The organism is Agrobacterium sp. ICMP 6402 (genome assembly GCF_009498615.1).
GTDB classification, from domain to species: Bacteria; Pseudomonadota; Alphaproteobacteria; order Rhizobiales; family Rhizobiaceae; genus Agrobacterium; species Agrobacterium burrii.
In genome coordinates this window covers 286800-380070 of the sequence record NZ_QSNV01000005.1, presented here as the reverse complement: position 1 = coordinate 380070, position 93271 = coordinate 286800, and the positions used below count along the sequence as shown (strand labels likewise).

Here is a 93271-nt window from a genome sequence, read left to right as displayed (position 1 = left end):
ATAAGAGATCACCCGCAAACAAGTCAACACACCCGCCGTCAAAAAACTGACATTTTTGGTAAGTGGCTGATTTTACAGAGGACTTTAACAGAAATGCACATGAGGCTCCTGAAAAAGCCTCCTTTCTGTGGCGACTGGCCCTGTTCCGGGAAACATGCAATAGGAACGGGCAAGAGTTTCAGAAAGACCGGGGCGTTCAACGCCCCATATAAGCCCAAGAATTGGAGAGCCCGTGCGCATTCTCGATGAAGCCGTCATTCCCGAGCTGCCGAATTATTACCGTGGCAAGGTGCGGGAGAACTACGATCTGCCTGATGGCAACCGCATCATCATATCCACCGATCGCCTGAGCGCCTTTGACCGAATTCTTACATGCATTCCTTATAAGGGGCAGGTATTGACCCAGACGGCGCGCTACTGGTTCGAGCTGACGAAGGATATTTGTCCTAACCACGTGGTAAGTTATCCCGATCCGAATGTCGTCATCGGCAAGAGGCTGGACATACTGCCGGTAGAAGTGGTGGTTCGCGGTTATCTGGCCGGCACCACCGGCACATCGATCCTGACCCTTTACAAGAAGGGTGAGCGGCAGATGTACGGCATGAGCCTGCCGGACGGGATGAAGGACAATCAGATTTTACCCGAGCCGGTGATCACGCCGACAAGCAAGGCCTTCGATGGCGGCCATGACGAGCCGCTGACACCCGCAGAGATCGTCGAGAAGAAACTTCTGACACGGGAGCAATGGGACACGCTCTCTCATTATGCGCTGGCGCTGTTCAAGCGCGGGCAGGAGATTGCCGCAAAGCAGGGCCTCATCCTCGTCGACACGAAATATGAATTCGGGACCGATGAAAACGGCACGATCATTCTGGCCGACGAAATCCACACGCCGGATAGCAGCCGCTACTGGATGGCTGACAGCTATGAGGAAAGCTTCCGCAATGGCACACGGCCGGCGAGCTTCGACAAGGATTTCGTCAGAGCCTGGGTTGCCGAACGTTGCGATCCCTATAAGGACGAGGTGCCCGAGATCCCGCAGGACCTCGTCTTGCAGACCTCGAAGGTCTATATTGATGCTTATGAACGCATCACCGGACAGAGTTTCGTTCCCGACGATAGCGGTGAGACGCCGCTTGCAAGAATACGCCGAAATCTGGAGCGGTTTTTCCCCGGAGTCTGACCTTGAGCAAAACGATCGAACAGGCGCGAAAGGGTGACAGGAAGAACGACCGTCCTGTCAAACGCCGGCCTCGCCGTTCCGCCGAAGAAACACGGCGGGACATTCTCGCCAAAGCCGAAGAGCTTTTTCGCGAGCGTGGCTTCAATGCAGTGGCGATAGCCGATATCGCCGCAGCACTCAGCATGTCACCCGCCAATGTCTTCAAGAATTTCAGTTCGAAGAACGCACTCGTCGACGCCATAGCCTTCGAACAGATCGGGATCTTCGAAAGAGAGATCCGCCCGCTCGACGATGGTCACCCACCACTTGCCAGACTGCGCCACCTCGCCCGTACCCTGATGGAACAGCACCATCAGGACCTCAACGACAATCCCTATATATTCGAAATGATCCTGATGACGGCCAAGCAGGACATGAAGTGCGGCGACTATTATAAATCCGTCATCGCAAATCTGTTAGCCGACATTATCAGCGACGGCATCAACGCGAAGGTCTATGCGCCGGCGGACATTCCACCTCTGGCGGAAACCGTGCTCCACGCGCTGACAAGCGTTATCCATCCCGTCCTCGTTGCCCGGGAAGATATCGGCAATTTGGCAACACGTTGTGATCAACTCGTCGATTTAATCGATGCCGGATTGCGCAATCCACTTGCTAAGTGACGATTCCCTATTTACGTCACCTTCTCGCAATTGCTTGCGAAGCGCCTGAGCCTGCGCTTCTATGCGCGTGGCGGTCCGGAATGAATGTAATGACGAAGGCCCCATAAGGCCTTTCCCTGTCATACCTATTCTTTCCGGGCGCGCATCCGCCGAGCGACATTGCGCTTGTAGTTGAATGCGACTGATACGCAGGGAAGAACAATGAGCCGACGTATTTTACCCCTATTTGCTTCTTTGTGTGTAACAGCGCTCCTGGCGGGATGCAGCGATGGCGGCGAGAGCAGCCAGACCGCCGGTCAGGGTGCCGAGCGTCCGCCGTCTCCGGTCAGCATCATCCTGATGAAGAGCAGCGAATATCCTCTGACAACAGTGCTTCCCGGTCGCGCCAGCGCATTCCAGACCGCCGAGATCCGTCCGCGCGTTACCGGCATCATCCGCGAAATTCCCTTCAAGGAAGGCAGCGAGGTCAAGCAGGGCGACGTTCTCTACCAGATCGAAGACAACACCTATCTGGCGGAAGTGGCGCAGGCCAAGGCAAGCGTGGCGAAGGCCGAAGCCAGCGTTCCAAGCGCCGAGGCGAACCTTGCCCGTTACGAACGGCTGGTCAACAGCGGCGCAACCCAGATCGAATATGAAAACGCCAAGGTGACGCTGCTGCAGGCACAGGCCGACGTGGCCCAGACCAAGGCGGCGCTGGAAACGGCTGAAATCAATCTCGACCTCACCAAGGTCCGCGCACCTTTCGACGGCATCACCAGCGCCACCGCTTTCAGCATCGGCAACGTGGTGACGGCAAACCAGACGACGGCTTTGACGACGCTGCGTCGCATCGATCCGATCTATATCGATCTGATGGAATCCAGCATCAATCTTCTGCGTCTGAAAAATGCGATTTCGTCGGGCCAGCTCGGCGGCGACACCAAGGAAACCGGCATTCATCTGACGCTGGAAGACGGCACCGAATACAAGCATGACGGCAAGATCGACATGTCGGACATGGCGGTGAGCGAAACAACCGGCACGTTCTCCATCCGCGCCCTCTTCGAAAATCCGGACGATCTTCTGCTTCCCGGCACCTATGTTCGCGCCACGCTGACCATCGGCAAGGAGAAGGGCTTCCGCATTCCGCAGCGCGCGGCAAGCCGGAACGCCAATGGCGAACTGACCGCAAAGTTCGTCTCGGCGGAAAACAAGGTGGAAACCCGCACCTTCCCGTCCAGCCAGCAATCCAACAACGCCTGGCTGGTGATGGAAAACGTCAAGGATGGCGACAAGCTCATCGTGGACGGCTTCCAGTGGATTGCCGACGGCGCGACAGTGGCGCCGGTGGAAGTAACCATCGACGATCGCGGTATCGTTGTTCTGCCGCAGCAAGCTCCGCCTGCCGCCGCCCCCTCGAAATAAGCATGAGCACGAAACCCTTGGTCGAAGCTCGTAAAAGGTAAGGCAGGACTGCCATGGCCCATTTCTTCATCCGGCGCCCCGTTTTTGCATGGGTTATCGCCATCGTCATCATGCTGGGCGGCGCGTTGGCAATCGCGACGCTCTCCATCTCGCAATATCCCGATATTGCACCGACGACGGTGCGCGTCAGCGCGACCTATAACGGCGCCAGCGCCGAAACAGTCGAAAAATCGGTGACGACGATCATTGAGGACGGCATGACGGGCCTCGATGACCTCACCTATATGACGTCGTCTTCCTCCACCGGCAGCGCCGAAGTGACCCTGACCTTCGGCAACAGCATCATGCCTGACATCGCGCAGGTTCAGGTGCAGAACAAGCTGCAGCTCGTCCAGTCGCAATTGCCCGATACCGTGCAGCAGCAGGGTATTCAGGTCAGCCGCTCCACCTCGAGCATTCTGATGGTGGGGGCGCTGATCTCCACCGACGGCAAGCGCAATTCCGCCGATCTCGGCGACGTGTTCTCCTCACGCGTCGAAGACCAGATCAAGCGTCTGGAAGGTGTGGGCAGCATCAACGTCTTCGGCTCCGAATATGCGATGCGCATCTGGCTGGATCCGTTCAAGCTCAACAAATATCAGCTGACCACCGCTGACGTCACCGGCGCCATCCAAAGCCAGAACACCCAGGTTTCGGTCGGTTCGCTCGGTGCGGTTCCTGCCGTCAAAGGCCAGCAGCTCAACGTGACAGTGACGGCGCAGAGCCAGCTGACCACGGTCGCCGATTTCGAATCGGTGATCCTGAAAGTCGAAAAGGATGGCTCGACCGTCCGCCTCAGCGACGTGGCCCGCATCGAAATCGGCCAGGAAACCTATGGTGGGGATTCCCGCTCTAACGGCCGGCCTTCTGCCGGTTTCGCAGTCAACCTTGCCACCGGTGCGAACGCGCTCGACACGGCGGCGCGCGTAAAATCGGCGCTTTCCGCCGTCGAGGGTTCGCTGCCCGAGGGCGTCTCGATCGAATATCCCTACGACACGACACCCTTCGTGAAGCTGTCGATCGAGAAGGTGGTGCATACGCTGATCGAGGCGATCATCCTCGTTTTCGTCGTGCTTCTGGTGTTCCTGCAAAACCTCAGAGCCACCTTCATTCCCATGATCGCGGTGCCCGTCGTGCTTCTCGGCACGTTCGGGGTGCTTGCGCTGACAGGATATTCCATCAACACCCTCACCATGTTCGCCATGGTTCTCGCCATCGGCCTTCTCGTCGATGACGCCATCGTCGTTGTCGAAAACGTCGAGCGCATCATGTCGGAAGAAGGCCTGTCGCCGGTCGAGGCGACCGAAAAATCGATGGGTGAGATCACCGGTGCAATCATCGGCATTGCGCTCGTCCTGACCGCCGTGTTCATTCCGATGGCTTTCTTCGGCGGATCGACGGGCATCATCTATCGTCAATTCTCGATCACCATCGTTTCGGCCATGCTGCTTTCGGCTGTGGTCGCCATCGTTCTGACACCGGCGCTTTGCGCAACCATGCTGAAGCCCATCGACCACAATAAAAAGAAACGCGGACCGGGCGCGTGGTTCAACCGTGGCTTCGGCAAGACGACGGACGGTTATGTCTCTTCCATTGGCTACCTGCTGAAACGCCCCCTGCGCGTGATGATCCTCTTTGCAATCGTCATAGGCGGCTGCGCCTGGTTTTTCAGCAAGCTACCAAGCTCCTTCCTGCCGCAGGAAGACCAGGGCGTGCTTCTGACGATCATCCAGACACCGACCGGTTCGAACATCGAACGCACCAATGAGGTTGTGAAGCAGGTTGAAAACTACTTCCGCGAAAAAGAAGCCAACAATGTCGAATCTGTTTTCGGTGTGCTTGGCTTCAGCTTCAGCGGTTCAGGCCAGAACAACGCCATCGTCTTCACCAAGCTCAAGGATTTCGCCGAAAGAACGGCACCCGACCAGCACGCCGCCGCCATCGTGCAGCGCGCTATGGGCACCTTCTTCGGTTTCCGCGATGCGCAGGTCTTCCCGCTTCTGCCGCCGGCAATTCAGGGCATGGGTACATCGAGCGGTTTCTCGATGTACCTGGTGGATAGCGGCCGCAACGGCACCGACGCATTGACTGCCTCATCCAAGGAGCTGATCGCGCTTGCCACGGGCAATCCGAAGATCAGCTCGCTTCGAAGCGACAGCCAGGACAATGAAACGCAGATGAAGATCATTCTCGATCAGGAAAAGATGGGGGCCATGGGCGTCGATCTTGCCTCCGTGAATCTCATGCTGACGACGATCTTTGCCGGCAGGGATGTCAATGACTTCACGCTTAACGGCGAACTCAAGCCCGTCTATGTCCAGAGCGACGCGCCCTACCGCATGCAGCCGGACGACCTCAAGTTCTGGTATGCCCGCAACACCAACGGCGAAATGGTGCCCTTCTCCTCCTTCAGCGAGGTGAAGTGGATCAACGCCCCGCCATCTCTCGCCCGTTACAACGGAACAGGCGCAATCTCGCTTGAAGGTACAGCCGGGACAGGTGTCGCCTCCGGTGAGGCCATGGACGAGATGGAGCGCCTGACGGCAAGCCTGCCGGGCGGTTACACCGTAGCGTGGCAGGGCATTTCCTACCAGGAACGTCTGTCCGGTTCACAGGCGCCCATGCTTTATGCGCTGTCGGTGCTCATCGTGTTCCTTTGCCTCGCCGCGCTCTATGAAAGCTGGTCGATCCCCTTCTCGGTCATTCTGGCCGTCCCGGTGGGTGTCCTTGGCGCTTTGACTGCGGCCCACTTCTTCGGTCAGACAAACGACGTCTACTTCAAGGTGGGCCTGCTGACGACCATCGGCCTTGCTGCGAAAAACGCGATCCTGATCGTCGAATTCGCCAAGGAGAGGCAGGAGCATGGGTTAAGTCTGGTGGAAGCTGCGCTGGAAGCTGCGAAGCTGCGCCTGCGTCCGATCATCATGACGTCGCTCGCCTTCATCCTCGGCGTTGTGCCTCTCGCCATCGCAACCGGAGCGGGTTCTGCCGCGCAAAATGCAATCGGTATCGGGGTGCTGGGTGGTATGCTTTCTGCAACACTGCTCGGAATTTTCTTCGTTCCGTCCTTTTTCGTCATCATTCGTCGCCTTTCAAGGCGTTAACAAAACAAAAATGGGCTGTGCCAACCGTTAATACGCTGCTAGAAATGTTGCCGATTTGGCTAATGCACGTTTCTACGGCATATCGACCGCGCAGCCCATTTGTCAGCAAGCCGCGCTCGGTAAGCCAACCTATAGAATTGGGAAAATTATATGCTGTCTATTCGCGCAACTCTTCCCCTGACAATGCTGCTGCTTTCAGGCTGCGTCGTCGGACCCGACCACAAGACCCCGGAAATCCAATTGCCGGGAAAGTTCGCGGAAGCTGGGAAAACCGGTAATGGCGATATAAGCACCGTTGCATGGTGGACGGCCTTTAACGACAGCCGCCTGAACGGTTATGTTTCAACTGGCCTGGCGCAGAACCTGACCGTGATGCAGGCGATTGAGCGCATCAATCAGGCGGAAGCCCAGGTGATCGCGGCCGGCGCTGACGGTCTGCCGGGCCTGACGGCCAACGGCAGCCACACGACCAGCGGAACCAACGGCAGCTACCGTGATGTTCCCGTCACCAACGTGTCTTCGGGCAGCCTCAGCGTTTCCTGGTTGCTCGACCTCTTCGGTCGTTATCGCCGGGCAACGGAAAGCGCCAATGCATCGCTTGATGCCGCTTACTCTACCGTCGACGTCCAGCGCCTGACGCTGATTTCATCCGTCGCCGCAGCCTATATCGACGTGCGTTATTATCAGGAGCGTCTGGCGATTGCCCGCCAGAACCTGGGTTCCCGCCGCGAAACGCTTGACCTGACCAAGTTGCAGCTTGAAGCCGGCGCAGCGTCGCGCCTCGATGTCGTCCAGTCCGAAGGTCTGGTCAATTCCACGCTGTCGCAGATACCAGGCCTCGAAACCAGCTTCCGCAAGGCCGCACATCGCATCGCGACCCTGCTCGGCATGCCGGCCTCGTCGCTCATTGCTGAACTGCAAAAGGGCGCGCGCCAGCCTGTTGCGCGTGCTGTTCCCCGCACCGGTATTCCGGCCGACCTGATCCGCAACCGTCCGGACATTCGCGTCGCTGAACGCAATCTGGCCGCTGCGGTCGCCTCGATCGGCGTCGCTGAAGCTCAGCTTTATCCGAGCATCGAACTCGGTGGCGCGATCACCCCGAGCTACAATTTCCTGAGCGGCGGTGGCAGAGGAACGGCCAATAGCTGGTCGTTTGGCCCAAGCCTCGTTCTGCCGATCCTTGATGGCGGCAAACTCCGCGCCAATGTCGACCTGACCAACTCGCAGGCGCGTGAGCAATATCTCGTCTGGAAATCGACCGTTCTTAACGCAGTGGAAGAAGTCGAAAACGCTCTGGCCGCCGTCAATCGCGACCAGCGTACCGTCGACGCGCTGAGAAAGACCGTCGCCTCCTACCAGGAAGCGCTGCAGCTCTCCACCGCCAGCTACCGTGATGGTGCATCGTCTCTGCTCGACGTTCTGGATGCTCAGCGCTCGGTCTCGGATGCGCAGGCAAACCTTGCCACGGCGATCCAAACGACCGCACAGGACTATGTGTCACTGAACGTGGCGCTCGGCGGCGGCTATGCCGTTGGCCAGCCTGCCCCGAAGAAGGTGCCCGGCCCCACCCGGACCGCGGCGAAGGCTATGTAAGACACGCCACAAGGCAAACCAAAAAGCCCGCGTTTCGACGCGGGCTTTTTGTTATTCCAGACACAAAAAAAGCACCGGGTAACCGGTGCTTTTTATTTAACCCGCGATCAGGCTCAGCTCTTGGCGCGCTCGACGTAGGAATTGTCTTCCGTCGCGATGACAACGCGAATACCGGCATCGACATGCGGCGGAACCATGGTGCGGATGCCGTTGGAGAGGATTGCCGGCTTGTAGGAAGAAGAGGCCGTCTGGCCCTTCACGACCGGTTCCGTTTCCACGATTTCCAGCGTCACGTGGCGCGGCAGTTCAACAGACAGCGGATTGCCTTCGTGGATGGACAGAACGCAGGTCATGCCTTCCTGCAGATAGGCCTTCTGGTCGCCCATGGTGTCAACGTCGACAACCACCTGATCGTAGTTGGCCGGGTTCATGAAGTGGAAACCTTCGCCGTCTTCATAGAGGAACTGGAAGTTCAGGTCTTCGACGAAAGCCCGCTCGACCTGCTCGGTGGTGCGCCAGCGCTCGGAGACCTTTACGCCATCAACGATGCGGCGCATGTCCACCTGCGTGACCGGCGTGCCCTTGCCGGGATGAAAGTTCTGCGCGGTGAGAACAACGTAAAGCTTGCCGTCCACGTCGAGAACATTGCCCTTGCGGACGGATGAGGCGATAACCTTGACCATATGACTTCCTTGTAACTCGATGAAATGCGTCGTAAAGGACTGCGCGGCAGCACCGGCCCCGTCAGACATTTTGTCTTTTTTCTGGGGCGCAACTACCTTAAATCCGCGCGAATTGCCAGCCTTCTACAGCAATTCGCGGAAGAGTGCCTAGCGGTTTTCCGCCCGGAATTGCTTTAAATGACGCGATCAGGCGTTTTGCGGGGCGTTTAACCGCAACAGGCGCCGCAGAGAAGACGGAAAAGAAGAGAAGATGCGCGCAAACAACGAGACAATGTCGCCCTGGTGGACGCCCGACGTCCATGCCGACCGCCGCGCTTTTCTCATTGGCCGCAATGCGATCCAGTCGGCATTCCGCAGCCACTTTGCCCGCGCTGATTTTCTCGAGGTCGATACCGCCACCCTGCAGATTTCCCCCGGCAACGAGGCCCATCTGCACGCCTTTGCTACGGAGGGCCTGACGCCGGGCGGCGATGCCATACCGCTCTATCTCCACACCTCGCCGGAATTTGCCTGCAAGAAGCTGCTTGCCGCCGGTGAAAAACGCATTTCCTGTTTCGCCCATGTTTACAGGAACCGGGAAAGAGGCCCTTTGCACCATCCGGAATTCACCATGCTGGAATGGTATCGGGTCGGTGAAACCTATGAGAGCCTGATGAAGGACAGCGCCGATCTTCTGGCGCTGGCCGCTGAAACCACCGGCACAAAAAACTTCACCTATCGTGGCCGCAGCGTCGATCCCTTTCTCGAACCCGAACGCCTGAGCGTCGCCGAGGCATTCGAGCGTTATGCGGGGATAGACCTTCTGGCCACCATCAGCCGAAACGGTGAGACAGACGAGCGGCACCTCGCCGCCAGCCTCACCAATGCCGGCATCCGCGTCGCCGACGACGATACCTGGGCGGATATGTTCAGCCGCGTCATCGTCGAGCGGGTAGAGCCGGAACTGGGCTTCGGCCGCGCTACCATTCTCGATGAATACCCGACGAGCGAAGCAGCCCTCGCCCGCAAGTCTGCGAGGGATGTGCGCGTCGCAGAACGTTTCGAGCTTTATGCCTGCGGTGTGGAACTTGCCAATGCCTTCGGTGAATTGACCGACGCCACTGAACAGAGACGGCGCTTCGAAATGGAGATGGCCGAGAAGCGACGGGTCTATGGCGAGACCTATCCGCTGGATGAGGATTTTCTGGCGGCTCTCGCCATCATGCCGCCGGCCAGCGGCATCGCGCTCGGTTTTGACCGGCTGGTAATGCTGGCGACCGGCGCTCCCCGTATCGATCTCGTCATGTGGGCACCCGTTGCGGAATATGGACGATGACAAGGCTCGAAACCATCAAGACACCCGAAGCACTTGTCGAGGCGGGGCTGGTCGAGGCCAGCGCACTGGAGGGTCTGCGCGCGGTGACGCAGCGTTACGCGCTGGCGATCACGCCACCGATCGCCGATCTCATCGACAGCCGCGACCCGCAGGATCCCATTGCCAGGCAATTTGTGCCTGATACGGCCGAACTTATCCACCTTCCCGAAGAACGGGACGATCCGATCGGCGACGACGCCCGTAGCCCTGTGCATGGTATCGTTCATCGTTATCCCGACCGGGTTCTTTTAAAAGCGGTGCATGTCTGCCCCGTCTATTGCCGTTTCTGCTTCCGTCGCGAAATGGTCGGCCCGCAGGGCAACGGTATGATGAGCCCGGAGGAGCTGGACGCCGCATTCGACTACATAAATGCCAACTCGGCCATCTGGGAAGTCATCCTCACCGGTGGCGATCCGCTGGTGCTCTCGGCGCGACGCCTGTCCGACCTGATGAAGCGGTTAAAAGACATACCGCATGTGAAGATCGTCCGGTTCCATACCCGCGTGCCGGTCGTCGATCCTGAGCGCATCGACGGGCCGCTTATCGAAGCCCTCAAGGCCAGCGGCAAGACCACCTATGTGGCTCTGCACGCCAATCACGCACGCGAACTTGGCGACCACGCCAGAAGCGCCTGCGCGCGGCTGATTGATGCCGGCATAGCCATGGTCAGCCAGACGGTGCTTCTGAAGGGCGTCAATGACGACCCGGCAACTCTGGCCGAGCTTATGCGCGCCTTTGTTGAGACCCGCATCAAGCCCTATTACCTGCACCATCCCGATCTCGCCCCCGGCACCAGCCATTTCCGGCTAACGATCGAAGAGGGTCAGCGAATCGTTTCCGCCTTGCGGGGGAATCTCTCCGGTCTCTGCCAGCCGACCTATGTTCTCGACATACCCGGTGGCCACGGCAAGGCGGCAATTGGCAGAAATGCGGCCAAAAAAACCCGTGAGGGCTGTTATTCCGTAGCAGATTTCAACGGCAACGATCATATTTACCCGCCGCAGACACCCGGCAGCAATTAAAATAAAATAAAAAGCCCGCTGTGCCGGGCTTTTACAGGCGACCACCAACGAAAACAAAAATTTCACAATTCCGCCCCTCTCCTGTCATCATAAAGAAAAATATTCTACCTATAACAATCAGCATTGATTTTAGTGCAGGTCTGGAATATCAGTGTGTAACTGGAGAACGAGTCTCCTGATTCCGGGCCAACACCAATACAGGGAGTGTGTCATGTCAAAATATATAAACATTAACGCAATCCTTGGTCTTGTGTCCTGGAACGCTGGATTTAAATCCACGTGTTCCCGCTGCTGTCGAATGTGACTTAACGGTCTCAATTTCCTGAAATTCAGTTCGACAACATGCTGTGAAGTAGCCACAGCGGGAGTATATCTATGCAAAAGCAAGTTATTGAATTCGCTGGCGAACCCGTCGGCATCGTCATACCGGACAATGACCGGTTGAAGTTCATCGCGGTAAAGTTCCACGTTCACGATCTGGACGAACAGAAGTTCGACAGTGCCGATGACGTGCGGATCGCAATCCGTGATCTCGTGCGCAATCGGAATCTGGCCGCGGCCTGATGCGGGAAAACTATCGCCCGCTCACAGAACCGTCAAAACCAAAGCGCGCCAAATATCGGACCCCAAATTGCGGGCCGATGGCGCGCTTTTATTTTGCATGACAATTCGTCTGCCGGCGTGACGCAGCCCATTCAGGGTGTATCAAAACACGCCGATCCGCTGATCTGAAAAGCCCCGACAAGGCCCCCCCCCAAAGACACACATCTTGATCTAATGAAGCGGCGTACCGCCCCAGGGAGCACCATCGCCTTTACAGCGATGTGCCTATGAAGGCTTATCCGCGTCAGAACGCAGTAAAGGTCAGCGTCGTCAGCGAGCGGACGATCCCCGGAATATTGACGATGTTCTGGTTGATGAACTTGCCGATATCCTCTTCCTGCGGAAGATAGATTTTCAGCAGCAGATCATATTCGCCACTGGTTGAATAAAGCTCGGAAACCAGTTCGGTTTTATAGATGGCGTCGGCGACATCATAAGTCTTGCCGGGCTCACACTGAAGCTGAACAAAAATGGGCTTCACGGACATCTCCCGTATTGGAACTTTCGGTGTGTGGCGTCTGACGCCACACGTCATGGCGCACTATTGGCTGAGCCGCACCAGACTTGCAAGACCGCCCGCCGGTTTACGCCGAAAACGCCCCTGCCCCACGCGCCGCCTCGGCAACGATCCAGTGCCGGAAGCTCTCAAGCGGCGCATAACCGGCGCGATCAGGCATACAGGCAAGATAATAGGCCTCTTCGCTTTCCACTTCCCCCGCAACAGCCGCAACCAGACGCCCGCTTCGCAACTCCTCCTCGATCATGAAGGACGGAATGAGCGATACGCCGAGCCCCGCACCTGCAGCCTCGGCGATGGTGGTGAACTGATCGAAAAGCATGCCGTGCACATTGTCGAAACGCACATCATGGCTGCGAAACCATTGTTCCCAGGCATCCGGCCGGGTCGTCATATGCAGCAGCGGCACCTGCAACAGATCGCCCGGCCTTGAAAGTCCATGGCGCTCCCTGAAGGCGGGGCAGCATACCGGAATGACCTTTTCATGCATCAGGAAAACCAGCTCGGTGCCCGGCCAGTGCGGCAGACCGAAATGGATCGCCGCATCGACGGTATCGGTCCGAAAATCGAACAGTGACGACCGCGTCAGAAGATTGACCGAAACACCCGGATGCCGGGCGATGAAATCGGGAAGGCGCGGCACGAGCCAGCGCGTGCCGAAGCTGGGCAGAACACCGAGATTGAGCGTGCCCCCATCCGGATTGGCGCGCAGATTAAGCGAAGCGGTCGATATGCGCCGCAGGGCTTCGCGAATTTCCCGCGCATACCCTTCCCCCGCCCGCGTCAGCCGGATCGTCTGCCGCTCGCGGAGAAACAGCGCCACACCAAGCTGTTCTTCCAGCGCCAGGATTTGCCGGCTGACAGCGCCCTGCGTCAGACCGAGTTCCCTCGCCGCAGCGGTGACGCTGCCCGCCCGCGAAGCGGCTTCGAAGGCCGCCAGCAGCGAAAGCGACGGCAGAAAACGGCGCGGCGGCAGAACCATATTCCCTCACGGAATGAACTCTTGACGATATGTCGATATTCAACAGGTATGGTCACTTGTAAAGTCTCATAAACAAGGGCTTGTCACTCATACGAAAAACAAATGAACTGGCCCGGAATATGGTGGAACGATGTATAACGACCCCCGCTCGCACGGCCTCTGGGAAAAGACCGCACCGCAGCCGCCCGTAACACCCGCCTTGCAGGGCTCGGCGGTTGCCGATGTCGTGATCGTCGGTGGCGGCTTCACCGGGCAATCCGCCGCCCTGCATCTTGCTGAAAGAGGCGTAGACGTCGTCCTTCTCGAGGCTAAGGAAATCGGCTTTGGCGGCGCAGGCCGTAATGTCGGCCTCATCAATGGCGGCATGTGGGTCATGCCCAGGGAATTGCCGGGTGTATTGGGCGAGGTTTACGGCGAACGCCTTCTCGGCCTTCTGGGCGATGCACCATTGCTCGTCCGCGCACTGGTGGAAAAACACGAGATTTCCTGCGAGATCGAAAAAAACGGCACCCTGCATTGTGCCGTCGGCGAGAAAGGCCTCGCGGAAATTCGCGAGCGCTGCGAACAATGGGCGGCGAGAGGCGCGCCTGTCCGTGTTCTCGATGCCGATGAAACTGCAAGGCGCACCGGCAGCACTGGCTATTCCGGCTCTCTTCTGGACACCCGCGCCGGCACGATTCAGCCGCTTGCCTATGTTCGTGGTCTAGCGGCCGCCGCGCAAAAGGCAGGGGCGCGGCTGCACACCGCAAGCCCCGTGGTGGCAACCGAACGCAGCGGTGGACAATGGGTGGTGAAGACGCCGCAGGGATCGGTAACCGCCAACTGGATCGTCGTCGCCACCGAAGCCTATAGCACAGGCCCCTGGCAGATTGTCCGCGATGAACAGACCTACCTGCCCTATTTCAACTTCGCCACAAAGCCACTCGGCGACAATCTGCAAAAGAGCATTTTGCCGGGCCGTGAGGGCTGCTGGGATACGAAGGAAATCCTCTCATCCTTCCGCATGGACAAGGCTGGCCGACTGGTCTTCGGCAGTGTCGGCGCCCTGCGCGGCACCGGCGCCGCCATTCACCGGGCCTGGGCGAAGCGCTCGCTGAAGCGTCTTTTCCCGCAACTCGGGGATACGGAATTCGAATGTGAATGGTATGGCCAGATAGGCATGACCGACAATGCCGTGCCGCGCTTTCACAAATTCGCGGACAATGTCGTCGGCTTTTCAGGCTATAACGGCCGGGGAATCGCACCCGGCACCGCTTTCGGCAAGGTGATTGCACAGCATATTCTGGGTGACATAGCCGAAAGCAACCTGCCCCTGCCGATCACGGAACCCAAGGCACAGGCTTTCCGTGCGGTGAAGGAAGCTTACTACGAAGCTGGCGCGCAGATCGCCCATTTCGCCGGCGAGCGTTTCTGATCAGCTATGCCTGCAATGTTAGGCACAGGCCGAACATGACGAATGAGAGGTTTTCGAACTTTTTTCACTGACCGCACCAGCCAAAGCTGCGACCTTTTCCCCGACCCATCGATATATTCTTGAAAATATAATGATTGCCCTATAGGCCTATCGATATATTCATCAAAATATCTCGAAACGGGGGTAACAGACCATGAGACGTCGTAGCTTCTTCAAAACCATTGTTGCAGCCACATCCTTCTGGGCGGCAGCGTCCTTTGCGGCGGTTCCGGCCCATGCCGCCGAAAAAGTTACGGTCTTTGCTGCCGCGAGCATGAAAAACGCGCTCGACGCCATCAATGCCGAATGGGCGAAGGACAGCGGCAACGAAGCGACCGTTTCTTATGCCGCAAGCTCCGCGCTCGCCAAACAGATCGAACAGGGCGCGCCGGCAGATATCTTCATTTCCGCTGACCTTGCATGGATGGACTATGTCGCCGAAAAGAAGCTGATCAACGCTGACAGCCGCTCCAATCTTCTCGGTAACCGCATCGTTCTCGTCGCTCCCGCAGACAAGGCAAAGCCCGTCGATATCAAGCAGGGCTTCGATCTTGCTGCTCTGGTGGGCGATGGCCGTCTGGCCATGGGTGCGGTCGATTCCGTTCCGGCTGGTAAATACGGCAAGGCTGCGCTGGAAAAGCTCGGCGCCTGGTCTTCGGTTGAAAAGAAAGTCGCCGGCGCGGAAAGCGTGCGTGCCGCGCTGCTGCTCGTCTCGCGCGGCGAAGCACCCTATGGCATCGTTTACCAGACCGACGCCGCCGCTGATCCGGGCGTGAAGATTGTCGGCACCTTCCCGGAAGACAGTCACCCGCCGATCATCTACCCGGTCGCCGTTCTTTCGGAAGCAAAGTCCCCGGCAGCAAAGGCCTATCTGGATTTCCTGAAGTCGGCCAAGGCAACGCCCTTCTTCGAAAAGCAAGGCTTTACCGTTTTGAAATAAGCTTGCCTCAGGCCCACCTCCCGGTGGGCCATGAAACTTGACGATTGCAGGATATGGCATTGCATTGGTGGACACTCAGCCCCGAAGAATGGACGGCAATCAGGCTCAGCCTGTGGGTGTCCTCCATCGCCATGTTCGCCAGCCTGCCCTTCGGCATTGCAGTAGCCGTGGCGCTTGCCCGCGGCCGCTTCTGGGGCAAGTCGCTGCTGAACGGCATTGTCCATCTGCCGCTCATTCTGCCGCCCGTCGTTACCGGCTTCCTGCTGCTCGTTCTCTTCGGCCGCAGGGGCGCCATCGGGCAATTTCTCGATAGCTGGTTCGGCATCGTCTTTTCTTTCCGCTGGACCGGGGCGGCGCTCGCCTGCGCCGTCATGGCCTTCCCGCTGATGGTGCGCTCCATCCGCCTCTCCATCGAAGCGGTGGACCGCAAGCTGGAAGAGGCAGCGGGAACATTGGGGGCAAGCCCGTTCTGGGTATTCCTCACCGTTACCCTGCCTTTGATCCTGCCCGGCATCATCGCCGGCATGATCCTCGCTTTCGCCAAGGCGATGGGCGAATTCGGCGCAACCATCACCTTCGTGTCCAATATTCCGGGCGAAACCCAGACGCTTTCCGCCGCCATCTATACCTTTACGCAGGTGCCCGGCGGCGACGCCGGCGCATTGCGGCTGACCATCGTTTCCGTCGTGATCTCCATGCTCGCCTTGCTCGTCTCGGAGTTTCTGGCCCGCATCATCGGCAAACGGGTGAGCATGGAATGACGCTCTCGGTCTCCACTCGCCATCGCCTCGGCTCCTTCGAACTCGACGCGTCATTCACCTCCGAAGGCGGCGTGACCGCACTGTTCGGGCGCTCCGGCTCCGGCAAGACCTCGATGATCCGCATCATTGCCGGCCTGCTGCGGCCGGATGAAGGAAAGGTCTCGCTCGATGGCGAAGTACTGGCCGATAGCGGAAAGCGGCTGTTCCTGCCGGCGCATAAACGCCGTTTCGGTTATGTCTTTCAGGAGGCGCGGCTGTTTCCGCATCTCAGCGTGGCGCAGAATCTAAATTATGGCAGATGGTTCACCTCAGACAAAACGAAGGTCGTACAAGAAGACCATATCGTCGACATGCTGGGCATCGGCCATCTTTTGCAGCGCCGTCCGAACAAACTCTCGGGCGGCGAAAAACAGCGCGTTGCCATCGGCCGCGCCTTGCTCTCTTGCCCCAGACTGCTGCTGATGGACGAACCGCTCGCCTCGCTGGACGAGCAGCGCAAAGCCGAGATCATTCCCTATCTCGAGCGGCTGCGCGACGAGACGAAAATTCCGATCGTTTATGTCAGCCATTCCATCCAGGAAGTAGCCCGCCTTGCCGACCGCATTGTGGTGATGAAAGACGGTAAGGTGGAAGCCGAGGGAACCGCGGCCGAAGTTCTGGGGAGACCCGATTTCAGCAGCCATCTGGAGCGGCGGGAAGCGGGCAGCATCCTGTCAGGGCACATCGAAAGCTTCGATGAGCGGCACGGGCTTGCCGCCGTCAGACTCAACACAGCGCTGCTTCAGGTTCCGGCAAAAATGGGAGCACCCGGCAGCCCTGCACGGGTGCTGATACCGGCTCGCGATGTCATGCTGGCTTTGGTGAAACCCGAAGGCCTTAGCGCACTCAACATTCTCGAAGGCCATATTGCAGATATCTCGGTCAGCGAGGGCGGCATGGTGACAGTTCAGGTGGATTGCGGTGGCGATATCATCCAGTCACGCATCACCGACCTCTCGCGCGAACGCCTGCAACTGGAGCCCGGCAAAGCGGTGCATGCGATCATAAAATCGGCGGCTCTCGATCCGTATTGACGGCGGCCTGCGGATTACGATTGGCCTCCAGCCAGTCGATATCCTGACGCAAGACTTCGTTCATCTGCTTTTGCATGCCGCGATAACGTTCCAGCAATTCAGCACCGAAGGCGGTCAGCGCCGCCCCGCCTCCCTGCTTGCCGCCGCGCTGGGATTCGATCACCGGTTGCCTGAACATATGGTTCAGCGCATCGACCAGCAGCCATGCTCGGCGATAGGACATGTCCATTGCCCGGCCGGCGGCAGAGATCGAGCCGGTCTCCACAATCAGCTCCATCAACTCTATCTTGCCATGGCCCAGACGTTCTCCTGGCGGAAAATCGATGCGGAGAACGGGTTTCAGCGGCGGACGTGTCTCGCTCATCGTTCAAAGACCCCGGCATGAAGATCGCAATAGGCTTTCTGCGCACCCTGCTGCGGCAGGGCCGTCGCCTCGTAGACGCCGCGCGCCACCGCTCGCGCCATCACGATGGTGGCCAAATGACAAAGTTCGGCGAAATGAACTCCGCCCTCCAGCGGCTTCTCCCCGGTCGCGGCCGCAAACACGGTGTCGCCGTCGCTCGGCAGATGAGCGGGCAGTACGGCGCGGGCCAGCCCATCATGCGCCATGATGGAAAGGCGATGCGCCTGCGCTTTTGTTAGGACGGCATCGGTCACGACAGCGCCGATGGTCGTAGCGGTAAGATTGACGCCCTTCAGCCGAAGCGCGGTATCATCCGCCGTGAAGCGTCCGGGAAAACCACAATCGCCGAATTCACCCTGCACTTCGAAAGGCGCGGACCAGAAATGGCGGCTGGTGCCGACAGTTGCCGAGCCAAGCGCATTGACGGCAACGATGGCAGCCACTTTGTAACCGCCGGAACTGATGGCACTGGCTGAACCCAGACCACCCTTGAAGGTGGCGGTCGTCGCACCCGTTCCTGCACCCACCGTTCCGAGTTCGAAAGCCTCGCGGCCTGCCGCCTTGAAAGCCGCATACCCCATCTCGCGATAGGGCGAATGCAGCCCCCAGTCCTTGTCACCACCATTCAGCAAATCCATGAGGATTGCCTGCGGTACGATGGGAACGCGGGCGGAGCCAACCTGCAACCCACGACCAATTTCGCGCAATCCGGCCTGAACGCCGCCCGCCGCATCCAGTCCGAAGGCTGAACCGCCTGATAAAACCAGGGCATCCACCGTTTCAACCGTCATCGCGGGGTCGAGCAGGCCGGTGTCACGCCCGCCCGGCGCACCGCCGAGAACCGAACCGGAGGCGATGACGGGCTTTTCGAAAACAATCGCCGTGACGCCGGAGCCGAGGGAGAGATCGGTGACATTGCCGACCGAAACGCCGTCGATATCCGTGAGAAGATTGTTGCGTGCCGCCATGCCGTTCCCCTTTCCTCCCGGTATCCCGCCGCCGCAGGGCACTGTCAACGCAAAAGGTGACGTGCCCGACCTTGGCGGAAAACCGCGATCAGGAGAATACCGCCGTCCCGATAACAGGTGTCGATGGAATGGCCATGTCCCTCGGCTCCAGCGGCCCAGACAGAAAGGCTTGATGGCCAGCCTCGATTGCACGAGCGAAAGCCTCCGCCATGCCGACCGGATCACCCGCCCCGGCAACCGCGGTATTAAGTAGAACGGCATCATAGCCAAGTTCCATCACCGTCACCGCATGCGACGGTCGGCCGATGCCGGCATCGACAATCAGCGGCACATCGGGAAACCGCGCCCGCATCGATTTCAGCGCCGTCAGATTGAGCGGTCCCATGGCGCTGCCAATCGGCGCGCACCAGGGCATCAGCACCCTGCAGCCGGCATCCAGCAGTTTTTCAGCCACGACGAGATCGTCCGTCGTATAGGGAAAGACCTCGAACCCATCGTCGCAAAGGATTTTCGCCGCTTCGACCAATGCAAAGACATCAGGCTGCAACGTGTCGTGATGGCCGATGATCTCCAGCTTGATCCAGTTGGTGCAAAACACATCGCGGGCCATCTTCGCCGTCAGCACGGCTTCCTTCACGGTATGGCAACCGGCAGTATTGGGGAGGATATAGCGATCCAGTTCGCGGATCAGCTCGAAAAACTGCCCACCCTTCTTGCCGCCCGCCGTCTCCCGGCGCAACGAAATCGTCAGAATATCCGTATTGCTGGCCCGCACCGCACCGTCAAGCACGGCGGGGGAAGGATAACGCGCCGTACCGAGAAGAAGGCGGGACGAGACCTCACGGCCATAAAGCGTCAGCATGACCTCAACCTCCCTGCATCGGCGAAAGGATTTCGACCCGGTCGAAGGCCTTCAGCAGGTAATCGGCACGTTCTTCCGAATGCACCAGATCGCCATTGACCGCCGTTGCCAGCCACTCACCGTCGTAATCGAGGCTAGCGAGCAAGCCGGCCAGCGTTTCAGTGGCGAGATCAAGCTCGTCGCCATTGACAAGAAGTTTCATGATCCTGTTCCTTTCGGGAGAGTTTGGCAGATGATGCCTGCTGCCTGCCGCGCCATTGCCGGCGAAAGCAGAAAGCCGTGCCGGTGCGCACCATTGATGAAGATCGTCCGCCCGTCCTCGATGACTTTAGGCAGATTGTCGGGATAGGCCGGACGCACGCCCGTGCCGGTCTCGATGATTTCCGCTTCCGCAAAGGCCGGATGCACGGCATAGGCGGCGTTCAGGAATTCCATCATCGAGCGAGCGGAAATCGCCCCGGCATCCTCCGTCTCGATCATCGTCGCGCCCACCATGAAGCGGCCGGGCTCGCGTGGCACGATGTAAAGCGGAATGCGCGGATGCAGCAGCCGGACGGGACGGGACAGGGAAATCTCCGACGTGGCGAGATAAAGCATCTCTCCCCGAACGCCGCGAAGGCCGGAAATTTCTCCTACCGCCGCAGACCCGATGCAATCCACCACCCGGTCGAACCGCTGTTCATCCACCGAAACGCCCATATGAAACCGCACGCCCATACCGCAAAGCCGCTCATAGAGTGACTTCAGCGCAAAGCGCGGATCGAGATGCCCCTCGTCCGGAAAATAAAGCCCGGACCGGAACCGCCCGGCAAGATCGGGCTCCAGAGCGGCGATCTCGCCCTCATCCACCCAGCGATAGCCGCCGGTCCTCGATGCGAAACGCGAAAGCTCCGTCCGGTCGCGCGCAGGTGCAACGACCAGCGTGCCGTTTCGGACGACCAAACCGGGGGTCGCCTCGTCCCACCAGTTAAGCGCCGCCTTGCCGAGCGTCAGAACCGCCTCTTCCGCGCTTTCACGCTCGCACCAGGGCGCCAACATACCGCCCGCATAGAACGACGCCCCGCGAGAAGGCTCGGCATTGCGCTCCGAGACCTCGACAGCAACGCTGCTCCGCGCCAGCTCGAAGGCCGCCGTCAATCCGGCGACCCCCGTTCCCTTGACAAGGACGCGCATTCTATTCGGCGTTCGCAGGCGTCGGAAGCGGCATATAAAGCTCGCCGCCTTCCTTGAAGCGGGCGGCCATCGCCTCCAGCCCCTCCTTCTGCGCCTCGGCGCGGATATCGTGGGAAATCCGCATCGAGCAGAATTTCGGCCCGCACATGGAGCAGAAATGCGCAACCTTGTGCGCCTCCTTCGGCAGGGTCTCATCATGGAAGGACCGCGCAGTATCCGGGTCGAGCGACAGGTTGAACTGGTCTTCCCAGCGGAACTCAAACCTTGCGCGCGACAGCGCATCATCCCGCACCTGCGCCGCCGGATGACCCTTGGCAAGATCGGCAGCATGGGCGGCGATCTTGTAGGTAATGACGCCAACCTTCACGTCGTTGCGATCAGGCAGGCCGAGGTGTTCCTTGGGCGTGACGTAGCAAAGCATCGCCGTGCCAAACCAGCCGATCATCGCCGCCCCGATACCTGACGTGATATGGTCGTAACCGGGCGCGATATCGGTGGTCAGCGGCCCAAGCGTATAGAAGGGCGCCTCGCCGCAGGTCTTCAGCTGCTTGTCCATATTCTCCTTGATCTTGTGCATCGGCACATGGCCGGGGCCTTCGATCATCACCTGGCAATCCTTGGCCCAGGCGATCTGCGTCAGCTCCCCCAGCGTTTCCAGCTCGGCAAACTGCGCCGCGTCGTTGGCATCGGCAATCGAGCCGGGACGCAAGCCATCGCCCAGCGAGAAGGAGACGTCATAGGCGCGGCAGATATCGCAAATCTCGTCGAAATGCTCATAAAGGAAGCTTTCGCGATGATGATGCAGACACCACTTGGCCATGATCGACCCACCGCGGGAGACGATGCCGGTAACGCGGTTGACGGTGAGCGGAATGTAATGCAGCCGCACGCCGGCATGGATGGTGAAATAATCCACACCCTGCTCCGCCTGTTCGATCAGCGTATCGCGAAACACCTCCCAGTTGAGGTCTTCGGCAATGCCATTGACCTTCTCCAGCGCCTGATAAAGCGGCACCGTGCCGATCGGCACCGGTGAATTGCGGATGATCCATTCGCGGATATTGTGAATGTTGCGCCCGGTCGAGAGGTCCATGACGGTATCCGCACCCCAGCGGATCGCCCAGACCATCTTCTCCACCTCTTCCGCCATGGAGGACGTAACGGCGGAATTGCCTATATTGGCGTTGATCTTCACCAGAAAATTACGGCCGATGATCATCGGCTCAAGTTCCGAATGATTGATATTGGCGGGAATGATGGCCCGGCCCGACGCCACTTCCTGCCGAACGAATTCCGCCGTCACGTAATCAGGGATATGCGCGCCGAAACTCTCGCCGTCGCGCACCAGCTTCTCCTTGGCCGCCTCGCGCCCGAGATTTTCGCGGATGGCGATGAATTCCATTTCCGGGGTGATGATGCCGGCCCGCGCATAGGCAAGCTGTGTCACCGCTTTGCCGGCAGTCGCCCTGAGTGGCTGGTGGCGCACGGAAAATTCCGGGGTCAGGCGCTCGCCGGTGGCAAAGCCGTTATCTTCCGGCTTAACATGCCGGCCCTCGTAAGCCTCAACATCACCGCGTGCCACGACCCAGTCGTGACGCAGTCGCGGCAGACCCTTTTCAATCAGAACGGGATGTGTGGGATCGGTGTAGGGACCGGAGGAATCATAGACTGTTACCGGCGGTTCGCCCGCCGTCGGGTGCACCGCGATCTCGCGCATCGGCACGCGAATATGCGGATGCAGGATTCCCGGTTTATGGATTTTCGTGGAGGCGGCATGCGGTCCGGTGGTAACCGACAGCGGGGTAGTCTTGGCAACGATATTCATCATGAGGCTCCAAAGTTTGACAGTGGAGACCCAGTTCGAGCCGGAATGATGGAAAATACCGCAGCGCCGACAGCGCATTGCACACGCCAGCCGACATCAGGTCTTTGCACCGTCCCTACGCCAGTATGAACTGGATCAGGTTCAACGGGTCACTGCGCATGAAAGCAGAATCTCAGCCCCTTGACGGGACACCCCTGGTGAATGGCTCACAGCAAAAAACACCGGCCGCCTTTTGTCAAGGCCGCCGATCAACGCTTGGCAAAGGTGCGGGAATGGCGCATGCTGCCGTTAGTTGTAATTAACCTAACGGTTTAGGTGAATATTATCGTTTGCGACATAACGATAAGCACAAACCTTCCTAATGTTAATTTCATTGGAGATCCGTCGGAATGAATGCGACTATTCGTGAAATACTGGCAAAATTCGGCCAGCTTCCCACCCCCGTCGATACGATTGCAGATGAAGCAGATCTTTATGCGGCAGGCCTCTCTTCCTTTGCATCGGTGCAATTGATGCTGGGCATCGAAGAAGCATTCGATATCGAGTTTCCCGACAATCTGCTGAACCGCAAGTCCTTCGCCAGCATCAAGGCCATTGAAGACACCGTTAAGCTCATTCTGGATGGTAAAGAGGCTGCCTGATGAACGTGACCGTAGCGCCGCAGGATGAAACGCTGTCCGCGCGCGCGGGCCGTGTCGCGACCATTGCCGCCAAACATGCAGACGAGGTGGATGTCACCGGCAGCTTCCCGCAGGAAGCCGTCGATGCACTGCGGCAGGAACGCCTGCTGGGCATCCAGGTCCCCTCCTCGCTGGGCGGCGAAGGCGCATCCCTGCAGCAAATCGCCGATATCTGCGCCCGGCTTGGCCAGGCCTGTTCGGCAACGGCGATGATTTTCGCCATGCACCACATCAAGCTGTCCAGCCTGGTGGAACATGGCGAGACAAGCGCATGGCATGCGGGCTTCATGAGCCGCATCGCCGGTGAACAGCTTCTGCTCGGCTCCGCAACCACCGAGGGCGGCATTGGCGGCAATCTGCGCAATTCCATCTGTGCGATCGAGGTCGAGGGCGAATTTTGCCGGCTGGAAAAGGACGCCACCGTCATTTCCTATGGCAGCAATGCCGATGCGATCCTCATCACCTCGCGCGCCCACAAGGATGCCGCGCCGGCCGATCAGGTGATGACCGTTTTCCTGAAAAGCCAGTATACGCTCGAAAAGACCCATATCTGGGATACGCTCGGCATGCGCGGCACCTGTTCGGACGGTTTCCTGTTTCGTGGCGAGGCTCCCGCAGCGCAGATTTTCCCGAAACCTTTTGCGGAAATCGCCGCGCAATCCATGCTCGCAAGCTCCCATCTTCTGTGGAGCGCCGTCTGGTACGGCATCGCGTCGGATGCGGTGCTGCGCGCGCAATCCTTTGTCAGGGCCGCGGCACGCAAGTCGCCCGGCACCGCTCCTCCCGGCGCGATCCGGCTTGCCGAGGTTTCCACCAAGCTGCAGGTGGTGAAATCCAACATCATTGCCGGCATCAAGGCTTACGAGGACACCAAGAGCGATGCCGAAAAGCTGATGTCGATGGCTTTTGCTGTCGCCATGAACAATGTGAAGATCTGCTCTTCGGAAACCATTCTCGAGATCATCGACCACGCCATGCTGGTCTGCGGCATCATGGGTTACAAGAACGGCACGCCCTACAGCCTCGGCCGGCATCTGCGCGACGCGCATTCCGCCCGTTTGATGATTTCCAACGACCGTATTCTCGGCAATTCCGCCAACCTCCTGCTGGTTCACAGGCAGGACACCAGCCTCTTGGGATAAGACCATGGACATGCAAACATCGTTCCTCGATCGACTGTTCGAAGAAGGCCTGCTGATTGAAACCGGTGTGGACGGTCTTTATGGCCGCAGTGGCCAGTTCGAGGACGTGATTGCCGCATTCGAGCGGCTGATCGACCGCACGGGCGCCGCCGATGGCGCCGAAGCGATCCGTTTTCCGCCCGGCATCAACCGCGCCTATTTTGAAAAAAGCGGCTACATGAAGAGCTTTCCGCAGTTGGCCGGCACAGTCCATTCCTTCTGCGGCTGCGAGCTTGACCATGTCAGCCTTCTGAAATCCATGGATGAGGGCGAAGACTGGACCAAGGACCAGAAAGCCACCGACATCGTCCTGACGCCGGCGGCCTGCTATCCGCTTTATCCGACGATCGCCAAGCGCGGCGCGCTACCTGCCGGCGGCGGTCTCTATGACATCCAGTCCTATTGTTTCCGCCATGAGCCCTCCAAGGATCCGGCGCGCCAGCAGCTTTTCCGCATGCGTGAATATGTTTGCATGGGCACCGAGTCCGACGTCACCGAATTCCGCCAGACCTGGATGGATCGCGGCGTGGAGATGATGAAGGCGGTCGGGCTCGACGTCACCATCGATGTCGCCAACGATCCTTTCTTCGGCCGTGCCGGCAAAATGCTCGCCAACAACCAGCGTGATCAGAACCTGAAATTCGAACTGCTGATCCCGGTCACATCGACGACCAACCCGACAGCCTGCATGAGCTTCAACTATCATCAGGATGCCTTCGGCCAGAAATGGGGCCTCAACCTCGCCAACGGCGATGTCGCCCATACCGCCTGCGTCGGTTTCGGCCTTGAGCGCATCGCGCTGGCGCTGTTTGCCCATCATGGTCTGGATGTGAAGAAATGGCCTGCAAAGGTCGTGGAAACCCTCTGGGGCTGATTATCCATGCGGCAGATTTTCCCCGGTCTCGATCCCAAAAACTATGTGCAACATCCGCTCCATTCTTCCGAGAGGATGTGGCCGGAAACCAATTGCTACATTGATTTGTGGATCGAGGTGCTGGCGGCCAGGGGCCTGCCGCCGGAAGCCATGTTCGGTTTCACCCTCACACAGGATTTCGAGGGTGACCAGTTCACCTTCTTCAAGGTGCCGCTGGAAGATCTCGAAGCGCTTTATGGCGTTCGCGCCACCGAGCTTGCGATCTTTGACCGGGTGGAAAACCACATCGAAGCGCAACTGGAGCGCGGCCGCATCTGCCTGATCGAGATGGACAGCTTCTATATGCCCGATACCCATGGGGTGAGCTATCAGAAGGAACACGGCAAAACCACCGTCGCCATCAACCGGCTCGACCTGGCGAACCGGGAACTCGACTATTTCCACAATGCCGGCTTTTTCCATCTGTCAGGTGAAGATTTCGACGGCTTGTTCCAGCATCATCTCGCCGAAACTGATCCACCCTTCCTGCCCTACACCGAATTTGCGAAATTCGCAGACAGCAATGCCTCGCCGGCGCATATTCGCAAGACGGCCGAACGGCTGCTGAAGTTTCATTTTTCAAGACGGCCATCCACCAATCCGGTCAGGGCTTTTTCAGCCGTATTTCCGGCCCAGGTGGAAAAGGTTGCCGACAGGCCTTTCGGCTTCTTCCACAAATATGCCTTCAACACGCTGCGCCAGCTCGGCGCCAATTTCGAACTGGCGGCAAGCCATCTCGAATGGCTGGACAAGCAAGGTTTTTCTGAAGCAAGAGACCACGCGCTGCGCATCTCCGAGGTTGCCAAAACCGTGCAGTTCCAGCTTGCCCGCGCCGTCACCCGCCGTAAATTCGACGCGCTGGCCTCCGTGCTCGATCCGGCAGCAGACGCATGGGATGGCTTGATGGAAAGCCTTGCGGCGAAACTATCTGATGCCAGCGAGGCCGCGTGAGAACCTATCTCCCGGGCGAAAGCGAAGAATTGCTGAGTGAAGGCTGGACGCTGACACTGACGCCCGCCGATGCTTACGAGACGCCCTCTGAAATCCCGGCAGCGCTTGAAAGCCTGCACGTCTCCGTTCCCGGCACCGTGGCGCAGGCACTGGAAATGGCAGAAAAATTCGATCGGTTTGCCCCTGTCGCGCTGAACGACAAGGATGCCTGGTATCGGCTGACGATGATTTCCGATACGCGGGAGCGGGCCACCCTGCGCTTCGATGGCCTCTCCACCATTGCCGAAATCTTCTTCAACGGCGAACTGATCGCCGCCAGCCAAAGCATGTTTGAAAGGCTGGAAGTACCGGTCCAAATGACAGGCGCAGACGAGCTTTCGATCTGCTTTCGGGCACTCGGCCCGAGGCTCGAAAAAACCGGTCCGCGCGCCCGCTGGCGCCCACAGATGATGAATACACAGGGGTTGCGGCTGATCCGCACCACGGCGCTCGGCTATATGCCCGGCTGGTGCCCGGAAATCCATGCCGCCGGCCCATGGCGACCCATCAGCCTCATCAAGCAGGAAAGCGTGCTTTGCAGCCTGCGATCTTCACTTGACGATACCGGCACGGGAAAGGTCAGCATCGTTCTAGAAGCGAACCGCGACATTCATTCCGCACGGGTGATTTGCGCTGGTTACAGCATCAATCTTTCAAAGGGCGAAAACGGCAGGCTCCTAGGCGAACTGCTCATACCGGGCGTCGAAATCTGGTGGCCACACACCCATGGCAGGCCCGCACTGCACGATGTCGTTCTGGAGTTGGACGGCAAGCAACACAGGCTCGGGCGCACCGGCTTTCGCCAGATTGAGATCGATCACGGCGAGGACGGCAACGGTTTCGGGCTCAAAGTGAACGGGCAACCCGTTTTCTGCCGTGGGGCGGTATGGACGACGGCCGACATCGTGCGCCTGCCGGGAACGCGGCCGGACTACGAGCCATGGCTCAAAAAAGCAGCCGAAGCCGGCATGAACATGATCCGCATCGGCGGCACCATGGCTTATGAGACACCGGAATTCTTCGCGCTTTGCGATGAACTCGGCATCATGGTCTGGCAGGACGCCATGCTTGCCAATTTCGATTACCCGGCAAAGGATGAGAGCCTGCGCCAGCATATCGTTACGGAAATCTCGCAATTCTTCGAGGCGACAGCGCTTTCTCCGTCGCTCACCGTTTTCTGCGGCGGCAGCGAAATATACCAGCAGGGCGCCATGCTCGGCCTGCCGGAACAGATATGGAAGGTGACGCTCACCGAGGAGATTATTCCGGACGTGATGGCTGAGAAACGGCCGGATACGGCCTACGTCGCCAATTCACCCTCTGGTGGCGCGTTGCCATTTTTCCCCAATGCCGGGGTCGGTCACTACTATGGGGTGGGCGCCTATTGCCGTCCGCTGGAAGATGCCCGCCGCGCCGATGTGCGCTTTGCCGCCGAGTGCCTGGCCTTTTCCAATATTCCCGAACAGGAAACGCTGGACAAATATCTTCCCGGCGTGGCCGTGCATGATCCACGCTGGAAAGCCCGCACGCCGCGCGATCGCGGCGCGTCGTGGGATTTCGAAGATGTTCGCGATCACTATCTAAAGCTGCTTTACGAGGTTGAGCCGGACGTTCTGCGACGCGAGGATGGCGGGCATTATCTCGACATGTCCCGCGCAGCAACGGCCGAGGTCATGGAGGCGACCTTCGCCGAATGGCGGCGCAGCGGTTCCTCTTGCCAGGGCGCGCTGGTCTGGACCCTGCAGGATCTCGTTCCCGGTGCTGGCTGGGGTATCATCGACGCCACCGGCCGGCCCAAATCCGTCTGGCACGCATTAAAGCGGGCGTTCCGCCCCACTCAGCTCAGCCTTTCCGATGAAGGCACCAACGGGCTGGACATCCATCTCATCAATGAAACCAGCGAGAGCTTTGACGCCATGCTGGAACTGACCTGCTTGCGCGACGGCATGCAGCCAGTCGTGCACGCCAAACGCCCGCTGACGCTTTCACCGCGGCAGAGCCAGATAATTGCCTCAACCGATTTGTTTGGCGCCTTTTTCGATACGACCTATGCCTATCGTTTCGGCCCGCCATCCCATGATGTCACGGTCGCCCGGCTTCGTGATGTCGCAACCGGGCTTGTCATCGCCGACGCCTTCAATTTCCCGCTCGGCCGGAAAAAGGCGCTGCATGCCGCCAGTCTGGCTCCGGGTATCAGCGAAACCAACGGCAACTGGTCGCTCGAAATCGGTACGGACCGGCTGGCGCAATCCGTCCATGTGTCGGCAGAAGGCTATCTCGCTTCGGAAAATTGGTTCCACCTCGCCCCCGGCGAGAACAAGACAATCAATCTCGTGCCGGAAACCGGCACGGTCGAAACGCCACCTTCCGGCGAGGTGGTATCATTGGGGTCCGGCCGGCGCTTCGCCTTTTAGAGCCAGCCGCTTCACCGCATCGATAAAGATTTTTTTCGCTTCCGGAGTCGAAAGATTGTGATCGGCATCGGCAATAATTGTCAGCGACACATTCTGATAGGCCGAAAGCCCACGACCATCGGCATCGAAATAATAGCGGAAATGCTCAAGCCCGTCGTCATTGTCGCTGTAGAGCAGGCTAACGGCGGTGCCCTTTGCCTTGAGTGAATCGAATGCACCGTAAACGGCGCGGCCTTCTTCACTGCCCCGGCGGAACAGCCTTGCCGTTTTTGTCGAGAGCTTCTTCATCGTCGCCTTGACGATGTTCAGTCCGGCACTGACGACATCGACATCGCCGCTGAAGAGGCGCTTGAATGTCGCCCCCTGGCGAAACCGCTGGCTATACTCCCCAAACGAACGCGGCCGTTTGTGCAGTGCTTCATCAACCGAGCGGCCTTTCTGCCAGTGGAAGACGACCGGGTTGACCGCCGCTACTGCGCTGATCCGACTATCCGCAAGCGCGCCGTTGAAGGCGAGATAGGCGCCGCTGCACCGGCCGGCCGCGATGAGGGGACCTTTGCCGCGCCGCTCAAGAAAATCGAGTGCGGCAGCGACATCGTCATTCTGCGAGGCATCATAAAGAACCTGATCCGGCACATTTTTGACCGGCGGGCTGTCGGCAATATTGGCCGCATCGAAGCGCAGCGAAGCGACACCGGCACGCGCAAGGGCACGGGCGGTCTGCACTGAAAGCCTGCCCCAGCCCGCATGCCGGTCATAGGCCGCGCCAAGCAGAAGGACCGAAGAAACCGGTTGCCGATGATCCGGCTCGCAAAAAATGCCGAAAAGCCGTCCGCCCTCGCCAAACTGCACCGGCTGTTCGAAAAAACCCTGGCCGCGCTGTGGCGCGTTGATGGTGAAATCTTCCGGGAGTGCCGCAGGGTTCCCGGCATGGGTCTGTGACAAGACCCAATTCACCAAGAGGTTCACGACGTCGCCGGATATTTTCGAAAGCGTCGGGCTGGAAACGAGATCGTCATAACCCGAAAACGCCGCCTCCCTCACCTCGCCGCCTATCGTGGCAAGATGTCTGGCGAAATCACTGTCCGTCACCCGACCGGCTCTCGCCAGCACAAGGACATGGCGGGCTGGAACAGTTTCAAGACTGGAAAGATTGATTTTTTTGATCGTATCCGCAACGCCTGCCGGCATGGCCATGCCGGCAATCGCCCCGGGCTGCGCCAGACGTTGCCCGGAAAGAAGACCAAGACCATCATCGATCATCGACGACCACATTGCCAGTTCGCGCAGATAGGCACGGCCGGAGACGACCGGCGCCAGAAAAGCCATCGAACCGACCTCCAGAGCACCGGCAAGCGCCTGAGCGGCGATCGGGCAACCGAGACCCTGAGCGACAACGACAACCCCGGAGCAGCCGGAAAGACGCTTCAGATAATCAAACGCCGCGCGCGTGTCGGAAAGCCAGTCGGCCGCCCGGCCCGCATCTTCCGGTTCAAGCGCGTCACCTGCGCCAAGATAATCAAACCGCAGGCTGGCAACGCCGGAAGCGGCCAGCCGCTCGGCCAGAACCCGCTGGAACTTGCGGCTGCATAGCTCTTCCATGCCCCACGGGCTGACGAAAAGAACCGCATGATCCCGTTGCACATCATTGCGCGCCGGATGAAAAATACCGGCAAGCCCTTCAAAAGAAACAGGATGCGCGATCATCCCATCCGCTGAAATGTCGAAAAGCTGCCGTGAATCAAGGAGAGGTTCGCTGCCTGCACGCTCTGAAATATCTATCGCCATCGACCTTGCCACTATTGCGCCAGCGTCTGGCTCAACCACTACGGGATCACTATACCCAAGTGTCTTAACGCCTGTCCTACTCTACAAACAATAACATTAGAGAATTCTAAAAATACTGTCGCATTTACATCGATTGCGACAAAGCGGTTGCAAAAACAATCTTTCAGTGTGGCGGTAAGCCTCGGTGCGAATGCTATTTTGCTCGAAACCGCTTGAATATACTGATAAATAGCGAGTCACGTACCTATTTGCAGGAGGAGCTTGCGCTACCCGGCCACCGGATCGTTTAGACACCGCGCAAACCAACACCCCGGGCTTACCCCGACAGGTCATAGAAGTTTTATATGGAACAAAGCCTTACGCGTTACATCTGGTCGCACACGAGGCGGCAGCAGCTTTTCATTCTGCTGATTGTGGCCCTGTCCATGATCCCCTACTTCCTCGCCTTCGATCTGCCCAAACAGATCGTCAACGGGCCTATTCAGGGAGATGGCTTCGAAGGGGCGAACGCGACCCAGCTTTTCATGCATCTCACGGTCGATATTCCCTATTGGGGCACCGTGACATTGTTCCCCGGGCTCGAACTCAACCGCATGTCAATGTTGATGGCGCTCAGCCTCACATTCCTTGCGCTTGTCGTCATCAACGGGCTTTTCAAATATTACATCAATACCTTCAAGGGCCGCCTTGGCGAACGGCTTCTCCGGCGTATCCGCTTTGAGCTCATCGACAGGATCCTGCGGTTTCCGCCCACCCACTTCAAGCGGGTCAAGGGTGCTGAAATCTCCAGTATGGTGAAGGACGAAGTCGAGCCGCTGGGTGGCTTTACCGGCGACGCCTTCGTGCAGCCGGCGCTTCTCGGCGGTCAGGCGCTCTCCGCGCTCTTCTTCATCCTCGTGCAGAATTTCTGGCTGGGTCTGATCGCTGCTTTCATGGCCGCCATTCAGGTCGGCATCATCCCCAAGATGCGCCGCCGCCTCATTGAACTCGGTCGCCAGCGGCAGTTGAGCGCCCGCCAGCTAGCCGGGCGTATCGGTGAAATGGTCGATGGCATCGGGACCATCCACGCCTATGATACCTCCAATTTCGAGCGCGCCGACGCCTCGCACCGGCTCGGCGACATCTTCAAGATCCGTTACGATCTCTACCAGTGGAAGTTTCTGGTCAAATTCATCAATAACTTCCTCGCACAGCTCACGCCGTTCTTCTTTTATGCGCTCGGCGGATATCTCACCCTCAAGGGCAGCCTCGATGTCGGCCAGCTGGTCGCCGTCATCAACGCCTATAAGGAACTGCCCGGACCGCTGAAGGAACTGATCGACTGGGATCAGGCCCGCCAGGACGTGCAGGTGAAATACGAGCAGGTCTTCGAACAGTTCAATGCACCGAACATGATCGAAGAAACCGTACAGAAACTGTCGCCGGGAGCCGTCGCAGCCATCACCGCACCGATCGTCATCACCAATCTGACGCTGGAAGACGATAGCGGCAGCAGACTTCTGGAGCAGGCGTCGCTGAAAATCGAGCCGGGTGAAGTCATCGCCATCGTCGGCGGCGCGGGAGGCGAAGCGCTTGCGGATGCGATCGGTCGTACACTCTGGCCGGCCTCCGGCAAGATCAGCATCAATGATGTCGACATACTGGAACTGCCAGAATCACTGACGGGACGTCGTATCTCCTATGTCTCTTCGGACAGCTATTTTTTCCACGCCAGCCTGATGGACAACCTGCTCTACGGCCTGAAACACGCCCCGCTCGCAGACAAAAACTACGAGGGTGCGGCTCTGGAACACCGCAAGTGGGAAATCCGCGAAGCCAAGATGGCGGGCAATCCGTTGATCGACATCAACAGCGAATGGATCGACTACGCTTCCAGCCCGGCCGGGGACGGTAAGCCGGAAAATCTCATTCGGGCAATCCTGGCCGTCCTCGACAGCGTGGAACTGTCGCAGGATATTCTGGAATTTGCGCTGCGCTCGTCGATCGACCCTCTGACCGACCTGCATCTTGCCGCCCGCATCGTGGAACTGCGGCATGTCCTGCGTGCAGAACTGGAAAAAGAGAACCTGAGCGGCCTCATCGCACCCTTCGAGCTTGAGAGCTACAACAGCGAGGCGACGGTCGGCGAAAACCTGCTGTTCGGCACCATGCGGGACTCTTCCCAGACGATCCGGACCATCATCGAAAGCGATTATTTCCGCTCGCTGATGCGCGAGACCGGTCTTGTCAAAACCCTGTTTGAAATGGGTTACACGATTGCCGAAAACATCGTCGAAATCTTCGCCGACCTGCCGGGAGACCACCCCTTCTTCCAGCAGCTGACATTCATGACGCCCGATGACATTCCGGTCTATCAGCAGATGCTGCAGCGCCTGCAGGGCCGCGGTTTCGATGATGCCAATGAGAGCGAAAAACGCGCAATGCTGCGGCTGAGCTTCTTCTACGTCGAGCCGCGCCAGCGTTTCGGCCTGTTGTCGCCGGAAATCATGAACCGGATCGTCGAGGTCCGGCACATGTTCCATGAAAAGCTGCCCGACAGCCTGAAGAACATCATCGAAATCTACGATCCGACGAAATATATGAGCGCCACCAGCCTGCTGGATAATATTCTCTTCGGCAAGGTCAGCCATCGTTATACCGATGCCTCCCGGCGCATCACCCGCATCGTCGCCGATGTCATGCGCAAGCAGGGCGTCTACGAGCGTGTTCTGGCCGTGGGTCTGGATTTCAACCTCGGTGCCGGCGGCAAGCGGCTTGGCCCGCTCCAGCGCCAGAAGCTCAATCTTGCCCGCGCGCTGATCCGTAAATCTGATTATTACGTCTTTAATCGCCCCCTTCCCGGCCTTGATCCGCGACAGCAGGAGGAAATTGTCGAACGGGTCATCACACTCCTGAAACAGAACAACAATAACCCGTCAATCATATGGGTTCTGTCGAATGCAACGCTTTCGCGCATGTTCGGCCGGGTCATATTCGTCCATCAGGGACTGGTCACCGCCGACGGAAGTTACGAGACTCTGGCGCAGGAAAACGGTACATTCAAGGATATGGTCGCAACATAAATCCAAGAACGTGGCCGAGGTGGAACAAGAATAGGGTAAGGCAATGCTCTTCAAAGAAGAAATTCAAATGCTGAAACGCGTCCCGTTTTTTTCGGAAATGGAACCGTCGAAGCTCAAACTACTCGCTTTTGCGTCGGATCGGGTATCCTATCATACAGGTGACGTGCTGTTTCGGCAGGGGGATGTCGGCGATGCGGCCTATGTGGTTCTGACCGGCAAAGTGGATGTTCTGGTCGATTCCCCGTCAGGCACATTGAAGGTGGCGGAAATGACCGGCAATGCCATCGTCGGTGAAATCGCCATCCTCTGTGACAGCGTCAGAACCGCGACCGTGCGCGCCTCCACCAATGTGGAAGCCCTGCGGATCGGCAAGGAACAATTCTTCAAGCTCATGTCCGATTTCCCGGATATTACCATAAAAGTCATGCGCGTTCTTGCCGAACGCCTCACCCAGACGACGACGGAACTCAGCAAGGCGCGCGCAAGCGCCAGAACATGAGCGGCAATTCCTTGCTACCCCGACGGGCGATATTAGAAAAATAAATGTCGCACCATTGCAATATAAATGAAATGCTGACTGAATAAGAGGTAAGGGCATCCGCTAAAAAAGGCGGATATAAGAATCTATAGAGACAACGGGCTTCATGGGAGGAAAGCGTGCAAGATTCCGTTGTTATTGGGGTGTGTCATGGCGTTCGATTCCGACACAGCAAGTCGGGAAAGTAATAGAAATTTTCGGGTAAAGATCTGGGGTGCGCGGGGAACGCTTCCTGTTTCAGGTGAAAACTTCCGAAAATATGGCGGTAATACCATCTGCATCGAGGTACGATGCGGAGACCACGTTCTTTTGTTCGATGCGGGGTCGGGGCTTCATCCCGCCGGTCTGGCATTGCGGGCGGAAGGCATTACCGACGTCGATCTGTTCTTCTCGCACTGTCATTACGATCACATTGTCGGCTTCCCCTATTTCAAGCCGTTTTACAACAGTTGCAACGACGTCGCTATTTGGTCTGGTCATCTCGCCGGCATCATGACAACGCGGGAAATGCTCAAGGATTTCATGAGCCCACCCTGGTTCCCCGTGCCGCTGGAGGTTTGCTGCGCAAAAATGGTGACGCGGGACTTCATGCCCGGCGACACGCTCAACCCGCGCACCGACCTTTCAATCAGAACCGGAATGCTCAATCATCCCGGTAATGCCATCGGGTACAGGCTGGACTGGGAAGGAAAGTCCCTCGCCATCATCACCGATACCGAGCATGAGCCGGGCAGCATCGACGAAACCGTGCTCGATCTGATCAGGGATGTGGATCTTTTCCTCTACGACGCCATGTTCACCGATGAGGAAATGGGCCTTTATCGCGGTTATGGCCATTCCTCCTGGCAACAGGCTATTCGCCTCGCCAAGCTGGCTGGCGCAAAAAATGTCGGTTTCATCCACCATGCCCCAAGCCGCAGCGACGAGGAACTGGACAGCATCGAGAAACAGGCAAAAGCCCAGTTCGACGGCGCATTCGCGGCCATGGACGGCCAGATCATCGAACTCTGATCGCGGTCACCGCAACCTCTTGGTCACGGCGAAGGTTTGGGGTGCTTGGCAACGCCCCCAAGTCGCGATTGCAATCGTACGTCCAGAAAATTTCCAGCAAAAATGCGCAGCGGCTTTACCTGCGGAAAATGCGTAAGAACAAAGGGCGAGAGCTCACCGAACGATTCCTTTTAAACAGGACGCGCGTCAGCGACATTCGAACACGCACAATTGACCGTCGCCAGCCTTTTGCTCCACGATATTGCCACGAGATTCCCTGCACTAAGAGCGTCACGGCTTACTAGTGATGATTCTGCGCTGAGCGACCACACGATGGGATTTGCATGATCCGTTTCTTTTCGGAAACCAACTTAAGACAGGCCCGGATTTTATCCGGTCTCATCATATTTGCTTTTGTATTTTCCCATCTTTTCAATCACTCCCTTGCACTCATCTCGATCGACACCGCCGAACGGGCGCGAAAATGGTTCAGCCTGATCTGGCTCAATCCCGTCAGCAGCCTGCTTTTTTATGGTTCGGTTCTGGTGCATGTCTGTCTTGTCCTGCGCTCGCTTTATCTGCGCAGAACATTGCGCATGCCGTTGCGCGAAGCGCTTCAGGTCATTTTCGGCCTGTCGATCCCGTTTCTGATCATCGGCCACGCCGTCAATATCCGCGTGTCGCATATGATTTATGGCATCGATGTCGGCTACTACTCGGTCATCCGCAGGCTGTGGATCAACAACCCGATACAGGGCGCGTGGCAAAGCCTCGCCTTGATCGTGATCTGGGTGCATGGATGCATCGGCCTGTATTTCTGGCTGCGTTACCGCGACTGGTATCCGCGTATAGCCGGGCTATTCATGACGGTGGCGGTGATGCTGCCGCTTCTTGCGCTGCTGGGCTTCAGCGATGCCGGCCGATGGCTGGCGGAGATCGACGAAAAATATGCGCTTCCTCCGGGACTCGTCGACAATACCGTTCAAAAAGACGAGCTACCGCTGCAACGGGAAATGGAGACGCAGATCAGGTTCATCACCGGAACGGTGGAAACGTCGTTTATCGGCGCGGTGATGCTGGTTTTTGTCCTGCGCGGCGTGCGCAGCTGGCGGCAACGCTTGACGGCCATCGAAATCCGCTACGAACATGGCGCGCAGGCGCGTGTGCCTGCCGGGCTGAGCATTCTGGAGGCCAGCCGGCTTGCCGGCATACCGCATTATTCCGTCTGCGGTGGCAAAGGGCGCTGCTCAACCTGTCGGGTCAAGGTTCTGGACAGCAAAGGTCCGCTTCCGCCGCCCGGAGACATCGAGCAGACCACATTGCGGCGCATCCATGCCGATTCCGATGTGCGGCTCGGCTGTCAGCTACGCCCCACGAGCGATCTTGGTATCGCGCTCCTCGTTTCGCCGCCCCAGCAGAGCGATCTGCCGGTCGATACGCAGCTGGCCCGCCCCGGCCGGGAAGAGGAAATCGCCATCCTCTTTTGCGATCTGCGCAACTTCACCACGCTTTCCGAGGCGAAGCTGCCCTATGATGTCGTCTTCCTCCTGAACCGTTATTTCACCATCGTCGGCCAGGCTGTCGAGCACGCAGGCGGCCATCTCGACAAGTTCATTGGCGATGGCGCCATGGCCCTGTTCGGACTCGGAGAAAATGAGGAACATGCCTGCCGCAACGCGATGAAGGCAGCGGCCACCATATTGCGTGATATCGCAATCTTAAACGAGGGGCTGGAAAAACAGTTCGCCGTCCGTCTGGAAGTCGTGGTCGGCATTCACGCCGGCCCAAGCATCGTCGGTGTCATGGGATATGGCGCCGCAAAAACCCTGACGGCTATCGGCGATACCGTCAATGTGGCAAGCCGGCTCGAATCCAAGGCCAAGGAAGTCGGCGCGGCCATCGTTGTTTCCGAACCGGCTCTTATTCAGGCAGGGCAGGATATCGCCGACCTTCGCAGCGAACAGATCTCCATTCGCGGACGGAACTCGCAGATGAAAGTTTTCCTCCTCTCGAAGGAAGAGAGTGAACGTTATCTATAGAAGGCCGAGGCGCTTGCTGTTTACCTGCGCAGGTTCAAATCTTGCGATAGAGAAAATAGCGGTCCGTCGGCACGCTTTTCGGCACCGGCAGCGGATTTAGCAGGGGATGATCCAGCGGCAGACCGCTGACGGCGACGCCGCCTTTCGCCAGCACGCCCGCGGCAAGATCCGGCAACCACGTCAATGTAACCGCGTCCTTTTCCGGATAGCCCGTGCCGATATCGGCATGCACCATCGCCGCATCTGCACCGATGAAGGCGGGCGCGGTCTCCGAGATTTCACCAATAACAAGATCCTCCGCCGCCGGAACGGAGGAGGCATGAGCTCCCATGGCCCTGTCGAAGGCGATGATACGACGGTTGGGAAACAGTTCCCGCAGGTGATTGAAAGTGCGTCCGTTTCCGAGACCGATTTCCATCAGCGCACCCTCTTCCGGCAGATCGAGATCGGCCGCGAGGTGGTTGAGAATATCCCGCTGCGCGGTCAACCGGCGAATAAAACTGTCCAGTCTGCTCATGGTCCGTCCGTATCAGGCCTTGATGATGTGTTTTGCGGCAATATCTCGCCGCGCAAAGACATTTCGCGTATCGATGATCAGCGGCGCCCATTCACTGAGCGCGGTATAATCAACATTGTCATGGTCGGTCGCCACGAGAACGGCATCGAAAGCGCCGATCGTCTGCCTGTCCCACGGCACCGATTTCATACCCATCAGGTGGCTGTATTCGCGGGTTTTCGGAATTTCCGCCACATGCGGATCATAATAGGCCGCTTCGCCACCACGCTCCTGAATAAGCTCGATGAGTTTCAGCGAGGGGCTTTCGCGAATATCGGGCACATTTTTCTTGTAGGCGAGGCCGACGACAAGAACCTTCGAACGGCTGAGCGCCTTTCCGGAATGAATGTCGAGCGCTTCCGCAACCCGCCCGACAACGTGGCGCGGCATGCCGGTGTTGATTTCCCCGGCAAGTTCGATGAACCGCGTCGGCAATTCATATTCGCGTGATTTCCAGGTGAGGTAGAATGGATCAATCGGTATGCAGTGGCCGCCGAGACCCGGACCGGGATAAAACGGCATGAAACCGAAAGGCTTGGTTTTCGCCGCGTCGATCACTTCCCATATGTCGATGCCCATCGCCTCGTAAACGACCTTGAGTTCGTTGACGAGCGCGATATTGACGGCGCGGAAGACGTTTTCGGTGATTTTCACCGCCTCGGCCGTGGCGTTTGTCGAAACGGGCACGATCTTTTTGACCACCGATCCATAAAATGCGGCCATCAGTTTTCCGGCCGCTTCGCCATCCCCGGCAACGACCTTCGGAATGGTCGAAGTCTCGAAATCGCGATTGCCGGGATCTTCCCGCTCGGGCGAAAAGCCGATGAAGAAATCGACACCGGAGACCAGCCCGCCGCTCTCCATAATGGTCTTCACCACCCCGTCAGTCGTGCCCGGATAGGTGGTCGATTCCAGCACAACAAGCTGCCCCTTGCGCAGATAAGTGGTGATCTCCCGACAGGTCTTTTCGACATAGGATAAGTCCGGCTCGCGATATTTCGTCAGCGGCGTCGGCACACAAATGGCGATCACGTCACATTCGGCCAGTCGGGCGAAATCGGCGGTGGCGACGAAGCCGTCATTCTGCCGCACACTCGCCAGCACCTCATCAGACACCGCCTCGATATAGCTGCGGCCCGCATCGATCGCGGTAATTTTACCGGGGTCGATATCGAATCCGACGACCTTGAACCCGGCCTTGGCCACCGTCATGGCCAGTGGCAGGCCGACATAGCCGAGGCCGATCACACCCGCCTTGGCGGTTTTGTTTTCGATGCTGGAAAGCAGGGTCTGGGAGACATCAGGAGAAGTCAAAGCGTGTCACGCTCCGCGCATGTGCAAAAGATGCCTTTCAGTTGGGCAAGAATGGCCGGGCTGTCAAGGCTCGGCCCTTTCAAATTCCGGTTGACGCCGATGCGGCGGCCAACGCACAACCTTCGGCATGAAGATCGCCTTTTATTCGCCGCTCAAATCACCCAACCATCCCGTTCCCTCTGGAGACCGGTTGATGGCCCGTCTGCTGATGCAGGCAATGACGATGGGCGGCCACGCGGTCTTCGTTGCTTCCGAACTGCGCAGCTTTTTGAAACAGGCGGATGACCCGGCACGAACCTCGCTCGTCGATGCGGCCGATCGCGAGATCGAAGCCATCGCTCAGCGCTGGCGACGGGAAGGCCCCCCGGACCTCTGGTTTTGTTATCATCCGTATTACAAAGCCCCGGATTTACTCGGACCGGAACTCGCCAGACGGTTCGATATTCCCTACGTCACCGCCGAAGCCTCCTATTCGCCAAAGCGCAATGGAATGGGTTGGCAGGCGATACAGGATGAATTACTGGCCGCGTTGAATGCAGCCGCCGTGAATATCTGCTTCACGGCGCGGGATCGCGAAGGGCTTTTGCGCGCTTCCCCCACTCTGCACTGGAAAATGTTGCCGCCCTTTATCGATGTCGGGACTTTTCTTGAAACTGCCCCACACCCAACGCCGGCAAGGCTCATCACCGTCGCCATGATGCGCTCGGGCGACAAGCTGACCAGCTATCGCGCCCTTTCAGAAGCACTCGCTTTGTTGCCGCAGGACCTCGACTGGACGCTGGATATCATTGGTGACGGGCCGGAACGCTCGGCTGTACAGACCATGTTCAGCGCATTTCCCGACAACCGTCTTGTCTGGCACGGCGAAAAAACCGCAACCGAGATCACAGCACTTCTTTCAAAAGCATCCCTCTACGTCTGGCCCGGCCATGGCGAAGCCTATGGTCTTGCCTATCTGGAGGCACAGGCCGCCGGCCTGCCCGTGGTGGCCGAAAAAGTGGCCGGTGTTCCCGAAGTGGTAAAATCCGGCACCACCGGATTACTGACACCGGAAAATGATACAGCCGCCTATGCCGACGCGATCAAAAGCCTGCTCGGCAATGACAGGCAGCGCGAAAAACTGGCAAAAGCGGCCCGCCAGTTCGTCGTCAATGAACGATCTCTGGAAAACGCCGCAACAGAGCTGAATAATATCCTGCTGCAAGCAAAGGCGCGAAGATCATGAGTGTGGAAAAACTCGTTGCAGCACTGGACGAATGCGGCCGGCGCGGCATGACCGCCGATCTATGGCTCCGGGACGACGACGCCGTGGAGCCGACACCCGCGCTTGATACGCTGCTTGATCTCTGCCGCAGCTTTGCCGTTCCGATCACCCTCGCGGTCATTCCCGAGATGACGACGAACAGGCTCGCGCAATATCTGGATGCGTCAGATATTGCCCATGTGGCCGTGCATGGCTGGTCACACACGAATTATGCCGGAAACAGCGAAAAGAAACAGGAACTCGGCGCTCACCGGGAGCTTTCCCTCGTTCTCGACGAATTGCAATCCGGACTGGATAAGCTCCATGACCTGCATGGCAGCCGTCTCGTGCCGATGCTCGTGCCGCCATGGAACCGCGTGGATGCCAGCATCGTGAAAGAGTTGGCAGGCATCGGCTATCGCGCCCTGTCCGTTTTCGGCCCGGAGAAAAACACCCTGCCGCCGCGTCTGAATACCCATGTCGACGTAATCGACTGGCACGGCAGCCGGGGCGGCCGCGATGACGACATCCTTTTCGCCGAAACCGCCACACGAATTCTGAAGACCGCCGAAGACGGCGGCACGACCGGCATCCTCACCCATCATCTCGTGCATGATGAGAATGTCTGGCGGTTTCTGCGGCGGCTTTTCGAGGTGACCTCGAACCATCCTGCCGGCCGCTGGCGCTCCTCGGCGAATATCGTCAACGAAATCTCACCATGACTTCCAGGCGATCAGCAAACCATCCTTGTCGCCGAGTTGCTGCCGGAGCGCTTCGACCGCCGCAAACGGCGTGCGATCGGCAAGCGACGCCGCAACAAATGCCGCCGGCGCGAGGCTGATGCTTCCCGCCCGGGCGATGACGGTAAAGATCAGCGGTCCGGTGGACCACCAGGCGGGTGCACGCGGCATTTCTTCGAGAATACCGGGAAACACCTCCAGCATCCTGCGAAAGACCGGATGTCCAGCCGGAGCGGCAATAAAGGAATTGGCAAGCAGCATGCTGCCCTGACCCGTATCACGCGGCGTCTTTTCATCGAACGCCGTCAATCCGGCCAAGGGCAGGAAAGCGTCGAAACTCACATCGTCCCGCGCCGGATACCAGTCACAATCGAGATAGATGCCGCCAAAACGCTCCAGCACGATATAACGGGCCACATCCACCGCGCCCGGATAATCACCCTGCTCCAGCATGGTTTTAAAGACAGCGTCTGCAAACACGCCTTCCCGCTCAAGATCAACCTCCCGCCAGAGACGATAGTCGTATCCATGTCTTGCAGCATGGGCGGCCCAGGCTTTCACCGATACCGGCAGCGCTCTTTCGCCGATCCATATCTGGTGAATGATCCTCGGCACATCCTCCCTGCTTTTGAGATTGATCGTGTGGCGCTCTTCCGGCGAAAACTGTGCATATTTTGCCAGAACCTGCGGCGGCGGCACGAGCGTATATTGGTAACCGATTTTGGCAACCATATCGCCTTCGGCCTTGGCGAGACGCAGCCGCGCTGCATGCAGCCGGCGCGGCAGACCGAGCACCGTCTGCTCGCCCATCATGTAACCGTCTTTTGCTGCAACCAAAGATAGGAGAAGCGCCTGGGCTTCCGCATATTGGCCGTCATTTTGCAACTGTCGGGCTTTCTCCAGCTGCGCGTCATAATATTTCTTGTCGGACATGGATCCTCATCCAGAAACGCTCGTTAACATATCGCTAAACACGAGCCATGAGGCAAGCCGTAGCGTTTAGGAAGCCGGCTTTGAATTCGTTAAACAATTCGATGTTTCAGAAGCATAGACAGACAACAAACCCTGCGATAACGTACCTTTAAGCCCTCCTGAGCAAATTGTCACAAGGCAACGATAAAGAGACGGCAAGGAACCCTTTGGCATGAGCGCAGGCGCAGATTTGCTCCGTATTGAAAACCTGCGGGTCTCGTTTTCTCTTATGGGCGGCACGATTGATGCCGTCAGGGGCGCCAGCCTTCGCATTCTTCCCGGAAAAGTCACCGCACTTGTAGGCGAATCCGGCTCGGGAAAATCCGTCATCGGCCAGACGATTATGGGCATCCATCCCAAGACGGCGCGGGTGAACGGCCGCGTGCTTTTCACCGATCCTGAAAATGCCGCAGCCGGTCCTGTCGATCTGCTGCAACTGCCGAAAGACGGCCGGGAAATCCGCTCCATACGCGGCAATCGCGTCGGGCTGATTTTTCAGGAACCCATGACCTCCTTTTCGCCGCTACACACTGTCGGCAATCAGATCGACGAGGCGCTGCGCATCCACAGCATCCTGTCGCCGGCTGAGCGCGCGGAAAAAATGCATGAGACGCTGGACCTCGTAGGGTTCCCCGACCCGAAAAAGGTCGTGAACATGTATCCCTTCGAGCTGTCAGGCGGTATGCGCCAGCGCGCCATGATCGCCATGGCGCTGATCTGTCGCCCGGCTCTTCTGATCGCCGACGAGCCGACAACGGCGCTTGATGTGACCATCCAGGCACAAATCCTTAAGCTGCTGCGCGATCTGCAGAGCCGGCTGAATATGAGCATGCTGCTCATCACCCACGATCTCGGCGTCGTCGCAAACATCGCCGACGAAGTTGCTGTGATCTATCAGGGCGAGATCATGGAGGCCGGAACTGTCGACGAGATCTTCAAGTCGCCACGCCACCCTTATCTCAAAGGCCTGATGAACGCCGTGCCGCATTTCGACATGAAGCCCGGTGAGAGGCTGAAGGCGCTGCGCGAAATCAAGGTCGATCATGAAAGCCTCGTCGGCAAGAAAAACGCCGCCGTGAATAAAACCCCCGGCCCGCTTCTGACCGTAGACAATATCAGCAAGACCTTCACCACCCGCAAGTCCAGCTGGTTCAGCAAAGGCGACGCCAACGCCACCAAGGCGGTCAATAGCGTCAGTTTTGAAATCCGCCGGGGCGAATGCCTCGGGCTGGTGGGCGAAAGCGGCAGCGGCAAAACCACCGTCAGCAAGATCCTCATGCGCGCCGTTCGTCCGGATGAAGGCTCCGTCACATTTCACCGTCCGCAGGGCAATATCGATGTGCTCAACGCCAAAGACGGCGACCTCAAAGAGTTGCGCTCGAAGATACAGATGGTCTTTCAGGATCCGATCTCCTCGCTGTCGCCACGCATGACGGTCGGCAATATCTTAAGCGAGCCGCTGGAAATCCATGGACGCGGCGACGCCAAATACCGTGCGGAAAAAGTCCGCAATCTCGTCAAGGCCATCGGCCTTGGAGAAAGCGCACTGAACCGTTATCCGCACAGTTTCTCCGGCGGGCAAAGGCAGCGTATCGGCATTGCCAGAGCCCTGGCGCTCGGCCCCGAACTGCTGATCTGCGACGAACCCGTTTCCGCGCTCGATGTCTCGGTTCAGGCGCAAATTCTCAACCTGCTCAAGGATTTGCAGAAAGACCTCGGGCTTACCTACCTCTTCATCTCGCACAATCTGGCGGTGGTTGACTATATGGCCGACCGCGTGGCCGTGATGTGTGAGGGCCGCATCGTTGAGCTGGCACCGCGGGAAATCATGATGCGCTCCCCCGTGCATCCGTACACGAAATCGCTGCTGGCGGCTGTGCCCTTTCCCGACCTCGACCGGCCGCTGGATTTCCGCACCATTGGCAAGATCAGCGCGACAGGCAAATTCGACTGGGGCAAACAGTTCCGTGATGAGGGTGATGGCGACATGATTTCCGCCGATCTGGGCGACGGCCATTTCGTTCTTGCAAACGGCAACGTCGACATCCGGGAGCTCCGCCCTTGATCACGCGCCGCACCACTCTCGCCCTGCTGGCCTCCGTCTTCCTGCCGGCCTATGCGCGTGCCGCCTATACCGACGCCGACTACTTCAAGGAAAAACGGGAAAAGGGCGAGTTGCCCGACGTGGCGGAACGCCTGCCGAAAAATCCGCGCGTCATCAATATGAAATCGCTCGGCCGCGAACCGGGAAAACATGGCGGCTCCGTTCGCATGCTGATCGGTGGTCAGCGCGATATCCGCCTGATGCCTATCAGCAATTATGCCCGTCTCGTCGGTTATGACGAAAAGTTCGAACTGCATCCGGACATTCTGGAAAGTTACGACGTCCAGGAAGAACGCATCTTCACCTTCAAGTTGCGCGAGGGCCACAAATGGTCCGATGGCAGCGATTTGACCTCCGAGGATTTCCGCTATTTCTGGGAGGATGTCGCCCTTAACAAGGAAATCCACAAGGGCGGTCCCCCGATCGAACTTCTGGTCAACAACAATCCGCCACTGATCGAAGTCATCGACCAACTGACGGTGCGCTACACCTGGGAAGGTCCGAACCCGGATTTTCTGGCGAAACTCGCGGCGGCCTCCCCGGCGCGGCTGTTCCTGCCCGCCGCCTATATGAAGCAGTTCCACATCAAATATCAGACCGCGGAAAATCTCGCCAAGCTTATCAAGAAGAACAAGGCGGACGACTGGAGCGGGCTGCATATCAAGATGTCGCGGCAGGTGCGCCCGGAAAACCCCGCTTTGCCGACGCTGGACGCGTGGCGCAACACGACCTCGCCGCCGGCCGAACAATTCGTGTTCGAGCGCAATCCCTATTACCACCGTGTCGATGAAAACGGCCTGCAGCTGCCTTATCTCGATCGCTTCCTGCTGAACGTTACCTCCTCCGACATCATCTCGGCCAAGACGGCGTCCGGCGACAGCGACCTGCAATATTTCGGCCTCGATTTCGCCGATTACACCTTCCTGAAGGATGCCGAAAAGCGTTTCCCCCTGAAGGTGAACCTCTACAAACGCTCGCAAGGATCGCGGGTTGCGCTTCTGCCGAACCTCAATTGCGCCGACCCGGCATGGCGGGGTTATTTCCAGGACGTGCGGGTGCGCCGCGCACTGTCCCTTGCGATCAACCGGCACGAAATCAACATGGTCTGCTTTTACGGGCTGGCGAAGGAAAGCTCCGACACCGTTTTGCCGGAAAGCCCACTTTACAGGCCGGAATTTGCAGAAGCCTGGAGCGCCTTCGACCGCGCAGCGGCCAACAGGCTGCTCGACGAGGTGGGTCTCGATAAACGCGACGATGCCGGCATCAGGCTCCTGCCCGATGGCCGTCCGGCCTATATCATTGTCGAAACAACCGGCGAAAGCACGCTCGAGACCGACGTGATGGAACTGGTGAGCGATTACTGGCGGCGCATCGGCATTGCGGTTTCAGTCCGCCCCACCCAGCGCGATGTCTTCCGCAAGCGTGCGATGGGCGGCGAAGTGCTGATGTCGGTATGGATGGGCATGGACAATGGCGTGCCCACATCGGATATGCTGCCTTCCGGCCTTGCGCCCACCGGCGACGACCAGCTGCAATGGCCGGTCTGGGGCATCCATTATCTTTCCGGCGGCCGCGAGGGCAAGGAGCCTGATCTGCCGGAGGCGGCACATCTGCTCGATCTCCTGAAAAAATGGCGCAAAAGCGTCGCCGAGGAAGAGCGAACCGCCATCTGGCTGGAAATGCTTGATATCTATACACAGCAGGTGTTTTCCATTGGCATCGTCAACGGCGCGCTTCAGCCTGTCGTCCATGTCAAGCGCATGCGAAACGTGCCCGAAAAGGCGCTTTTCGGTTATGAACCCACATCTTATCTCGGCGTCTACCTGCCGGATGCCTTCTGGTACGACGGGGACGCCTGATATGCTGCGATATATTATCAAGCGCATCCTCGTCATGATCCCCACGTTGATCCTGATCTCGATGCTGGTTTTCACCATTATCGAATTGCCGCCGGGTGATTATTTCGAAAGCTATGTCGCCGAACTGCGCGCCATGGGCGAGACGGCGAACCTTGCCGAAATCGAGGAGCTACGCGTCCGCTACGGCTTCGACCAGCCCGCACCAATCCGCTACTTCCGCTGGGCGACCGGCATGCTGGTCGGCGATTTCGGTTATTCCTTCGAATATCAGCTGCCCGTCAGCGATGTGGTCGGAGATCGCCTGTGGCTGACGGTTCTCGTGTCGTTCCTCACCATCATCGTCACCTGGATTCTCGCTTTTCCGATCGGCATCTACTCCGCCACACATAAATATAGCTGGGGCGACTATGGCCTGACCTTCCTCGGCCTGCTCGGCATCGCCATTCCCAACTTCATGCTGGCGCTCATCCTGATGTATTTCGCCAATATCTGGTTCGGTATCTCCATCGGCCATCTGATGGACCGCGAATATCTGAACCAGGCGATGAGCTGGGCGAAGTTCAAATCGATCCTCGAACATATCTGGATCCCCGTCCTCATCATCGGCACGGCGGGAACGGCCGGCATGATCCGCCGCCTGCGCGCCAACCTTTTGGACGAATTGCAGAAACAATACGTCGTGACTGCCCGTGCCAAGGGGCTTCACCCCTTCAAGGTGCTGATCAAATACCCGCTGCGCATGGCGCTGAATTTCTTCATCTCGGATATCGGCTCGATCCTACCCGCCATCATATCAGGCGCGGAAATCACCGCCGTCGTCCTGTCGCTCGAAACCACCGGTCCCATGCTCATCCGCGCGCTGCAAAGCCAGGATATGTATCTGGCCGGTTCGTTCCTGATGTTCCTCGCTTTCCTGACGGTGATCGGCGTTCTGGTGTCGGATATCGCCCTTGCCATACTCGACCCGAGAATCCGCTTTGGAGGTGGTAACGTCAAATGACTTCATCCATCCCGAAAGCAGGCGAAGCGCTGCCGCATTACGTCTCGACCGCGCCCTTCGATCCCTCCTTGATCGAACCGAACACATCCGGAATGGCCGCCTTCAGCAAGGCGTCGCAGCTGAAGCTCATGTGGTGGCAGTTTCGCCAGCACAAGATCGCCGTCTGGTCCGGCGCCTTTCTGGTGGTTCTTTATCTCTCGATCCTGATCAGCGAGTTCCTCGCGCCTTACAACCTCCATACCCGCAATATCGAGCATATCTACGCCCCGCCGCAGGCCATTCACCTCTTTGATAACGGAAAATTTGTCGGCCCCTTCGTGTACGGCCGGGAAATGACGCTCGACATGGACAATCTGAGGCGTGTTTATCGGGACGTGCCAACGGATGTTCAGCCGCTGCGTTTCTTCTGCAAGGGCGATACCTACCGTTTCTGGGGCATGTTTGAGGGCAGGACCCATTTTGTATGCCCCGCCGAAGACGGCGAAATGTTCCTGCTCGGCACCGATCGTCTCGGACGCGATGTGTTGTCGCGCATCATCTATGGCGCGCGCATCTCGCTCACTATCGGCCTTCTCGGCGTCGCCATGAGCTTCGTTCTCGGCATTGTGATCGGCGGTCTCGCTGGTTATCGCGGCGGCACCTTTGATCTCATCGTCCAGCGCATCATCGAGGTCCTGCAATCCATCCCGAGCATTCCGCTGTGGCTGGCGCTTGCGGCGATCATGCCGGTGACCTGGAGCCCGATCCTCGTCTATCTCGGCATCACCATCATTCTCGGCATGCTGGACTGGACGGGACTGGCGCGCGCCGTGCGTTCGAAATTGCTGGCGCTTCGCGAAGAAGACTATGTTTTGGCTGCACAATTGATGGGCGCGGGCACACCGCGCATCATTGGCAGGCACCTTATTCCCGGTTTCATGTCGCATCTCATCGCCTCGGCCACATTGACGATACCGGGCATGATTCTCGGTGAAACCGCATTGAGCTTCCTCGGTCTCGGCCTCAGACCACCGATCACAAGTTGGGGAATTCTGCTCACGGAGGCGCGCAGCGTCAGCGTCATTGCGCTATATCCGTGGCTTCTCATACCGACGATCCCGGTCGTTCTCGTCATTCTGGCCTTTAATTTCTTCGGCGACGGACTACGTGATGCTGCGGATCCCTTCAGATAAAATGGAACACCCTTTGATAAACTGTTCTTCCGCCATCGCCTTTTTTGTGAAAGGCAAAAAGAGGTGTGGCCCATGACCTCCCGTTTGAACGACGCGCGTATCCTCATGTACAGCCACGATTCCTTTGGCCTCGGCCATCTGCGGCGCTGTCGCACAATTGCGCATGCGCTGGTGGAGGATTATCGCGGCCTCAATGTTCTCATCATTTCGGGTGCGACCATTGCCGGTGCCTTCGATTATCGCGCCCGTGTCGATTTCGTGAAGATCCCGAGCGTCATCAAGCTGCGCAATGGCGAATATACCTCAATGGACAGGCATATCGATCTTCAGGAAACCCTGAAGATGCGCCGTTCCATCATCTATCATACCGCCGAAAGCTTTAAGCCGGATATCTTCATCGTCGACAAGGAACCCATGGGTCTTCGCGGCGAAGTGGAGGAAACCCTCGCTTATCTCAAGGGACAGGGAACCAAGCTCGTCATCGGCCTGCGTGACGTCATGGATGCGCCGCAACTGCTCGAAGCCGAGTGGAAGCGCAACAACGTCATGACCAAGATCGGCCAGTTTTATGACCACGTCTGGGTCTATGGCCCGCCGGATTTCCACGACCCGCTGACGGGGCTCGATGTTCCCGAAAACGTCCGTGACAAGATGGATTTCGTCGGCTTCCTGCAAAGGTCCAAAACGCAGGCCGAAACCGTGGCGCACCGCCCGGAAGGTGACTATCTCCTCATCACCACCGGCGGCGGCGGCGATGGCAGCGAATTGATCGACGATGTCATCAACGCTTACCGCCATGATCCTGAACTGACCCACAAGGCGCTGGTGGTGCTCGGCCCCTATATGCCGGCGGATCAGCGTCAGCGCTTCATGAGCAGCGTTGCCGATATTCCCCATATAGAGATCATCGAATTCGACAACCGCATGGAAGATCTCGTCGCCGGCGCCCAGGCCGTCGTGTCGATGGGCGGCTATAACACCGTCTGCGAGATCTTGTCCTTCGACAAGCCCGCCCTCGTCGTGCCGCGCACCGTGCCGCGGGAAGAGCAGCTGATCCGCGCCAGCCGCGCCTCGGAACTCGGCCTTTTCGACATGCTTTTGCCGGAAGATGCCGAAAATCCCGCAAAAATGGCGGAAGCTCTCAAAGCCCTGCCGAACCGCGCGCCACCCTCCGTCAATTCGCGAGAGCTGAAGCTCGACGGTCTGGAAAACATATCGAAACGGATCGCCGAATGGCTGCCGCCCGAGGGCGAAAAGGCGCCGATCACGCTCTCTGCGTGACCGGCTCCCCGACAACCACCGCTTCAAAAGAGACACGCGCAACGTGACCGATACAAAAAAAATCGTGGTGCTCCTCAAGGGCTATCCGCGCCTCTCCGAGACTTTCATCGCCCAGGAACTTCTGGGGCTTGAAAAGGCCGGGCTGAAACTCGAACTCATGTCCATGCGCCGGCCGACAGACAAAAAGCGCCACCCCGTTCATGATGAAATCCGCGCACCCGTCACCTACCTGCCGGAATATCTGCATGAGGAGCCGCTGCGCGTCCTGAAAGCGCTGTGGGCCTGCCGAAAAAAGCCGGGCTTCACCAGTGCGCTCCGCCGCTTCTTCAGTGATCTGCCCCATGATCTCAGCCGCAACCGCTTCCGCCGTTTTGGGCAGGCCGCTGTGCTGGCGCATGAATGGCCTGTGGATGCCGAGTGGCTGCATGTTCACTTCATTCACACGCCCGCCTCGGTCGCCGCCTATACCCATCTGATAACCGGAACGCCCTGGACGATTTCCGCCCACGCCAAGGATATCTGGACCTCGAACGATCGCGACCTTGCCGCCAAGCTGCAAAGCGCCCGCTGGGCCGTGACCTGCACCGCCGGTGGCTTTCAGCACCTGCAGACCCTTTCCGGGGCAAAGCGGAACGTGCATCTCAGCTATCACGGTCTCGATCTCACCCGCTTCCCGCATTTCGAAACATCGCGACCGGCACGAGATGGATCGGACGCAGATGATCCAGTCCGGATCCTAAGTGTCGGGCGGGCAGTCAAGAAAAAGGGCATCGACATTTTGCTGCGGGCGCTGGCTTCGCTTTCGCGAGATATCCATTGGCGTTTCACCCATATCGGTGGCGGAGACGAGCTTGCGGTACTGAGGAAACTCGCCGACGAGCTTGGCATCGCCGACAGGATCGTCTGGACCGGCGCCATGGACCAGAAGCAGGTGCTGGAAAACTACCGGGAAGCCGATCTCTTCGCACTTGCCTGCCGCATCACCAGCGATGGTGACCGCGACGGCCTTCCCAATGTGCTGGTCGAAGCCGCCAGCCAGGCGCTGACCTGCATTTCCACCAATATTTCAGGCATTCCAGAGTTTTTCATTTCTGGCGAAAACGGCTTGTTGACGGAGCCGGAAAATCCGACCGCCTTCGCAGACGCTCTGCGCAGCGCGATCACCGATCCGCAATTGCGCCAGCGTCTGGGCAGCGCCGCCGAGAACCGTGTGCGAACCGCCTTCGACCACCGCACCAGCATCGTGGAACTGAAGGCGCTGTTTGAGACCGAGTGGGAAAAAGCACCATGAGTGATCCGGAAAAGCGTCCTTCCGTCTTTTTTTATGTCCAGCATCTTCTGGGCATCGGCCATATCGCCCGCGCCAGCCGTATTGCCAACGCGCTTCAGGCGGATGGTTTCGATGTCGTTCTGGTCACAGGCGGCACACCGGTTCCGGGCTTTCCGGGCGAGGGAATTCGCCATGTCGAGCTACCACCGATCGCCGTCAGCGACGGCAACTTTTCCGGTCTCGTCGACAGTTCCGGCAAGCCGGTGGACGACGCCTTCAGACAGCTCAGAACCGATATGCTGATTGGTGCCTATCACGGTGCAAAACCCGATATCGTCATCATAGAAGCTTTCCCCTTCGGCCGCAGGCAGGTGCGGTTTGAATTGCTGCCGCTGCTGGACGAGATCGAGGACAGCGAACCGCGCCCGCTGGTCATGACATCGCTGCGCGATATTCTACAGGAAAAAACCAAGCCGGGCCGGGACGAAGAAACCGTGTCGCTGGTGAAAAAGCATTTCGATGCCGTGCTGGTGCATGGCGATCCGAATTTCGCCCGGCTGGAAGACACCTTCCCCCTTGCCGACGAGATCAGCCAGCGCATTTTCTATACCGGCCTTGTTGCCCCGCTTCCACCGCCGCAACCGGCGGAGAAATTCGATATCGTGGTATCCGCCGGCGGTGGCGCGGTCGGTGCAGCACTTGTCCGGGCCGCCCTTGAGGCCGCACCGCTGCTGGACGGCATCGGGAACTGGTGCCTCGTCACTGGCCCCAACATGCCCCAGGTGGATTTCGACGCGATTTCGGCTGAGGCGCCGCACAATGTCTCTGTCTTCCGTTTCCGCAAGGATTTCGCAAGCCTGCTCGCCGGCGCGCGGCTTTCGGTTTCACAGGCGGGTTACAACACCGTCTGCGATATTCTTCAAGCCAAATGCCGCTCGCTCCTCATCCCCTTTGCAGCCGGTGGCGAAACCGAACAGAGCGCCCGTGCCGAACGATTGGCACGGTTGGGGTTGGCGCAGGTTCTGGAGGAGAAAGATATCTCCGCGCAATCCATGGCCGATGCCATCACGGCGGCATTGGCCCTGCCGGCACCAGACACGATCAGCCTCGATCTCGATGGCGCGGACGGCACGGCTAGGGCTTTGCGCCGCCTTTATGATGAGGGGTAAGCATCGCCTTTAATTCGCGAACCGCCGCCTCATCTGTACCCTTGCGCCCATCGCCAGTGAAACCGAGCTTCGCCACCCGGCTTTCCGGATCATAGAAGGGAACGGCGGAACAGGATGCGTGGATTTCCGTAATCGGAAAGCGATCCAGCAATGCCTGCACGCTCTGCGGACGCACGCCGGCACCCGGCATGATGACGATCCGACCGGCTGCTCTCTCGGACAGACGCGCCAGCGCCTCTACCCCTTCAAGCGCCGAACGCGCGCCGCCGGAGGTCAGAATTCTCGGGAAGCCGAGAGCGATGGCCGCCTCCAGCGCTTCATCCATATCCGGAACGACATCGAAGGCGCGGTGCAGCGTCATATCCAGCCCGTCGGCGTGACGGCGCAATTCCTCGAGCAGAGCGATATCGAGCGAGCCATCGCCAAGCGATGCGCCAAGCACCAGGCCGGAAAGGCCTGCCGCGCGTGCCGCATCGATATCGCGTTTCATCACATCTGCTTCGTCGCGCGTGAACACGAAATCACCGGCGCGCGGCCTGATCATCACACTGACGGGCAATCCACAGGACGCTGCCCGTTGCATGAAGCCCGCAGACGGTGTCACGCCGCCGCCGGAGAGCGCGGCGCATAACTCGATCCGATCGGCCCCGCCCCGAACCGCCGCTTCCAGACCGGCCACATCGTCCACGCAAATCTCGAGAATCATCCTAACCTCTTTCATTTGAATGTGCCCTGTTTACGCACCGGAGCATCCGAAAACCGCTCACACTTTTCGGTCCGAGGCTCTACCTGCGGCGACCCGTCCCATCAAGCGTGTAGAGCATATAAACGCCGCCAAGACCGACGATCGCCCCCAATATGGAGGTGCCTGAATAGGTGGAGACCATTGTCCCAACGGCAAAAATCAGTGCACCCAGACCGGCACCGAGGAAGATATTGACCGCGATCAGCGAGCTTCCAAGCCCCGGCCGGTCCGCGATCAACTCCTGCAGATAGGTGATGGGGATGCTGATGATGGCAGCAGCCCCCAACGCGCTGATGAAAGTCTGCGCGTAGATATGCCAGGGTTCCGTCGCAAGCCCCTGCAGAATGAGGTAGACCGCATAAAGCACCGCTCCCGCCGCCAAGGTCAGCGTTTGCGGCACCTTCTTCTCGATCCAGCCCCACAAGAGAATGAAGACGATTTCGAGCGCAGCAACGATGCCCGCCACGATGCCGATATCCGCCACCGTGCCCTTCGCCTGGCCCGTGATGATGAGCGAACGTATCGAATCATTGAGATGCAGCATCGAGCAGATGAGCGCGATGGCGATGATCCGCAGCAAGACCCGCCGTGATCCGATTTCCGCAAGCGAGGCGCGCAGACCGAAACGCGCTTCCGTATTCACCACCGCCGGCGTGGCGGCCCGAGGCAGGCAGAAGGCCACGAGCAGAAAACAGACGAGTGCGCAAAGGCCGGAAAACAGGAAGGCTGTCAGCATATTGCCGGAACTGATGAGAAAAATGCCGACGATACCAGGCACCAGCACCCATGACAGCGAGATTGTCGCCCGCATGATCGAGTTCACGGCAATCATGTCGCCCGTCGAAAGATTGCGGGCATCGGCTCGCACATGCGCGAAGATCAGCGAGTTCATCGCCCCAAAAATCGGCAGGAGAATGAGCTTCGCGCTCACAAAGGCCGTCGCATTGCCGGCCAGATAAACCAGCATATAGCCGCTGACACCGAACAGCGCGATATAGAGCATGGGCTTGCGATATTCGCCCAGCCTGTCGGCCACAATCCCCATCAGAACGCTGGCGCTGACATTGATGATGGCAGCAAACAGCATCAGCAGGGAATAAACGGTGTTGCTGAGCCCTATTTCGCGAATACCGATGACCGCCTGATAAGGTGCGGTCGCCGCATTCGAAAATCCGAAAAACAGGATGGCGAGCGCCCCGATGCGGATCGACGGATTGTTGATGACGATGGAAAGAGCCGACGGCATGGATATTCGCCTGAGATGATCCGGCCCCGCCGGATCGCTGGATAAAAGCTACCGGACCGCTGTCATTGCCAGCGGGCCGAAAGAATGGGTTTCGGCATATAGTCGAAATGCGGCTTCCATGGGTAAAAATCGCCATCCCGGCGACGATTGGGAAGGTTTTCGATATCCTGATTGATAACCCCCTCCGTCAGCGCCATCAGGTTTGGATTGGCGATCGGCGCAAGCTCCGGCGAAAGATAACCCGACTTGACGACCAGCAGCTTCACCGCCTTCGGATCAAAGCCGAGACGGGTGAAATCGGAAATCATGTGATAGGGCCTGCGCCGCGCCGCCAGAATGACGGTGATACCACCGATGGCGACCACCGCCTGCCGCTGATCCGCAGCGCCGGAACCGTCCAATTTCAGGATCTTGGCTTCGACAGTGACCGACGGGCTTTGCGGATCGAGGCTGCCGCCAATCTTGAGGGAAAGAGCCGCCCCCTCGCCAGCAGCAAAGCAGGCTTCGACCGCCGGTCGGTCGGTTATGCCGCCTAAGAGAGCACCCTGCCAGTTACGCGCAATCAGTGCCGCCAGAACATCAGCACGATCGCCGACCCCGCCACCAGTTGGATTGTCGCCTGAGTCAGCGAGAATGATCGGGCCGGTAGCCGTCTTTTCCGCAATATCCAGAATGGCCTCAAGCGGCTCGGTCACAGGACCGAAACGAAAATTCTGCCGGGCGTCCCAGTAAGATTGCGCGATTTTGGCCGCAACGGCCTGTGCGGCCTCTCGGTCCGATCCCGTCACCACCGCGCAGGCCGTCGCCCGTGGCTCATCGGCCCAGACGTAACCAATCATGAAATTCGCGTCCCAAATGCCGGGCCGGGTGTCATAGCCCGGCAGAACCTCATAAAGGCTCTTGGCTGGCTCGTCTTCGGTGGACGTCTTTTCACCGGGCAGGAGAACGGGAATTTTCGCCCAAGCCACACCCGGCTTTTCACCCGTTTTCAGGGCCTTGAGCAACATCGTCCAAGCCCGCACCATCGTCTCGCGCACGTCGATATGCGGCGCGGTTCGGTAGCCGGCGAATATATCCAGCTGATCGATGATCGTCTGGCTCACATTGCCGTGCAGGTCGTAGCTCGCGGAAATGATCACATCCGGCCCGACGACAGCGCGGGCGCTGGAAATCCAGTCACCTTCCGCATCATCCATGCCTTCGACATTCATCGCGCCATGCATGGCGAGATAAAGCCCGTCCAGCGGTAGCGAGGCCTTCAGGCGGTCAAGGAATTCCGCTTTGAACGCCTCATAGGCCCCGCGCGATACGGGACCACCCGGCACCGCACGAGCATGCAGAAGCGGCAGTATCTGCGCTCCGCCTTCACCGAGGAAATTGAAATACTCGGCCTCCAGCAATTCCGCGCCGCGAAAGACGCGAAAATCCTGCTCACCCATCAGCACTGGCGAATAGGTGCTGCATTCTGTATGAATTCCACCAACGGCAATACGCATCTCGCCCTCCCCTTAATAAACCGGGCTCAAGGGAACGATGGCAGAAAACCGCAGCCAGTCCTTCTGCGCTTTCGGCGTCCATGCCGCCTCGGCGATAGCCGGCAACCGCGGGAAAACCAGATGGTTGAAATAGGCGCGATTGAGGAAATGTTCGGACCAGATGCAGGCTTGAACACCTTTCATCCGCTCCTTCAATTCCTCCGGAAATTCACCGACTGCCTCATAGGCATAGGTATGCGAAGGCGGAACGGTGCCGGCCCAGCTCGCACCCGGCTCCTGCCAGGCTTCATCCTGCACCATGTCGAGATAATAGGCCTGACCCGGCGTCATCACCACATCGTAGCCCTGACGTGCAAGCTCAAGACCGACTTCCGGCTTCTGCCATGCCATCAGCAATGTTCCAGCCGGATCGACACCGCCGCCGTGGGAAACCTCGTCCCAGCCGGCAAGCTGGCGGCCGCGCTCATGCAGCATCCCCTGAATGCGCTTCATGAAATAGGATTGAATGCCGAAGGTGCCATCCAGCCCCTCCTTTTCCATCAATGCCTTGGCAAGCGGCGAGGCCAGCCATGAACCATCCGCAACCTCATCGCCGCCAATATGGATCAGCCGCGACGGGAACAGCTCCACCATCTCGTCGAATATCTTGCCGAGGAATTCATAGGTCGGCTCGATGGCCGGGTTGAGCGCATTGTTCGGATATCCCTGCACCGAGCGATAGCTGTCGGGCGCTTCCTGCCCGTCCGTCAATTCCGGATAGGCGACGAGAGCCGCCGTGCTGTGGCCGGGAATATCAACCTCCGGCACGATTTCGACATTCAACGCGGCCGCGTGGGCAACGACCCTGCGCACGTCGTCCTGCGTGTAATAGCCCGAAACAGGCTGTGCTCCATTGCCAAGCTGCGGCAGAAGCGGCGCATCTGGACCACGTGTTGCGCCGACAGTGGTCAGCAGCGGATAGGCCTTGATTTCGAGACGCCATGCCTCGTCATCCGTCAGGTGCCAATGGAACCGGTTCATGCGCAGCCATGCGAGAATATCGATGAGCCGCACGACATCGCCGGTCGGATAAAACTGCCGCGAGACATCCAGATGGCAGCCGCGCCAGCTGTAACGCGGCGCATCGCTGATGCTGCCGGACGCCGGGAACCGGAATTTGGGATCGATACGCGCGCCATGCAGCAATTGCGCCAGAACCGTCAGGCCATATTGCAGACCGGAAGCGGCCGAATATTCCACAATCACAGCATCTTCGGAAAAGGTGATGCGATAACCTTCTGCTTCAAGCCCGCTATGCTGCTTGAAATGAAGCGGCTTTCCCTCATGAACCGGCGCAAGGCTGAAAGGCACGTGCCCCACGGCAAAAAGCCTGCGGAACAGGGAAAGCACGGTTTCCACCGCAAGAACCTCTTCCGTGCTTGCGTCTTCCGTCGGGAAAAGCGCGACAGGAAAACCCTCGCCCGGCTCGGCATTGATTTCAGCGGGCCATGGCTGAATGGCGAAAGGCAGGTCGAGCTCGCCTTCCGGAAGCAGCACCGGCGCTGGCTCGCTATGACGCCCATCCAGCATCAGATCGCCGACATCGACGGCCCGATGCGTGCCATCGGCAAGGCTGACATAGGCGGATTTCGCCCCGTCGGTGCGATGCCGCGCAGGCCTCAGGAGGCCATCGACGGTGAAGCGCCAGGATTTCCCCGCTTCGAGGACGAAACCGGCTGGCGGCGCAAACTCATGGAAATTGGCATTGCGGCGCAGATAAACGGCATTGCCGCAAACCGGCTTGTCCACCGTCCGCGTCAGCGAGGTGTAGACGATGCGAAAATCCTTCAGCGGTTCGCGGGAAAGATTGACCAGCGTGAACGTAAAGCCGCCGGATGCGGACTCTGCGAGCGGATGCCATGAATTTTCAAGACGATAATTTGCGAGCGCCATGATGCTCCCCTTCATTGCGTATTGAGCCCGTGAAAGGGCTTCGATCAGTAGTGTTCGGATTGCGAAAAAGTCCGGGCCAGCGGCGCCTGCCCCGCCGTCAACCCGCAATCGACCGGCAGGCACACACCGCTGATGGCCTGTGCCTGTGGACCGGCCAAAAAGGCAACCGCGCTGGCCACATCTTCGGGCCGTACGATCCGCTGCAGCGGATACCAGTGCTTCGCCTCCTCAAAGACCTGCGGATTGCTGGCTGCCCGTGCTTCCCATGCCTGCGTACGCACGGTTCCGGGTGCCACGGCGTTAGCGCGAATGCCGAATTTGCCGTATTCGACGGCGATCAGCTTCGTCAGATGGATCAGCCCGGCCTTGGCCGCGCTATAGGCCGGATGGCCGAACACCGCCATGCCGTTGACCGAGGTTATGTTGACCACCGACCCCTGTGTCCGCTTCAGCGCTTCCTCGAAAGCCCTGAAGCAGAGAAACGGCGCTTCCAGATTGAGGGCATTGTCCTTGCGCCATATGTCGGCGGTCGTGTCATGCAGGCTCACGGCCCTTGCAGCACCCGCATTGTTGACGAGGGTCGCGACATCACCCAGTTCCGCAACCTCGGCGGCCAGCCGCATAAGGTCCTGCGGATCGGTGACGTCACAGGTCTTCGCAACGAAGCCGGGACCGGAAAGCAGGGAAAGCGCCTTGGAAAGGGCGTCGGCATCGATATCGACGAGCACCACCTTCGCATGGCTTTCAGAAAGTGCCGCCGCAATCGCCCGACCAATGTCACCTGCCGCGCCGGTAACGACGGCGAGCTGGTCTTTCCTGTCCTTCATCTCCTACCACTCCCTTGAAGCTTTCCGACCCGCCAAAGGGCGGGATTTCAGGCAATGCAGCCCATGTTTTTCGTCAGCCGCCCTCAGTCACCGAGCAATTGCCTGTCATCCGAATCGCGATGTTCCACGAGCTGTTGCTTGATGTGACGCAATGTCACCATCGATCTTTGCCGATGGTGATAAGCAGCAAGCGTCGCCAGAATATCGACGGCCGCCAGATAGGCGTAACGCGATGAGGTCGGACGGAAGATGTTGTTTCCTTCGGGCACGTTGACGGCCACAACGATATCCGCAGCCACGGCAAGCGGCGTGTCACTCTGGGTCAGCGCGATAGTGGTCACCCCCATGTCCCGCGCCAGCCTGAAACACTTCACCAGTTCCATATTGCGACCGGAAAAGGAGGAACCGATGATCACGTCTTCCTTGCGTGCGGCGGCCGTCATCATCAGTTGCATGCTGTGATCGGCACTGGTGGAGACACGCAGGCCAAGGCGGAACAGCCGATTCTGGATTTCCGAGGCGATCATCGAGGAATTGCCGCCGGCACCAAAAGCATAGATCATGCCGCCATTGGCGATCGTGATCGCCGCTTTTTCGGCAAGGGCGGGGTCGAGCGTCTTGTGCAGCAGGAAAAGCGCTTCCTGCGCCTTGGCAAGCACCTCTTCCGCGACATCCGACGGGGCGGTGCTTGATGGTTCCGAGGTGAGATAACGAATGCCCACATAAGCGGTCTTGGCGAGACTGACCTTGAAATCCGAAAAGCTCAGACAACCCACACGACGGCAGAAACGCGTCACCGTCGGCGGAGAAACCTCGGCACGGGCCGCAAGCTCGATGATCGAGGCATTGACGGCGAATTCGAAGTCCGAAACCAGAATATCGGCGATCCGCCGTTCCGATTGCGAGAACTGCCCCCTGTCTTCCTGTATTCTTGCGAAAATATCCATGTTCACCGGTCTCCGTTCCGCCAAAACTTAAGGCTTGGCCCCGTTACCGATGCATCCTAATCCAAGACGCCCGTCAACCGTACATACCCATGAATCGCCCATCTTTTGTCCCGATGACGACACGCCGCACATCCCTGATTTGAAAATTATTTTCTTTGTTGATTGCGAGATGAGCATATGCCAACAATCTCCGCCAGAGAAATCTCCAAATCCTGAAAATAATTTCAACAACGGACCACAACCATGCGCGATCCATTCAAAAACCCCTTTGCTGAAACAGACACCGCCCGCCATTTTATCTGGGAAATGCTGGTGACGCGGGACATCGATGCGTTCCTCGCCGCCGACTGGTCCCAGGTCGCGGATGATTTCGTCGAGGACGGCTTTCTCGGCATCAACGCCAATCGTGAGGCTAACCCGGACAATTGGCGCCTGTCCTTCCCGTCGCTCGCCGCCTATCGCGACGAGTGGCTGAAACAGGCCAAGGATTTTCAAACCCAGCAATTTGCCGAAGACCCGAGAGGCGCCATCTTCACCACAACCACGCTGGAAGAGATCGAGGTGGAAGGCGAAACCGCGCTGGTTCGCAAGAAGTTCAACGGCGGGCTTCGCAAGGCCGACGGCAGCTTCGACGTCATGAAATGGCAGACGCTCTATTATTGCCGGCTGCATGAAGGACGCTGGAAGATCAGCGGTTTCACCGGTTACATGCCCAATCCCATGCCGTGACCGCGCGGGCATGCAGGAAAGCTTCGAACGCCGGGCCAAAAGCCCGGCGTCATTTTTTCGTCTGGCAGCGACGACGGAAACCCGCCGGAAATGCATCGCATCAGAAACAGCCGGGCGCGGGAAAACAGATTTCATAGCCCGGTTCCTGCCCCTTATTGGATAAGCTTGAGGACTGAAAGGTCGACGCGCCGTTCCAGCGCAATGCCACTTTCATCAAACAGGTGGCAATCCGATACCTTTATGCCGGTGATGATGGGTTCATCGACGACAACAGGCGCAGAACCGGAAAGCAGCGCGCAATAGTTCTCACCCGTCGGGGCGATGCCATAAGCGATCGTATTCACGCCAAGCCGCTCGATGACGCTGGGCGCGAAGTTGACGTTGAGGTCAGCCGTTTCGAGACCCGTATGTTCCGGGCGAATGCCAAGCGTCAGTTGCCTGCCTTCGAGGCCGGCGCGAGGCTCCACCGGCACGGTGATCGTCTGACCCTCATATTCGACAGTCACGCCCTCGGCGCTGACGGATTTGCAGGTGACCTTCAGGAAATTCATTTTCGGATTGCCGATGAAGCCCGCCACAAACAGGTTCGCCGGCTTGTGGTAAAGCTCTAGCGGCGCGCCGACCTGGGCGATTTCACCGGCATTCAGCACCACGATGCGGTCGGCCATGGTCATGGCTTCCACCTGGTCGTGGGTGACATAGATCATCGTCGCCTGCAACGTCCGATGAAGATTGGTGAGTTCGATGCGCATATCGGCGCGAAGCGCCGCATCGAGGTTGGAAAGCGGCTCGTCGAACAGGAATATCTTCGGTTCGCGAACGATGGCGCGGCCGATTGCGACACGCTGGCGCTGGCCGCCGGACAACATGCCGGGACGCTGCTGCAGGCGCTGGTCGAGTTGCAGGATCTTGGCAACCCCCTCGACCTTCTCCCTGATCTTGGCCTCTTCCATCTTTTCGACGCGGAGCGGAAAAGCGATGTTTTCGAAAACCGTCATATGCGGATAGAGCGCATAGGACTGGAAGACCATGGCGATGCCGCGTTTGACCGGCGGTAATTCATTGACCTTCACGCCGTTAATGACGACGTCGCCGGCGGTAATATCCTCAAGGCCGGCGATCATGCGCAGCAATGTGGATTTGCCGCATCCCGAAGGGCCGACAAAAACGACGAACTCGCCATCCCTGATGTCGAGCTGAACGCCCTTGATGACTTCGAAATGTCCATAGTTCTTGCGGACGTTGTTGAGATAAAGCTGACCCAAAACTTGCCTCTCCCGTCACCAGCCGACATCAGGCTGCGCTCAGAGACGTTCCGCAATGCGAGAAAGACCGCGCTTTACCGGAACCGTTGAAAAACACGAGAAGCCCCTTCCGTCACAGCGGCTGGCATTCTCGCGGCGAATTTAAGAGGTTGCGGGCGACCTGCGCCCGCAACCGTCGCATTGTGGATTATTTATACTGCTCGAGAGCGGCAGAAGCCTTCTTCGCGGCATCCTCCGGGGTCGCCTTGCCGGTCACGACAGACTGCACCATCTCGATCATCGTATCCTGGAAGCCCTTGTAGTCGGTGAAGAGCGGCTCGGGACCACCATAGGCGATACCGTCGATCAGCGGCTTCCAGAAGGGGTCCTTGGCGATAAATTCATCGACCTTCGGCGACGGACGCAGCGGAGTGAGGCCAGCGCCGCCCTGCAGCTCATATTCGCCCTGCGGGCCGGGCGAGGTGATGAACTTGGCGAATTCGGTCGCCTTTTCTTCCACGCCGGTTCCCTTGAAGATCGCCAGGCTGTCGGTGATGAGCAGCGTGCCGGGACCCTTGGCTTCCGGGCCAAGCGGCAGCGTTGCGATGCCCCAGTTGATCTTGGTTTCCTGCAGGCGGGTGGCAGCACCCGAACCGGCCTGAATCATACCAACCTTGCCATCGAGGAAGATGGCGCGGATTTCGTTCTGCTCATAGGCCGTCGGACCTTCGACGGAATAGGGCGTGATGTCCTTGTAAGCCTTCAGCGCTGCGAGAACCTGCGGGCTGTCGACGGTGATCTTGTCGCCATCGATAACCTTGCCGTTATTGGTGTAAACCCAGTGCATGAACTGGTGCATGGTGTTGTCGAAGGTCTTGGCGGGCAGGCCATAACCGGCAATGCCGGTCTTTTCCTTGATCTGCTTGGCGAAGGCGATTTCTTCGGCCCAGGTCTTCGGCGGCACTTCCGGGTCTAGGCCCGCCTGCTTGAACAGGTCCTTGTTCCAGTAGAGCGCCTTGGTCGAGAAAGCGACCGGCACACCCCACTGCGTGTCCTCGAAAGTTACTGTGTCGACAATGTTAGGGTAATAGGTCTTCTTTTCGTCTTCCGTCATCGGCACCGGAACGATGAGATCGTTCTGTGCGAACTGCTTCAGCGTGCGCGAACCGACATAGGCCATGGCGACCGGCGTGCCGGCAGCGGCGAGCGTCGTTGCCTTGTCCTGGCACTGCGCCCAGCCAACGACTTCCGGAACAACCTTGAAGCCGGCATTCTTGCCTTCCCATTCCTTGATGTATTTTTCATGGATTGGGTCCATCTTGTCGCCGCAATAGATCCAGCTGATCTCCTTGTCGGCGGCATGTGCCGTCACCGTCGTAAGGGCAGTGGAACCGGCAAATGCGAATGCGCAAAGCGCCAATCCGTAATGTTTCAGTGCCATAATTAGTCTCCCGTTTTGGTGGTCGTTCCTGTTGTTGTTTATTTCACCGCGCCGGCGGTAAGCCCGCTGACGAGATATCGTTGCATGAAGAAGATCACGATCATGGCCGGCGCAATGCCGACGAAGCTGGCCGCCATCAACTCATTCCAGATGACTTCCTGACGACCGAAATAGGCGAACAGGCCGATGGGCAGCGGCATATATTCGGTCTTGGAATTGAAGGTGAGCGCGAAGATGAACTGCTGGGCGTAAGCGCCGATGAAGGTGGTGATGGAGACGACGGCGATGCCCGGCATCGCCAGCGGCAGGATCACCCTGCGGAAGGTGTAGAAATAGCTCGCACCGTCCACATAGGCCGCCTCTTCCAGCTCTCGCGGAATGCGCAGCATGTAGGTGCGTAACAGCCAGATGGCGGTGGGGATCAGGAACGCGGCACCGGGAATGATCATCGCCAGATAGGTGTTCAACACGCCCATATTGCGCATCAGCCGGTAGAGCGGGATCAGGAGCACCGCGCCGGAAAACATGTTGATCGCCAGAAACGCGCCGAGCAACTGTCCGCGACCACGAAACTGGAACCGGGCGAAAGCATAGGACGCCGGAACCACCAGAAGGAGAACGATGATGGTCGAGATCGTAGAGATGAAGAAGGAGTTGAAGACGTAGCGAGCAAAGCCGGGAACACTGACCCACATGGTTCGGTAGGCCTCGAAGGATCCGTTTTGCGGCCAGAACTTGTAGGGCGAGGAAAACAGCAGACTGAGCGGTTTCAGCGAAACCAGAAAGCCTTCCACGAAGGGCGCCAGCACGAAGGTTAAAAACACCGCGACGCCACAATAGATCCCAACGATTTCATACCACCTGTAACGGTTGATCATCGCATTTTTGTCGGTCATCGGGTGGCCTCCTGCGAGATACGGCTGGTGATGCGGAAGTAGAAATAGGTGAAGATCGACAGGAAGATGCAGATCAGCACGGCGCGGGCCGCACCTTCACCGTATTTGTAGGAACCGATCGCCGTTTTGTAGGTATCGATGATCATCGTCGTCGTCTGGCCGGTCGGGCCGCCCTGCGTCAAAATCCAGATGATGTCGAAGGAATTGAAGGTCGAAATCAGCGAGATCATCGACATGGTGATCATGGCAGGCAGCATCAGCGGCAGCGTGATGCGGCGGAAGCGATAGGCGCGGCTGGCGCCGTCCGTCCAGGCCGCCTCGTAGAGGTCCTGCGGGATGGCCTGGATTGCAGCCAGCAGATACAGCGTCACCATAGGCACGCCGATCCACACATCGGTAATGATCGTCGCCCAGAAGGCCGTGTTACCATAGGCCAGGAACGCGACCGGGCCGTTCACCAGACCGGTGTTCTGCAGCACCCCGGAAATCATGCCGAACTGACCGTTATACATCCAGCCCCACATGAAGATGCCGATAGCCATCGGCACGATCCATGGCGGCATCGTCAGGATGCGAAACAGCGCCCTTCCGGGAACGGCCGAATTCAGCAGCACTGCACCAAATGTGCCGATGATCATCTTTATCGAGACGGAAAAGAACGTCCAGACAAAGGTCCGCGTGATGACATCGGCAAAAGTCGCGTTGAAGATTTTCTCGTAGTTGATGAAGCCTATCCAGTTCGTCGTTTTTCTGAGCGACGCATCGGTAAACGACAGGATGAAGGTATCGACGAGCGGATAAGCAACGATAACCGTGATGTATAGGAGCGCCGGCAGAAGAAGAAGCCAGGCGAAGATAACCGCGCTGCGTTTCGCATCCATCGCAGCGCCCCCTTAAGCCGATTTCACGGCGGGCGATTTTGGCTGCCCATGGAGCGCCAGGTCATATTCATCCCAGACCGGCTTGAGGTCCACCACCTTGCGGCCGTGACGCGCTTCATCCATGGCAAGCGCCAGAATGCCGGCCTCGATCGCATCAAGTGCGGAAACCGGCAGGGGCTCACCCTTGACGATATGGGCGATTACATCCGCTGCCATCTGCTCGTCTGCGCCATAATGCTGGGAGAGCGTGGTTGCCGCCGAATAGGTCTTTGCCACGGTCTTTTCGTTGGTCCGGGCATTATGCACATTGAGGAAGCCGCGCACGAAGTCGCCCTCCGCCATGCCCTTGGCGCCGATCACGCAGAAACGGCGAAAATCGTCGGGAACGTTGAGATTGGTATGGAAGGCGAGCGACGCGCCGTTTTCATATTCAACGATCGCCGTCTGGTAGTCGATGATGTCGCCGTCGCTGTCGAAGACCTTTTCGGAACCCATCCAGCCGCTCGGCTTGCGGTGGTAGACTTCCATGTCGTTGATGCCGTCATTTTGCGGAGCATTGGCAATTGTGAAGCTCTTGCGTCCGCCGAAACTCGATACGTACCGCGGCCGCGCACCGACGACGCCATTATAAAGATCGAGATCGTGGCAGCATTTTTCCAGCATGAAGGAGCCGGAATAATGCTCGTAACGCCGCCAGTCGCGCATGAAAAACGCACCATGATAGGGCGGAATATGTTCCGAGGCCTCGATGGAAACAACATCGCCGAGCTTGCCTTCGGCCTGCGCGGCGCGCAGATCGCGGTAGAGCGGCGAATAACGCAGGACAAGGCCCACCAGCAGCCGCTCATGACCGTGCTTGTTGAGCAATCGGGCGAGCTCAAGGCTTTCCTCAATGCTGACGACGATCGGCTTTTCACTGAAGATGGTGCAACCGGCCTCAAGCCCGAGACGAATATGCTCAAGATGCATATGGTTCGGCGAACCGATCATCAGAAGATCGAATTTTTCGTTGGCGATCAGCGCCTCGGGGCTGCCATACGCCTTGCCGACCGAAATGCCCTTTTCCTGAAGACCCGGCAGACCAGCAGGAGCGGGATCGACATAACCGACGATCTCGAAATCCTTGTCGATTTCATGAAAAACGTAGCCCAGATAACCGAGACGGAATCCGAGTCCGATAATTCCCACCTTCATGAACTTTGTTCCCTGTTCATTCGTAATTCATTTTCGCAGAAGTGACCATTTCTACGTCGGCCATTCAGTTATCTGCGATAATTTCCTGCCACGATGAAATTAATTTTCACGACGGTCAAGTTAAATTCGATTTCGCACGCCCAACTGAGGACTGGAGACCGATTTTTCCCAGCGATACGGATGCGCAACAGGGCGCCGCCGATCACCGCTGCGAAAACAATACCAAAAAAATGCCAATCGTCTAGAGCAATATCTACAACCGGAAAATTTTTTTGGTTAATGGACAAATTTCAGGCGTAAGGCCTCATTTTTTGGCAAAATATCGAATAAACCCCCTATTAATCGTACAAATTCGCTAATGGTTCTATTTTGGTATTGCCGATTATGGCGCGTATGGTATAGCCAGAATTGGCCAGATTAGTTGTGACAGAGGTTATGGATGAACGGGGCAGTGCTTAATCTGGATGACCTGCAATCGGGAGGCGGCGGCCCGCTCTACCTGAAACTGCGTCAGACGATTGAAGACGCCATCAATGCCGGCCGCCTGAAGCATGGCGACGCCCTGCCGCCCGAGCGCGACATCGCCGAAAGCGCTTGTGTGAGCCGCGTGACGGTGCGCAAGGCGGTGGACGATCTGGTGCGCGACGGCCTTCTGGTTCGCAGGCACGGTTCCGGCACCTTCGTCGTCAAACCCATCACCCGCATGCAGCAGCCACTGACCAAGCTTACCTCGTTTACGGAAGACATGCGTCGCCGGGGCATGGCCGCAAGCACGCGCTGGCTGGACAGGGGTTTGTTTTATCCGACCGGCGACGAGATGATGGCGCTCGGCCTTTCCCAATCCGCCATGGTGGCGCGGCTTACCCGCTTACGCCTTGCCAATGACCAGCCGATTGCGCTTGAAGTGACGAGCCTGCCCGGTGATCTTCTGCCCGACCCGCAGATGGTCGAGAACTCGCTTTATCTGGAGCTTGAGAAAAACGGCATTCGTCCCGTCCGTGCCATTCAGCGCATTTCCGCCCGTAATCTCACGGATGAGGAAACGCTGCTGCTCGGCGTTCCGCCGGGCTCGGCGGCGCTGTCCGTTCAGCGCATGGCCTATCTGGAAAGCGGGCGGCTCATGGAAATATCCCGCGCCCTTTACCGCAGCGACGCCTACGACCTCGTCGCCGAACTGACGATGACCTCAGAGTGAAACACACCGATCAAGGACATGAAACGATGACAACCCTGATGCGCCAGGAAATCAACGAGATTCCCGATGCCGTCGCCCGTCTGCTGGACAATGCGAAAAATGATTTTCAGGAAGCCGGCAGCCAGCTGAAAGCCCGTGACCCGGCCGTTATCGTCACCATTGCGCGGGGTTCCTCCGACCACGCCGCGCATTTCCTGAAATATGCGATCGAATTGCAGACCGGGCTGCCGGTGGCGTCGCTTGGGCCTTCGCTCGCCTCGATCTACCAGACGAAACTACGGCTGGAACGGGCGGCGGCCTTCGCTGTCTCGCAATCGGGCAAAAGCCCTGACATCGTTGCGCTGGCGGAAAGTGCCCGCAAGGGCGGTGCGCTCACCTTCTCCCTCGTCAACACCCTGCCTTCTCCGCTTGGCAACGCAGCCAATCAGGCCATCGATATCCAGGCGGGACCGGAAAAAGCGGTTGCCGCGACCAAATCCTTCGTCAATTCCATCGTTGCTGGCCTCGCGATCCTTGCCGAGTGGACGGAAGACAGCCTGCTCGCCAAGGCGGTCAGCGCCCTGCCGCAGAATTTCGCAAGAGCCGTTGCACTCGACTGGAGCCAGATCGCCGAGGCGGTGAAGGGCGAAGAATCGCTTTATATGCTGGGCCGTGGCCCCGCCCTTGCCATTGCCGCAGAAGCCGCGCTGAAATGCAAGGAAACCTGCGAGCTGCATGCGGAAGCCTACTCCTCGGCAGAAGTCATGCACGGCCCGGTCTCGCTGGTCGCACCGAAATTCCCCATCATCGCCTTTGCCGCGCGCGACCGCGCCGAGACCTCGGTGACGGATATCACCGCAAATCTCGCCCATAAGGGCGCAAATGTTTTCGTCACATCCGCAAAAGGCAGCCCGGCCAAACCCCTGCCCTTCGTGGAAACAAACCATCCACTGACCGATGCCCTGTTGCTGATCGCGCCGTTTTACGGCTTCATCGAGCAATTGTCGCGCGCGCGCGGCTTCAACCCGGATGCGCCGGCGGCATTGAAGAAGGTCACGGAAACCCAATGAGTGGCATAAAGGCATTTGTCGGCGCCCGCATTTTCGATGGCGCCACATGGCATGATGGCAAGGCGCTACTGACCAGTGGCGGGCATGTTATCGCCACCTCACACAACGTGCCTGCCGAAGCCGAAGTGATTGATGCGAACGGGTTGCTGATCGCGCCGGGCTTCATAGACCTTCAGGTCAATGGCGGCGGCGGGGTCATGTTCAACAACCAGCCGGATGTCGCCGGCATCGCCCGCATTTGCGCCGCCCACGCCCAATTCGGCACCACGGCGCTGATGGTCACGCTCATCACCGACCGGCCGGATGTGACCTCCAAAGCAGCACAGGCGGGCATCGCCGCCGTTGCGGCCAATGTGCCGGGTTTCCTCGGTCTGCATTTCGAGGGGCCACATCTTTCCGTCGCACGCAAGGGCACCCATGAGCCGGCGCTGATCCGCAAGATGGAGGCAGCCGATCTAGACGTTCTAACCGGCTGTAAGGCGCAGCTTCCCTTCGTGCTGACGACCATTGCCCCGGAAAATGTGTCGGTGGAGCAGGTTGCAGCACTCAGGAACAAAGGCATCGTCGTCAGCCTCGGCCACACCGACAGCGGCCTCGACGTGGCGACGGCCTATGCTGATGCCGGCGCTTCCATGGTGACCCATCTCTTCAATGCCATGAGCCCGCTCGGCCACCGCGAACCCGGTCTGGTGGGAGCCGCACTCTCGAACGGAAAACTTGATTGCGGGCTGATCGCCGATGGTTTCCATGTCGATCCCGCGGCAATCGGCATTGCGCTGCGCGCCAAGAACGGCCCCGGCCGCATCTTCCTCGTCACCGATGCCATGTCCACCATCGGCACGGGTGATGACGGCTTCGAACTGAACGGCCGGCGCGTCTATCGCAATGGCGGACGCCTGACACTTGCCGACGGCACGCTGGCGGGGGCGGATATCGACATGCTCTCCTGCATCCGCTTCATGCATGAGAAGATGGACACGCCGCTGGAGGAGGCCTTGAGAATGGCCTCCACTTATCCGGCAGAAGCCATCTGTGCGACGGCCAAGGGGAAACTCCAGCCCGGTTTCGATGCGGATTTCGTCGTGTTGACACCTGACCTTCAAATGCATTCCACATGGATCGGTGGAGAAAAAATCCACGATGCTGCGCGTTCCGGAGCCTGAACAATGATCGTTTGTTTCGATATTGGCGGAACGACCATCAAGGGGGCGATTGCTTATGCCCCGGATGATATTCGCCCCGTGCCGCGCATACCGACGCCGAAAACCAGTTTCGAAGACTTCGCGGCCGGCCTCAAATCCGTCATCGACAATAGCGGCGGCACACCCGCCTGCGTGTCGCTGTCGATTGCCGGTGTCATCGATCCCGAAACCGGCAAGGCCACCGTTGCCAATATTCAGAGTATCCATGGCCGGGTGTTGAAGGACGAGTTGGAAAAAGCTCTGAACCTTCCCGTCATCGTTTCAAACGATGCCGATTGTTTCGTGATCGCCGAATCGGAAATCGGCTCCGGACAGGGCCATCGTGTCGTCTTCGGCGTCATCCTCGGAACGGGTGTCGGCGGCGGACTGGTCATCGATGGCAGGCTCATCAACAGCGACGGTGGTTTCGCCGGCGAATGGGGCCATGGACCGGTGGCAGCAACCCTGGCCGGCAACCCGCCGGTAGCGCTGCCGCGTTTTGAGTGCGGCTGTGGCCTCACCGGTTGCGTTGATGCCATCGGCAGCGCCCGTGGCATGGAAAAGTTGCACCTGCATCTTCACCGGCAGGAGATGACCAGCGAGGACATCATCTCCGCCTGGCAGGCGGGCGATGCGCAGGCTTCAAGAACCATCGATGTCCTCATCGATATTCTCGCCTCGCCGCTGGCGATGGTCATCAACGTCACCGGCGCGACCATCGTGCCTGTCGGCGGCGGGCTTTCTAATTCAAGGGAACTTCTGGCCGCTCTGGACGAAGCGGTCAGAAGCCGCGTTCTCCGGCGTTTCAACCGCCCGCTGGTCGTGCCTGCCATTTGCCGGATCGAGCCGGGGCTGATCGGCTCTGCCGTTATCGGCCTGAAATATGAGAAGGAAATCGCCCTCCCTGCCTGAGCGGTCTTATGTCTCGATCTTTTCCCGGCGGAAGCCCAGCCCGACCAGGCGGCCCGTCAAATGGGCAAAAAGCGGAAATCGCATGATCGCCCGCACGAAGGCCGGCGGACCTTTCGGCTTTTCCGCCTTCTCCGCCTGCCCCTTCTTGCGACCGATACGCATCATCCGTTGCAGAAATTGCGTGGCCTTGGTTGGGAAGGACCGCCGTTTTTCGATTGCGGCGAGATCGTCATCGGTAATGGCCCGACCGGACAAGAGCACCGGTACGAGCACATTGGCCGCAGCAACGGCATCCTGAACGGCCAGATTGACGCCGACACCGCCAACCGGCGACATCGCATGGGCCGCGTCCCCAATGCAGATCAGACCGGGTTTCCACCAGCGCTTCAACCGGTCGATGCGAACAGTCAGCAGATGCACATCATCCCAGCTCGTAAGCTCGTCAAGCCTCTCGCGCGGGAAAGGGCAGATTTCCGCCACCCTGTCCCTGAACGCCTCAAGTCCCTGCAGCTTGATGTCCGCGAAAAACCCCTTGCGCACCACATAACCGCATTGCCAGTAATCGCCCCGGTTGATCATCACGAAACCCTGTCGGGAGCCTACATGACCCATGGTTTCGGTCGAATCGCCCGGCTGTTTCGAAAGGCGCATCCACAGCACCTCGGTCGGAATACCGAACCGCTGGATTTCGAGCCCCGCCGCCTCGCGGACGATGGAGTTGCGGCCATCCGCACCCACCACCAGATCAGCGGCGATCTCGATCACACCATCAGGTGTATTGGCGATGAGACCGCCGACGCGCCCATCACGCTCGATCAGGCCAGTGACCGGCGCATTCATCAGCAGCCGGAAGTTCTCATATTGTCCGGCCTTGCCGACGATGAAATTGAGAAAATCCCATTGCGGCATGAAGGCAATGAAGCGATAGCGGACCGGTAACCGGGAAAAATCCGCAATCGTGATGCGCTCATCGCCGATAACCGCATTCAGCCGCGGCGCACGGGTATGCGGCAGGCTCAGAAACTCCTCGATGAAACCCAGCTGCTCCATCAGTTCAAGCGTGGAAGGGTGGATGGTGTCGCCGCGAAAATCGCGCAGGAAATCTCCGTGTTTTTCGACCACCGTCACATCGATACCGCTGCGCGCAAGCAGCAGGCCAAGCATCACACCCGCCGGCCCACCGCCGGCAATGGCAACGGAGGTGCGGATGTGCTGAACGGCCCTGCCGTCATTTTCCGGCGCGACTTTCGCTTCTTCCATCACATCTCTCCGTTTCCGCCCCGTAAACGTCCCTATCGTGGATCCGCTACCGGAAGATTTGCATTTTTCGGCTGCGGCCAGCCATAGGCATCGAACCGAAACAGCATTTCGGACCGGGCAAAGATAAAAGCGAAGGCCATGGCCGTCCACATACCGAGCAACAGCCCGGCGGCAACGTCGCTTGGATAATGCGCGCCAACGATGACACGGGAAACGCCGATGACAAGGGCAAGCAAAAGAAACGCCCAGCGGAAGCGCGGCATCAGCATGGCAAAAACACCGAAAAATGCTCCTGCAGCGGTCGAATGGCCGGAAGGAAAGCTCTCATAGAGATTATCCCCGGTAAATGGGGTGAGGCTATAGGCGCCGATTTCCAGGAAAAGCTCCGGCCGCGCCCGCCCGATCAGGAATTTCAGCGTATGGACGAGAATGCTCGCCGTTCCGATCGTCAGGAAAAAATAGGCGAGAAGCCGCCATGCTGTTCTCAAGCGCCCCGCATAGGTCTGCGCCTGCAAGACCCGTGCGCCGACATAGGCGAGAATGGCAAGGGCGCCCGTGGAATAAAGCATCCAACTGAAGGTTCCGAAATCGGTGATGGCGCGATTGAAGGAGACGATCGTTCCGGGCAGGGCCTGCGCGCTTTCGGAAAGACGTGGATCGAGAGGAATAAAGACCAGCACCAGCACAAGGCTTGCCGCAAAAATCCATCCGCTGGAAACCAGGAAACGTCGCATCTAAGTCCTCTCATCGTTTTTCTTGCATATGGCTTTGCCATCCGCAAAAACAATAGCCGGGCTTTATCCTTGTTATGGCTGATTTTCGCGAGTAGAGGCTAATGCATGTCACCGAAACCGTGCAGCGGTTTCGCAAGAATGACATGCTCTAAAAGGTGCGAACCGCACAATACCGACGGACCGAAGATGACGAATGCCAGTGAAATGCCACGCAAACTGACGATATTGGGTTCGACCGGTTCGATCGGCACCAACACGCTGGATGTCGTGCGTCAACTGGGCGGCCGCGACCAATTCCAGATCATGGCGCTGACCGGCGCGGGAAATATCGCGCTTCTGGCAGAGCAGGCGCGTCAATTCAGCGCACAGATGGTGGTGACGGCCGAAGATGACAAATATGAAGAATTGAAATCCGCCCTTGCCGGCACCGGTGTAAAAGTCGCGGCTGGCAAATCCGGCCTTGAAGAAGCGGCTTCGATGGAGGCCGGCTGGGTGATGGCGGCGATTGCCGGGACGCCTGGCCTTGCCCCGACGCTGACAGCCGCCCGGCGCGGCGCCGATATCGCCCTTGCCAACAAGGAATGCCTCGTTTCAGCCGGCGATGTTTTTCTGCGCACGGTCAAACAGGGCGGCGGCAGGCTGATCCCGGTCGATAGCGAACATAGCGCGATCTTCCAGTGCCTGACGGGGGATCACAAACAGGCCGTGGAGCGTATTGTGCTGACGGCCTCCGGCGGGCCATTCCGCACCTGGTCGCGCGACGAGATGGCCAATGTCACGGCCGATATTGCCCGCGCCCATCCCAACTGGTCGATGGGGCTGAAGGTCTCCATCGGCAGCGCCTCCATGTTCAACAAGGGGCTGGAAATGATCGAGGCGAAATACCTCTTCGATCTCAGACCCGATCAGGTTGAGGTGATCGTCCATCCGCAATCGATCATACATTCGATGGTCGGTTACAGCGACGGTTCCTATATCGCCCAGCTCGGTTCACCCGACATGCGCACCGCCATCTCCTATGCCCTTACCTATCCGCAGCGCGGCAATCTGAACGTTGCGCGGCTGGATTTCGCAAAACTGGCGCGGCTCGATTTCGAGGCACCGGATGAAGCCCGCTTCCCCGCGCTGCGGCTCGCCCGTATGGCGCTGGAGCGTGGCGGTTTACAGGGTGCTGTCCTGAATGCAGCCGAAGAAACCGCCTTTCACGCCTTCGTTGCGGGCGGCATCGGCTTCCTCGATATGGCTGAAATCGTCGAAACGGTCATGAACCGCATGCATGACGGCCGGTCCGCCGCCACGATTGAAGATGTGTTTGCGGCAGACAGGGAAGCTCGGGATCATGCAATGGAAATAGTCACGGACATTGGAAAAGCGGCTTGAACGGCACGCCATAGAAACACGGTCTCAAAGGGTTGGCATCACCCTGATATGCCGGCGCGCCGGCCGCCTATTCCGATATCATCCAGTAAGAGATGACGCGGATTTTGTCTGGACTGTTCCAGTGGATCGACAGCTTGAAATCCGGCAAGATCCATTGGTGAATATCATATCGTCCGACCCGGTCCGGCTCGCCCAGTTTGGCAATTGCGTCGACCTTGGTGTCCGAGAAACGAAGGTCTTTCCACAAAGACCCGCCATAGGTTTCGACACCTTTTTCATAACCCCAGCAAGCGCAACTCATCAGCAGGTTCGGACCCTCACCAACGGAATGGCCATCGCTTTCGTTCCCGAGAGCCCGGTCTTTGAAATGGAAATCCACGCCGAACGTTGCCGCGCTGAGATCAAATATCGCCAGATCCCTGTCGAGTTTGATGGCATCCGACCAACTCACACCAAAAGGTGCCACGATCTTCGTGACGGCTTCGCTATCGAATGGCTTTGCGAGCGCGGCTATGAAATCTTCCGGTTCGGGATACTGGATCGATGTCTGCATCTCACCTCTCCGCGTTCGCTTCTCTTACCCTTGAACTCAGTCGGGCCTCACGCCACCGCCCGCGCCAGCGCGCAATGTGACCAGAGCTGATGCAACGCACCGACCAACTGCTCAATATCGGCATCGGTATGCAGCGGCGTCGGGGTAATACGCAGGCGCTCTGTCTTTCGCGGCACGGTCGGATAATTGATCGGCTGCACATAGACGCCGTGATTGTCGAGCAGGATATCCGAAATCCACTTGCACTTGGCGGCATCGCCCACCATGACAGGCACGATGTGGCTTGGATTGTCCATATGCGGAATGCCGCGCGCGTCGAGAAGGCCGCGCAGCTTGCGCACCCGGTCCTGATGGCGGGCGCGCTCGAAGGGGCTGGCCTTCAGATGCTGGATCGAGGCAATGGCACCGGCAGCAAGCGACGGCGGCAGGGCCGTGGTGAAGATGAAGCCGGAGGCGAAAGAGCGGATGAAATCGCAGACCGCCGTCGAACCGGTAATATAACCGCCCATGACGCCGAAGGCCTTGCCAAGCGTTCCCTCGATGATCGTCAGGCGATCCATCAGGCCTTCGCGCTCGGCAATGCCGCCGCCGCGCGGACCGTACATGCCAACCGCGTGAACTTCGTCGAGATAGGTCATGGCGCCATAACGATCGGCCAGATCGCAGATTTCCTTGATCGGCGCGATATCGCCATCCATCGAATAGACGGATTCAAAGGCGATGAGCTTCGGCGCGTTCGGATCGGCAGCCTTGAGCTTTGCCTCGAGATCTTCGAGATCGTTGTGCTTCCAGATCACTCGCTCGCAACGGCCATAACGAATGCCCTCGATCATCGAAGCATGGTTCAGCGCATCGGAGAAAATGATGAGGCCCGGAATCTTCTGGCCGAGTGTGCCGAGTGTTGCCCAGTTGGACACATAACCCGAGGTGAAGATCAGCGCCGATTCCTTGCCGTGCAGATCGGCAAGTTCCTGTTCGAGCAAGACATGATAATGGTTGGTACCAGAAATATTCCGGGTGCCTCCCGCACCCGCGCCACAGTGATCGATCGCCGCTTTCATGGCTTCGATGACTTTCGGGTTCTGGCCCATGCCGAGATAGTCGTTGGAGCACCAGACCGTTACGTCCTTGCGCTCGCCATTGGCGTTATACCGTGTCGCGCGGGGAAAATTGCCCTGCTGGCGTTCGATATCCGCAAAAACGCGATAACGTCCCTCAGAATGCAAGCTTTGCAGTTCCGTCGTGAAAAATGCCTCGAAGTCCATGCCATGCTCCAGAATTGACCAGACCGTTTTCCGCTCCGCTACCGGGACCGTCAACCCTTTCGGGCCACTTTAACCGCGTCTGCGTCAATTCGCCGTTGTTTTGAACCATTCCAATAAACCGTTTATAGCCGTCGATGAAAAGTACAAAATTGATTCACATCAAAAAACCACGAATTTTGGAACCTTTTTCGCGTAGCCCCGTTGTCTGGCACGCAATCGATTTACGCTCGGCGGAATCCCCGAAACAGGAGGCTTCCCTAAACGACATCGAATTGTTAGTTATCTGTGGCGGTCGGAGGTAGCAGTCGCCGCAGATAAATATGGGACGCCTACCGAGCCGAAGAGCTCATTGTAACGTTGGAGAGAGTTTCATGAAAAAGGCAATCATATTTGCGCTGGTCGGCCTGTCGCTTGCAAGCTGCACGCAGACCGAAAAGGGTGCTTCGATCGGTGCCGTTTCCGGTGCGGTCCTTGGCGGCGCTATCACGGGCAATGTTCGTGGCGCAGCAGTGGGTGCGGCCATCGGCGGTGTAGGCGGTGCCTTGATCGGCAATGCTTCCGAGCCGGGCTATTGCTATTATCGCGACCAGTACGGTCAGCGTTACACGGCGCGTTGCCGTTAATCGCACCGCGAAATACCGTTGCACAGAAGCCCCGGTCACCCGGGGCTTTTTGCGTTAAGGCGGGCAAAATGCAAGTCAAAGGGTCCTCAACGCCGTTTATTTATGATTAAATTGCAATGTTAACGGACAGGAAACGGGTTGGAGCCAAAATAAATGCTCAACCATAAAGCAGCTTATGCGAAGAACACGAACTAACCCGAAGACAGGTATTGCGTATCGGAAAGCTGGCACCGCACTTGCGGTTGCTTTCACGTTCGCCCTGTATCCGGCGTTTACCCGTGACGCCTTTGCCTTCAAACTGTTCGGTGTGCGCCTCTGGGGTTCGGAAGAACCGGAGGTTGAAGTCATCAATCCGGTCAAATATGCCGTCACGCTTGACGCAGGTGAAGCAGATAAGTCGCTGAAAGGCAGCCTGGAAAACAGCTCGCTTCTTCTCGCCGACAAGGACAAGCCCGCCTCCGGTGATCTCGGCCTCCTGATAAAGGCGAGAGACGACAGGGACAGGCTGATCGCCGCGCTTTACGAAAACGCGCGTTACGGCGGCATCGTCAAGGTCACCCTCGCCGGCAAGGATGTGGATGCCCTGCCGCCCAATCCCGTCTTTGATCACAGCGCGCCCGTACCGGTGGTTATAACGGTGACGCCAGGTCCGAAATTCACGCTGGGCAGCGTCCGGCTCGAAGGCGATGTGACGGGCCGCAACCTTGAAGAATACGGCCTGACCACCGGCGGCGAGGCCGGATCTCTGGCAATCATCCGCGCCGGCAACAAGCTTATCGACGATTTGAAGGCCGAAGGCCGTCCGCTTGCCAAGCTGACGAAACGCGAGGCGGTGGCAAACCACGCGACGAACACGGTTGACATTACCATGGCTGCAGCAGGCGGGCCGGTTGCCCCACTGGGCACGGTTACCGTCACCGGCGAAAAAACCGTCGATGGCGATTTCATCCGCCGTTATTCGCGCCTCAATGGCGGCGAACCCTATTCGCCGGAAAAGCTGCGCAAGGCTGCGGATCGGCTACGCCAGCTGGGCGTCTTCTCCAGCCTGACGATCAAGGAAGCGGGCACGCTGGCGCGCGACGGCACAATTCCGCTCACCATCGAAGTGTCTGAAGGCAAGCACCGCTATTTCGGCGTCGGCGCGCAATATTCCACCACCGAAGGCATCGGCCTTCAGGGATATTGGGGCCACAGAAACCTGTTCGGACAGGCGGAGTCGCTGCGTATCGAAGGATCGGTCTCGCGCATCGCCGAGGCATCAAGCGTCGAAGGCATGGATTATTCGGCCGGCATCACCTTCATCAAGCCCGGCATGTTCAATCCGCGTACGACCTTCAAGACAAGCCTGATCGCCAAGACCGAACACCCCGACACATACGACGCCAAGACGGTGACGGGCACGGCCGGTTTTGCCTACGAGCTCAACGACACCGACACCGCCGCCGCCGGTCTCGAGGTGCAATGGGCCGATACCGAAGACGCCTTCGGCAAGAATGAATATCTGACCACCTCCATCCCGCTGGAATTCGTTCGCGATACACGCGACGACAAACTCAACCCCACCGAAGGTTTTCGTGCGTCGATTGCCGCCAAGCCCAGCTATGAGGCGCTGAACGGCACGTTCTTCTCGTCGTTCGAAGGCTCGATCAGCGGTTACAAGGGGCTTGGCGCGGAAGACCGGCTGATCATGGCCGGAAAGCTTTCCGGCGGCGTGCTCGTGGGCGGCAGCAACCTGCAGGACATCCCCACCACACGGCGCTTTTATGCAGGCGGCGGCGGATCGGTGCGCGGTTACAGCTATCAGGAAATATCACCCTATAATGCAGCGGGCGACGCGACCGGCGGCCGCTCCTATGTGGTCGGCTCCGTTGAGGCCCGCATCAAGGTCACCGATACGATCGGCATCGTGCCTTTCATCGATGCGGGTGTAGTATCGGAAGATGTGGCGCCAGATTTTTCCGATATCCGGGCGGGCGCCGGCATTGGCCTGCGTTACGCAACGCCCTTCGGGCCTTTGCGTCTCGACGTCGCCATGCCGCTTGATAAATATGATGGCGGTAACAGTTTCGGCATTTATGCTGGCATCGGCCAGTCTTTTTAAACGCCACCATCGAACACCCTTGAAGCAGAGTGTAGATTACCTTTGATGAAAATGTTGATTCGATTGCTGAAATGGCTGGGCTACGTTGCCTTGTGCGGCGTGGTGCTGGTGCTGCTTGCGGTTCTGTTTGTCGGGTTTACACCGATGGGCGCCAGAATTGCAGCGAAGCAGATTTCAGCACTTGTATCGACGCCCGATCAGACGATCGAGATTTCTCCCCCGAGCGGCCTTTTGACCGGCCGACTGCGGCTCGACAACGTCACCCTTTCAGACCGGCAGGGACCCTATGCCCGCGTGAACCAGATCGCCGTCGACTGGTCGCCGCTCTCGCTGCTTGCCGGAACCTTTCATGCCGACCGGGTCTCGGCCGGATCGATCGATGTCGAGCGTAAACCGCTTGCCGCTGAACAGACGCCGACCAAAAGCTCCGGTAGTTCGTCGCTGCCGATTGAAGTCGGCATCGATAATTTCAGCTTCCCCGACATCAGCCTTGGCCAATCACTTCTGGGCAGCCCTTTCGAGCTGACGGCCGAAGGTAATCTCAAGGCTGCCCGGGACGATATCAGGCTGTCGCTATCGGCCCATCGGATCAATGCTGTAAATGCTGCCGTGAATGCCGACATCGCCTTCCTGCCGAATGAAAATGTCCTGAAGCTGAAAGCGGAGATGAAGGAGCCCGAAGGCGGGCTTCTCGCCACGCTGCTTTCGCTGCCCGGTACGCCCGCAGTGGCAATCGACGTGAACGGCGAAGGACCGCTTTCCAACTGGACCGGCACGCTGCGCGGCAGTGTCGCCGGTAACCCCGTCGTCAATGTTAGCGGCCGCCATACTCTTGGCGATGACGGCACGCGCCGTATCGAGATCGCGGGCGGTGGCCAGCCGGATCTGCTCCTTCCCCCCGCCTTCCGCCAGCTTTTTGCCGGTGAGACGAAGCTCGATGCAAACGCCACGCTCTCACCGCAGGGCCGTATCGAAATCGGCAGCAGTACGCTGGAGACCGGCACATTGTTGCTGACCGCTTCCGGCACCATCGATCCGAACGGTCAAAACGATCTTGCCGCCAACCTCATCGGCACCGCCGGTCCCGTCGATTTCCGCTGGCCTCTCAGCAATGGCGAAGTTCAGGCCCTCATCAACGGCCTTGACCTTTCCCTGAAAGGCAACGCGGATGCCGCACACCTGAAGACCACGGCATCATTGCGCAGCCTTGCCCTGCCCCAGGGCCGGCTTGACGATGTCAAACTGACGGCCGAAAGCACCGACCTCAACATCGCCAGCCGCAGCGGCACCATCGCCACCGTCCTGTCAGTTACGCAATCATCCTTCGTCAGCCCTGATATCGACAGGCTGGTGCGTGCGCCACTCGCCATCAAGGCGCCACTCAGCCTCACCTCTTCCGCCATCGGCTTTGACGGTGCAACGCTCGAAAGCGCCAGTGTCGGCGGAACTCTGAACGGCAGTTTCGATCTCGCCAATAATCGCCTGACCTCCAGTGTGCAGCTCTTCGCCCTGCCGGCCATCCTGCCGCCGGCGCTCGCAGAAAAATTCGACACCACAATCGCCCTGCAGGGCGATATCGACCTCACCATTGGCGGGCGCACCAGCGTTGAGAACCTCACCGTCAAATCCGGTACGATAGAGGCGGCGGGCAATGTCAGCCTCGAAAACGACGCGCTAAGCGCCAGCCTGACCGGCAAATTTCCCGCTCTCGAAAAGCTGACACCGCAGGCAAAGGGTGTCGCAAAGTTTGCAATCGATGCCCGCGGCGCAGTGTCTGCACCTGATTTCAACATCGCCCTGAGTTCCGAAAGCGCTATCCTTGCCGGACGAACCCTCGAAGCACTGAAAATCAATGCCACAGGCAAGGCTGATCCCGCAGCACCGCAGGCGAAGCTCACCGCCAGCGGCAGCCTCGACCGGCAGAAGATCGATGCCAACGCCAATGTGGTGCAAACGGAGAACGGTACGGCGATACCTGAACTGCATGTGGCCGTGGGCCGTAACCTGCTGAACGGGCAGCTGCAATTCTCGCAGCAATTCCTGCCCACGGGTAATCTTTCGTTCAATTTCCCCGATCTTGCCCTGCTGGCCGCACTTGCCGCGCAGCAGGCGGATGGCGATATTGCCGGCGATATCGCCCTGAGCAACGCCAATGGCCGGATCGCCGCGACGATAAAGGCCAATGGCGGCAGCATCCGTCAGGGCACGACGACAATCTCCAAACTCGCCGCCGATATCTCCATCGACGACCTGCAGGCGCTCGCGATCAACGGCAAGGTCAGTGCCGACAGCGTCAATGCCGGCGCCGCCTCGATTTCCGGCCTGAACGCCACCATCGGCCATTCCGGCACGACAACGCAATTCGACGTCAACGGCCGTTACGACAATGCACCGCTGGTGGTGAAGGGCAGCGCCGATACCGGCGGAACGCCGATGACGGTAAGGCTCGACGCCTTTTCCGCCGCCCCCAAGGGCATTGCCGTGCGGCTTGAAAAACCAAGCACCATTGCCATTCAGAATGGCACGGCGCGCATCTCCGATCTGACAATCATCACCGGCGACGGGCGCATTGAGGTCAACGGCACCGCCGGATCGGCGCTCGACATCAATGCCGATATCCGGTCGCTTCCCGCCAGTCTTGCAAATGCCTTCGCTGCCGGGCTGGATGCGGCAGGCAGCATATCCGGCACCGTCAGCGCCAAGGGCGCGGCATCCGACCCCTCGGTCGATTATAATCTCAACTGGGCAAATGCCGAGGTCTCGCAGACCCGCGCCGCCGGGCTTGCAGCACTTGGCATCAAGGCGAACGGCCGTTTCGCCGGCGGCACGCTACAGATCGATACGAATGTGACCGGTCAGGGCGGCATGGCGCTCTCGGGCGGCGGTTCTCTCGGCATCGCCGGCAATCGCCCGCTTTCGATGGCCTTTACCGGCAGGTTGCCCTTCTCCGCGGTTGCGGCGCAAACCGCAGCGCAGGGTCTCGATGTGGACGGCACGGCCGCCATCGACGTGAAAATTTCTGGCAGCGCCACAGCACCTGTTGTTACCGGCAGCATCACCACCGATAGCACGCGCCTGACCGACGTGCGCCGGAACCTGACCGTCAACGGACTGGGAGCAACCATCACCTTCGATCGCGACCGCGCCATCATTTCCCGCCTGACAGGTAAGCTGGCGGGCGGCGGAACGATCTCGGGAACCGGCAGCGTCGGCATAGCCGGCGGGTCGGGTTTCCCTGCCGATATATCGATCACACTCGATCGTGCCGGTTATAATGACGGCACACTGGTGACGACGGTGGTGAGCGGCACATTGACGCTGAAAGGCCCGTTGCTGAATTCCCCCGTGCTTGGCGGCAACCTGACGCTGGACAGAAGCGCCATCACCATTCCGGAAAAACTCCCGGCCTCGTTGACGGAAATCGACATCAAGCACAAGAACGCCCCGCCAAAGGTGCGCGCGCAGGCGAAAGCGCTCGGTGGCGATCAGGGCGGCAGCGGCAGCTCTTCCACCATCAATCTCGATCTGCAGGTGAATGCACCGAGCGGCATCTTCGTGCGCGGACGCGGAATCGATGCGGAACTGATCGGCAATCTGACGATCCGCGGCACGGCGGCTGTCCCCGTCATTTCGGGCGGTTTTGAAATGCGTCGTGGCAGGCTGGAAATCCTCACCCGTCGTCTTGATTTCACCACCGGCAACATCAGCTTCGGTGGCGGCCTTATCCCGGTTCTCGATATGAAGGCGGATTCGACGGTCGGTTCAACCACCGTCACGGTTGCGGTTTCCGGCAATGCCAACGACCCGACATTCGCCTTCTCCTCGGCCCCCGCGCTGCCGCAGGATGAAGTCATGGCGCAGCTGATCTTTGGCCAGTCCATGTCGAAACTCTCCGCTCTGCAGATCGCCCGGCTGGCAGATGCCGCCGCACAACTGGCCGGCGGTCGCTCAACCTCGCTGTTCGACAAGCTCAGAAGCAATCTCGGCGTCGATGATCTGGATATTTCGACCGATTCAGAAGGCCAGGCCCGCGTTTCCGCCGGCAAATATCTCAATGAGAGAACCTATCTCGAATTGGAGCAGAGCGGTGAATCCGGTGCCAAAGCCATCATCAACCTCGATGTCGGGCGCGGTGTGAAACTGCGCGGTGAGGCGGGCGGCGATGGCGAAGGTGCAGCCGGTATATTTTACGAGAAAGAATACTAAGCACTCCAGTCAAAGTGCGTAGCGGTTTTACGTTCGGACAATGCGTAAATCAAAGAGAGAGCGTTTTCGCATTCAAAGAAAAGCGAAAACGCTCCAGAGCCGTGCGCATTTAGGTTTGCGAAACCATCTCATGATAACAATCATTGAATGAAGACGGAAATATTGTTTCCGGCTGTTCAGGCACCAGGCAGAACGCCAAATCCGCATATGCAAGTGTCGGTGCACTTGCGCCGGCCTCCACAGCGAGCATTGGGAAGAATTCTGATGGCAATGATAAACTCTACCAATTTTGGCGGTGAGACGCTGGAAATCATCGCGTTCCGCCTGCACGATCAGGAATTCTGCGTGAAGACGACGACTATCCGCGAAATTCGCGGCTGGGCGCCTTCCACGCCTATTCCCCACGCGCCGAAAGACGTTATCGGCGTCATGAACCTGCGTGGCTCGGTCATTCCGATCATCGATCTGGCCCACAAGCTCGGCATGAAAAGCACCGTCGCCAATGAGAGAAGCGCCATCGTGGTGGCCGAAGTGCACAACATGGTCATCGGCATGCTGGTTGATCGCGTGTCCGACATTCTGACGATCCCGGCAAATCAGGTACAGCCGGTTCCGGAAATCTCCGCCTCTTTTGACAAGTCCTATTCCGAAGGCATCATCGCCAACGAACACGGCATGATCTGCTTCCTGAACCTCGCCAAGATGTTCAAGGGAACCGAAGCGGAAGATCTCGCGGCTTAAGCCCGCCTATTGGCCGGCTTTTCCTTACCGGTCCGCATTCTGACGCATGCAAAAGAGACGAGCCTGTTTCGTTCCAAATACCGACAATCAGACCAGACCGCCGGAGCATCGCCCGGCGGTTTTGTTTTTTCTACTCCTGCGTTTTTAAATAAGAACATTTTAATATTATAGATATCTAATATTAAAAGCTGAAAATCAGTACCGCACCGACACGCCATCTCGCGGGTCCGATACCTGACCTAGGCCGATAAGACGCAAGTGCCTGCATTGCCGCTTTCTGCGGCAAACCTGTTCGTTGTTCAACATGATACGGCGCGGACCGCATCCTCTTATGCGGTTGGCCGCGCCGTGGCCGATATTCGGGGGACGTCCAATGCTGGGGTTAGGGAAAAGCGCAGATAACCGAAACATGCTCGATGCGATCTCCAGATCGCAGGCAGTCATAGAGTTCGATCTCAAAGGTAATATTCTCACGGCAAACGGCAATTTCTGCGTGGCGCTGGGTTATGATCTCGCCGAAATCACCGGCAAGCATCATCGCATCTTCTGCGACGGCGATTTCGCCGCATCGCGTGCCTATCAGGAGTTCTGGGAATCTCTCGCCCGTGGCGAGTTTCAGGCCAAGGAATATCGGCGTATCCGCAAGGACGGCGCGGTCATCTGGATCGAGGCTTCCTACAACCCGGTTTTTCGTTCGAGCAAGCCCTACAAGGTGATCAAGATCGCCACCGATATCACCGCCAAGAAGATCAAGGCTGCGGAAGACGCCGGCAAACTGGAAGCACTCTCCCGCTCGCAGGCCACCATCGAATTTTTTCCCGACGGCACGATCATCACCGCCAATCCGAATTTCTGCGCCACGGTGAATTACGACCTCAAGGAAATCGAGGGCAAACACCACCGCATGTTCTGCGATCCCGCCTATGCGGCGTCACCCGCCTATGGCAATTTCTGGCAACGGCTGGCATCGGGGGAATTCATCTCGGATGAATTCGTGCGTTATGGCAAAAACGGCAAGGAAATATGGATCCAGGCCGCCTATAATCCGGTGCTGGATGACACCGGCAAGGTGGTGAAAGTGGTGAAATTTGCCACCGACGTGACACCGCGTATGAGCGCCATCACCGTTCTAGCCAATGGCCTGCAGGCGCTGGCCGATGGCGACCTCGTGCAGCGCCTCGACAATGGCTTCGTACCCAGCATGGAAAAATTGCGCCACGACTTCAACGAGGTTGTCGGCAAGCTTCAGTCCACAATGCAGACCATCGCCCACAACGCCTCCACCATCGCATCCGGTTCAGGCGAGATCCGTATTGCAGCCGATCAGCTCTCGCAGCGCACCGAACAGCAGGCCGCCTCACTGGAAGAGACGGCAGCCGCATTGGAAGAAATCACCACCACTGTTACCGATGCCAGCCAGCGCGCCGGCGATGCCGGTAAGTTGGTACTACGGACGAAAGACCATGCCGAACATTCCGGCGAGATCGTTCAGCAGGCGATTTCCGCCATGGACGCAATCTCGCGCTCGTCCGGCGAAATCACCAACATCATCGGCGTCATCGACGACATTGCCTTCCAGACCAATCTTCTCGCGCTGAATGCGGGCGTCGAAGCCGCCCGCGCCGGTGAAGCAGGCAAGGGTTTCGCAGTCGTGGCGCAAGAAGTGCGGGAACTTGCGCAGCGATCCGCCCGCGCGGCCAAGGAAATCAAGTCGCTTATCAATACCTCACGCGAACAGGTTGCCAATGGTGTTGATCTGGTCGGCAGAACCGGTAGCGCCTTGCGGGATATCCAGTCCCAGATGGGCGAAATCGATGCTAACGTCTCCGCCATCGTTGAGGCCTCGCGCGAACAGGCGAACGGGCTGAGGGAAATCAATCAGGCCGTCAACATCATGGACCAGGCGACCCAGAAAAACGCCGCCATGGTGGAGGAAACCACGGCCGCCAGCCACGGCCTCGCCAATGAAGCGGAAACCCTGCACGAATTGCTGCGGCAATTCAGAATATCGCACGGGGCATCGGCATCACCGGCCCGGCCAACCGACAAAAAGCCAGCGATGGTCACCAGACTGCCGACACCACAACCTCGATATGCCACCGCAACGAGGTCTCAGGGAAATGCCGTAGCCGAATGGGCGGAGTTTTAGCCCTCTGAAACAGGATGGCCACCAAAGGCGACGGCCTTAGAGCATCTCCGCTTTTCTCCGAAACGCGAAAACGATCTAACCCTTTGTTTTGCGCATTTTCCGGACGTAAAACCGCTGCGCACTTTTATTGGAAATGCTCTAAAGCTAGAAAATAATGCGATCCGCGCGGGTGAAGATTTCAAAGTCTTCACCCCGCACCAGCGCAACAAGTGTGATGCCCGCTTCCTCGGCCGTTTCGATGGCCAGCGCGGTCGGTGCAGAAATGGCCGCCAGAACGGCACTGCCGAGGATCGCCGTCTTCTGAACCATCTCCACCGACAGACGGCTGGTGACACAGACCATGCCAACACCGGAAGATATGCCCGCGTTGATGACCGCGCCGGCCAGCTTGTCGAGCGCGTTGTGGCGGCCGACGTCTTCCCGCGCCACCAGCAGACCGCCTTCAGCGCTGTAAAAACCGACGCCGTGAACGGCCCTCGTCTCGCGGTTAAGGCTTTGGGCGTCGTGCAGCGCTTTCATCGCAGCAACAATGTCATGACCGTCAAAGGAAATTTCCACACCGCTCAAATCCGGCACGAGGCGAACCGCCTGCTCTATGGATTCAATACCGCACAGGCCGCAGCCCACCGGACCCGCCATATGTCGCCGTCTTGCCCGCAACGCATCGGCATTGGCATCCCGCAAATCCACCTGAACATCAAATCCCTGCCCGGCCTCGACCACTTCAACAGCCTGGATTTCGGCGCGTGACGATATGATGCCTTCTGTCAGGCTGAAACCAACGGCGAAATCGATGAGATCAGCCGGGCTGGCCATCATCACGGCATGGGTGCTGCCACCATAAGAAAAAGCGACCGGCACCTCCTCCGGCACGGCACGGCTGCCCTCCGTTACCACCCCTTCTCGCAGACCGGTTCTTGCGACCCTTCGGTAACTTGCCTCTGCCGACACGGCGATCTTCCTTCTACAACGAACACCTGCCCCGTCTCATTCCCGATCAAGAGGCCGCATCCTTTTTCGAAACCAAATCTAGCCTATAGCTCTGAAAACCGGAATCAACTTCCTGAAGCGCGTTCCGTAAAAACCGCAACCCTCTTACGGGAATGCCCCGGAACTGGTTCAAGCGGCTCGAAACACGTGCCTAAAAAAAGAAAGACGGCTTTCTCATGAGATAGTTGAGAGGCACCCGAAAAACAAAAAAGCGACCGAAGAGGCCGCTTGTTTGTTTTCAATATTTTGTGGGCAGTCATTCTTTCGAACCCGCCCGGTGCTTTCAAGCAGCGACGAGAACCTCATGCAGGTTCGTCAACTCGTAAAGGTGCTTTTCAAGCTTGGTCAGATGCTCGTGGTGATGATTGCCTTCTTCGATTTCGGACTTGGCCGCATCGATGCGCTTCTGCAGCGTGTCGGGGGACATATCATCGGCCGAAACCGCAGATTCAGCCAAAAGCGTGCAACCGGTCGGGAGAATGTCGGCAAAACCGCCGAAAACGACGTATTTATGCGTCTCACCGGAGGCGAACTTCACCGTTACCAGACCCGGCTTGATCGTCGTCATCGTCGGCGCGTGATTGGCCAGAACCGTCATCTCACCCAGCGTAGCCGGGATGACGACTTCCGTAACCGTTTCGGAAACGAGCAGACGTTCCGGGGAAACGAGATCGAATTTGAAACTGTCAGCCATGGCTATTCACTTCTTTTCAATTACGCGGGCGTCACGGACTTATTCGTTACAACACCGGCATCACCATTGCGGTTTTGCCGTCATTGCCGACAAGGCGCGCGGGTGAACCACGCGCCTGCCAATTCATCATCAGGCGGCTTCGCCAGCCAGCTTCTTTGCCTTTTCGATGGCTTCTTCCATCGAACCGACCATGTAGAAAGCAGCTTCCGGCAGGTTGTCGTATTCGCCGTTGACCAGGCCCTTGAAGCCCTTGATCGTGTCTTCGAGCGCAACGAGCTTGCCCGGCGAACCGGTGAAGACTTCGGCGACGAAGAACGGCTGCGACAGGAAGCGCTCGATCTTGCGGGCGCGGGTAACCGTCAGCTTGTCTTCTTCCGACAGTTCGTCCATGCCGAGGATGGCGATGATGTCCTGAAGCGACTTGTAACGCTGCAGGGTCGACTGAACCTTACGGGCAACCTCGTAGTGTTCTTCACCGACGATCATCGGGTCGAGCATACGCGAGGTGGAGTCGAGCGGGTCAACAGCCGGGTAAATACCCTTTTCAGCGATCGAACGCGACAGAACCGTCGTTGCGTCCAAGTGCGCGAACGAGGTGGCCGGAGCCGGGTCGGTCAAGTCGTCGGCGGGAACGTAAATCGCCTGAACAGAGGTGATCGAACCCTTGTTCGTGGTGGTGATGCGTTCCTGCATCTGGCCCATGTCAGTTGCGAGCGTCGGCTGATAGCCCACGGCCGAAGGAATACGGCCGAGCAGAGCCGACACTTCCGAACCAGCCTGCGTGAAGCGGAAGATGTTGTCCACGAAGAACAGAACGTCCTGGCCTTCATCGCGGAAGTTCTCAGCGATCGTCAGACCCGTCAGAGCGACGCGGGCGCGCGCACCCGGCGGTTCGTTCATCTGGCCGTAAACGAGAGCTGCCTTGGAACCTTCGCCGCCGCCAAGCTTGTTGACGTTCGACTCGATCATTTCGTGATAAAGGTCGTTACCTTCGCGGGTGCGTTCACCCACGCCGGCGAATACCGAGTAACCACCATGCGCCTTGGCGACGTTGTTGATCAGTTCCATGATGAGAACCGTCTTGCCAACGCCGGCGCCACCGAACAGGCCAATCTTGCCGCCCTTGGCGTAAGGAGCCAGAAGATCGACGACCTTGATACCGGTGACGAGAATCTGTGCTTCCGTCGACTGCTCGACGTAAGACGGCGCATCCTGGTGAATAGCGCGCTTCTTGGCGGTAACGATCGGGCCTGCTTCGTCAACCGGCTCGCCGATGACGTTCATGATGCGGCCAAGCGTTTCCGGACCAACCGGAACTTCGATCGGTGCACCGGTGTTGGTAACGGCCTGACCGCGGACGAGACCTTCGGTCGAGTCCATCGCGATCGTGCGGACGACGTTCTCGCCGAGATGCTGCGCGACTTCCAGAATAAGGCGGTTGCCGTTATTCTCGGTTTCAAGCGCGTTCAGGATCGAAGGCAGTTCGCCTTCGAACGCCACGTCGACAACAGCGCCGATAACCTGGGTAACCTTGCCCGCGCCGGTCACCGCTGCGGTTTTCTTGGGGGTAGCTGCCTTAGCCATAATCCTTACCCTCTTTCCTTACCTCAGAGCGCTTCCGCGCCCGAAATGATTTCAATGAGTTCCTTGGTGATCTGAGCCTGACGCTGACGGTTGTAGGAAAGCGTCAGCTTGTTGATCATCTCACCGGCATTGCGCGTTGCATTATCCATCGCGCTCATCTTGGCGCCCATTTCACCGGCAACGTTTTCGAGCAGAGCCCGGAAAACCTGAACGGAAATGTTGCGCGGAATAAGGTCTTCCAGAATAGAAGCCGCATCGGGCTCATATTCGTAGACGGCGCTCTGCGTTGCCACATCCTCTTCCACAACCGGGGTTGCGGCCGGAATGAGCTGCAGGCCGGTCGGGATCTGGCTGATGACGGACTTGAATTCCGAATAGATCAGCGTGCAGACATCGAACTCACCCGCATTGAACAGCGAGATCACCTTCTTGGCGATCTGGTCGGCGTTTTCGAAAGCAACCTTTTTCACTTCGCGCAATTCGATGCGCTCGATGATATTGGCTGAAAATTCGCGGCGAAGGCTGTCGTAGCCCTTCTTGCCGACCGTGATGATCTTGACCGTCTTGCCTTCGGAAATCAGCTTGCGGGCCTGATCGCGTGCAAAACGGGAAATCTGCGAGTTGAAACCACCGCAAAGACCACGTTCAGCCGTGCAGACGACGAGCAGATGCACGTCGTCCTTGCCGGTGCCGGTCATCAGTGCCGGAGCAACGTCCGCCTCGACCGCCTTGGCGATGTTGGCGAGAACGGCGCTCATGCGCTGAGAATAAGGCCGGGCGGCCTCCGCAGCTTCCTGGGCGCGCCGAAGCTTCGCCGCGGCGACCATTTTCATCGCCTTGGTAATCTTCTGCGTCGCCTTCACGGAGGCAATGCGGTTTTTCAGATCCTTTAGTGAAGGCATCCGTTATCCGTCCGAGTAAAAGAGCCCTGATTTAAGAGAAAGACTTGGCGAAGGTATCGAGAGCGCCCTTGAGCTTGCCCTTGGTATCGTCGCTGATAGCCTTTTCCGTGCGGATGGTGTCGAGGATCGCCTTGCCTTCCGAGCGGAAGTACGAAAGCAGACCCTGCTCGAACTTGCCGACCTGTGCGACCGGAACCTTGTCGAGATAGCCGTTGACACCGGCGAAGATCACCGCAACCTGTTCTTCCGTCTTGAGCGGAGAGAACTGCGGCTGCTTCAGAAGCTCCGTCAGGCGTGCGCCGCGGTTCAGCAGGCGCTGCGTGGAAGCGTCGAGGTCCGAGCCGAACTGGGCAAAGGCAGCCATTTCGCGATACTGGGCAAGCTCGCCCTTGATCGAACCGGCAACCTGCTTCATCGCCTTGATCTGAGCGGCAGAGCCAACGCGCGAAACCGACAGACCGACGTTAACGGCCGGACGGATGCCCTGGTAGAACAGGTCGGTTTCAAGGAAGATCTGGCCGTCGGTGATCGAGATCACGTTGGTCGGAATAAAGGCCGAAACGTCGTTACCCTGCGTTTCGATGACAGGCAGAGCCGTCAGCGAACCAGCGCCCATTTCGTCGGAGAGCTTTGCGGCGCGCTCCAGAAGACGGGAGTGAAGGTAGAAAACGTCGCCCGGATAAGCTTCGCGGCCCGGAGGACGACGCAGCAGAAGCGACATCTGACGGTAGGCAACGGCCTGCTTGGAAAGATCGTCATAACCGATGAGAGCGTGCTTGCCGTTGTCACGGAAGTATTCGCCCATAGCGCAACCGGCAAACGGTGCCAGGTACTGCATCGGAGCCGGATCGGAGGCGGTCGCAGCAACGATGATCGAATACTGCAGCGCGCCGCGCTCTTCCAGAACCTTGACGAACTGGGCAACAGTCGAACGCTTCTGGCCGATAGCAACGTAGACGCAATAAAGCTTGTCGCCGTCAGGACCATTGTCGTGAATGGCCTTCTGGTTCAGGATTGCGTCGAGAATGATCGCGGTCTTGCCGGTCTGGCGGTCACCGATGACCAACTCGCGCTGGCCACGGCCAACCGGGATGAGGGCGTCGATGGCCTTGAGGCCGGTCGACATCGGCTCATGAACCGACTTGCGCGGAATGATGCCGGGAGCCTTGACGTCAACGCGCGAACGCTTGGCGGCGTTGATCGGGCCTTTGCCGTCGATCGGGTTGCCGAGAGCGTCAACCACGCGGCCGAGCAGTTCCGGGCCGACCGGAACGTCAACGATAGCGCCAGTCCGCTTGACGGTGTCGCCTTCCTTGATGTCACGGTCCGAACCGAAGATAACCACACCGACATTGTCGGCTTCAAGGTTGAGCGCCATGCCGCGGATGCCGCCGGGGAACTCGACCATTTCGCCGGCCTGAACATTGTCGAGGCCATAAACGCGGGCGATACCGTCACCGACGGAAAGCACCTGACCGACTTCCGAGACTTCCGCCTCGTTGCCGAAATTTTTGATTTGATCTTTTAGAATTGCGGAAATTTCCGCGGCGCGGATATCCATCAGCCAACCTCTTTCAGTGCAAGCTTAAGGGTGGAAAGTTTGGTGCGAAGAGACGTATCGATCTGGCGGGAACCGACCTTGACGATCAGACCGCCGAGGATCGACGGATCGACGGTAACGGAAATCGTCACATCCTTGCCGGTAACGCTCTTCAGCGCCGCTTTCAGTTCAGTTTCCTGCGCCTCGTCGAGCGCATGTGCCGAGGTGACCTCGGCGGTGATTTCGCCGCGATTTGCAGCGGCAATGGTGCGGTAGGCGCGGATCATGCCGGGAACGGCAAAGAGACGGCGGTTATTGGCAACGACCTTGAGGAAATTAACAGCGAGACCGGCAATTCCGGCCTTCTCGCAGATCGCGGTGATTGCCTTGAACTGATCCTCGGCGGAAAACACCGGGCTCGCAACCAGACGCTTCAAATCGTCGCTTTCGTCAAGAAGTGCGCCGAACTTGTCCAGATCGGCTCCAACCGCTTCAACCGCACCCGCTTCCAAAGCAAGCTCGAAAAGCGACGACGCATACCTTTCCGCTACACCGGATGTTCCCTGGGAGGTGTCTGCCACGGGCACTTTTTCCCTGCTAATCATCCAAGATCATCAGCAATGGAGATCCACCGCATCAAATTCTTGAAATCGTTTCAATTTCCCCGAAAAAGACCGGAATTCCCCCCTGTCTTTTCCCAATTTCGCGGTCCGTCTAGCATAGGACGCCGGGACTCGCAACACGCGTAATAGCGGAAAGCGCCGTTTGGGCAAGGGGGAATGCGTTTAAATTTTCCGATTCCGCTCAGGATGCGGGTTTGGTGCGGCACAAAAGCCCAAAACCCCGCTTCAGACCAACCCGAACACGTAGCTCAACGACAGTGCGGACAGCAGAAAGTGTACAACCAGGAGTATGAAATTCCGCATGGTTGCGCCTCCATCCGAGAGAATGGAGAGAATGCCGCCAAACACGCTCAGACCAAAAGCCGCACCAAAGGCGAGATAGACCATGGGCTGCGCCAGAAGCAACGCAGCGGCGCCGAGACCTAGATAAAGGCCGGCAAGCGATGAACGCACAAGCGCATAGCCGTCCCTGCGCTCACCCGCCGGCTGAAGACCGAAAGCGCGCAGCGTCATGCCGGGTGCGAACATGAAAAACAGGCCAATCACGGCCGACACAGCCGCCGCACCGAAGGCCAGCTGCTCACCGAATTCGGCAGGAAAATAAAACTCCATCTCGTTCCCCAAATCATTCTTTTCGTGTGCTGCGTTATGACACGGCCATGACAGCGGGAAAACGCCTTGATTGATAAAGTTCAAAGGAAACTTTGCGGATCGATATCAAGCTGCACATGTACGCTGCCCCGTTCCTTCGGGCCGTTGGCCAAAAGCGTTCGGAGGAAAGACTGCATGTCGGAATTGCGTCGACCGTGCACCAGCAAGCGGAAACGATGGCGGCCGCGAATGAGCGCCAGCGGCGCTTCCGCCGGGCCGAGCAGCATGATGCCCGTAACCTGCGGGGCAGCGGCTCTCAAGCCCCGCGCATGGGTTTCCGCCTCGCCGCGCGTATCGGCGGAGACGATGATCGAGGCAAGGCGTCCGAAGGGCGGCAGAACGGCCTTTTCCCGCTCCACGATCTCCCTTTCGTAGAAGGCCGACGCATCGCCCGAAACGATCGCCTGCATCACGGGATGCTGCGGCTGGTAGGTCTGCAGCAGGCCGTGGCTTTTCAACCCCGTACGCCCGGCGCGGCCCGTCACCTGTGAGAGCAGCTGAAACGTTCGCTCCGCCGCACGCGGATCGCCATTGGCAAGCCCGAGATCGGCATCGACGATGCCGACAAGCGTCATCAGGGGAAAGTTATGTCCCTTGGCGACGAGCTGTGTGCCGATGACGATATCGGCCTCACCCTTGACGATTGCCTCCAGCTCCAGACGCAGGCGCTTGACGCCCATGAGATCGGAGGAGAGCACGATGGTGCGGGCCTCGGGAAAATGTTTCTCCACCTCTTCGGCAATGCGCTCCACCCCCGGCCCACAGGCCACCAGATGATCGAAGGTTCCGCATTCCGGGCAATGATCCGGGGTCGGCTCATTGTGACCGCACTGGTGGCATTGCAATTGATTGCGAAACCGGTGCTCCACCAGCCAGCTGGAACATTGCGGGCACTGGAAACGGTGGCCGCAGACCCGGCAGAGCGTCAGCGGCGCATAGCCGCGACGATTGAGAAACAGCAGCGACTGTTCGCCCTTCTCGATGGTCTTGCCGATGCCGCGCAGCAGAACCGGCGAAAGAAACCCTCCCCTTTCCGGCGGATGGCGGCGCATATCGACAAGATGCAGGTCGGGCATCGCCGCGTCGCCAAAACGTGTATGTAGATGGATGGTGTTGTAACGGCCCGAACTGCCATTGACCTGGCTTTCCACCGAAGGCGTGGCGGACACCAGCACCACCGGGAACTCCGCGATCCGCGCTCTCACCACCGCCATGTCGCGCGCATTATAGAAGACACGGTCTTCCTGCTTGTAGGCAGGGTCGTGCTCTTCATCGACGATGATGAGACCGAGATTGTCGAAAGGTAAAAAAAGCGCCGAGCGCGCGCCGGCAACAACCCTCACCTCACCTGTCACCGCCTGTCGCCAGACCTTTTCGCGCATTCGTGGCGACACATCGGAATGCCATTCCGCCGGCTTTGCACCAAACCGATCCTGAAACCGCTCCAGAAACGCCGCCGTCAGCGCGATTTCAGGCAGCAG

The 93271-nt window shown here is 58.6% G+C and carries 76 protein-coding genes, 1 pseudogene and 1 riboswitch (1 of these 78 running past the window's edge); of the genes and pseudogenes, 41 read left to right on the top strand and 36 right to left on the bottom strand.

Going from position 1 to position 93271, the window contains the following annotated elements; translation table 11 throughout:
* Positions 1-232: 232 nt before the first annotated feature.
* The 5 genes from DXT96_RS16680 (at position 233) to DXT96_RS16660 (ending at position 7985) form a co-directional block, all read left to right on the top strand.
* Positions 233-1183 carry a phosphoribosylaminoimidazolesuccinocarboxamide synthase gene (locus tag DXT96_RS16680; protein ID WP_371418899.1) on the top strand — a complete coding sequence of 317 codons (951 nt, stop codon included), beginning with the start codon at positions 233-235 and terminating at the stop codon, positions 1181-1183.
* Positions 1184-1185: 2 nt separating this feature from the next.
* Positions 1186-1845, top strand: coding sequence for a TetR family transcriptional regulator (locus tag DXT96_RS16675; RefSeq protein WP_153515584.1), 660 nt, complete (start codon positions 1186-1188; stop codon positions 1843-1845).
* 201 nt (positions 1846-2046) lie between these two features.
* Entirely contained in the window at positions 2047-3249 is a 1203-nt protein-coding gene (locus DXT96_RS16670; RefSeq protein WP_149900599.1) for an efflux RND transporter periplasmic adaptor subunit, read from the top strand.
* Positions 3250-3302: 53 nt separating this feature from the next.
* Entirely contained in the window at positions 3303-6392 is a 3090-nt protein-coding gene (locus tag DXT96_RS16665; protein WP_149900598.1) for an efflux RND transporter permease subunit, read from the top strand.
* 150 nt (positions 6393-6542) lie between these two features.
* Positions 6543-7985 carry an efflux transporter outer membrane subunit gene (locus DXT96_RS16660; protein ID WP_153515583.1) on the top strand — a complete coding sequence of 481 codons (1443 nt, stop codon included), beginning with the start codon at positions 6543-6545 and terminating at the stop codon, positions 7983-7985.
* Positions 7986-8098: 113 nt separating this feature from the next.
* On the opposite strand, the gene efp is transcribed toward DXT96_RS16660, so the two are convergent.
* Positions 8099-8668: an elongation factor P gene (gene efp / locus DXT96_RS16655; protein ID WP_149900622.1), complete on the bottom strand. Its 570-nt coding sequence runs from the start codon at positions 8666-8668 to the stop codon at positions 8099-8101.
* A gap of 250 nt (positions 8669-8918) precedes the next feature.
* Between efp and epmA the strand changes: the two genes are divergently transcribed.
* From epmA to DXT96_RS16640, 3 genes are all read left to right on the top strand, one after another.
* A complete protein-coding gene (epmA, locus tag DXT96_RS16650; RefSeq protein WP_153515582.1) occupies positions 8919-9983 on the top strand; it encodes an EF-P lysine aminoacylase EpmA in 1065 nt (354 codons plus the stop codon).
* Complete coding sequence (locus tag DXT96_RS16645) at positions 9980-11044, top strand: lysine-2,3-aminomutase-like protein (protein ID WP_153515581.1); 1065 nt, start codon at positions 9980-9982, stop codon at positions 11042-11044. The genes epmA and DXT96_RS16645 overlap by 4 nt, the downstream gene beginning before the upstream one ends.
* Before the next feature lie 375 nt (positions 11045-11419).
* Complete coding sequence (locus DXT96_RS16640) at positions 11420-11608, top strand: hypothetical protein (protein WP_045019798.1); 189 nt, start codon at positions 11420-11422, stop codon at positions 11606-11608.
* 283 nt (positions 11609-11891) lie between these two features.
* Here the strand turns inward: DXT96_RS16640 and DXT96_RS16635 are convergent, their stop codons facing one another.
* Complete coding sequence (locus tag DXT96_RS16635; protein WP_003521320.1) at positions 11892-12128, bottom strand: Lrp/AsnC ligand binding domain-containing protein; 237 nt, start codon at positions 12126-12128, stop codon at positions 11892-11894.
* Positions 12129-12231: 103 nt separating this feature from the next.
* The gene (locus DXT96_RS16630) at positions 12232-13146 is read right to left on the bottom strand and encodes a LysR family transcriptional regulator (RefSeq protein WP_153515580.1); all 915 of its coding nucleotides are present in this window, start codon (positions 13144-13146) and stop codon (positions 12232-12234) included.
* Between the two features lie 130 nt (positions 13147-13276).
* On the opposite strand from DXT96_RS16630, the gene DXT96_RS16625 reads away from it, so the two are divergent.
* The 4 genes from DXT96_RS16625 (at position 13277) to modC (ending at position 17373) form a co-directional block, all read left to right on the top strand.
* Positions 13277-14560, top strand: a complete 1284-nt coding sequence (locus tag DXT96_RS16625) for an FAD-binding oxidoreductase (protein ID WP_153515579.1) — start codon at positions 13277-13279, stop codon at positions 14558-14560.
* Positions 14561-14753: 193 nt separating this feature from the next.
* Positions 14754-15539, top strand: coding sequence for a molybdate ABC transporter substrate-binding protein (gene modA, locus DXT96_RS16620; protein ID WP_153515578.1), 786 nt, complete (start codon positions 14754-14756; stop codon positions 15537-15539).
* A 53-nt stretch (positions 15540-15592) separates the two neighbouring features.
* On the top strand, positions 15593-16300 hold the full coding sequence (gene modB, locus DXT96_RS16615; protein ID WP_153515577.1) for a molybdate ABC transporter permease subunit: 708 nt from the start codon (positions 15593-15595) through the stop codon (positions 16298-16300).
* Positions 16297-17373, top strand: coding sequence for a molybdenum ABC transporter ATP-binding protein (gene modC / locus DXT96_RS16610; RefSeq protein WP_153515576.1), 1077 nt, complete (start codon positions 16297-16299; stop codon positions 17371-17373). Before modB ends, modC begins: the two co-directional genes overlap by 4 nt.
* Here modC and DXT96_RS16605 read toward each other — a convergent pair.
* From DXT96_RS16605 to thiC, 6 genes and pseudogenes are all read right to left on the bottom strand, one after another.
* The gene (locus DXT96_RS16605) at positions 17342-17737 is read right to left on the bottom strand and encodes a winged helix-turn-helix domain-containing protein (protein ID WP_153515575.1); all 396 of its coding nucleotides are present in this window, start codon (positions 17735-17737) and stop codon (positions 17342-17344) included. The genes modC and DXT96_RS16605 overlap by 32 nt on opposite strands.
* Positions 17734-18744 carry a P1 family peptidase gene (locus DXT96_RS16600; protein WP_153515574.1) on the bottom strand — a complete coding sequence of 337 codons (1011 nt, stop codon included), beginning with the start codon at positions 18742-18744 and terminating at the stop codon, positions 17734-17736. The genes DXT96_RS16605 and DXT96_RS16600 overlap by 4 nt, the downstream gene beginning before the upstream one ends.
* 88 nt (positions 18745-18832) lie before the next feature.
* Complete coding sequence (locus tag DXT96_RS16595) at positions 18833-19606, bottom strand: thiazole synthase (protein ID WP_153515573.1); 774 nt, start codon at positions 19604-19606, stop codon at positions 18833-18835.
* A gap of 4 nt (positions 19607-19610) precedes the next feature.
* Complete coding sequence (thiS, locus tag DXT96_RS16590; protein ID WP_153515572.1) at positions 19611-19808, bottom strand: sulfur carrier protein ThiS; 198 nt, start codon at positions 19806-19808, stop codon at positions 19611-19613.
* Positions 19777-20779 (bottom strand): annotated as a pseudogene (gene thiO, locus DXT96_RS16585) (glycine oxidase ThiO). Before thiO ends, thiS begins: the two are co-directional and overlap by 32 nt.
* Position 20780: 1 nt before the next feature.
* Positions 20781-22604, bottom strand: coding sequence for a phosphomethylpyrimidine synthase ThiC (thiC, locus tag DXT96_RS16580; RefSeq protein ID WP_153515613.1), 1824 nt, complete (start codon positions 22602-22604; stop codon positions 20781-20783).
* 94 nt (positions 22605-22698) lie between these two features.
* Positions 22699-22810: riboswitch (TPP riboswitch) on the bottom strand.
* Positions 22811-22993: 183 nt separating this feature from the next.
* Between thiC and DXT96_RS16575 the strand changes: the two genes are divergently transcribed.
* From DXT96_RS16575 to DXT96_RS16555, 5 genes are read left to right on the top strand one after another with little or no spacing between them, the layout of a single operon-like run.
* Complete coding sequence (locus DXT96_RS16575; protein ID WP_003504852.1) at positions 22994-23245, top strand: acyl carrier protein; 252 nt, start codon at positions 22994-22996, stop codon at positions 23243-23245.
* Positions 23245-24426 carry an acyl-CoA dehydrogenase family protein gene (locus tag DXT96_RS16570; RefSeq protein ID WP_149900583.1) on the top strand — a complete coding sequence of 394 codons (1182 nt, stop codon included), beginning with the start codon at positions 23245-23247 and terminating at the stop codon, positions 24424-24426. The genes DXT96_RS16575 and DXT96_RS16570 overlap by 1 nt, the downstream gene beginning before the upstream one ends.
* Before the next feature lie 4 nt (positions 24427-24430).
* Entirely contained in the window at positions 24431-25339 is a 909-nt protein-coding gene (locus DXT96_RS16565; RefSeq protein ID WP_149900582.1) for an amino acid--[acyl-carrier-protein] ligase, read from the top strand.
* Between the two features lie 6 nt (positions 25340-25345).
* The gene (locus DXT96_RS16560) at positions 25346-26329 is read left to right on the top strand and encodes a DUF1839 family protein (RefSeq protein ID WP_153515570.1); all 984 of its coding nucleotides are present in this window, start codon (positions 25346-25348) and stop codon (positions 26327-26329) included.
* Entirely contained in the window at positions 26326-28782 is a 2457-nt protein-coding gene (locus tag DXT96_RS16555) for a glycoside hydrolase family 2 protein (RefSeq protein WP_371418897.1), read from the top strand. The genes DXT96_RS16560 and DXT96_RS16555 overlap by 4 nt, the downstream gene beginning before the upstream one ends.
* On the opposite strand, the gene DXT96_RS16550 is transcribed toward DXT96_RS16555, so the two are convergent.
* Positions 28750-30570 carry a hypothetical protein gene (locus DXT96_RS16550; protein WP_153515569.1) on the bottom strand — a complete coding sequence of 607 codons (1821 nt, stop codon included), beginning with the start codon at positions 30568-30570 and terminating at the stop codon, positions 28750-28752. The two genes, DXT96_RS16555 and DXT96_RS16550, sit on opposite strands and share 33 nt — an antisense overlap.
* Positions 30571-30914: 344 nt before the next feature.
* On the opposite strand from DXT96_RS16550, the gene DXT96_RS16545 reads away from it, so the two are divergent.
* The 4 genes from DXT96_RS16545 (at position 30915) to DXT96_RS16530 (ending at position 37199) form a co-directional block, all read left to right on the top strand.
* On the top strand, positions 30915-33632 hold the full coding sequence (locus DXT96_RS16545) for an ABC transporter ATP-binding protein (RefSeq protein WP_153515568.1): 2718 nt from the start codon (positions 30915-30917) through the stop codon (positions 33630-33632).
* A gap of 43 nt (positions 33633-33675) precedes the next feature.
* Complete coding sequence (locus DXT96_RS16540; RefSeq protein ID WP_149900577.1) at positions 33676-34131, top strand: cyclic nucleotide-binding domain-containing protein; 456 nt, start codon at positions 33676-33678, stop codon at positions 34129-34131.
* Between the two features lie 189 nt (positions 34132-34320).
* On the top strand, positions 34321-35181 hold the full coding sequence (locus DXT96_RS16535) for an MBL fold metallo-hydrolase (RefSeq protein ID WP_153515567.1): 861 nt from the start codon (positions 34321-34323) through the stop codon (positions 35179-35181).
* 323 nt (positions 35182-35504) lie between these two features.
* Positions 35505-37199, top strand: coding sequence for an adenylate/guanylate cyclase domain-containing protein (locus DXT96_RS16530; protein ID WP_153515566.1), 1695 nt, complete (start codon positions 35505-35507; stop codon positions 37197-37199).
* Between the two features lie 34 nt (positions 37200-37233).
* Here DXT96_RS16530 and DXT96_RS16525 read toward each other — a convergent pair whose 3' ends face one another.
* The gene (locus DXT96_RS16525) at positions 37234-37716 is read right to left on the bottom strand and encodes a class I SAM-dependent methyltransferase (protein WP_153515565.1); all 483 of its coding nucleotides are present in this window, start codon (positions 37714-37716) and stop codon (positions 37234-37236) included.
* A gap of 12 nt (positions 37717-37728) precedes the next feature.
* Complete coding sequence (locus DXT96_RS16520; RefSeq protein ID WP_153515564.1) at positions 37729-39069, bottom strand: nucleotide sugar dehydrogenase; 1341 nt, start codon at positions 39067-39069, stop codon at positions 37729-37731.
* Positions 39070-39196: 127 nt separating this feature from the next.
* On the opposite strand from DXT96_RS16520, the gene DXT96_RS16515 reads away from it, so the two are divergent.
* Positions 39197-40294 (top strand): glycosyltransferase family 4 protein, encoded by a 1098-nt coding sequence (locus DXT96_RS16515; RefSeq protein WP_153515563.1) that lies wholly within the window; start codon positions 39197-39199, stop codon positions 40292-40294.
* Positions 40291-41034, top strand: a complete 744-nt coding sequence (locus DXT96_RS16510) for a polysaccharide deacetylase family protein (protein ID WP_153515562.1) — start codon at positions 40291-40293, stop codon at positions 41032-41034. The genes DXT96_RS16515 and DXT96_RS16510 overlap by 4 nt, the downstream gene beginning before the upstream one ends.
* On the opposite strand, the gene DXT96_RS16505 is transcribed toward DXT96_RS16510, so the two are convergent.
* Positions 41026-41985 carry a glycosyltransferase family 32 protein gene (locus DXT96_RS16505; protein ID WP_174374223.1) on the bottom strand — a complete coding sequence of 320 codons (960 nt, stop codon included), beginning with the start codon at positions 41983-41985 and terminating at the stop codon, positions 41026-41028. The genes DXT96_RS16510 and DXT96_RS16505 overlap by 9 nt on opposite strands.
* Before the next feature lie 211 nt (positions 41986-42196).
* Between DXT96_RS16505 and DXT96_RS16500 the strand changes: the two genes are divergently transcribed.
* The 7 genes from DXT96_RS16500 (at position 42197) to DXT96_RS16470 (ending at position 51879) form a co-directional block, all read left to right on the top strand.
* On the top strand, positions 42197-44089 hold the full coding sequence (locus DXT96_RS16500; protein ID WP_153515561.1) for an ABC transporter ATP-binding protein: 1893 nt from the start codon (positions 42197-42199) through the stop codon (positions 44087-44089).
* On the top strand, positions 44086-45987 hold the full coding sequence (locus tag DXT96_RS16495; protein ID WP_153515560.1) for an ABC transporter substrate-binding protein: 1902 nt from the start codon (positions 44086-44088) through the stop codon (positions 45985-45987). The genes DXT96_RS16500 and DXT96_RS16495 overlap by 4 nt, the downstream gene beginning before the upstream one ends.
* Position 45988: 1 nt before the next feature.
* Entirely contained in the window at positions 45989-46987 is a 999-nt protein-coding gene (locus DXT96_RS16490) for an ABC transporter permease (protein WP_149900569.1), read from the top strand.
* Positions 46984-48159 carry an ABC transporter permease gene (locus DXT96_RS16485; protein WP_153515559.1) on the top strand — a complete coding sequence of 392 codons (1176 nt, stop codon included), beginning with the start codon at positions 46984-46986 and terminating at the stop codon, positions 48157-48159. Before DXT96_RS16490 ends, DXT96_RS16485 begins: the two co-directional genes overlap by 4 nt.
* A gap of 72 nt (positions 48160-48231) precedes the next feature.
* The gene (locus DXT96_RS16480) at positions 48232-49440 is read left to right on the top strand and encodes a glycosyltransferase family protein (protein ID WP_149900567.1); all 1209 of its coding nucleotides are present in this window, start codon (positions 48232-48234) and stop codon (positions 49438-49440) included.
* Between the two features lie 43 nt (positions 49441-49483).
* Positions 49484-50731, top strand: a complete 1248-nt coding sequence (locus DXT96_RS16475; RefSeq protein ID WP_371418896.1) for a glycosyltransferase — start codon at positions 49484-49486, stop codon at positions 50729-50731.
* On the top strand, positions 50728-51879 hold the full coding sequence (locus DXT96_RS16470) for a glycosyltransferase family protein (protein WP_153515558.1): 1152 nt from the start codon (positions 50728-50730) through the stop codon (positions 51877-51879). Before DXT96_RS16475 ends, DXT96_RS16470 begins: the two co-directional genes overlap by 4 nt.
* Here DXT96_RS16470 and DXT96_RS16465 read toward each other — a convergent pair.
* From DXT96_RS16465 to DXT96_RS16440, 6 genes are all read right to left on the bottom strand, one after another.
* Positions 51845-52585: a copper homeostasis protein CutC gene (locus tag DXT96_RS16465; protein ID WP_153515557.1), complete on the bottom strand. Its 741-nt coding sequence runs from the start codon at positions 52583-52585 to the stop codon at positions 51845-51847. The genes DXT96_RS16470 and DXT96_RS16465 overlap by 35 nt on opposite strands.
* A 79-nt stretch (positions 52586-52664) precedes the next feature.
* Entirely contained in the window at positions 52665-53870 is a 1206-nt protein-coding gene (locus DXT96_RS16460; protein WP_149900564.1) for an MFS transporter, read from the bottom strand.
* A gap of 62 nt (positions 53871-53932) precedes the next feature.
* Entirely contained in the window at positions 53933-55366 is a 1434-nt protein-coding gene (locus tag DXT96_RS16455) for a M81 family metallopeptidase (protein ID WP_153515556.1), read from the bottom strand.
* 12 nt (positions 55367-55378) lie between these two features.
* Complete coding sequence (locus DXT96_RS16450; RefSeq protein ID WP_153515555.1) at positions 55379-57298, bottom strand: beta-N-acetylhexosaminidase; 1920 nt, start codon at positions 57296-57298, stop codon at positions 55379-55381.
* Between the two features lie 44 nt (positions 57299-57342).
* Positions 57343-58125, bottom strand: coding sequence for an SDR family oxidoreductase (locus tag DXT96_RS16445; RefSeq protein ID WP_153515554.1), 783 nt, complete (start codon positions 58123-58125; stop codon positions 57343-57345).
* 83 nt (positions 58126-58208) lie between these two features.
* Positions 58209-59072: a MurR/RpiR family transcriptional regulator gene (locus DXT96_RS16440; protein ID WP_153515553.1), complete on the bottom strand. Its 864-nt coding sequence runs from the start codon at positions 59070-59072 to the stop codon at positions 58209-58211.
* Positions 59073-59315: 243 nt separating this feature from the next.
* Between DXT96_RS16440 and DXT96_RS16435 the strand changes: the two genes are divergently transcribed.
* Positions 59316-59801, top strand: coding sequence for a hypothetical protein (locus DXT96_RS16435; RefSeq protein WP_153515552.1), 486 nt, complete (start codon positions 59316-59318; stop codon positions 59799-59801).
* A gap of 152 nt (positions 59802-59953) precedes the next feature.
* On the opposite strand, the gene DXT96_RS16430 is transcribed toward DXT96_RS16435, so the two are convergent.
* The 5 genes from DXT96_RS16430 to DXT96_RS16410 form a co-directional block, all read right to left on the bottom strand.
* Positions 59954-61066: an ABC transporter ATP-binding protein gene (locus tag DXT96_RS16430; RefSeq protein ID WP_153515551.1), complete on the bottom strand. Its 1113-nt coding sequence runs from the start codon at positions 61064-61066 to the stop codon at positions 59954-59956.
* 187 nt (positions 61067-61253) lie between these two features.
* A complete protein-coding gene (locus DXT96_RS16425) occupies positions 61254-62486 on the bottom strand; it encodes an extracellular solute-binding protein (RefSeq protein WP_149900557.1) in 1233 nt (410 codons plus the stop codon).
* Between the two features lie 38 nt (positions 62487-62524).
* Positions 62525-63382 carry a carbohydrate ABC transporter permease gene (locus tag DXT96_RS16420; RefSeq protein ID WP_149900556.1) on the bottom strand — a complete coding sequence of 286 codons (858 nt, stop codon included), beginning with the start codon at positions 63380-63382 and terminating at the stop codon, positions 62525-62527.
* Complete coding sequence (locus DXT96_RS16415) at positions 63379-64263, bottom strand: carbohydrate ABC transporter permease (protein ID WP_149900555.1); 885 nt, start codon at positions 64261-64263, stop codon at positions 63379-63381. The genes DXT96_RS16420 and DXT96_RS16415 overlap by 4 nt, the downstream gene beginning before the upstream one ends.
* 12 nt (positions 64264-64275) lie before the next feature.
* Complete coding sequence (locus DXT96_RS16410) at positions 64276-65457, bottom strand: Gfo/Idh/MocA family protein (protein ID WP_153515550.1); 1182 nt, start codon at positions 65455-65457, stop codon at positions 64276-64278.
* A gap of 439 nt (positions 65458-65896) precedes the next feature.
* Here DXT96_RS16410 and DXT96_RS16405 point away from each other — a divergent pair, with 439 nt between their 5' ends.
* Genes DXT96_RS16405 through DXT96_RS16390 form a run of 4 tightly spaced genes read left to right on the top strand, consistent with a single transcriptional unit; the run spans position 65897 to position 69794 of the window.
* A complete protein-coding gene (locus DXT96_RS16405) occupies positions 65897-66652 on the top strand; it encodes a GntR family transcriptional regulator (protein WP_149900552.1) in 756 nt (251 codons plus the stop codon).
* Between the two features lie 26 nt (positions 66653-66678).
* The gene (locus tag DXT96_RS16400; protein WP_153515549.1) at positions 66679-67701 is read left to right on the top strand and encodes an SIS domain-containing protein; all 1023 of its coding nucleotides are present in this window, start codon (positions 66679-66681) and stop codon (positions 67699-67701) included.
* Positions 67698-68864 (top strand): N-acetylglucosamine-6-phosphate deacetylase, encoded by a 1167-nt coding sequence (gene nagA / locus DXT96_RS16395; protein ID WP_153515548.1) that lies wholly within the window; start codon positions 67698-67700, stop codon positions 68862-68864. The genes DXT96_RS16400 and nagA overlap by 4 nt, the downstream gene beginning before the upstream one ends.
* 3 nt (positions 68865-68867) lie before the next feature.
* Positions 68868-69794 (top strand): ROK family protein, encoded by a 927-nt coding sequence (locus DXT96_RS16390; RefSeq protein WP_149900549.1) that lies wholly within the window; start codon positions 68868-68870, stop codon positions 69792-69794.
* Positions 69795-69800: 6 nt separating this feature from the next.
* On the opposite strand, the gene DXT96_RS16385 is transcribed toward DXT96_RS16390, so the two are convergent.
* Positions 69801-71054 (bottom strand): FAD-dependent oxidoreductase, encoded by a 1254-nt coding sequence (locus DXT96_RS16385; protein ID WP_153515547.1) that lies wholly within the window; start codon positions 71052-71054, stop codon positions 69801-69803.
* A gap of 32 nt (positions 71055-71086) precedes the next feature.
* The gene (locus DXT96_RS16380; RefSeq protein WP_153515546.1) at positions 71087-71788 is read right to left on the bottom strand and encodes a phosphatase PAP2 family protein; all 702 of its coding nucleotides are present in this window, start codon (positions 71786-71788) and stop codon (positions 71087-71089) included.
* Between the two features lie 186 nt (positions 71789-71974).
* Here DXT96_RS16380 and dxr point away from each other — a divergent pair, with 186 nt between their 5' ends.
* Entirely contained in the window at positions 71975-73168 is a 1194-nt protein-coding gene (dxr, locus tag DXT96_RS16375) for a 1-deoxy-D-xylulose-5-phosphate reductoisomerase (protein WP_153515545.1), read from the top strand.
* A gap of 67 nt (positions 73169-73235) precedes the next feature.
* On the opposite strand, the gene DXT96_RS16370 is transcribed toward dxr, so the two are convergent.
* Both DXT96_RS16370 and hemA read right to left on the bottom strand, forming a co-directional pair.
* Positions 73236-73721, bottom strand: a complete 486-nt coding sequence (locus DXT96_RS16370) for a hypothetical protein (protein ID WP_153515544.1) — start codon at positions 73719-73721, stop codon at positions 73236-73238.
* Between the two features lie 47 nt (positions 73722-73768).
* The gene (gene hemA / locus DXT96_RS16365; RefSeq protein ID WP_045021181.1) at positions 73769-74986 is read right to left on the bottom strand and encodes a 5-aminolevulinate synthase; all 1218 of its coding nucleotides are present in this window, start codon (positions 74984-74986) and stop codon (positions 73769-73771) included.
* Between the two features lie 371 nt (positions 74987-75357).
* Between hemA and DXT96_RS16360 the strand changes: the two genes are divergently transcribed.
* The 5 genes from DXT96_RS16360 (at position 75358) to DXT96_RS16335 (ending at position 84806) form a co-directional block, all read left to right on the top strand.
* Positions 75358-75609, top strand: a complete 252-nt coding sequence (locus tag DXT96_RS16360; protein ID WP_003492347.1) for a YMGG-like glycine zipper-containing protein — start codon at positions 75358-75360, stop codon at positions 75607-75609.
* A 175-nt stretch (positions 75610-75784) separates the two neighbouring features.
* Positions 75785-77710, top strand: a complete 1926-nt coding sequence (locus DXT96_RS16355) for an autotransporter assembly complex family protein (protein WP_153515543.1) — start codon at positions 75785-75787, stop codon at positions 77708-77710.
* Positions 77711-77755: 45 nt separating this feature from the next.
* On the top strand, positions 77756-81916 hold the full coding sequence (locus DXT96_RS16350; protein WP_153515542.1) for a translocation/assembly module TamB domain-containing protein: 4161 nt from the start codon (positions 77756-77758) through the stop codon (positions 81914-81916).
* A 264-nt stretch (positions 81917-82180) separates the two neighbouring features.
* A complete protein-coding gene (locus DXT96_RS16340) occupies positions 82181-82657 on the top strand; it encodes a chemotaxis protein CheW (RefSeq protein ID WP_003504949.1) in 477 nt (158 codons plus the stop codon).
* A 373-nt stretch (positions 82658-83030) separates the two neighbouring features.
* The gene (locus DXT96_RS16335) at positions 83031-84806 is read left to right on the top strand and encodes a methyl-accepting chemotaxis protein (RefSeq protein ID WP_153515540.1); all 1776 of its coding nucleotides are present in this window, start codon (positions 83031-83033) and stop codon (positions 84804-84806) included.
* Positions 84807-84950: 144 nt separating this feature from the next.
* Here the strand turns inward: DXT96_RS16335 and fdhD are convergent, their stop codons facing one another.
* From fdhD to DXT96_RS16295, 8 genes are all read right to left on the bottom strand, one after another.
* Positions 84951-85757, bottom strand: a complete 807-nt coding sequence (gene fdhD, locus DXT96_RS16330) for a formate dehydrogenase accessory sulfurtransferase FdhD (RefSeq protein WP_371418895.1) — start codon at positions 85755-85757, stop codon at positions 84951-84953.
* A 322-nt stretch (positions 85758-86079) separates the two neighbouring features.
* The gene (locus tag DXT96_RS16325; protein WP_149900540.1) at positions 86080-86490 is read right to left on the bottom strand and encodes a F0F1 ATP synthase subunit epsilon; all 411 of its coding nucleotides are present in this window, start codon (positions 86488-86490) and stop codon (positions 86080-86082) included.
* Between the two features lie 129 nt (positions 86491-86619).
* Entirely contained in the window at positions 86620-88074 is a 1455-nt protein-coding gene (gene atpD / locus DXT96_RS16320) for a F0F1 ATP synthase subunit beta (RefSeq protein ID WP_149900539.1), read from the bottom strand.
* 23 nt (positions 88075-88097) lie between these two features.
* Entirely contained in the window at positions 88098-88976 is an 879-nt protein-coding gene (locus DXT96_RS16315) for a F0F1 ATP synthase subunit gamma (protein ID WP_149900538.1), read from the bottom strand.
* Between the two features lie 31 nt (positions 88977-89007).
* A complete protein-coding gene (gene atpA, locus DXT96_RS16310; protein ID WP_149900537.1) occupies positions 89008-90537 on the bottom strand; it encodes a F0F1 ATP synthase subunit alpha in 1530 nt (509 codons plus the stop codon).
* On the bottom strand, positions 90537-91103 hold the full coding sequence (locus DXT96_RS16305) for a F0F1 ATP synthase subunit delta (RefSeq protein WP_371418894.1): 567 nt from the start codon (positions 91101-91103) through the stop codon (positions 90537-90539). Before DXT96_RS16305 ends, atpA begins: the two co-directional genes overlap by 1 nt.
* A 261-nt stretch (positions 91104-91364) precedes the next feature.
* The gene (locus tag DXT96_RS16300) at positions 91365-91751 is read right to left on the bottom strand and encodes a phage infection protein (protein WP_153515538.1); all 387 of its coding nucleotides are present in this window, start codon (positions 91749-91751) and stop codon (positions 91365-91367) included.
* 80 nt (positions 91752-91831) lie between these two features.
* A protein-coding gene (locus DXT96_RS16295; RefSeq protein ID WP_149900535.1) for a primosomal protein N' crosses the window boundary here: on the bottom strand, positions 91832-93271 show its 3' portion. 777 nt of this gene lie beyond the right edge of the window; only the last 1440 of its 2217 coding nucleotides appear in the window; its start codon lies off the right edge, out of view; its stop codon occupies positions 91832-91834.

Bases quoted from the DNA above. Each gene is read 5' to 3' on its own strand.
- DXT96_RS16670 (WP_149900599.1), top strand. From the start codon at position 2,047: ATGAGCCGACGTATTTTACCCCTATTTGCTTCTTTGTGTGTAACAGCG.
- DXT96_RS16665 (WP_149900598.1), top strand. From the start codon at position 3,303: ATGGCCCATTTCTTCATCCGGCGCCCCGTTTTTGCATGGGTTATCGCC.
- DXT96_RS16660 (WP_153515583.1), top strand. From the start codon at position 6,543: ATGCTGTCTATTCGCGCAACTCTTCCCCTGACAATGCTGCTGCTTTCA.
- efp (WP_149900622.1), bottom strand. From the start codon at position 8,668: ATGGTCAAGGTTATCGCCTCATCCGTCCGCAAGGGCAATGTTCTCGAC.
- epmA (WP_153515582.1), top strand. From the start codon at position 8,919: ATGCGCGCAAACAACGAGACAATGTCGCCCTGGTGGACGCCCGACGTC.
- DXT96_RS16645 (WP_153515581.1), top strand. From the start codon at position 9,980: ATGACAAGGCTCGAAACCATCAAGACACCCGAAGCACTTGTCGAGGCG.
- DXT96_RS16640 (WP_045019798.1), top strand. From the start codon at position 11,420: ATGCAAAAGCAAGTTATTGAATTCGCTGGCGAACCCGTCGGCATCGTC.
- DXT96_RS16630 (WP_153515580.1), bottom strand. From the start codon at position 13,146: ATGGTTCTGCCGCCGCGCCGTTTTCTGCCGTCGCTTTCGCTGCTGGCG.
- DXT96_RS16625 (WP_153515579.1), top strand. From the start codon at position 13,277: ATGTATAACGACCCCCGCTCGCACGGCCTCTGGGAAAAGACCGCACCG.
- modA (WP_153515578.1), top strand. From the start codon at position 14,754: ATGAGACGTCGTAGCTTCTTCAAAACCATTGTTGCAGCCACATCCTTC.
- modB (WP_153515577.1), top strand. From the start codon at position 15,593: ATGGCATTGCATTGGTGGACACTCAGCCCCGAAGAATGGACGGCAATC.
- modC (WP_153515576.1), top strand. From the start codon at position 16,297: ATGACGCTCTCGGTCTCCACTCGCCATCGCCTCGGCTCCTTCGAACTC.
- DXT96_RS16605 (WP_153515575.1), bottom strand. From the start codon at position 17,737: ATGAGCGAGACACGTCCGCCGCTGAAACCCGTTCTCCGCATCGATTTT.
- DXT96_RS16600 (WP_153515574.1), bottom strand. From the start codon at position 18,744: ATGGCGGCACGCAACAATCTTCTCACGGATATCGACGGCGTTTCGGTC.
- DXT96_RS16595 (WP_153515573.1), bottom strand. From the start codon at position 19,606: ATGCTGACGCTTTATGGCCGTGAGGTCTCGTCCCGCCTTCTTCTCGGT.
- thiS (WP_153515572.1), bottom strand. From the start codon at position 19,808: ATGAAACTTCTTGTCAATGGCGACGAGCTTGATCTCGCCACTGAAACG.
- thiC (WP_153515613.1), bottom strand. From the start codon at position 22,604: ATGAATATCGTTGCCAAGACTACCCCGCTGTCGGTTACCACCGGACCG.
- DXT96_RS16575 (WP_003504852.1), top strand. From the start codon at position 22,994: ATGAATGCGACTATTCGTGAAATACTGGCAAAATTCGGCCAGCTTCCC.
- DXT96_RS16570 (WP_149900583.1), top strand. From the start codon at position 23,245: ATGAACGTGACCGTAGCGCCGCAGGATGAAACGCTGTCCGCGCGCGCG.
- DXT96_RS16565 (WP_149900582.1), top strand. From the start codon at position 24,431: ATGGACATGCAAACATCGTTCCTCGATCGACTGTTCGAAGAAGGCCTG.
- DXT96_RS16560 (WP_153515570.1), top strand. From the start codon at position 25,346: ATGCGGCAGATTTTCCCCGGTCTCGATCCCAAAAACTATGTGCAACAT.
- DXT96_RS16550 (WP_153515569.1), bottom strand. From the start codon at position 30,570: ATGGCGATAGATATTTCAGAGCGTGCAGGCAGCGAACCTCTCCTTGAT.
- DXT96_RS16545 (WP_153515568.1), top strand. From the start codon at position 30,915: ATGGAACAAAGCCTTACGCGTTACATCTGGTCGCACACGAGGCGGCAG.
- DXT96_RS16540 (WP_149900577.1), top strand. From the start codon at position 33,676: ATGCTCTTCAAAGAAGAAATTCAAATGCTGAAACGCGTCCCGTTTTTT.
- DXT96_RS16535 (WP_153515567.1), top strand. From the start codon at position 34,321: ATGGCGTTCGATTCCGACACAGCAAGTCGGGAAAGTAATAGAAATTTT.
- DXT96_RS16530 (WP_153515566.1), top strand. From the start codon at position 35,505: ATGATCCGTTTCTTTTCGGAAACCAACTTAAGACAGGCCCGGATTTTA.
- DXT96_RS16525 (WP_153515565.1), bottom strand. From the start codon at position 37,716: ATGAGCAGACTGGACAGTTTTATTCGCCGGTTGACCGCGCAGCGGGAT.
- DXT96_RS16515 (WP_153515563.1), top strand. From the start codon at position 39,197: ATGAAGATCGCCTTTTATTCGCCGCTCAAATCACCCAACCATCCCGTT.
- DXT96_RS16510 (WP_153515562.1), top strand. From the start codon at position 40,291: ATGAGTGTGGAAAAACTCGTTGCAGCACTGGACGAATGCGGCCGGCGC.
- DXT96_RS16505 (WP_174374223.1), bottom strand. From the start codon at position 41,985: ATGTCCGACAAGAAATATTATGACGCGCAGCTGGAGAAAGCCCGACAG.
- DXT96_RS16500 (WP_153515561.1), top strand. From the start codon at position 42,197: ATGAGCGCAGGCGCAGATTTGCTCCGTATTGAAAACCTGCGGGTCTCG.
- DXT96_RS16490 (WP_149900569.1), top strand. From the start codon at position 45,989: ATGCTGCGATATATTATCAAGCGCATCCTCGTCATGATCCCCACGTTG.
- DXT96_RS16485 (WP_153515559.1), top strand. From the start codon at position 46,984: ATGACTTCATCCATCCCGAAAGCAGGCGAAGCGCTGCCGCATTACGTC.
- DXT96_RS16480 (WP_149900567.1), top strand. From the start codon at position 48,232: ATGACCTCCCGTTTGAACGACGCGCGTATCCTCATGTACAGCCACGAT.
- DXT96_RS16470 (WP_153515558.1), top strand. From the start codon at position 50,728: ATGAGTGATCCGGAAAAGCGTCCTTCCGTCTTTTTTTATGTCCAGCAT.
- DXT96_RS16465 (WP_153515557.1), bottom strand. From the start codon at position 52,585: ATGATTCTCGAGATTTGCGTGGACGATGTGGCCGGTCTGGAAGCGGCG.
- DXT96_RS16460 (WP_149900564.1), bottom strand. From the start codon at position 53,870: ATGCCGTCGGCTCTTTCCATCGTCATCAACAATCCGTCGATCCGCATC.
- DXT96_RS16455 (WP_153515556.1), bottom strand. From the start codon at position 55,366: ATGCGTATTGCCGTTGGTGGAATTCATACAGAATGCAGCACCTATTCG.
- DXT96_RS16450 (WP_153515555.1), bottom strand. From the start codon at position 57,298: ATGGCGCTCGCAAATTATCGTCTTGAAAATTCATGGCATCCGCTCGCA.
- DXT96_RS16445 (WP_153515554.1), bottom strand. From the start codon at position 58,125: ATGAAGGACAGGAAAGACCAGCTCGCCGTCGTTACCGGCGCGGCAGGT.
- DXT96_RS16440 (WP_153515553.1), bottom strand. From the start codon at position 59,072: ATGGATATTTTCGCAAGAATACAGGAAGACAGGGGGCAGTTCTCGCAA.
- DXT96_RS16435 (WP_153515552.1), top strand. From the start codon at position 59,316: ATGCGCGATCCATTCAAAAACCCCTTTGCTGAAACAGACACCGCCCGC.
- DXT96_RS16425 (WP_149900557.1), bottom strand. From the start codon at position 62,486: ATGGCACTGAAACATTACGGATTGGCGCTTTGCGCATTCGCATTTGCC.
- DXT96_RS16420 (WP_149900556.1), bottom strand. From the start codon at position 63,382: ATGACCGACAAAAATGCGATGATCAACCGTTACAGGTGGTATGAAATC.
- DXT96_RS16415 (WP_149900555.1), bottom strand. From the start codon at position 64,263: ATGGATGCGAAACGCAGCGCGGTTATCTTCGCCTGGCTTCTTCTTCTG.
- DXT96_RS16410 (WP_153515550.1), bottom strand. From the start codon at position 65,457: ATGAAGGTGGGAATTATCGGACTCGGATTCCGTCTCGGTTATCTGGGC.
- DXT96_RS16405 (WP_149900552.1), top strand. From the start codon at position 65,897: ATGAACGGGGCAGTGCTTAATCTGGATGACCTGCAATCGGGAGGCGGC.
- DXT96_RS16400 (WP_153515549.1), top strand. From the start codon at position 66,679: ATGACAACCCTGATGCGCCAGGAAATCAACGAGATTCCCGATGCCGTC.
- nagA (WP_153515548.1), top strand. From the start codon at position 67,698: ATGAGTGGCATAAAGGCATTTGTCGGCGCCCGCATTTTCGATGGCGCC.
- DXT96_RS16390 (WP_149900549.1), top strand. From the start codon at position 68,868: ATGATCGTTTGTTTCGATATTGGCGGAACGACCATCAAGGGGGCGATT.
- DXT96_RS16385 (WP_153515547.1), bottom strand. From the start codon at position 71,054: ATGGAAGAAGCGAAAGTCGCGCCGGAAAATGACGGCAGGGCCGTTCAG.
- DXT96_RS16380 (WP_153515546.1), bottom strand. From the start codon at position 71,788: ATGCGACGTTTCCTGGTTTCCAGCGGATGGATTTTTGCGGCAAGCCTT.
- dxr (WP_153515545.1), top strand. From the start codon at position 71,975: ATGACGAATGCCAGTGAAATGCCACGCAAACTGACGATATTGGGTTCG.
- DXT96_RS16370 (WP_153515544.1), bottom strand. From the start codon at position 73,721: ATGCAGACATCGATCCAGTATCCCGAACCGGAAGATTTCATAGCCGCG.
- hemA (WP_045021181.1), bottom strand. From the start codon at position 74,986: ATGGACTTCGAGGCATTTTTCACGACGGAACTGCAAAGCTTGCATTCT.
- DXT96_RS16360 (WP_003492347.1), top strand. From the start codon at position 75,358: ATGAAAAAGGCAATCATATTTGCGCTGGTCGGCCTGTCGCTTGCAAGC.
- DXT96_RS16355 (WP_153515543.1), top strand. From the start codon at position 75,785: ATGCGAAGAACACGAACTAACCCGAAGACAGGTATTGCGTATCGGAAA.
- DXT96_RS16350 (WP_153515542.1), top strand. From the start codon at position 77,756: ATGAAAATGTTGATTCGATTGCTGAAATGGCTGGGCTACGTTGCCTTG.
- DXT96_RS16340 (WP_003504949.1), top strand. From the start codon at position 82,181: ATGGCAATGATAAACTCTACCAATTTTGGCGGTGAGACGCTGGAAATC.
- DXT96_RS16335 (WP_153515540.1), top strand. From the start codon at position 83,031: ATGCTGGGGTTAGGGAAAAGCGCAGATAACCGAAACATGCTCGATGCG.
- DXT96_RS16325 (WP_149900540.1), bottom strand. From the start codon at position 86,490: ATGGCTGACAGTTTCAAATTCGATCTCGTTTCCCCGGAACGTCTGCTC.
- atpD (WP_149900539.1), bottom strand. From the start codon at position 88,074: ATGGCTAAGGCAGCTACCCCCAAGAAAACCGCAGCGGTGACCGGCGCG.
- DXT96_RS16315 (WP_149900538.1), bottom strand. From the start codon at position 88,976: ATGCCTTCACTAAAGGATCTGAAAAACCGCATTGCCTCCGTGAAGGCG.
- atpA (WP_149900537.1), bottom strand. From the start codon at position 90,537: ATGGATATCCGCGCCGCGGAAATTTCCGCAATTCTAAAAGATCAAATC.
- DXT96_RS16300 (WP_153515538.1), bottom strand. From the start codon at position 91,751: ATGGAGTTTTATTTTCCTGCCGAATTCGGTGAGCAGCTGGCCTTCGGT.